Source organism: Pseudomonas sp. F007 (assembly GCF_057814275.1).
Window position 1 is genome coordinate 317,941 of sequence record NZ_JBVATA010000008.1, and the last position, 113,103, is coordinate 431,043.

100 protein-coding genes and 2 pseudogenes (1 of these 102 only partly in view) are annotated in these 113,103 nt (G+C 62.2%); 48 read left to right on the plus strand and 54 right to left on the minus strand.

The features are described from left to right. Window positions 1-92 precede the first annotated feature (92 nt). Window positions 93-983 carry a putrescine utilization regulator PtrR gene (gene ptrR / locus ACZYR5_RS21610; RefSeq protein WP_027618267.1) on the plus strand — a complete coding sequence of 297 codons (891 nt, stop codon included), beginning with the start codon at window positions 93-95 and terminating at the stop codon, window positions 981-983. Here the strand turns inward: ptrR and ACZYR5_RS21615 are convergent. Then, window positions 977-2,311 carry an aminotransferase-like domain-containing protein gene (locus ACZYR5_RS21615; protein WP_489091467.1) on the minus strand — a complete coding sequence of 445 codons (1,335 nt, stop codon included), beginning with the start codon at window positions 2,309-2,311 and terminating at the stop codon, window positions 977-979. The genes ptrR and ACZYR5_RS21615 overlap by 7 nt on opposite strands. Before the next feature lie 88 nt (window positions 2,312-2,399). Between ACZYR5_RS21615 and ACZYR5_RS21620 the strand changes: the two genes are divergently transcribed. Then, the gene (locus tag ACZYR5_RS21620) at window positions 2,400-3,014 is read left to right on the plus strand and encodes a DJ-1/PfpI family protein (protein ID WP_489091468.1); all 615 of its coding nucleotides are present in this window, start codon (window positions 2,400-2,402) and stop codon (window positions 3,012-3,014) included. On the opposite strand, the gene ACZYR5_RS21625 is transcribed toward ACZYR5_RS21620, so the two are convergent. The 5 genes from ACZYR5_RS21625 to ACZYR5_RS21645 all read right to left on the minus strand — a co-directional run bounded on the left by ACZYR5_RS21625 (window position 2,980) and on the right by ACZYR5_RS21645 (window position 6,832). Next, window positions 2,980-3,444 (minus strand): GNAT family N-acetyltransferase, encoded by a 465-nt coding sequence (locus tag ACZYR5_RS21625; RefSeq protein ID WP_489091469.1) that lies wholly within the window; start codon window positions 3,442-3,444, stop codon window positions 2,980-2,982. The two genes, ACZYR5_RS21620 and ACZYR5_RS21625, sit on opposite strands and share 35 nt — an antisense overlap. Further along, window positions 3,441-3,977, minus strand: coding sequence for a cysteine hydrolase family protein (locus ACZYR5_RS21630; RefSeq protein ID WP_489091470.1), 537 nt, complete (start codon window positions 3,975-3,977; stop codon window positions 3,441-3,443). The genes ACZYR5_RS21625 and ACZYR5_RS21630 overlap by 4 nt, the downstream gene beginning before the upstream one ends. A 261-nt stretch (window positions 3,978-4,238) precedes the next feature. Then, window positions 4,239-4,913 carry a DUF3313 domain-containing protein gene (locus ACZYR5_RS21635; RefSeq protein ID WP_489091471.1) on the minus strand — a complete coding sequence of 225 codons (675 nt, stop codon included), beginning with the start codon at window positions 4,911-4,913 and terminating at the stop codon, window positions 4,239-4,241. Between the two features lie 62 nt (window positions 4,914-4,975). After that, window positions 4,976-6,253, minus strand: coding sequence for an OmpP1/FadL family transporter (locus ACZYR5_RS21640; RefSeq protein ID WP_489091472.1), 1,278 nt, complete (start codon window positions 6,251-6,253; stop codon window positions 4,976-4,978). 150 nt (window positions 6,254-6,403) lie between these two features. Next, a complete protein-coding gene (locus ACZYR5_RS21645; protein ID WP_489091473.1) occupies window positions 6,404-6,832 on the minus strand; it encodes a hypothetical protein in 429 nt (142 codons plus the stop codon). A gap of 326 nt (window positions 6,833-7,158) precedes the next feature. On the opposite strand from ACZYR5_RS21645, the gene ACZYR5_RS21650 reads away from it, so the two are divergent. After that, window positions 7,159-9,387 carry an LTA synthase family protein gene (locus ACZYR5_RS21650; protein ID WP_489091474.1) on the plus strand — a complete coding sequence of 743 codons (2,229 nt, stop codon included), beginning with the start codon at window positions 7,159-7,161 and terminating at the stop codon, window positions 9,385-9,387. 4 nt (window positions 9,388-9,391) lie between these two features. Here ACZYR5_RS21650 and ACZYR5_RS21655 read toward each other — a convergent pair whose 3' ends face one another. The 5 genes from ACZYR5_RS21655 to ACZYR5_RS21675 all read right to left on the minus strand — a co-directional run bounded on the left by ACZYR5_RS21655 (window position 9,392) and on the right by ACZYR5_RS21675 (window position 14,144). Further along, a complete protein-coding gene (locus ACZYR5_RS21655) occupies window positions 9,392-10,909 on the minus strand; it encodes an amidase (protein ID WP_489091475.1) in 1,518 nt (505 codons plus the stop codon). Window positions 10,910-10,966: 57 nt separating this feature from the next. After that, window positions 10,967-11,599 carry a nitrile hydratase subunit beta gene (gene nthB, locus ACZYR5_RS21660; protein ID WP_489091476.1) on the minus strand — a complete coding sequence of 211 codons (633 nt, stop codon included), beginning with the start codon at window positions 11,597-11,599 and terminating at the stop codon, window positions 10,967-10,969. Next, complete coding sequence (gene nthA, locus ACZYR5_RS21665) at window positions 11,599-12,207, minus strand: nitrile hydratase subunit alpha (RefSeq protein ID WP_489091477.1); 609 nt, start codon at window positions 12,205-12,207, stop codon at window positions 11,599-11,601. Before nthA ends, nthB begins: the two co-directional genes overlap by 1 nt. 22 nt (window positions 12,208-12,229) lie before the next feature. After that, on the minus strand, window positions 12,230-13,270 hold the full coding sequence (locus ACZYR5_RS21670) for a phenylacetaldoxime dehydratase family protein (protein WP_489091478.1): 1,041 nt from the start codon (window positions 13,268-13,270) through the stop codon (window positions 12,230-12,232). Between the two features lie 61 nt (window positions 13,271-13,331). Continuing rightward, window positions 13,332-14,144, minus strand: coding sequence for a transporter (locus ACZYR5_RS21675; RefSeq protein WP_489091580.1), 813 nt, complete (start codon window positions 14,142-14,144; stop codon window positions 13,332-13,334). Between the two features lie 408 nt (window positions 14,145-14,552). Here ACZYR5_RS21675 and ACZYR5_RS21680 point away from each other — a divergent pair, with 408 nt between their 5' ends. Continuing rightward, window positions 14,553-15,593 (plus strand): helix-turn-helix domain-containing protein, encoded by a 1,041-nt coding sequence (locus ACZYR5_RS21680; protein ID WP_489091479.1) that lies wholly within the window; start codon window positions 14,553-14,555, stop codon window positions 15,591-15,593. Here ACZYR5_RS21680 and ACZYR5_RS21685 read toward each other — a convergent pair. From ACZYR5_RS21685 to ACZYR5_RS21700, 4 genes are all read right to left on the minus strand, one after another. Continuing rightward, window positions 15,561-16,007, minus strand: coding sequence for an NUDIX hydrolase (locus tag ACZYR5_RS21685; protein WP_489091480.1), 447 nt, complete (start codon window positions 16,005-16,007; stop codon window positions 15,561-15,563). The two genes, ACZYR5_RS21680 and ACZYR5_RS21685, sit on opposite strands and share 33 nt — an antisense overlap. Window positions 16,008-16,247: 240 nt before the next feature. Beyond that, window positions 16,248-18,665 (minus strand): TonB-dependent siderophore receptor, encoded by a 2,418-nt coding sequence (locus ACZYR5_RS21690; RefSeq protein WP_489091481.1) that lies wholly within the window; start codon window positions 18,663-18,665, stop codon window positions 16,248-16,250. A 100-nt stretch (window positions 18,666-18,765) separates the two neighbouring features. Beyond that, the gene (locus ACZYR5_RS21695; protein WP_489091581.1) at window positions 18,766-19,734 is read right to left on the minus strand and encodes a FecR domain-containing protein; all 969 of its coding nucleotides are present in this window, start codon (window positions 19,732-19,734) and stop codon (window positions 18,766-18,768) included. Further along, the gene (locus ACZYR5_RS21700) at window positions 19,731-20,252 is read right to left on the minus strand and encodes a sigma-70 family RNA polymerase sigma factor (protein ID WP_489091482.1); all 522 of its coding nucleotides are present in this window, start codon (window positions 20,250-20,252) and stop codon (window positions 19,731-19,733) included. The genes ACZYR5_RS21695 and ACZYR5_RS21700 overlap by 4 nt, the downstream gene beginning before the upstream one ends. A 230-nt stretch (window positions 20,253-20,482) precedes the next feature. On the opposite strand from ACZYR5_RS21700, the gene ACZYR5_RS21705 reads away from it, so the two are divergent. After that, window positions 20,483-22,051, plus strand: coding sequence for a GGDEF domain-containing protein (locus ACZYR5_RS21705; protein ID WP_489091483.1), 1,569 nt, complete (start codon window positions 20,483-20,485; stop codon window positions 22,049-22,051). 6 nt (window positions 22,052-22,057) lie between these two features. Here the strand turns inward: ACZYR5_RS21705 and ACZYR5_RS21710 are convergent, their stop codons facing one another. From ACZYR5_RS21710 to ACZYR5_RS21720, 3 genes are all read right to left on the minus strand, one after another. Continuing rightward, complete coding sequence (locus tag ACZYR5_RS21710) at window positions 22,058-22,957, minus strand: bile acid:sodium symporter family protein (RefSeq protein WP_489091484.1); 900 nt, start codon at window positions 22,955-22,957, stop codon at window positions 22,058-22,060. Between the two features lie 143 nt (window positions 22,958-23,100). Next, a complete protein-coding gene (locus ACZYR5_RS21715; protein ID WP_489091485.1) occupies window positions 23,101-23,304 on the minus strand; it encodes a hypothetical protein in 204 nt (67 codons plus the stop codon). Window positions 23,305-23,431: 127 nt separating this feature from the next. Next, complete coding sequence (locus ACZYR5_RS21720; protein WP_489091486.1) at window positions 23,432-24,472, minus strand: LacI family DNA-binding transcriptional regulator; 1,041 nt, start codon at window positions 24,470-24,472, stop codon at window positions 23,432-23,434. 206 nt (window positions 24,473-24,678) lie between these two features. Here ACZYR5_RS21720 and ACZYR5_RS21725 point away from each other — a divergent pair, with 206 nt between their 5' ends. The 4 genes from ACZYR5_RS21725 to ACZYR5_RS21740 are packed head-to-tail and all read left to right on the plus strand — an operon-like array spanning window position 24,679 to window position 30,281. After that, entirely contained in the window at window positions 24,679-26,904 is a 2,226-nt protein-coding gene (locus ACZYR5_RS21725; protein WP_489091487.1) for a TonB-dependent receptor, read from the plus strand. A gap of 2 nt (window positions 26,905-26,906) precedes the next feature. After that, window positions 26,907-28,238 carry an LLM class flavin-dependent oxidoreductase gene (locus ACZYR5_RS21730; protein WP_489091488.1) on the plus strand — a complete coding sequence of 444 codons (1,332 nt, stop codon included), beginning with the start codon at window positions 26,907-26,909 and terminating at the stop codon, window positions 28,236-28,238. A 19-nt stretch (window positions 28,239-28,257) separates the two neighbouring features. Beyond that, the gene (mgrA, locus tag ACZYR5_RS21735) at window positions 28,258-29,295 is read left to right on the plus strand and encodes an L-glyceraldehyde 3-phosphate reductase (RefSeq protein ID WP_489091489.1); all 1,038 of its coding nucleotides are present in this window, start codon (window positions 28,258-28,260) and stop codon (window positions 29,293-29,295) included. 47 nt (window positions 29,296-29,342) lie between these two features. After that, complete coding sequence (locus ACZYR5_RS21740; RefSeq protein ID WP_489091490.1) at window positions 29,343-30,281, plus strand: aliphatic sulfonate ABC transporter substrate-binding protein; 939 nt, start codon at window positions 29,343-29,345, stop codon at window positions 30,279-30,281. Between the two features lie 726 nt (window positions 30,282-31,007). Here the strand turns inward: ACZYR5_RS21740 and ACZYR5_RS21745 are convergent. Continuing rightward, entirely contained in the window at window positions 31,008-32,750 is a 1,743-nt protein-coding gene (locus ACZYR5_RS21745) for a response regulator (RefSeq protein ID WP_489091491.1), read from the minus strand. Between the two features lie 126 nt (window positions 32,751-32,876). Between ACZYR5_RS21745 and ACZYR5_RS21750 the strand changes: the two genes are divergently transcribed. The 6 genes from ACZYR5_RS21750 (at window position 32,877) to ACZYR5_RS21775 (ending at window position 41,291) form a co-directional block, all read left to right on the plus strand. Continuing rightward, window positions 32,877-36,596 carry an autotransporter outer membrane beta-barrel domain-containing protein gene (locus ACZYR5_RS21750; protein WP_489107624.1) on the plus strand — a complete coding sequence of 1,240 codons (3,720 nt, stop codon included), beginning with the start codon at window positions 32,877-32,879 and terminating at the stop codon, window positions 36,594-36,596. A 52-nt stretch (window positions 36,597-36,648) separates the two neighbouring features. Further along, a complete protein-coding gene (locus ACZYR5_RS21755) occupies window positions 36,649-37,056 on the plus strand; it encodes a carbohydrate-binding protein (protein ID WP_489091493.1) in 408 nt (135 codons plus the stop codon). A 30-nt stretch (window positions 37,057-37,086) separates the two neighbouring features. Then, window positions 37,087-38,679 carry an EAL domain-containing protein gene (locus ACZYR5_RS21760; protein WP_489091494.1) on the plus strand — a complete coding sequence of 531 codons (1,593 nt, stop codon included), beginning with the start codon at window positions 37,087-37,089 and terminating at the stop codon, window positions 38,677-38,679. A gap of 123 nt (window positions 38,680-38,802) precedes the next feature. Further along, the gene (locus tag ACZYR5_RS21765; protein WP_489091495.1) at window positions 38,803-39,597 is read left to right on the plus strand and encodes an HpcH/HpaI aldolase family protein; all 795 of its coding nucleotides are present in this window, start codon (window positions 38,803-38,805) and stop codon (window positions 39,595-39,597) included. Between the two features lie 63 nt (window positions 39,598-39,660). Continuing rightward, complete coding sequence (locus ACZYR5_RS21770) at window positions 39,661-40,581, plus strand: branched-chain amino acid transaminase (protein WP_489091496.1); 921 nt, start codon at window positions 39,661-39,663, stop codon at window positions 40,579-40,581. Window positions 40,582-40,811: 230 nt separating this feature from the next. Further along, a complete protein-coding gene (locus ACZYR5_RS21775; RefSeq protein ID WP_489091497.1) occupies window positions 40,812-41,291 on the plus strand; it encodes an Lrp/AsnC family transcriptional regulator in 480 nt (159 codons plus the stop codon). Window positions 41,292-41,538: 247 nt separating this feature from the next. On the opposite strand, the gene ACZYR5_RS21780 is transcribed toward ACZYR5_RS21775, so the two are convergent. Then, on the minus strand, window positions 41,539-42,885 hold the full coding sequence (locus ACZYR5_RS21780) for an MFS transporter (RefSeq protein ID WP_489091498.1): 1,347 nt from the start codon (window positions 42,883-42,885) through the stop codon (window positions 41,539-41,541). Between the two features lie 256 nt (window positions 42,886-43,141). Here ACZYR5_RS21780 and ACZYR5_RS21785 point away from each other — a divergent pair, with 256 nt between their 5' ends. After that, the gene (locus ACZYR5_RS21785) at window positions 43,142-44,200 is read left to right on the plus strand and encodes an aromatic ring-hydroxylating dioxygenase subunit alpha (protein WP_489091499.1); all 1,059 of its coding nucleotides are present in this window, start codon (window positions 43,142-43,144) and stop codon (window positions 44,198-44,200) included. Between the two features lie 75 nt (window positions 44,201-44,275). Then, window positions 44,276-45,226, plus strand: coding sequence for a PDR/VanB family oxidoreductase (locus ACZYR5_RS21790; protein ID WP_489091500.1), 951 nt, complete (start codon window positions 44,276-44,278; stop codon window positions 45,224-45,226). A gap of 9 nt (window positions 45,227-45,235) precedes the next feature. Here the strand turns inward: ACZYR5_RS21790 and ACZYR5_RS21795 are convergent, their stop codons facing one another. The 3 genes from ACZYR5_RS21795 to ACZYR5_RS21805 form a co-directional block, all read right to left on the minus strand. Then, window positions 45,236-45,949, minus strand: a complete 714-nt coding sequence (locus ACZYR5_RS21795; RefSeq protein WP_489091501.1) for a GntR family transcriptional regulator — start codon at window positions 45,947-45,949, stop codon at window positions 45,236-45,238. A gap of 85 nt (window positions 45,950-46,034) precedes the next feature. Further along, the gene (locus ACZYR5_RS21800) at window positions 46,035-47,285 is read right to left on the minus strand and encodes an OprD family porin (RefSeq protein WP_489091502.1); all 1,251 of its coding nucleotides are present in this window, start codon (window positions 47,283-47,285) and stop codon (window positions 46,035-46,037) included. 69 nt (window positions 47,286-47,354) lie between these two features. Further along, window positions 47,355-48,689: an MFS transporter gene (locus tag ACZYR5_RS21805; RefSeq protein WP_489091503.1), complete on the minus strand. Its 1,335-nt coding sequence runs from the start codon at window positions 48,687-48,689 to the stop codon at window positions 47,355-47,357. Window positions 48,690-49,128: 439 nt separating this feature from the next. On the opposite strand from ACZYR5_RS21805, the gene ACZYR5_RS21810 reads away from it, so the two are divergent. Continuing rightward, the gene (locus ACZYR5_RS21810) at window positions 49,129-49,296 is read left to right on the plus strand and encodes a hypothetical protein (protein WP_489091504.1); all 168 of its coding nucleotides are present in this window, start codon (window positions 49,129-49,131) and stop codon (window positions 49,294-49,296) included. Between the two features lie 643 nt (window positions 49,297-49,939). Beyond that, window positions 49,940-50,866, plus strand: coding sequence for a hypothetical protein (locus ACZYR5_RS21815; protein ID WP_489091505.1), 927 nt, complete (start codon window positions 49,940-49,942; stop codon window positions 50,864-50,866). Between the two features lie 230 nt (window positions 50,867-51,096). Here the strand turns inward: ACZYR5_RS21815 and ACZYR5_RS21820 are convergent, their stop codons facing one another. Together ACZYR5_RS21820 and ACZYR5_RS21825 are read right to left on the minus strand one after the other, a co-directional pair. Further along, a complete protein-coding gene (locus ACZYR5_RS21820) occupies window positions 51,097-51,567 on the minus strand; it encodes a type II toxin-antitoxin system YhaV family toxin (protein ID WP_489091582.1) in 471 nt (156 codons plus the stop codon). After that, complete coding sequence (locus ACZYR5_RS21825) at window positions 51,567-51,884, minus strand: type II toxin-antitoxin system PrlF family antitoxin (RefSeq protein WP_489091583.1); 318 nt, start codon at window positions 51,882-51,884, stop codon at window positions 51,567-51,569. Before ACZYR5_RS21825 ends, ACZYR5_RS21820 begins: the two co-directional genes overlap by 1 nt. A 329-nt stretch (window positions 51,885-52,213) precedes the next feature. On the opposite strand from ACZYR5_RS21825, the gene ACZYR5_RS21830 reads away from it, so the two are divergent. Further along, window positions 52,214-52,381 (plus strand): hypothetical protein, encoded by a 168-nt coding sequence (locus ACZYR5_RS21830; RefSeq protein ID WP_489091506.1) that lies wholly within the window; start codon window positions 52,214-52,216, stop codon window positions 52,379-52,381. A 64-nt stretch (window positions 52,382-52,445) separates the two neighbouring features. On the opposite strand, the gene ACZYR5_RS21835 is transcribed toward ACZYR5_RS21830, so the two are convergent. Continuing rightward, entirely contained in the window at window positions 52,446-53,651 is a 1,206-nt protein-coding gene (locus ACZYR5_RS21835; RefSeq protein WP_489091507.1) for an MFS transporter, read from the minus strand. 12 nt (window positions 53,652-53,663) lie between these two features. Here ACZYR5_RS21835 and ACZYR5_RS21840 point away from each other — a divergent pair, with 12 nt between their 5' ends. Next, complete coding sequence (locus ACZYR5_RS21840; RefSeq protein ID WP_489091584.1) at window positions 53,664-53,876, plus strand: hypothetical protein; 213 nt, start codon at window positions 53,664-53,666, stop codon at window positions 53,874-53,876. 19 nt (window positions 53,877-53,895) lie between these two features. Here the strand turns inward: ACZYR5_RS21840 and ACZYR5_RS21845 are convergent, their stop codons facing one another. The 4 genes and pseudogenes from ACZYR5_RS21845 to ACZYR5_RS21860 form a co-directional block, all read right to left on the minus strand. Next, entirely contained in the window at window positions 53,896-54,225 is a 330-nt protein-coding gene (locus ACZYR5_RS21845) for a DHCW motif cupin fold protein (RefSeq protein WP_489091508.1), read from the minus strand. 239 nt (window positions 54,226-54,464) lie between these two features. After that, window positions 54,465-54,620: pseudogene (locus ACZYR5_RS21850) on the minus strand (GTP-binding protein); the annotation flags it as partial. A 71-nt stretch (window positions 54,621-54,691) separates the two neighbouring features. After that, window positions 54,692-54,769: pseudogene (locus ACZYR5_RS21855) on the minus strand (nitrile hydratase subunit beta); the annotation flags it as partial. A gap of 95 nt (window positions 54,770-54,864) precedes the next feature. Continuing rightward, on the minus strand, window positions 54,865-55,779 hold the full coding sequence (locus tag ACZYR5_RS21860; RefSeq protein ID WP_105754586.1) for a LysR family transcriptional regulator: 915 nt from the start codon (window positions 55,777-55,779) through the stop codon (window positions 54,865-54,867). Window positions 55,780-56,045: 266 nt separating this feature from the next. Here ACZYR5_RS21860 and ACZYR5_RS21865 point away from each other — a divergent pair, with 266 nt between their 5' ends. The 3 genes from ACZYR5_RS21865 (at window position 56,046) to ACZYR5_RS21875 (ending at window position 60,621) form a co-directional block, all read left to right on the plus strand. Continuing rightward, on the plus strand, window positions 56,046-57,068 hold the full coding sequence (locus ACZYR5_RS21865) for a zinc-dependent alcohol dehydrogenase family protein (protein ID WP_489091509.1): 1,023 nt from the start codon (window positions 56,046-56,048) through the stop codon (window positions 57,066-57,068). A gap of 603 nt (window positions 57,069-57,671) precedes the next feature. Beyond that, window positions 57,672-59,132: a hypothetical protein gene (locus tag ACZYR5_RS21870; RefSeq protein ID WP_489091510.1), complete on the plus strand. Its 1,461-nt coding sequence runs from the start codon at window positions 57,672-57,674 to the stop codon at window positions 59,130-59,132. A gap of 88 nt (window positions 59,133-59,220) precedes the next feature. Continuing rightward, window positions 59,221-60,621: an aminotransferase-like domain-containing protein gene (locus ACZYR5_RS21875; protein ID WP_489091511.1), complete on the plus strand. Its 1,401-nt coding sequence runs from the start codon at window positions 59,221-59,223 to the stop codon at window positions 60,619-60,621. Between the two features lie 50 nt (window positions 60,622-60,671). On the opposite strand, the gene ACZYR5_RS21880 is transcribed toward ACZYR5_RS21875, so the two are convergent. Further along, on the minus strand, window positions 60,672-60,869 hold the full coding sequence (locus ACZYR5_RS21880) for a hypothetical protein (protein ID WP_489091512.1): 198 nt from the start codon (window positions 60,867-60,869) through the stop codon (window positions 60,672-60,674). Here ACZYR5_RS21880 and pgm point away from each other — a divergent pair. Then, the gene (pgm, locus tag ACZYR5_RS21885; RefSeq protein WP_489091513.1) at window positions 60,868-62,511 is read left to right on the plus strand and encodes a phosphoglucomutase (alpha-D-glucose-1,6-bisphosphate-dependent); all 1,644 of its coding nucleotides are present in this window, start codon (window positions 60,868-60,870) and stop codon (window positions 62,509-62,511) included. The genes ACZYR5_RS21880 and pgm overlap by 2 nt on opposite strands. 156 nt (window positions 62,512-62,667) lie before the next feature. Here pgm and ACZYR5_RS21890 read toward each other — a convergent pair whose 3' ends face one another. The 6 genes from ACZYR5_RS21890 to ACZYR5_RS21915 form a co-directional block, all read right to left on the minus strand. Further along, entirely contained in the window at window positions 62,668-63,333 is a 666-nt protein-coding gene (locus ACZYR5_RS21890) for a response regulator (protein WP_489091514.1), read from the minus strand. Between the two features lie 56 nt (window positions 63,334-63,389). Continuing rightward, window positions 63,390-63,947, minus strand: coding sequence for a PQQ-dependent catabolism-associated CXXCW motif protein (locus ACZYR5_RS21895; RefSeq protein ID WP_489091515.1), 558 nt, complete (start codon window positions 63,945-63,947; stop codon window positions 63,390-63,392). 228 nt (window positions 63,948-64,175) lie between these two features. Next, on the minus strand, window positions 64,176-64,967 hold the full coding sequence (locus tag ACZYR5_RS21900; protein ID WP_489091516.1) for an ABC transporter permease: 792 nt from the start codon (window positions 64,965-64,967) through the stop codon (window positions 64,176-64,178). After that, entirely contained in the window at window positions 64,964-65,704 is a 741-nt protein-coding gene (locus tag ACZYR5_RS21905) for an ABC transporter ATP-binding protein (RefSeq protein ID WP_489091517.1), read from the minus strand. The genes ACZYR5_RS21900 and ACZYR5_RS21905 overlap by 4 nt, the downstream gene beginning before the upstream one ends. Continuing rightward, a complete protein-coding gene (locus ACZYR5_RS21910; RefSeq protein ID WP_489091518.1) occupies window positions 65,701-66,660 on the minus strand; it encodes a YVTN family beta-propeller repeat protein in 960 nt (319 codons plus the stop codon). The genes ACZYR5_RS21905 and ACZYR5_RS21910 overlap by 4 nt, the downstream gene beginning before the upstream one ends. Window positions 66,661-66,695: 35 nt before the next feature. Beyond that, the gene (locus ACZYR5_RS21915; RefSeq protein ID WP_489091519.1) at window positions 66,696-67,880 is read right to left on the minus strand and encodes an ABC transporter substrate-binding protein; all 1,185 of its coding nucleotides are present in this window, start codon (window positions 67,878-67,880) and stop codon (window positions 66,696-66,698) included. Between the two features lie 157 nt (window positions 67,881-68,037). On the opposite strand from ACZYR5_RS21915, the gene ACZYR5_RS21920 reads away from it, so the two are divergent. The 3 genes from ACZYR5_RS21920 to ACZYR5_RS21930 are packed head-to-tail and all read left to right on the plus strand — an operon-like array spanning window position 68,038 to window position 70,060. Next, the gene (locus ACZYR5_RS21920; protein ID WP_489091520.1) at window positions 68,038-68,160 is read left to right on the plus strand and encodes a hypothetical protein; all 123 of its coding nucleotides are present in this window, start codon (window positions 68,038-68,040) and stop codon (window positions 68,158-68,160) included. A gap of 2 nt (window positions 68,161-68,162) precedes the next feature. Beyond that, a complete protein-coding gene (locus ACZYR5_RS21925) occupies window positions 68,163-69,425 on the plus strand; it encodes a HAMP domain-containing sensor histidine kinase (RefSeq protein ID WP_489091521.1) in 1,263 nt (420 codons plus the stop codon). Continuing rightward, window positions 69,422-70,060, plus strand: coding sequence for a response regulator (locus ACZYR5_RS21930; RefSeq protein ID WP_489091522.1), 639 nt, complete (start codon window positions 69,422-69,424; stop codon window positions 70,058-70,060). The genes ACZYR5_RS21925 and ACZYR5_RS21930 overlap by 4 nt, the downstream gene beginning before the upstream one ends. Before the next feature lie 139 nt (window positions 70,061-70,199). Here ACZYR5_RS21930 and ACZYR5_RS21935 read toward each other — a convergent pair whose 3' ends face one another. Both ACZYR5_RS21935 and exaA read right to left on the minus strand, forming a co-directional pair. Beyond that, on the minus strand, window positions 70,200-70,847 hold the full coding sequence (locus ACZYR5_RS21935) for a pentapeptide repeat-containing protein (RefSeq protein ID WP_489091523.1): 648 nt from the start codon (window positions 70,845-70,847) through the stop codon (window positions 70,200-70,202). Window positions 70,848-70,981: 134 nt separating this feature from the next. Continuing rightward, window positions 70,982-72,871: a quinoprotein ethanol dehydrogenase gene (gene exaA, locus ACZYR5_RS21940; RefSeq protein ID WP_489091524.1), complete on the minus strand. Its 1,890-nt coding sequence runs from the start codon at window positions 72,869-72,871 to the stop codon at window positions 70,982-70,984. Window positions 72,872-73,124: 253 nt separating this feature from the next. Between exaA and pedF the strand changes: the two genes are divergently transcribed. From pedF to ACZYR5_RS22005, 13 genes are all read left to right on the plus strand, one after another. Next, on the plus strand, window positions 73,125-73,586 hold the full coding sequence (gene pedF, locus ACZYR5_RS21945; protein ID WP_027616478.1) for a cytochrome c-550 PedF: 462 nt from the start codon (window positions 73,125-73,127) through the stop codon (window positions 73,584-73,586). A gap of 3 nt (window positions 73,587-73,589) precedes the next feature. Then, the gene (locus tag ACZYR5_RS21950) at window positions 73,590-74,465 is read left to right on the plus strand and encodes a substrate-binding periplasmic protein (protein WP_489091525.1); all 876 of its coding nucleotides are present in this window, start codon (window positions 73,590-73,592) and stop codon (window positions 74,463-74,465) included. Window positions 74,466-74,477: 12 nt separating this feature from the next. Beyond that, entirely contained in the window at window positions 74,478-75,239 is a 762-nt protein-coding gene (locus ACZYR5_RS21955) for a quinoprotein dehydrogenase-associated SoxYZ-like carrier (protein ID WP_489091526.1), read from the plus strand. A gap of 16 nt (window positions 75,240-75,255) precedes the next feature. Beyond that, the gene (locus ACZYR5_RS21960; RefSeq protein WP_489091527.1) at window positions 75,256-76,203 is read left to right on the plus strand and encodes a quinoprotein relay system zinc metallohydrolase 1; all 948 of its coding nucleotides are present in this window, start codon (window positions 75,256-75,258) and stop codon (window positions 76,201-76,203) included. 395 nt (window positions 76,204-76,598) lie between these two features. Further along, on the plus strand, window positions 76,599-78,374 hold the full coding sequence (locus ACZYR5_RS21965) for a PQQ-dependent methanol/ethanol family dehydrogenase (RefSeq protein ID WP_489091528.1): 1,776 nt from the start codon (window positions 76,599-76,601) through the stop codon (window positions 78,372-78,374). A gap of 223 nt (window positions 78,375-78,597) precedes the next feature. Further along, window positions 78,598-80,118: an acetaldehyde dehydrogenase ExaC gene (gene exaC, locus ACZYR5_RS21970; protein ID WP_489091529.1), complete on the plus strand. Its 1,521-nt coding sequence runs from the start codon at window positions 78,598-78,600 to the stop codon at window positions 80,116-80,118. A gap of 254 nt (window positions 80,119-80,372) precedes the next feature. After that, window positions 80,373-80,444, plus strand: a complete 72-nt coding sequence (gene pqqA / locus ACZYR5_RS21975) for a pyrroloquinoline quinone precursor peptide PqqA (protein ID WP_003253598.1) — start codon at window positions 80,373-80,375, stop codon at window positions 80,442-80,444. Window positions 80,445-80,499: 55 nt separating this feature from the next. Continuing rightward, window positions 80,500-81,414 (plus strand): pyrroloquinoline quinone biosynthesis protein PqqB, encoded by a 915-nt coding sequence (gene pqqB / locus ACZYR5_RS21980; RefSeq protein ID WP_489091530.1) that lies wholly within the window; start codon window positions 80,500-80,502, stop codon window positions 81,412-81,414. Window positions 81,415-81,550: 136 nt separating this feature from the next. Then, a complete protein-coding gene (gene pqqC, locus ACZYR5_RS21985) occupies window positions 81,551-82,303 on the plus strand; it encodes a pyrroloquinoline-quinone synthase PqqC (RefSeq protein WP_489091531.1) in 753 nt (250 codons plus the stop codon). Then, window positions 82,300-82,572 (plus strand): pyrroloquinoline quinone biosynthesis peptide chaperone PqqD, encoded by a 273-nt coding sequence (pqqD, locus tag ACZYR5_RS21990; protein ID WP_489091532.1) that lies wholly within the window; start codon window positions 82,300-82,302, stop codon window positions 82,570-82,572. The genes pqqC and pqqD overlap by 4 nt, the downstream gene beginning before the upstream one ends. Next, window positions 82,550-83,692, plus strand: a complete 1,143-nt coding sequence (gene pqqE / locus ACZYR5_RS21995) for a pyrroloquinoline quinone biosynthesis protein PqqE (RefSeq protein WP_489091533.1) — start codon at window positions 82,550-82,552, stop codon at window positions 83,690-83,692. Before pqqD ends, pqqE begins: the two co-directional genes overlap by 23 nt. 230 nt (window positions 83,693-83,922) lie before the next feature. After that, window positions 83,923-85,086 (plus strand): alcohol dehydrogenase-like regulatory protein ErcA, encoded by a 1,164-nt coding sequence (gene ercA, locus ACZYR5_RS22000; protein ID WP_489091534.1) that lies wholly within the window; start codon window positions 83,923-83,925, stop codon window positions 85,084-85,086. Next, window positions 85,070-86,797, plus strand: a complete 1,728-nt coding sequence (locus ACZYR5_RS22005) for a PAS domain-containing hybrid sensor histidine kinase/response regulator (protein ID WP_489091535.1) — start codon at window positions 85,070-85,072, stop codon at window positions 86,795-86,797. Before ercA ends, ACZYR5_RS22005 begins: the two co-directional genes overlap by 17 nt. On the opposite strand, the gene copD is transcribed toward ACZYR5_RS22005, so the two are convergent. Together copD and copC are read right to left on the minus strand one after the other, a co-directional pair. Then, window positions 86,794-87,654: a copper homeostasis membrane protein CopD gene (copD, locus tag ACZYR5_RS22010; protein WP_489091536.1), complete on the minus strand. Its 861-nt coding sequence runs from the start codon at window positions 87,652-87,654 to the stop codon at window positions 86,794-86,796. The two genes, ACZYR5_RS22005 and copD, sit on opposite strands and share 4 nt — an antisense overlap. 3 nt (window positions 87,655-87,657) lie before the next feature. Beyond that, a complete protein-coding gene (gene copC / locus ACZYR5_RS22015; protein WP_489091537.1) occupies window positions 87,658-88,023 on the minus strand; it encodes a copper homeostasis periplasmic binding protein CopC in 366 nt (121 codons plus the stop codon). 120 nt (window positions 88,024-88,143) lie between these two features. Between copC and ACZYR5_RS22020 the strand changes: the two genes are divergently transcribed. Beyond that, window positions 88,144-88,764 carry a TetR/AcrR family transcriptional regulator gene (locus ACZYR5_RS22020; protein WP_489091538.1) on the plus strand — a complete coding sequence of 207 codons (621 nt, stop codon included), beginning with the start codon at window positions 88,144-88,146 and terminating at the stop codon, window positions 88,762-88,764. A 65-nt stretch (window positions 88,765-88,829) separates the two neighbouring features. Here ACZYR5_RS22020 and ACZYR5_RS22025 read toward each other — a convergent pair whose 3' ends face one another. From ACZYR5_RS22025 to hydA, 4 genes are all read right to left on the minus strand, one after another. Beyond that, a complete protein-coding gene (locus ACZYR5_RS22025; protein ID WP_489091539.1) occupies window positions 88,830-89,840 on the minus strand; it encodes an RHS repeat-associated core domain-containing protein in 1,011 nt (336 codons plus the stop codon). 231 nt (window positions 89,841-90,071) lie between these two features. After that, window positions 90,072-91,346, minus strand: coding sequence for an NAD-dependent dihydropyrimidine dehydrogenase subunit PreA (gene preA, locus ACZYR5_RS22030; RefSeq protein WP_489091540.1), 1,275 nt, complete (start codon window positions 91,344-91,346; stop codon window positions 90,072-90,074). Next, on the minus strand, window positions 91,346-92,713 hold the full coding sequence (locus ACZYR5_RS22035; RefSeq protein WP_489091541.1) for an NAD(P)-dependent oxidoreductase: 1,368 nt from the start codon (window positions 92,711-92,713) through the stop codon (window positions 91,346-91,348). Before ACZYR5_RS22035 ends, preA begins: the two co-directional genes overlap by 1 nt. Before the next feature lie 122 nt (window positions 92,714-92,835). Next, entirely contained in the window at window positions 92,836-94,275 is a 1,440-nt protein-coding gene (gene hydA / locus ACZYR5_RS22040) for a dihydropyrimidinase (RefSeq protein WP_489091542.1), read from the minus strand. A 618-nt stretch (window positions 94,276-94,893) separates the two neighbouring features. Here hydA and ACZYR5_RS22045 point away from each other — a divergent pair. The 3 genes from ACZYR5_RS22045 to ACZYR5_RS22055 all read left to right on the plus strand — a co-directional run bounded on the left by ACZYR5_RS22045 (window position 94,894) and on the right by ACZYR5_RS22055 (window position 98,973). Further along, window positions 94,894-96,378: an NCS1 family nucleobase:cation symporter-1 gene (locus tag ACZYR5_RS22045; protein ID WP_489091543.1), complete on the plus strand. Its 1,485-nt coding sequence runs from the start codon at window positions 94,894-94,896 to the stop codon at window positions 96,376-96,378. Window positions 96,379-96,483: 105 nt separating this feature from the next. Beyond that, entirely contained in the window at window positions 96,484-97,758 is a 1,275-nt protein-coding gene (locus ACZYR5_RS22050) for a Zn-dependent hydrolase (protein ID WP_489091544.1), read from the plus strand. 102 nt (window positions 97,759-97,860) lie between these two features. Continuing rightward, window positions 97,861-98,973 (plus strand): RHS repeat-associated core domain-containing protein, encoded by a 1,113-nt coding sequence (locus ACZYR5_RS22055; protein WP_489091545.1) that lies wholly within the window; start codon window positions 97,861-97,863, stop codon window positions 98,971-98,973. A 56-nt stretch (window positions 98,974-99,029) separates the two neighbouring features. Here the strand turns inward: ACZYR5_RS22055 and fabI are convergent, their stop codons facing one another. The 8 genes from fabI to gloB all read right to left on the minus strand — a co-directional run bounded on the left by fabI (window position 99,030) and on the right by gloB (window position 109,785). Next, entirely contained in the window at window positions 99,030-99,824 is a 795-nt protein-coding gene (gene fabI, locus ACZYR5_RS22060) for an enoyl-ACP reductase FabI (protein WP_007956947.1), read from the minus strand. 19 nt (window positions 99,825-99,843) lie between these two features. After that, complete coding sequence (locus tag ACZYR5_RS22065) at window positions 99,844-101,454, minus strand: ABC transporter ATP-binding protein (RefSeq protein WP_489091546.1); 1,611 nt, start codon at window positions 101,452-101,454, stop codon at window positions 99,844-99,846. Window position 101,455: 1 nt separating this feature from the next. Next, the gene (locus ACZYR5_RS22070; RefSeq protein WP_027616500.1) at window positions 101,456-102,475 is read right to left on the minus strand and encodes an ABC transporter permease; all 1,020 of its coding nucleotides are present in this window, start codon (window positions 102,473-102,475) and stop codon (window positions 101,456-101,458) included. Window position 102,476: 1 nt separating this feature from the next. After that, window positions 102,477-103,550 (minus strand): microcin C ABC transporter permease YejB, encoded by a 1,074-nt coding sequence (locus ACZYR5_RS22075; protein ID WP_489091547.1) that lies wholly within the window; start codon window positions 103,548-103,550, stop codon window positions 102,477-102,479. Window position 103,551: 1 nt separating this feature from the next. Continuing rightward, window positions 103,552-105,393 carry an extracellular solute-binding protein gene (locus ACZYR5_RS22080; RefSeq protein ID WP_489091548.1) on the minus strand — a complete coding sequence of 614 codons (1,842 nt, stop codon included), beginning with the start codon at window positions 105,391-105,393 and terminating at the stop codon, window positions 103,552-103,554. Then, window positions 105,390-107,222, minus strand: coding sequence for an extracellular solute-binding protein (locus ACZYR5_RS22085; RefSeq protein ID WP_489091549.1), 1,833 nt, complete (start codon window positions 107,220-107,222; stop codon window positions 105,390-105,392). The genes ACZYR5_RS22080 and ACZYR5_RS22085 overlap by 4 nt, the downstream gene beginning before the upstream one ends. A 271-nt stretch (window positions 107,223-107,493) precedes the next feature. Continuing rightward, entirely contained in the window at window positions 107,494-108,918 is a 1,425-nt protein-coding gene (locus ACZYR5_RS22090; protein ID WP_489091550.1) for a transglycosylase SLT domain-containing protein, read from the minus strand. A gap of 99 nt (window positions 108,919-109,017) precedes the next feature. Beyond that, window positions 109,018-109,785 (minus strand): hydroxyacylglutathione hydrolase, encoded by a 768-nt coding sequence (gene gloB / locus ACZYR5_RS22095; RefSeq protein ID WP_489091551.1) that lies wholly within the window; start codon window positions 109,783-109,785, stop codon window positions 109,018-109,020. 65 nt (window positions 109,786-109,850) lie between these two features. Here gloB and ACZYR5_RS22100 point away from each other — a divergent pair, with 65 nt between their 5' ends. Together ACZYR5_RS22100 and rnhA are read left to right on the plus strand one after the other, a co-directional pair. Next, the gene (locus ACZYR5_RS22100; protein WP_489091552.1) at window positions 109,851-110,609 is read left to right on the plus strand and encodes a class I SAM-dependent methyltransferase; all 759 of its coding nucleotides are present in this window, start codon (window positions 109,851-109,853) and stop codon (window positions 110,607-110,609) included. Between the two features lie 91 nt (window positions 110,610-110,700). Continuing rightward, the gene (rnhA, locus tag ACZYR5_RS22105; RefSeq protein WP_489091553.1) at window positions 110,701-111,153 is read left to right on the plus strand and encodes a ribonuclease HI; all 453 of its coding nucleotides are present in this window, start codon (window positions 110,701-110,703) and stop codon (window positions 111,151-111,153) included. Here rnhA and ACZYR5_RS22110 read toward each other — a convergent pair. Continuing rightward, entirely contained in the window at window positions 111,138-112,040 is a 903-nt protein-coding gene (locus tag ACZYR5_RS22110; RefSeq protein WP_489091554.1) for a LysR family transcriptional regulator, read from the minus strand. The genes rnhA and ACZYR5_RS22110 overlap by 16 nt on opposite strands. Before the next feature lie 117 nt (window positions 112,041-112,157). Here ACZYR5_RS22110 and ACZYR5_RS22115 point away from each other — a divergent pair, with 117 nt between their 5' ends. Next, window positions 112,158-113,103, plus strand: partial view of a muconate cycloisomerase family protein gene (locus ACZYR5_RS22115; protein WP_027616509.1) — the 5' portion only. Its footprint extends 203 nt past the window's final position; only the first 946 of its 1,149 coding nucleotides appear in the window; its start codon is at window positions 112,158-112,160; its stop codon lies beyond the right edge, outside the window.

The window sequence follows — 113,103 nt, forward strand, 5'->3', positions numbered from 1 at the left end:
CCTGCGGGGTGGGGATGGGCGCAGATTACGCTGGCGTATCCGTACTGAAAACTGAATAATCCTGAGCTTGTCGTTCACGTTTGGAGAATGAAGTGGATCTGGTTCAGTTGGAAATCTTCAAGGCCGTGGCCGAGCACGGCAGCATCAGCGCCGCCGCCCAGCAGATCCACCGGGTGCCGTCGAACCTGACCACGCGCATCAAGCAGCTGGAGCAGGACCTGGGCGTCGACCTGTTTATCCGCGAGAAAAGCCGCCTGCGCCTGTCGCCGGCGGGCTGGAGTTTTCTCGACTACGCGCGACGCATTCTCGACCTGGTCCAGGAAGCCCGGGCCACGGTGGCCGGCGAAGAACCCCAGGGCGCGTTTTCCCTCGGCTCGCTGGAAAGCACCGCGGCGGTGCGCATCCCCGGACTGCTGGCGGCCTACAACCAGCAGTACGCCAAGGTCGAACTGGACCTGTCCACCGGCCCCTCCGGCACCATGATCGATGGCGTGCTCTCGGGACGGCTGGTGGCGGCTTTTGTCGACGGTCCGGTGCTGCACCCGGCGCTGGAAGGGGTGCCGGCGTTCGAGGAAGAAATGGTCTTGATCGCGCCGCTCAACCACGCGCCGATCCAGCGCGCGCGGGACGTCAACGGCGAGAGCATCTACGCCTTTCGCGCCAACTGCTCATACCGTCATCACTTCGAAAGCTGGTTCAGCAAGGACGCTGCGGTGCCGGGGCGGATCCATGAAATGGAGTCCTACCACGGCATGCTCGCCTGCGTCAGTGCCGGTGCCGGGCTGGCGTTGATGCCGCGCAGCATGCTCGAAAGCATGCCCGGTTGCAGCACCGTGAGCATCTGGCCGCTGAGCGAGGCGTTTCGCTATTTGCGCACCTGGCTGGTGTGGCGCCGGGGCACGGTGTCGCAGAGCCTGACGATGTTTGTGCGCTTGCTCGAGGAGCGCGGGGTGGTTCAGTCCAAGGCTGCCGAACCTCAATAACTGTGCGCCTCGACCACCCGCCGCACCGTTTGCAGCGCGAGTTCGAGACTGTCCAGCGGCAGCGAGCCGAGGGCCAGGCGGATCGCGTGAGGCACGGCGGTTGAGGTGGCGAACGGCTCGGCGGTCGACACCGAGACGTTCTCCTCCATCAACGCCATCGCCAGCTGATCGGCGCGCACGTCCTCGCCCAGCTGCAACCAGATGAAGTACGACTGCGGGTGGCTGATGCAAGCCAGGCCGTGGAGGATCCGCCGGGCCATGGCCTGGCGCTGAGCGGCATCCTCGCGTTTTTGTTGTTCCAGGCGCGTGACGGTGCCGTCGTCCAGCCATTGGCAGGCAATCGAGGTCATGACGCCGGGGGTGTTCCACACGGTGGCGCGGATGCTGCGTTCGAGGACGGGAATCCAGGCCAGGGGCGCAGCGACAAATCCAACCCGCAGGCCGGTGGCGACACTCTTCGACAACCCTGACACGTAGACGCAACGCTCAGGCGCCAGCGCGGCCACGGGGGCTGGCGGCTGGTCGGCCAGAAAGGCATAGGCTGCGTCTTCGATGATCAGCAGGTCATGTTCGCGAGCAATCCGCACCAACTGTTGGCGCCACGCCAGGCTGGCGACCCAGCCCAGCGGGTTGTGCAGGGTCGGCATGCAATACAGCGCTCGCACCTTGCGTTGTCGGCACAGGCGCGCCAGGGCCTGCAGGTCGGGCTCGCCATCGGCTGCGGGAATCGATGCCAGCTCCAGGCGCTGGGCCTCGGCCAGCACCTTGAAGCCGGGGTAGGTGAGGGCATCGGTGGCGACCAGATCGCCGGGGCGCAGCAGGCCCATCAGGGTCACTGCCAGCCCGTGCTGGGCGCCGCTGACCAGCAGTACCTGCGACTCGTCGACCGTCAGCCCTCGGCACCGCAGATGCCGGGCGACGGCGGCGCGCTCGTGGGGCCGGCCGCCATGGGGCTGGTAGCGCAGCAAGGCTTCCAGATCGCCGGCGGTGGCCAGTTGGCGCAAGGCACCGCGCAGCAACTCGGCCTGGCCGGGCAGCGCCGGGTAATTGAAGTTCAAATCGAGCAGGCCCGAGGCCACGGCGTGCTGGTCGACACCGAGGCCGGCGGGCAGGGCGGTCTCGCGGACGAAAGTGCCGCGCCCGGTTTCGCCGCTGACCAGGCCCATGCTTTCCAGCTCGGCGTAGACCCGGGTGGCGGTGGCCAGCGCCAGGCCGTGCTGGCCGGCCAGCTCGCGGTGGGTCGGCAGGCGGGTGCCGGGGGCCAAACGACCGCTGCGAATATCGGCGGCGAAGGCGTCCACCAGCGACTTGTAGCGAGAGCGGGCCATGGGCTTGTATCCAGTACAATTTTTTGATTGTCCTGATTATTCGCCTTAGCCTGACTCGACACAACGTCCCGTTAAGGAAGAGCCGGCCATGCACATCACTATCGTCACCTTCGAAGGTTTCAACGAACTCGATTCCCTGATTGCCCTCGGTGTGCTGAACCGGATCAAGACTCCCGGTTGGCGTGTGTCGATCGCCAGTCCGACGCCGCGAGTGCGTTCGATGAATGGCTTGCTGATCGAATCCCAATCCACCTTGCAGGAAGCCAGTGCAGCCGACGCGGTGATCATCGGCAGCGGCGCGCTGACCCGCGAAGCCGTGGCCGACCCGGCGTTGATGGCGCAGTTGCAACTCGATCCCGAGCGCCAGCTATTGGCGGCCCAGTGTTCCGGCGCGCTGGTGATGGCCAGGCTCGGCCTGCTGCACAATGTGCCGGCCTGCACCGACCTGACCACCAAACCCTGGGTCCAGTCCGCAGGCGTCGAAGTGCTGAACCAGGCGTTCTTCGCCCGCGGCAACGTCGCCACCGCCGGCGGCTGCCTGGCCTCGACCTACCTGGCGGCGTGGATCATTGCCCGCCTGCAGGGCGAAGAAGCGGCGCGTAACGCCGTGCACTACGTCGCGCCCGTGGGCGAGAAGGAGCACTACGTCGAGCGCGCCATGGCCCATATCACGCCGTACTTGCAGGCAAGTGCTTGCGCATGATGATCGTGCGTTCGGCACCATGGAACTGCTCGCCCTGCACCTCGTAACCAAGCCGGCGGTAAAAGCCCTCGGCGGTCAGCGAGGAGGGCACCCGCAGGGTGTCGATACCGGCCCGGACGGCGGCTTGATGAATCGCCATCATCAATTGCCGGCCAATGCCGCTGCCCTGACACCGAGGATCGACGAACACACTGCGCACCACATCGCGGTCAAGGCTGGCGGTGGCGATCACCTGCTGGTCGTCGGTCGCTACAAAAACCTGACGCTGCTCAAGCAAGCCGAGAATCGCTGCCGGCGAGAAGTTGGCGGCCACCTGCTCGATGATCTCTTGCGAGTAATCAGCCGCATTGGACTCGCGCAACGCCGCCAGCACTACCTGACTGATGGCGCTGGCATCGCTGGCGCCGGCCAGGCGAATCTGCAGGTTCATGGCTGTTCTCCCTGAGGGAATTGCCAGTCGGCACTGCGCACCAGCCGACAGAACGGCCCGGCCAGGGTCGCATTGTGATGGGCGATGATCGCCTCGGCACTGAGTGTCGCGGTGTCACTGCAACCATGGGCGTCTTCGACCAGTAGCGCGTCGAAGCCCAGGTCACGGGCGACGCGGCAGGTGCTGTCGACGCAGTACTGGGTCTTCATCCCGGCGATCAGTAGCGTCGATACGCCGAGTTCACGCAGACGCTGGGCGAGTTCGGTGCCGGAAAAGGCACTGGGGCGGTTTTTTTCAAAGATGATTTCATCGCCCCGCAACGCCAATTCCGGGATCAAACAGGTCAACGGGCTGCCGGGCTCGATCGGCGAGCCGGGTGGGCCGACGTGCCTTGCGAGAAACACCGGCGCGCCGGCCTGGTGGGCCTTGTCCAGCAAGCGATTGATGTTGCCCAGCAGGGCTTCGCTGCGCCAGGGCGCGTCGGGGCCGCGGAACAGGCCGACTTGCATGTCGAGGATCAAGAGTGCGTGCATGGTGCATTTCCTTGCAGTGAAGCCAGCGACAGCGAGGCAATAAAAAGGCCCCGTCCATGGCTGGCGGGGCCTTTGAAGTCACTGTGCCGGTTGGCTCACAGCACCTCTCACGACCCGCCGGGGGCGGTCGTGGTAAAGGTGGTCGAGGTCACGCGGGCTTGATTCATGGGTTTGACAGTAGCGTCCGGCTGGCGCGAAGGCAAGCGCGGTTATGCTCAAATGCCAGCACCCCTCGGCAGGGCGCTGGCATTCATGCAGGGCTTATCGAATAAACGTCTGCAAGTCGCTGTTGAGCTTGGCGATCGCCGCCTTGAAGTCGTTGGCGGTGATTTTCTGGCTGGAGTTTTCCAGGGTTTTGCCGAACAGTTTGCGCACGACCCGAACCACGGTCTGGTTGGTCCGCGCATCCACCAGTTCAGCCTCGATGAACAGCGTGGTGTCCTGGTCGCGGTGACCGGTTGCAGCACTGGTGGCGCCCACTACGGCAGCGATGGGGACCACTTCGTACCACTTCATGCCTTCGTTGGCGGCGCTGACGCCGGTAATTGCCGCACGCAGGTTGAGCACCTTGGCGCCGGCGGGAGCCGACTGGGCGTTGGGCACGATGCGGTACTTGGTACCCAGCGTGGCCTTGGCACCGTTGGACATGTAGTTCTGCAGGTCAGTCAGGGTCTGGCGGTTGACGCGCTCATCGGGCTTGGGCGCCGGGTAGAACTCCAGCTTGTTGAAGGCCACGGTGTCATAGGCATTCGGGTTCCACGACGGGCTGACCCAGCGCAGGGCGGTGTCACCGCTAGGGGTAGTCACTTCCTCCATGTTGTTGTAGTTGGACAGGAATCCGGAGTACTGGTCCTTCTCGGTGATTTTTGAGGTGCAACCGCCTAACAAAAGGGTGGTCAGTGCGGCGCCGAAAATCAGTTTTCGTGACAAGCTCATAGCGTTTGACTCCATGTTTTTAATTGCCTTTGTTCAGGGTTCAAGGGTAAGGGGTGGGGGCGTCAGAAGCGCCAGGTCATGTTGCCGGTCACGGCTTGAATCCAGGCGCTGTCGAATTGTCCCGAAATTCGATCGCCCGACAGGGATTTGCTCTGGTCTACCGGCATGTCACCGAGCCAGACCATGGCCCAGCTGAGGTTGATGTCGGTGTCTTTGTTCAAGGCGTAGGTGGCACCGGTTTCAAGGCGCCAGGCCTCGGCCATCGGCACCACGACTGAGCGATTGCTGTCGGAAACGGCGCTGCTGTCATAAGCCACGCCGACATTCCACAGCCACTGCTCGGTGGCCTGGTATTGCGCGCCGAGGGCCAGTTGCCAGGTGTCCTTGTAGTGGGCATCCACAGTGGTCGAGCGTGCACCGGCAGTGGCGGTGTCAACCTCGACGCCGACTTCGCCGAATTCCGACCAGTCCTGCCAATTCACCGAGGCCAGCAGCGCCCATTGCCGGTCGAGTTGCTGGAACAGGCTCAGGGTGAGGGTCTGCGGGACTTGCATCGACAGTTGGGTGTCGAGGCCGTCGAGGCGACTCAGCACCGCACCATTGCCCTTCACGTCGAGATTGTCCTTGAAGTCGAGGTCGACCTTGCTGGTGTAGGCCAGGCCAATCCGCGTACCGGGTTGCGGGGCGTAGATCACCCCGACGTTGGCGCCGTAGCCCCAGTCGCTGTCCTTGTATTTGTACTGGCCGTCGCCGCGATCGAGCAGGCCGAGCGGCGAGCGGTCGATCGCCGCCTGGGTCTGGAGCATGCCGTACATGGCCTTGACGCCGACGCCCACCGACCACTGATCGTCGAAGCGATAGGCCACGCTGGGCACCAGGGACAGCCCGGCGATGCTGGAATTCTGCGCGAAGTAACGCCCCGACCAGTCGTTGTCGTAGTTGACCGCCAGGCCGAAGTCGCCATAGGAGCCGAAGCCGACACTCCAGTTGTCGTCGAGTTGATGGCTGATGAAAAAGCTCGCGCTAGGGATCGGATCGAGAGCGTTGCCGCTGTTGCTGCCGGCGACGTTGCTGTTGCCGTCGCGGTTGAAGCCGAGGTCTCCATACAGCACCTGCAGGCCACCGGTGATCTGCGTCCCCGGCAGGTAGCTCAGGCCGGCCGGGTTGCTGGCGATGGTGGAAGGGCCCTGTGCACGTGCGGCGGCGCCTGCATTGGCCAGGCCGGTGTTGTCGGTGCCGATCTCATAGAGCATGAGGCCGCCGGCATGGGCTTGCTGGGCAGCCGCCAGCGACAGCAGGGTCAGGCTCACAAACGAGACATGCGGACGGCCAAAAAGCATGAAGACTCCTTCCTTTCAGGTTTCATGACGCTGCTGATTCGAAATAGCGCTACTGGAGGATTAGCGTAGGTAGCTATATCGAATTATCCAGTAATGTATTGAATTTTCGTGACCGAACCTTGTCACCCGTCAACGGCTTTGCCGGTGGAATCAGCGGTAACGTATGACAATCGCCTTGAGCTTGCGCCCCTCGATCTGTTGCGCATCCCGCGCCCACAGCGGGCCGTTGACGTAGATGCCAACCGGCTGGATGCGGTCATACACCACCACCGCCGCGTCGCCGCCGATCTTCGCCGCTTCTTCGCGCAGCTTCTGTTCGACATCGGTAATCGGTGGCGCCGGGTCGACGCTGGCGTCGATCAGCACCTCGCCCAGGCGAATGTGCGGGCGCAGCGGCTCACTGCGCAAGACCTGGACATTCGCCGCCAGGGTTGGTGCCGGATGGGGCACGCCGACGTAGGCGGTGGTTTGCGCATCGATGCCGGTACAGGCGCTCAACGCCAGCAGCGTGGCACCCAGTGCCGTGGCACAGAGCGAGGCTTTGACGCGGGTGATCAGCGGCAGCGCTGGGGTCGACATGCTGGAGTCCCTCGCAGGGTTGATAGCGATCGTGTGCATTGCTGACGTTAGCAGAGCTTGGGATTTTTTCAGCCCGGGTGGCCCACGGCGTGCGAAGGATTATTCAGCGGCGACATTAAACAGCCTGAAACAACTTGCTGCGGACTTGGGGAAGGGTTTTACGGACTTCTCTTACAGCGCTCTAACCCAGGGTTTGCGGACAATCAGCCGATAAATCGCTGCGCATGTCCCTGGGATCAACCACTTCAATCGCGACAGCCCCTGAGTTTAAGGGGGCCTTTGTGTGTATCCCTTGGTAACATCGAGCACATCTATATGAAGATTTAATGTCTGGAAGCCTTTTTGTGAAGATTATTCGTCACTGGTTGCAGCGACCACGTGCGCGCCTCGTTGCCCTGATCGGCCTGGTGTTGGTGGTTCCGCTGTGCCTGCGCGCGGCCCTGGGGTGGTCGGACCCCATGGGCTATCTCTCGGACCTGGGCATTGGCAGCCTGCTGGTGCTGGTGCTGCATCGCCGTCCCCTGTGGCTGAGCTTGCCGCTGTTGCTGGTCTGGGGCCTGTTCAATATCGCCACCGCCGAGTTGGTCAGCGCTGTTGGCCGCCTGCCGAACGCCGCCGACCTCAATTACCTGGTCGATCCGCAATTCCTCGAAAAGTCCACCAGCGGCAGTTTTGCCCAGCCGTGGCTGGCGGCATCGCTGGTGCTGGCGCTGCTGGTGTGGCTGGCGACCCAGTGGCTGGGCCGCGCCACGCCGCAGCCGCGCCTGCCGCGCAGTGCCTGGGCCGCGCCTGTGCTGCTGTTGACCGCCCACTGGGGCGCGCAGTACCTGCACCCGAGCGAAGCCGATCAATGGCGCCAGTTCAACCTGCCGCACCAACTGCTGGCCGCCGCCATCGGCGATCTGCAGATGCGTGGCGAGGAATGGCTGGAAGGCGACCAGGTAGAGGTGCCGCCACAAATGGCCGGCCTGACCCAGCTCGACCTTGACGGCGAAAAACTCCTGGCCGCACCGGGCCGTGCGCGCAACGTGCTGATCATCACCCTGGAGGGGATACCCGGGGCGTATGTCGGGGTGAACCGCGAGGCCCTGCACAGCAGTTATCAGGAAAACCTCATGCCCAACCTCAGCCGTTGGGCCGAGCGCGGCATGAACACCCCGGATTACGTACTGCACAGCCACCAGACCATTCGCGGCCTGTACGCGATGCTCTGCGGCGACTACGACAAGCTCGACAACGGCACGCCCAAGGGTGTCGAGATGCTGACCCAGGCCGAACGCAACCAGGCCTGCCTGCCGGCGCAGTTGCACAAGAACGGTTTTGCCACCCATTACCTGCAGGGCGCCGGCCTGCGCTTCATGGCCAAAGACAAGATCATGCCGCACATCGGCTTCGCCGCGACCCATGGCCTGGAGTGGTTCAGCAACAACAACTACCTGGAATTCCCCTGGGGCAAGGACGACAAGGCGTTCTTCGAGGGCGCGCTGGACTATGTCAGCGGCCTGAAGCAACAGCAGCAGCCGTGGATGTTGACCCTGTTGACCGTTGGCACCCACCAGCCGTACTCGGCGCCGGAAGACTATCTGCAACGTTACGACACCGCCAAGCAGGCCGCGGTCAGCTACCTCGACGATGCGCTCGGCGCGTTCCTCGATGGCCTGGAGCGCGAAGGCGTGCTCAAGGACACACTGGTCGTGATCACCTCCGATGAATCCCATGGCATCGATGGCGTTCGCTTGGCCTCGTCCTGGGGCTTCAACCTGACCCTGGCGCCAGAGCAGGCAGAACTGCCGAAGATCAAGCACGGGGTCTACGGCCACGTCGACCTGAGCGCCTCGATCCTCGACTATTTCGCCTTGCCGGTGCCGTCCGCCCTCAGTGGCCGCTCGCTGTTCCGCGACTACACGACGGGCCGCGAAATCATGTCGTACACCAACGGCAAGCTGCGCTACCACGATGGCCAGGGCACCCTGACCGAATGCGACTTCCAGCAGCGCTGCCGCTACTACAACAGCGAGGGTTTCATTGCCGATCGCGCCAGTTTCATCGGCCAGTACGGCGGCCTGCGGGCACGCCAGATCACGGCCCGTGCCACGGCCCTGGACCGAACCCTGCTGCGCACCCCGCTGAACCAGCACTACCAGTTCGGCAGCTCGGCGATCATCCCGTTGCAGGCACAGGTCAAGGATGACTGGGCCGACAACCTGATCGGCGCGCAGTACCTGGAAATGCCCAAGGGCTCCCACACCCGGGTGCGCCTGACGGTGCGTGCGGTCGACCCGCAGGAAACCGCCTACATCCTGCTCAAGGCCAAGGAAATGGAGCAGGACGTGCCTCTGGGCCTGCCGGAAGAAATGGTCGTGACCGGCGACCAGCCGCTGCAGATGGACTTCAGCTTCGACAACCCCGAATCGCGCAAGGCGTTCTCCTTCCACCTGCTCGGTTACGGCGTGGGGGCCATTGAAGTCAGTGACTTCACGGTGATCACCGAGGACCCGAGCCAGCCGGAAGTGCTGGACGACTTGCCCGATGAGGGCATTGTGCATTCGAGTTGAGCGACTAACGCTGCCGCCAGTCCGTGGCCTGTTCGAAGGCTCGGGCTGCGCGGTAGATGTCCGCCTCGGCAAAGTGTCGACCCACCAGTTGCAGACCCACAGGCAGGCCATTGCTCAAGGCACAGGGCAGGGACATGGCCGGGTGTCCACTGACATCAAAGCCGCAGGTATTGGCGAGCATCTCGAAACTGCGCCCAAGGTGGTCGGCCAATGGCGCATCCGCCGGCGGCAGCGGGGTCGCTTTTAGCGGCAGGGTCGGCAATAGCAGCAGGTCGTGGGTGGCCAGGACCTGGTCATAGGCCTGGCGCAATTGCCGCCCCAGGTTCTGCGCCTTGCCGTAGTAAGTCCCGTGGTAGCGACCGCTGATGTACTCGCCGAGGATCATCGTGGTCTTCACGGTTTCGGGCAACTCGTCGACCCGTTCGCGCCACCGGGCGTGGTGTTCCATCATGTCGGTCAGGTACAGGCCGCGCCAGTTGAAGCCATGGCTATTGCCTTGCATCATCTGCCAGGTGGCGCCCTCGGCGGCGATCGCCAGCCAGATGGCCGGTCCGAGCAAGTGCAGGGGGATCGACACCTCATCGATGATCGCGCCCTGGGCCTGCAGGACCTCACAGGCCGCCAGCACTGCCTGATCGACATCGGCCTCGGTGTTGGGGTGGGCAAAACCTTCCTTGAGCAGGGCAATGCGCATGCCTTCAACACCCCGCGTTAACCCCTCGGTATAGGGGGCAGTGCGGGTTCCCGCGAGCTGGCGCGGGTCCAACCCATCGACTCCGGCCATGGCCTCGAGCATCAGCACATTGTCGCGCACGTTGCGGGTGATCGGCCCGAGGTGATCGAGGGTGCTTTCGATCGGCATGGCACCGGTATAGGGCACCAGGCCGTGGGTCGGTTTCATGCCGTAGACGCCGCAGAACGAAGCCGGGATCCGCACCGATCCGCCCTGGTCGCTGCCCACCGCCAGGTCGACCTCGCCGGCGGCCACCAGCGCCGCGCAGCCTGACGACGAACCACCGGCCGAGTAGCCCTGGCGCAGCGGATTGTGTACCGGGCCGCTGGCAGCGGTATGGGAGCCACCGGAGAAGCACAGGGCTTCGCAGACGGCCTTGCCGACCACACTGGCGCCGGCGTCCAGCAGGCGGCTGACCACCGTGGCATCGACCGCTGGCCGATAACCGTCGAGGGTAAAGGAACCGTTGAGCATCGGCAGGCCGGCGACCGCGATGTTGTCCTTGATCACCAGGCTTTTGCCCGCCAGCGCACCCTCTGGATTGCCCGGGATATGGGTCTGGCACTGCCAGGCGCCAAGGCGATTCTGCGCGGCACTGGGGATCTGCGCCGGCGAATGCGGCCGGTTCAGCGGCGGGAGGAAATCCGCTTGCTGGTCCAGCAGGTCATAGGCGTCGAAATTGGCTTGCAGGACTGCGTGATAATCCGCCAGTTGCGTGGGCGTCAGGCTGATGCCAAGGCGCTTGGCGATGACGTCGAGTTCTTTGTGGTTGGGTCGAATGACAGACATGGTGTCTCCTCGTGATTAAAAAGCGCTCGCCATAGCGAGCGCGGGCACTCACCCGGCTCAGTCCTCGAGCAGGTAGCCGCCAAACAGGTCCACCACCACGGTGCCGGCGTCGGCGGCGTCGCCCCACAGTTCCTGGGTGGTAAAGAGCACGTGATAGGTCGCCTCATCGGCGCTGGGCATGCCGTGGCCGACAGCGTCGGGAAACGGCCAGCGATGACCTGTGCGATGGACCACCACGCCGTACTTGCCGCGCACGTATCCCGGCGCACGAATGTGCCCCTGGATGTGTTCATCGGTCACCCGCACCCGCTGGCCGACCTCGAAGGGTTCTGCCGGAGGGCGGGCAGCCCGGCCGGGACCGATCTTCAATGCCAGCGGGTAGGGCGCTGCCGCCAGTTCTTCGAGGCGCTGCTGGCTGAGCGCGCCTTTCTCGACGAACAGCGACGCGACCCCGGTGACGATCCGATCGTAGTAGCTGGAGTTGAGGTATTGCCGCGGCTCCAGCCGTTCGATGGCGTGGCGCAGTTCGTCGACATTGAACAGGCCAAGCTCTGCCGCACCGAGGAATAGCAGGCTGTAGCCCAGGTGTTCCCAGTCTTCATGGAACACCGGCTGGTAGCTCAGGGAGTTGGCCCGGTGCTGTACCGGGCCGAAACCCTGGACACCGCCCAGGTCATGGATGCCGTCCATTATTGCGCTCCTGCGTGTGGGGTTGCGGGGGGGGGCGGGCGGGCGATGCCGATCAGTACATCCTTGGTCACCAGTGCGGCGAGCTGTTCCTCGCTCCAGCCATCAGTGCCGGCGGGGCGAAACGGCAGGACCATGTAGCGGGTTTCGGCGCTGGTATCCCAGACGCGGATTTCGACGTCGAGCGGCAGGTCCAGGCCCATCTCGCGCAGGACCGTGCGCGACTCCCGGACCACCCGGGCGCGATATTCGAAGCTTTTGTACCAGTCCGGCGGCAGCCCGAGGACCGGCCAGGCCGTGCAGGAGCACAGGGTGCAGACGATGACGTTCTGCAGGTTCGGGGTGTTTTCCAGAGCGACGATGTACTCGCCCTGGACGCCGGTGTAGCCAAACTGCGCGCAGGCGGCGGTGCCGTCCCTGAGCAGCAGTTCGCGGTACTGCGGGTCGACCCAGGCGCGGGCGACCACTCGTGCGCCATTGGCCGGGTCGAATTCGGTTTGCATGACCTGGGTGAAGTGCTCGACGTAGCCCGGGGGAATCAGTTGCTGTTCCTCGAGCGCCTGTTTCAGGGCAACCGCGCGGACCGCGGCAGTGGTGGAATGGGGGTTCATGATCATCTCCTCAAGACGGTTGTCAGCCACGACGCAGCAGGCCGGTCGCAGGGTGGCAATTGATGTATTCGTAGCGTTGGTCCTCGGCGCGCAGCACGCTGACCTCGTGATAGCCCTTCCACTTCAACTCGCCGCCCAGGGTCTGGACGATCTTCATGAAGGTGCCGAAGATCTCGATGTGCGTCGGATGGGATTCCGACCAGCGCTCCAGATGCGCCAGGGAGCGCCAGTGGCTGACCGAGAAGGTTTTCTCCAGGCGTTGGCCGGCGGCATCCAGGTGCTGCATGTAGCGATTGCTGTAACAGCCCACGGGCAGGCCGTCGTCGCGCAAGAACTGCATACCGGCGCGCAACGCCGGCTCCATCTGGTTCAGGTACAGGTCACGCTCGGTGCCTTCGGTTTCGCTCCAGTCCTGGCCCGAACGGATCACCACCAGATTCTCGTGGCCCTGGATCAGCTCGCGGCGGTTGCTCGACTGGCTGTGCAGTTGACCACTGGGAACCATGGCATCGGTCTGGGACAGCGGAATGCGATCGCGCATCGAGCCCCAGTAACCGTGCTCCTGAATCTCGTCGCTGCGTGAACCCATGACCCGCCCGATACCCTCCAGGTCGTTGGGCATGGCGTAGAAGGTTTCGAAGCGCTCGACCCCCGGGCTGAGGATTTCCCGGAAGTAGCCCAGGCCATCGCTGCCCAGGGCTTCGTCGTCCCACCAGCGCGCGACCGGCTTGCTGGCTTGCCAGCGCAGGAACGCCTGCGGGTTGTCCCAGTAGGCGATGGCGATCATGTTGTCGTAGCCGGCGGCATCGACGTAGTGGGTCAGGTCATGATGCCCCGGCCCGTCCTCCAGGCTCAGTTGCTGGACGATGCTGCGCAGGGCCTTGCAGGCGGCACTCAACTGCTGCTCGCCCCTGGACTGCACGCCGAAATAGCCCATCACCACTTGCTCGACCGCGGCGTCGGCGCGACCGACCCAGCCGGGGTAGGGCGGGGTGTAGTCAGCTTCAATGCGACGGTCGCGCAGGCGGGGGCACATCAGGTGTTTATCAATCGCGGATTCCATGGCTGTTCTCTTGTTGTTGGACGGATGGACAGTGGCTGTCGGTGGGCCGTGGCAGGTCGGGTCAGAACACCCGGGCGTACCGCAGGTTCATGCGAAAGTCTTCCTTGGGGCCGTTGTCCACCGTCAGGTCGCGGCCGAGTTGCAGCTGCAGTTGGTCCTGGGGCGTGACGAACTTGGTGGCGGTCAGGCGCAGGTTGGTCGAGCGCATGGCGTCATCGCGCTCGGCCCCGTCAACCTCGGTTTCGCCGCCCCAGAGGTGGCCCAGGCCGACGGCGAACGCGGTGGCGGGATCGGGCATGTAGCGCGTCATGATCTGGGCGCTGTAGGAGGTCTTTTGCTTGAGCACGGCGGAGCTGGGGCCGTAGGCGTCGTTGTCGCCATACCAGATCGCATCGGCCACCAGGTCCACGGCCCATTTGTCGTAGAAATGCTTGATGTAGGCGCCCTGGAAGTCGACCTTCCAGCGATTCTCGCCGAGGTTCAGCGCATCGTTCTTGTCGTAGCTGCCACTGGGCACGTAGAGATAGGCGTTGGCGCTGAGGGTGTCGCGGGCACTGTTGAGCAGCAGCTTGATCGGCGCGGTGAGGATCAGGTCGCCGACGCCGCTGGTGTCGCCGAGGGCCGAGGCGCTGCCATTGCCATCCACCTGGCCGAACGGCAGGAGGAACTGCGGGTCAATGGTCACCGAGTCGCTGAGTTGATAGACGTGGAGCAGTCGCAGGATGCCGATGTCGCTGGTCAGATTGAAGTCGCGGGCGGCCTGGTGGCCGTCGCTGCGCAGGGAATCGGTGGTTGCATGCTGGTAATAGACGGCGCCGATCGTTGCGTCTATTGGGTACTGCTCGTAATCACCGGGTGCCACTTCCACCGCCATGGTGGAAAAGGACGTGCCGATCAGGGTCAGCCCGAACCAGAGGGTCTGCTTGTGTTGCACTAGCCACGTTTTGATCGTGCTCATGGTCTGTCGCCTATGTTGGATTGTCCCTTCGCTGGGGAACATTCAAGGGGCCTGTCCCTGGAGGTCGCTGCGCGCCGATGCCGTTCGGCGCTGGCTCAAGGATGCGACGCCGGCGCCTTGGCTTCTTGGCTGTGGCGGAAGCAAAACTTTTCTCAGGCGGCCCTTTGATCGCCGGTACTGGCAAGGAGGGCGGGGAGTGCGTTAATAAGTGGGTTATGGCGATCCGAGCGGATGGGGCGTTCGGGACCTTTGCGGTGCAGGGCCCAGGGAAGTGCCTGGCAGGTGGTTGGACTGGGGCATGAAAACAACAAGAGGGCTTTGCGCATGGGCAATCAGTGGCGGCAGGACGATGTCGGCGCGAAGGCGTCAACGGTCAACTGGGCAAGTGAAAACATCGATGTCGCGACCGAAACCGGTTCGGTGTCCGAGCGCGTGGATTACTGGCGGGAGATGATTCTGCGGATGTTCGCCGACGTCGAGATCGGCGCCACGCTCAATCCCGGGTTCTTTGGCAAGGTCAGGTCGCAGAAGTGCGAGTTGCTGCGCATCAGCGATGTCAGTGCAGCGGCGCAGGCGGTCAATCGGCGCCACCTGCAACCGCGCTCGCGAGACGAAGACAAGTATTTTGCGGTGTTGATGCTGGCCGGCACCGAATGCCTGGAGCAGGACGGCAACCGGGGCATCATCAAGCCCGGCGAGTTCGCCATCTACGACGCGACCCGCCCGCACCAATTACAGTTTGCCGAGGACTGGCGGCAGATCATCGTCAGTGTCCCGCGTGCCGGTCTCAACCAGTTGGTGGTGGGCATGGAAAGCCGGGTGGCGACCCGGGTCTCGATGGATAACCCGGTGGGCCGGGTGCTGCGCATGTTCCTCGAGAGCGTGACGGCCCAGATCAACCAGTTCTCCGCGGCCGAGATGGTCAAGCTGTCCGAGTCGGCTACCAACCTGATTGCCTTGACCCTGGGCAACCTGCAAACCCTGGATGCCGAGCATTCGCGCAGCCAGGCGCTGACGCTGATGCGGGTCAAGGTGTTCGTCAACGACAACCTGCGTGATCCCAGTCTCAACGCCCAGCAGGTCGCCCTGGCCACCGGCCTGTCGGCGCGCTACATCAACAAGTTGTTCGAGCACGAGGGCTCCTCGTTGATGCGCTACCTGCTGCGCCGGCGCCTGGAGCGCTGCAGCAGCGAACTGTTGAACCCGGCCAGCGCCAGGCTGCGTATTTCCGATATCGCCTTTCGCTGGGGTTTCAACGACCTGTCGCACTTCAGCCGAGTGTTTCGTGACTGCTACGGGCAGTCGCCGAGAGACTGGCGAGGGGCGAATGTGTCAGGCCAACAACCCGGCACTCTGCAGGAGTGACTGCAACCCTTGCGGCACCAGCGGCGACTCATCGGTGAAACTTGAACCGTCCTGCCAGGTAGCCCGGAACGGCGCGCCGTTGCTTTCGTGGCCGTCGAGGTGCGCCTGTTCATAGCGGGTTGGGTCGCTGAATTGGCCATCGTAGACCATGACAATCTCGTGGCCCGGTTTGTCGTTGTAGACGAACAGGCTCTCGAGGGTGCCGAGCAGGTGCAGGTTGTCGATGGGCAGGTCCAGTTCCTCGTGGATCTCGCGGACGATGGCCTGGGCACTGGTCTCGCCAAACTCAATCCCGCCGCCCGACGGCCGGTACATGCAGCATCCGGTGACCGGGTCGTCAAAGCGATTGACCAGGATCTTGCCCTGGTGATGGAACACACACAGCGCGAGCGCGCGGATGCGGGGAGGGGTCATGGGGGCAGTCCTTTTGCGAGAGGGCGCGCATGATACATGAGCTGATCTGCTTGATGCGGTGTTGCTGATGGCCCCTTCGCTGGCAAGCCAGCTCCTACTGTGGGATTGTGGCGATCACACATCCTGTCATGCATGCAAAACCCTGTAGGAGCTGGCTTGTCGGGCCGCCGCATCGCAGCGAAGAAGCTGATGCGGTGTTGCTGATGGCCCCTTCGCTGGCAAGCCAGCTCCTACAGTGGGTCAGTATTGCGCGCGCAAGGTCAGGGTCAGGTTGCGCGGGTCGCCGTAGAAGTTGGTGCCCCAGGACGCATCCACGCGGTCGTAGTACTTGCGGTCGAACAGGTTGTTGGCGGTCAGGGTCGAGGACAGGTTTTCGTTGAAGCGGTAGCCGACCTGGGCCGTGGCGACGGCGAAGCCTCCTTGTTCGAAGCGTACTTCGCGTTGGTAGTAGGTATCGCTGACAACCCGCACGCCGCCGCCGACGTTGAAGTCCTTGAGCGGGCCGTCGGTGAAGTCGTACCGGGTCCACAGGTTGAAGTTGTGCCGTGGGGTGATGGTGCTGAAGGTCTGGCCTTGGGTGCCGTCATCGGCCTTGAGCATCTTGGTGGCGGTGTAGGCGTAGCCGGTGACGATGCTCCAGTTGTCGCTGAGGTTGCCGCTCAACTCGGTTTCCCAGCCTTCGCTGCGGGCCTTGCCCTGGGCCATGTAGGAGGCGGTGCTGTTGTTGTACTCGGCACGGTTCTCATCGTAGATGCGGAACACCGCCACGCTGGCATTCAGGCGCCCGTCGAAAAACTCGCGCTTGAGGCCGATTTCATACTGCTTGCCCTTGCGCGGACCGATTGGCTCATTGTCCGAACCGATCTCGCTCTGCGGCTTGAACACCCCGGTGTAGCTGGCATAGGCCGACAGCTCTGGCGTCAGCTTGGCGATCAGCGCGCCGTACGGCACTACCTTGCGGTTGATGCTGGTGTGGGCCTCGCCGAAGTCGTTGAAGAACGGGTTGGCCTTTTTCGCGTCGCTCTCGTACCAGGTCACCCGGCTGCCGCCGATCACGTCCAGCCAGTCGGTGACGTTGAACTTGGCGCGGGTGTAGAGCCCGTATTGATCGGACTTGGACCAGTTGCCGTTGTTCTGTTCGTAGTTCTGCTTGGGGATATCGATGCTACCCGGATCGAAGACGTTGATCGGGAAGTAGTCGCCGCCGCCGTAAGTGAAGTCCTTGTCCAGGTGCTGGTACTCGGCACCGAGGGTGAATTCGTGGTTGCGGTCCATGGCTTCGAAGGGGGTGGTGACGAAGCTGTCGACGCCGATGGTCTTGATGTGGGTGTAGTAGTTGTAGGCCACCGCCCAGCTATCGCCGTTCTCTTCGACTGCACCGTCAGCCCAGGTGAAATTGCGCTGCGGGGTCTCGGCGTCGCGGTAGGTCAGGGTGGTCTTGAACTGGCCGCCGTTGTCCAGGGCGTGGTCGACTTCGGCGAAGGTTTCCCAGACTTTTTCGTTGAGCTCGTTCCATTTGGCATCGACGAAGGTCGAGCGCGGCACGTCGAGCAGGTTACCGTTGGCGTAGGCCGGCAAGCCGAAGGCCGGGGTCGAATGGTTCTGCTGATAGGCGCCGCCGACCGACAGGGTGGTGGCCGGGTCGAGGTCGAACTCCAGGCGCCCGTAAGCCATCGGCCGTTCGTTCTGCGCATGGTCGACGAAGGATTGGTTGTTCTCGTACGCGGTGATGAAGCGCCCGCGCACGTTGCCCTGGTCGTTCAACGGGCCGGTGACGTCCACCGAGGAACGGTAGTGATCGTAGGAACCGGCGGCCAGTTCGCCGCCGAGGGCAAACGTGTTCAACGCGCGTTTGCGCACCACGTTGATCGTGCCGCCGGGTTCGCCGGCGCCCTGGTACAGGCCTGAAGGGCCGCGCAGGACTTCGATGCGGTCGTACATCGCCAGGTCGAAACTGGTGGCCATGTCGCCCTGGCCGGTGGGTTGCGAGACGCCGTCGACCTGCACCTGATCGACCAGGAAGCCGCGCATGTACACGTCATTCAGGCTGGATCCGGAGTTGTAGGTCTTGATCGTCACCCCGGTGACCTGGCGCATGGCGTCCTGCAGGCTGTTCATGTTCTGGTCGTCCATGCGCTGGCGGGTGACCACCGACACCGACTGCGGGATGTCCTTGAGCTTGATGTTGCCCTTGCCGATGCTCACTTCATCAGTGGTGTAGGAGTGGGTGCCCTCGGTGGTCACGCCCAGACCCTGGCCGGTGATGGCGGTCGGCGCCAGTTGCAGGGCGTCGGCGTTGGCCGAGCGCATCAGGGTGTAGCTGGCGTCGGCGCGTTGCTGCAGGTCCAAGCCGGTGCCGCTGAGCAGGCGGGTCAGGGCTTCCAGGGGCGAGTAGCTGCCGCTCAGTCCCGGGCTTTGTTGGCCGTCGGTCAGGCTCGGATCGAAGGACAGGGCGATATGGCTTTCGGCGGCGAAGCGCGAGAGTGTCTGCCCGAGGTTGCCGGACGGGATCTGGTAGCTGCGTTGTTGGCTGTTGCTCAGCGCCTGCGGCTGTGCTGCCCAGGCCTGGGCGCAGGCGCCGCTGCACAACAGGCCAAAGAGTGCGTAGGCGGTGCGACGGAACGGTGGAGTGGTGGCGGGAAGACGAACAACGGGCATCGAGAAGTGATCCTGTGGGCAAGGGAGAAGGGGTGTTATTCCCTTGCCAGCCGAGCGCGAAAAAAGTGTCAGGCCAATGCGAAAATATTTTTTGCGCGGGTCAAACGGGCGCGATCGTCACCCAGTAACCGCCCAGCCGTGAGGACACTTGCACCGGATATGTCTGGCCCAGCATGTTCAGCGCGCGCTGGCTGTCGTCCAGCGGAAATGCCCCGGACACCCGTATCCCGGCAACGGCCGGATCGCAGCGGACGATGCCCGGGCGATAGCGCGCCAGCTCGGCGGCGAACTCGCCCATGGGCATGCGGTCGGCCACCAGCATGCCTTCGGTCCAGGCGATGCGGCTGCTGTCGGTGCTGCTCAGGGCGCCGATTGCGCTGGCGGAAAACGCGCATTGCTGGCCGGCCATGAGCACACTTGGCGTCGCTTGCGCCCCCCCGGACAATTCGATCTGCACGCGCCCTTCAAGGACCGCCAGGCGGGTCAGGCCAGTCTCCTCGCGCACGCTGAAGACCGTGCCCAAGGCCTGCAATCGTCCCTGGGCGGTACTGACCCGCAAGGGCCGGGCGGGCACCTGGATATCGGCAGCACTGCGCAGCAGGATTTCGCCCCTGAGCAGTCGCACCAGACGCTGCCGGCCATCGAAGGCGACATCAATCGAGGTGTCGGTGTTGAGGGTCAACTGGCTGCCATCAAGCAGGGTCAGTTGCCGGCGCTGGCCAATCGGCGAATGGAAATCGGCGCTCCAGCCCTGGCGTTCGTTCAGTTGCCAGCCCAGCCAACTGGCCGGCGCCAGCGCCATGAGCGCTGCGAGACGGGCGAGCATGGCGCGGCGTTGCAGGCTGGCAGGGCGGTCGAGGCTCGCAAGCGCCAGGTCCGCGGGCAAGCCGCCGAGGCTGCCGAGCAGACGTTCCGCGCGGCGCCAGGCGCGCTCGCACTCGAGGCTGCTGGTACGCCATTGCTGCCATTGGCGCAGCTCCTCGCTACTGAGGTTGCCTTCAGCGAGGCGCATCAGCCACTCGGCGGCTTCATCGAGGATCAGCGAGTCGATCTGCGCCGGGCCACTCATTCCGGCATCAACTGCAGACACTGCAGGAAGGCCTGCTTCATGTACCGCTTGACCGTAGCCAGGGACAGCTCCAGTTGCAGCGCGATATCGTCGTATTTCATCCCGCTGATCTGCGACAGCAGGAACGCGCGCTTGACCAGCGGCGGCAAGGTGTTGAGCAGGGCATCGACTTCATGCAGGGTTTCGAGGATCAGGCAGCGCTGTTCCGGCGACGGCACCAGGGCCTCGGGCACCTGGGCCAGCGCCGCCAGGTAAGCGCGCTCCAAGGCCTGGCGCTGATACCAGTTGATCATGATGCCCTTGGCCACGCAGGTCAGGTACGCCCGAGGTTCGGCCAGGTCGGGAAGCGCCTTGGCCGCCAGCACCCGGGTGAAGGTGTCGTGCATCAGGTCCGCGGCGTCGACCCGGTTGCCCAGCTTGCGTTGCAGCCAGGCGTACAGCCAGCCTTGGTGGCCGACGTAGAGGGCTTCGACACTGCGAAGGTGCTGCTGGTGCATGGCCGCTGGGAGGTCGCTCATCGCGTCGGTTTTTTGCTAGTGAGAATTATTAGCAATTGTATCCGCGGGATATCAATCCCGGCAAGCGCGACAATTGCGGCCCGCGCGTGGCGCGCGGTTGGCTACACTCACCAGCGTTGAATCCGCTCACTCATGAACAGGCGTCTGCTTATGCTTCGAACCCCGTTGCTCAACCTCGTGACTCAGTTGCAGGCTCTTGCCCCTGGCTCGGAAGGGGCGGTGTAAGCGGTATGCCAGACAGTCTTTCAGGGAAGATAAATCTGCGTCGGCTGATCCTGCTGTTTGCTGTAGCGACGGCACTGATTACCCTCATCAACAGTTTCTACGCCGCCTACCGGGTGCAGCGAACCGTACTGGTGGAGAACGCGCTGGAGGCCAATCGGGCCTACGCGGCCAAGGTGGCCTCGAGTATTGGTGAGTACCTGCAGGCCTCGCAGCAGCAACTGGCGTACAGCGCGGTGATTCTCGGCCGGGACTTCGACAAGCCGGCGGTGCTGGATGCCGAGGTGCGCCGCCTGCGCGAACAGGACGCCGGTTTCACCAACATCGCCGTGGTCAACACCAGCGCCATGGTGCTGCGCGCCGCGCCGGACAGCCTGCAACTTGAACACACCACCCTCAACATCGATGGCGTACGTCGCGCCCTGCGTGAGCGCCGGCCGCTGGTCAGCCGTGCTTATCATTCGTCTGCGGGGGAATTGGTGGTGTTCATTTCCCAGCCGGTGCTCGACCCCTATGGGCGCTACCTGGGCTTTGTCGGCGGCGCCATCGATCTGCGCAAGGCCGGGGTGCTGCACACCCTGATCAGCAACCACTTCTATCGCGAGTCGACCCAGGCCTATGTGGTGGACAGCTCGCGTCGGCTGATCTATCACCCGGACATGCACCGGGTCGGACAAGTGATCGGCAGCAACCCGGTGGTCGACGCGGTGATCCAGGGCCAGAGTGGGGCCATGGACGCCCTCAATTCCCAGGGCGTGGAGATGCTCGCCGGCTACGCCAGCGTGCCGATGGCCAACTGGGGGGTGGTGTCGCAACGGCCCAAGGCCCAGACCCTGGAAACCCTCGACCAGTTGATGAGCCAGATGCTGCTCGGCGCAGCGCCCTTGAGCCTGATCGGCCTCCTCGCGATCTGGTGGGTCACCAACCTGATTACCCGGCCGCTCAAGCAACTGGCCGAAAGTGCCGGGCAGATGGATGCCCCGCACACCGCCGAGCGGATCAACGCGGTGCGCGCCTGGTACGTCGAGGCGCAAGCGATCAAGCAGGCGCTGCTCAAGGGCTTCGGCCAGGTCCAGGAAAAACTCGGTGGCCTCAGCCGCCAGGCGCAGACCGATCCCCTGACCGGCCTGTTGAACCGCCGGGCGATGGATCAGGCATTGGAGTCGCTGGAAGCCAAGGCGCAGGCATTTGCGGTGATCGCGCTGGATATCGATCACTTCAAACAGGTCAATGACACCTACGGCCACGACGTCGGCGATCTGGCCTTGAGCGTGGTGGCGCAGTTGATGAAGGGCTGTTCGCGGGAGGTCGACCTGGCGTGTCGGGTCGGCGGTGAAGAGTTCTTGCTGTTGCTGCCGGGGGCGTCGTTGGGCGTGGCCGGTGATGTCGCTGAGCGTTTGCGCCAGTCAGTGGCACAGACGCCGATCGACACGGTGGGGCACCTGACCATCTCCCTCGGCGTGGCGGTCTGGACGGGCAGCGGCGGCGAGATCACCGAGGTGCTCAAGCGCGCCGACGAGTTGATGTACCAGGCCAAGCAGCAGGGGCGCAATCGCAGCGTGGTGCAGCAGGTGTAGGCGCCTTTATCCGGCCAGCTCCCGTTCTTCCAGGCGCAGTTGTTGCCCATGCACACGGTTGACCCACCAGCCGAAGCCGGCGGCGGTGAAGAACATGATCAGGCTGTAGATGGCCGCCGGAATGGCCATGGTCGAGTTGTTCAGCAGGCTCGGGCTGAGGGCCAGGGCGATGGCCAGGGTGCCGTTGTGGATGCCGATTTCCATGCCGATCGCCACCGCCTGGCGTCGGGGCAGGCGCAACAGGCGTGGCACGCCATAGCCGATGGCCAGGCTCAACAGGTTGAACACCAGCGCGGCCAGGCCGACGACGGGGGCGTAGTCGACCACGGTCTGCCAGTCCTTGATGAAGGCCACGGTGACAGTGGCCACCAGGAACAGCGCCGAGACAATCTTCATCGGTTTTTCCATGCGCCCGGCGAAGGCGGGCGCCAGGTGGCGCACCAGCATGCCCAGGGCCACCGGCACCAGGACAATGGCGAACACCTGCAGCACCTTGGCAAATTGCAGGGGGATCGCCTGGTCAGCGGCCATGAAATACAGCAGCGACAGGTTCACCAGCAACGGCATGCTGAGGATCGCGATCATCGAGTTGACCGCCGTCAGCGTCACGTTCAATGCCACGTCGCCGTGGGCCAGGTGGCTGTACAGGTTGGCCGTGGTGCCGCCGGGGGAGGCGGCCAGCAGCATCAAGCCGACCGCCAGGACCGGTTCCAGCTGGAAGCCCTTGGCAATCAGGAAGCAGAAGAACGGCAGCACCAGCAACTGGCAGACCAGACCGATCAGCACCGGCTTGGGGTATTTCACCACCCGCGCAAAGTCGGCCAGGGTCAACGACAGGCCAAGGCCGAGCATGATGATGCCCAGGGCGATGGGTAGAAAGGCGGTGAGCAGGGGCGTGGCGGTCATTGTCAGTCGACTCGAGGGCAGAGAGGCTCACCAAGGTGTAGCACGCAGGCTGCACGGCGCTGCCGGCAGTTGTTACAAAATATCGCCGGATTGCCCGGGTTGTTTGCTGGGTTGGCCACCGCTTCAGGCGCAAACGCCCCTGCTTAAAAGCGCTCAGCCATGTCCGTCACCATCAACATCTGCTCGAACCGCTCGAGAAACACCGACTCGGCCCGGGTCAGTTTCTGTTCGCGGTTCCACAGCAGGTAGACGTTGATATCTTCGAATTCGACCTGCGGGAACTCAAGGTGAAACTGGGCGAGGAATTCGTCGTAGCAGCGCGACTGGATGCGGCTGATGGTCAGCATGGGGTTCTGAAGTAAGGCCCGAAACCATTCAGCCCCTGTGGGAGCGGGCTTTCCCGCAATGCAGAGTGTCAGGCGCTGCAGCGCTTGCACGTGCTGCCGCCTCAGAACCCAGTGGGAGTTGGCTTGCTCACGCACTTTCCCGCTCAATCACCTCGCACTGCAGCAGGTTCAGGCGCTGCACCTCGTCTTCGACCGGCAACACCCCCAGGCTCTGCAGGACCCGAGTCGCCGCCAGCACACCGATCTCCAGGGCCGGCGGGCGGATGCTGCTCAGGCTCGGCAGGAGCATTTCGGCGAAGGGGTAGTCGCCGAAGCCGAGCACCGCGCAGTCTTCGGGGATCTTCAGGCCGGCGCGTTGTCCTGCCAGCAAGCCGCCGGCGGCGAGGTTGTCGTTGGCGAAGATAATGGCGTCGGGTGGCGCCGCACTGTTCATCAACGCCTCCATCGCCTGTTTGCCCGCCTCGAACGGCGGTTTTCCGGTATCCGGTGCGAACACCCAGGGCTGCAGACCCAGTTCGGCAAGACAGGCGGCATAGCCGTCGCGCCGCTCCAGCGCGCTGAAGTCGCCGGTGGCGCTGTTTTGCACAAAGGCGATGCGCCGATAACCCTTGCCATGCAAATAACGGGCGGCGCTGACACCGACTTCATAGTGGGAAAAACCGATCTGCAGCGGCCCGCGCTCGGGTTGGTAGTCCCAGGTCTCGATCACCGGAATGTCGGCCTCGCTGATCATCTTCTCGGTGCCGGCGCTGTGGAAGTGGCTGGTCAGCACCAACGCCGCCGGCGACCAGCCGAGAAAGGCGCGCACCGCGTTCTCTTCCTGCTCGGTGCTGAAATAGCTCGACGCCAGCAGCAACTGGTAGCCGTGCTGGCTGAGGGTGTCGCTGAAACCCTGGATAGTGTTGGCAAAAATCGGCCCGGAGATGTTCGGAATCACCATGCCGACAATCTTGCCCCGCGCCGAGGCCAGCCCGCCGGCCACCAGATTAGGCACATAACCCAATTGCGCCACGACCGCAGCGATCCGCTCCCGGCGCTCAGGCGATACCTGCTCCGGCTGATTGAAGTAGCGCGACACGGTGATCGCCGAGACACCAGCCTGGCGGGCCACGGTATCGAGCGTGACGCGTCCGGCGCCACGGCGCTTGCGGGGTTTGTCTTGATCCAAGGCGTGCATCCTCTATAAAACCAAAAGGCATATAAAGCTAATTTATAAGTATTTGACGATCTATTAGCGGGTTGTCGATACTTGCGATGGTAGCGCTAACAAGGCGCGTTGTCTGCTACTCGCTCGAGCGAATGCCCAAGACACATACAAGGCGCTGTCGTCGTGAAACGGCAGCGGATCAGGGCACATTTTCGAGTGGTCAGACCATGCACAGATTTCCTCGCCAACCCAAGCACCTGGCGCAATCGATTCGCGCCGCCAGTTGGCTATTCGCCGGCCTCGCAGCCTTGCCCATGCCGGCTGCATTCGCTGCCGAAAGTGGCGAGCAGGAGGCCACGCTGCAAGCCGTGACGGTCACGGCCACCCGCCGCGAAGAGTCGTTGCAGAAGGTCCCGGTAGCGGTCTCGGTGATCGATGGCGAGCAACTGGAGCGCGATAGCCGCAATAGCGTGGCGACCATCGTCCAGCAAGTGCCGTCGCTGAATTTCCGCACCGGCGCCTCGAACAAAGACACCTCGTTGTTTGTCCGCGGCGTGGGCACCATTTCCACTTCGCCAGGGGTCGAGCCGACCGTGGCGACGGTGATCGATGGCGTGGTGTACGCCCGTCCCGGGCAGGCCACCCTTGATCTGATGGACCTGCAGCGGGTCGAAGTCCTGCGGGGTCCGCAGGGCACGCTGTTTGGCAAGAACGCCTCGGCCGGGGTGTTGAACATCACCAGCAAGGCGCCGACCGCCGAAACCCACGGCTACATCGACCAGTCGTATTTCAGCGGCAACGAAAGCCGCACCCGCTTCGGCCTCGGTGGCAGCCTGATTCCAGAGACCCTGAAAGGCTCGATCACCACGCTGTTCGGCAGCTACGACGGCAACGTCGATAACCAGTACAACGGCCAGGAAGTCAACGGCTACAACCGCAAGGGCGCGCGGGGCAAACTGGAATTCACGCCCAACGATGAGCTGACGTTCACCTTCATCGCCGACTACATGCAGTCCCACGACGATGCGCCCAACGGGGTGGTCAGCCAGGCGCTGACCCCGGCCTTCGCCAGTGCGCTGAACCCGGTGCGGGCCAGCAGTGATAACCGCAAGATCAACACCAACACCCGGACCCACGTCGAGGACGTCAACAAGGGCCTGTCCGGTCAACTCGACTGGCAACTCGGCGACTACACCCTGACCTCGATCACGGCGTGGCGCGGCTGGGACAACACCCAGTACCAGGATGGCGACCGCCTGGGCACCATCACTGCCGCATTCCCCGGCACCGCCGACAAAGGCGACCTGGCATTCGATCAGTACTCCCAGGAGTTGCGCCTGGCCTCGCCGAAAGGTGAGTTCCTCGAGTACGTGGGCGGCCTGTTCTATATGCACGGCAAGGACGACGAGACCTACCAGCGCACGCTGACCACGCCCACCAGCAGTAACCGCGGGATTGCCGACTACAGCACAACTAACGACAGTTACGCGGTGTTTGGCGAGAGCACCCTGAATTTCACCTCGGACTTTCGCGGGATCGCCGGCCTGCGCTTTACCCACGATGAGCTGGAATACGATCACCGTCGGGTCTCGACTTCGGCCACCACCGTCAGCGGCATCCAGCCGGCCACCAGCAGTTCCGGTTCGGTGGACGAGGACGGGTGGTCCGGGCGCCTGGGGTTGCAGTACGACCTGAGCGATTCGGTCACCAGCTACCTGACCTATTCGCGTGGCTACAAGGGGCCGGCCTATAACGTGTTTTTCAACATGCAGCCGCGCGACACCGAAGCGCTCAAGCCGGAAACCTCCAATACCTGGGAGGCGGGGATCAAGGCCACGACCTGGAACAATCGCCTGACCACCAACCTGGCGGTGTTCCACAGTGAGTACGACAACTACCAGGCGAACTTCTTCGATACTGTTGCCGGGCAAGTGGTCACGCGCCTGATCAATGCCGGCAGTGTCAGCACCGAAGGCGTGGAACTCGATTACGCCCTGCAGGCCACCCGCCAACTGAAACTCTCCGGGGCGCTGGCCTACACCCATGCGCGCATTGATCAGTTCGACTGCCCGGCCGGCGCGGCGGCCTCTTGTAATGTCGATGGCCAGCCACTGCCTTACACCCCGGACTGGAAAAGCTACGTGCGGGCCGACTACAGCATCCCGCTGGACAACGGCCTGGATATCGAACTGGGCACCGACTACAGCTGGCAGAGCGAAGTGCAGTACGACATCAGCCAGAACCCCGACACCAAACAGGGCGCCTACGGCCTGTGGAATGCCAGTGTGGCCCTGGCCGATTACAGCGAGGGCTGGCGCGTCGCACTGCTGGCGAAGAACCTCACCGATAAGTCGTACTCGCCGTTGCTGGCCAGCGGTGGCAGCTACATTTACCGCGCCGTACCCCGTGACGACGAGCGCTACTTCGGCGTGCAATTGCGCAAGGATTTCTGAGCATGAGTCCACAACTGAAACTGGGCGCCTTCCTCATGGCCACCGGGCACCACGTCGCAGCCTGGCGCCATCGTGACGTACCGGCCAATGCCGGGCTGGATTTCGCCCATTACAAACGCCTGGCGCAAATCGCCGAGGCAGCGAAGTTCGATGCCCTGTTCGTCGCCGACAGTGTGGCGGCGCCGACCCAGGACATCGCCAGTCGCATGGCGCGCTCCGATCACTTTGAACCGCTGACGCTGCTGTCGGCATTGAGCGCGGTGACCGAACACATCGGCCTGATTGCCACGGCCACCACTAGCTATAACGAGCCGTACCACGTGGCGCGCAAGTTTGCTTCGCTGGATCACCTGTCCGGCGGGCGGGCGGGGTGGAACCTGGTGACCTCGGACAACGCCGCCGAAGCGCTGAATTTCGGCCGCGATCAGCACATCGGCCACGCTGAGCGCTACAGCCGTGCCCGGGAGTTCCACCAGGTGGTCACAGGGCTGTGGGACAGCTGGGAAGACGATGCGTTTGTTCGCGACAAGGCCAGTGGCAGTTATTACCACCCGGACAAGATGCACGTGCTCAATCACGTCGGTGAGCACTTCAGCGTCCAGGGGCCGCTGAACGTGGCGCGCTCGCCACAAGGGCGACCGGTGATTGTCCAGGCCGGCTCCTCGGAAATCGGTCGCGAACTGGCGGCGCAAACCGCCGAGGTGGTGTTTACCGCGCAGACTTCGCTGGCCAATGCTCAGGCGTTTTATGCCGATCTCAAGGGACGCTTGGGCAAATACGGGCGCAGCGCCGATTCGCTGAAGATCATGCCCGGGGTGTTTGTCGTGGTCGGCGCCAGCGAAGCGCAGGCCCAGGAGAAGTTCCAGAGCTTCCAGCAACTGGTCGAGCCTGAAGTCGGTGTCGCGCTATTGGGACGTATGCTCGGGAACTTCGACCTGTCGGGCTATCCGCTGGACGGACCGCTGCCCGACTTGCCACTGACGGACAGTGGTCAGCAAAGCCGGCAGAAGCTGCTCACCGAGCTGGCCGGTCGCGACCACCTCAGCCTTGCCGAACTGGGGCGCAGGATTGCCGGCGGACGCGGCCATTACAGCCTGGTGGGCAGTGCCGAGCAGATTGCCGATCGATTGCAGGAATGGTTCGAACAGGGCGCGGCGGACGGCTTCAACGTGCTGGTGCCGCACCTGCCTGGCGGCCTCGAGGATTTCGCCAGCCAGGTGGTGCCTGAACTGCAGCGCCGCGGATTGTTCAGAACTGAATACGAAGGCCGAACCCTGCGCGAGAACCTCGGCCTGATTCGCCCCGCCAACCGCTTCGCCCAACCTTTGAACTGACGCAAACAGAGGATTCAACATGACCTACACCGCCGCCGCAAACCGCTACCAATCTATCCCTTACCGCCGTGTCAGCCGCAGCGGCCTGGTGCTGCCGGCCCTGTCCCTGGGCCTGTGGCACAACTTTGGCGACAGCACGCCCATCGACACCCAGCGCGCGTTGTTGCGCACCGCGTTCGACCTGGGCATCAACCATTTCGACCTGGCCAACAACTATGGCCCGCCCTATGGCAGCGCCGAGATCAATTTCGGCCGGTTGCTGCGGGAAGATTTCAAGCAATACCGCGATGAGCTGATCATCTCCAGCAAGGCCGGTTGGGACATGTGGCCCGGCCCTTACGGCCAGGGCGGTGGCTCGCGTAAATACGTGCTGGCCAGCCTCGACCAGAGCCTGCAACGCTTGGGTCTGGATTACGTCGACATTTTCTACTCGCACCGCTTTGATCCGGACACCCCGCTGGAAGAAACCGCCAGTGCCCTGGCGACGGCAGTGCAGCAGGGCAAGGCGCTGTACATCGGCATTTCATCCTATTCGGGGGTGAAGACCCGGGAGATCGCTGCGCTGCTCAAGGAATGGAAGGTGCCGCTGCTGATCCATCAACCGGCGTACAACCTGCTCAACCGTTGGGTGGAAAAAGACTTGCTGGACACCACCGAGGAACTCGGCAGCGGGGTGATTGCCTTCACTCCGTTGGCCCAGGGGCTGCTCACCGACAAATACCTCAATGGCGTGCCGGCGGATGCACGGGTCAATCGTCCGGGGGGCGGGTCGTTGCTGGAGTCGCACCTGAGCGAAGCCAATCTGGCCCATGTGCGGGCACTCAATCAAATCGCTCAGCGTCGCGGCCAGAGCCTGGCCCAACTGGCGCTGGCCTGGACCCTGCGCGATCCACGGGTGACCTCGGCATTGATCGGCGCGAGTCGGCCGGAGCAGATCATCGAGAACGTCGGGGCCTTGGCCAATCTGACGTTCAGCGACGAGGAACTGGCCGAGATTGATCGATTTGCCCTGGAGGGCGGGATCAATCTTTGGGAAAAGCCGTCGACGGCTGAATGATTTTTTTATCCAGGACCGGCGAGCGGTCGTTGAACAGTGAGACAGCAATGAGATTGCGCAAAGCGTTGTATACCGGCCTGGCCCTGTTCAGCCTGAGCAGTGCGGTGCTGGCGGCAGATCCCGCCAGTGTGCGAATCGGCTATCAGAAAGGCTCCATTGCCTTGATCCTGGCCAAGGAACACGGGCTGTTGGAGAAGCGTTTCCCGCAGACGACCGTGCAGTGGATCGAATTTCCCGCCGGGCCGCAGATGCTTGAAGCGATCAACGTCAATGCCCTGGATGTCGGCTCGACCGGCGACATTCCGCCGTTGTTCGCGCAAGCGGCGGGTGCCGACCTGGTCTACATCGGCGCCGAGCCGCCGAAACCCGAAGCGGAAACCATCCTGGTGCGCGACGACAGTCCGCTCAAGGACATCGCCGACCTGAAAGGCAAGAAAGTCGCCTTCCAGCGCGGCTCCAGTTCCCACAACCTGATCCTGCGGGCACTGAACAAGGCCGGCTTGAATTATCAGGATATCCAGCCGATCAACCTGCCACCGGCGAATGCACGGGCAGCCTTCGAGCAGGGCAGCGTCGATGCCTGGGCCATCTGGGAGCCTTATGCCTCGCTGGCCCTGAGTCAGGGCAACGTGCGGGTGCTGGCCAACGGTGCGGGACTGCAACTGTCCGGCCCGGTGTACACCGCACGTCGTGACTACGCGCAAACCAATCCGGCCTTTGTCGAGGCGCTGTTGGAACAACTGACCGCCGCCGAAGCCCTGACCCGCAGCGAGCGGCAAGCCAGCCTCGAGGTGGTGAAGAAATACATGGGCCTGCCCGATGAGGTGATCGTCCGCTATTTCGACAACCGCCCCGCGTCACCGATCCTGCCCATCGACGACAGCATCGTCCAGGCGCAGCAAGTCACCGCGGATCTGTTCTACCAGAACAAGCTGTTGCCCAAGCCTATCGATGTCAGCGCGGCGGTGTGGCACAAGGCGGATTGATTGGGTGGTGCATCCCTGTAGGAGCTGGCTTGCCAGCGAATAGGGTATGCCAGCCACCGATGATGTCGGCTGTCCCTGCGCCTTCGCCAGCAAGTTGGCTCCTACAGTTTTGTGTCGATCACAGATTCTGTGGTGCTTGCACAATTTCCTGTAGGAGCTGGCTTGCCAGCGAATAGGGTATGCCAGCCACCGATGATGTCGGCTGTCCCTGCGCCTTCGCCAGCAAGCTGGCTCCTACAGTTTTGTGTCGATCACAGATTCTGTGGTGCTTGCACAATTCCCTGTAGGAGCTGGCTTGCCAGCGAAGAGGGTATGCCAGCCACCGATGATGTCGGCTGTCCCTGCGCCTTCGCCAGCAAGCTGGCTCCTACAGTTTTGTATCGATCACAGATTCTGTGGTGCTTGCACAATTCCCTGTAGGAGCTGGCTTGCCAGCGAATAGGGTATGCCAGCCACCAATGATGTTGGCTGTCCCTGCGCCTTCGCCAGCAAGCTGGCTCCTACAGTTTTGTGTCGATCACGGATTCTGTGGTGCTTGCACAATTCCCTGTAGGAGCTGGCTTGCCAGCGAATAGGGTATGCCAGCCACCAATGATGTCGGCTGTCCCTGCGCCTTCGCCAGCAAGCTGGCTCCTACAGTTTTGTATCGATCACGGATTCTGTGGTGCTTGCACAATTCCCTGTAGGAGCTGGCTTGCCAGCGATGATGTTTTCGCAAGCTCGCTCCTACAAGGGCGCCATCGGCAACAACAAATGCAGGGTCACTGTCAGGCCTTGTTCCGGCAGATGGCTGACGTGCAACTCGGCGCCGAGTTGGTTGGCCAGGTGGCGGGCGAGGTTGAGGTCCAGGCGATTGCGCGGTTGTGCGGGTGTGCTGGCCTCACGGGTGAGTTCCGTCAGGGAATAGGCGCGCTGCGGGTCGGCGGTGGGCTCGGGGCTGCCGCGAAAGGTCATGCGCACGCCCAGGCTGCTCTGCTTTGGCGTACAGGCCAGGCTCAGTCGAACCTCGCCAGCCAGGGTCAGGTCGATGGCGTAGCGACCCAGGTGGCACAGCAGTTCATGCAGGCGTGTGCGGTCGGCCATGACGCTCGCGTGGGACAGGTTGTCGCTGTCGAGGAACAGGCTGATCTGCTTGGACTCCGCACGCTCGCGCAGGTCGCGCAAGACCTGCACGGCCAGTTCTACAAGGTCGACCGCAAGTCTCGCCTGGGCGGCAGGGTCGGGCGCCTGCAATGCGCGCTGTAAATGCTCCAGATGACTCTGCAAATCGCCTAGCTGTTCGCTTACCGAGGCATTGAGCGGGCTGTCACTCGCCGCGAGCGTCGTCCCCAGCCCCGCCAGTCCCGAGCCCAGTTGCTGGCTGACACTGTCGAGCAACTCCAGCAGTTGCCGCTGCGCCAGCTCCGCGCGCTCGGCACGAGCGCGCAGGGCGTCGAGTTGTTCGTAGCGCCGGGTGATATCGGTGCTGCAGCAGATCATCCCGAGCATCTGGCCTTGCGCGTCGCGGTACGGGGTCCCCCAGTGGTGCAGGACCCGCCGCTTGCCGTGGATGCTCAGTTCGATGTCTTTGTCGAAGGCGCGCTCTTCGGCGATGGCGCGCTGCAGGAACAGCAGCATGTTGCGCGCGTCACCGGGCTTGTACCAATCAACATCGGTGGTCTGGGTGCCAAGGATCTGCTCCAGTTGCGTGTGGTACATCGCCAGATGCGCCGGGTTGGCGTACAGCAGCCGCGCCTCGGTGTCGCGCACGTAGAAGGCCGCCGGCAGGCTCTGCACCATGGAGCGCCACATCTCGGCGTCTTGCGTGTGCTCGGCAGCCGGTGCCTGTAGCTGACTGGCAGGCGCGGCAAGGCGGTTGCGCCGAGCAAAATCGAACAGGTCGAGCATGCTGTGCAGGTTGAGCTTGGCCCGCAGGCGCGCGCGATAGGTGCTGACGGATTTCTCGCTGATGGTCAGTTCGCCGGCGATCTGCTGGTTGCTGTAGCCGCTGGCAAGCAGGCTGAGCACGCTCAATTCGCGGTTGGAGAGGGCGGCGATGCGTTCGGCGTCCTTCTCCTGCAGGCTGTTGCGGTGAACGCTGCCGAGCAGCTCGCTAGGGAAGTAGGTCTGACCGCGCAGTAGCACGGCGATGGCTTCCTTGAGCACCTCGGGCTCCTGGTGCTTGCTGACGAAACCGGAAGCACCGACTTGCAGGAAACGGCTGACAAAGTGCCGGGAGTCCTGGGTGCTGTACCCGAGAATCGGCTGCTGCACACCCCGTGCACGCAGGTGGCTGATGACGTCCAGGCCGGTGACGCGCGACAGGTCGAGGTCGATGATCAGCAGGTCGGGCGTCAGGCTGGCGGCCAGGCTCAAAGCCTCCAGGCCATCGCGCGCCTCACCGACGATGCTGTGCAGTTGTTCCTTCAGCAGCAGACGAACCGCGAGCCGGGTCATTGGGTGTTCGTCTGCAATGAGGATCCGTGCCATGTCACAACTCCAGGGAATTGCCCGTCACTCTAGGGCATTGCTTGTCGAGGCGTGTAGTCATTTTCCTACAAATCATGACTGCTTTTCCCATTCTCAAGGGTAATGAGGGGCGCAAAGAATGGCGCCATGCACAACTACATTCCCTTCGAGGACAAGATCGTGAGCGTGTCAGGCAACACCCCCTCAGGTTTTACTTTCCGTCATCCGCCGTATTTGCAATTGCCGTTGGCACTGGTGATCGCCGTCATTTTCAGCGATCCGCTGCTGGCCGCAGACTTCAATAATCCGTTGCAACTGAACGCGAGCAATGTCGCGTCCATCAGTCTTGATCACAAGCAAGTGGATGTGCTCGGCCCCGCCGCGGCGTTAACCGTGCAAGGCGCTGACTACTCGCTGCGCGCCACCTGGCTGCGCAATGGCGCCGGGCCTGGCATCGCGGTGGGCGGCAGCGGCCATCTGCAGGCCGCGGGCCTGGATGCCACCACTCATGGCGGCGGTGCGCCGGCCTTGCGCGTCGACACCCAGGGTCGGGTACAGATGAGCGCCGCCAGTTCGTTGCTGACCACCGATGGCCGGAGTCCGGCCGCACTGGTGCAGGATGGCGAGCTGCACATCAGCGACAGCCGCCTGCAAACCCTGGGCGTCCTCAGCCCGGGCATCGAGGTGGGCAGCGATGCCTTGCTGCAGGTCGAGCGCACTCAGATCGAAACCCTTGAGATGACCAGTGCGGGCATCCGCGAAATCGGTAACAGCCTGGCCGGCCTGGTTAGTGATTCGCAGATTCACACCCATCAGGCGGAAAGCGCCGGCGTGCTGGTCAGCGGCTCCAACGGCACGCTGACCCTATCTCATAGCAGCGTGTTGACCGACGCCGGCTCCAGCACCGGCATCTGGGCGGAGAACGACAGTCATGTGGTTCTCGACCAGGGCAGCACCGTTCATAGCCGAGGCGACGTGGCTGACGCGGTCAGTGCCTCGCGCAATTCGAGCATCGAGATGAGTGATGGGCAATTGTTCAGCGAAGGTGCCCGTTCGGCGGCAGCCAGAGCAGGGAGCGGCAGCCGTATCGATCTGCAAGGCACTCAGGTGCTGGCCGTCGGGTCGCAGGCGGCGGCGCTGATCATCGACGACGACGCGTGGATCAGTGCCAGTGACAGTGCGATCAGCAATCTCGACGGCAGCACTGCGCAGTTCACGCGTCCGCGCACGCCTGGCGCCATTGGGCAACTGCAATTGACCCGCAGCAGTCTGAGCGGCCCGAGTGGGTTGATCGAGTCCCAGGCGGGCAGCCTGGGGCAAGTCACTCTGACGGACAGCCAACTGCTCGGTGCACACGCCAGTGCCCTGCTGGCTGCGCCAGGCAGCACATTGCAAGTGACTGCCACAGGCAGCAAGGTCGATGCCTTGAACCTGGCGGATGTGCAGGGCGACGGCCAGCTCCAACTCGCCACCACGGACAGTCTGCTGGCGGGTGACAGCCGCCTGCAAGCGCCGGGCAATGGCCGTCTGGACATGCAATTGAACAACAGCTTCTGGCAGTTCAACGGTGATTCGTCCCTGAGCAATTTGACCCTCGACCACGCCACGGTGTTTTTCGCCGGTAACACCTTCCAGGTACTCACGGTCAATGACGACCTGAGCGGCAACGGTCGCTTCCAGATGAAGACCGACCTGGCCAGCACCCGGGGTGACTTGCTTGACGTGATGGGGCAGGTCAGCGGTCATTACGAATTGCTGGTGGCCGACAGCGGCAAGGACGCCAATGGCGCGCCGTTGAAAGTGGTCGGTAGTCGAGGTGGCGCTGGTCAGTTCACGCTGTACGGCGGTCATGTGGATGCAGGTGCATTCCGCTACGACTTGCAACGCCAGGGTAGCGATTGGTACCTGGCGGAAGTGGGCCAATTGGCGCCGATGCAGGCTCTGAATCCATCCATGCCTGCGCAGTCAGTGCCCGTGCCGACCGGTGTGCCGATGACGACACTGAATCCCTCGATGCCTGCGCAGTCAGTGCCCGTGCCGACCGGCGTGCCAATGACCGCACTGAATCCCTCGATGCCTGCGCAGTCAGTGCCCGTGCCGACGGGCGTGCCAATGACCGCATTGAATCCCTCGATACCTGCGCAGTCAGTGCCCGTGCCGACCGGTGTGCCGATGACGACACTGAATCCCTCGATGCCTGCGCAGTCAGTGCCCGTGCCGACCGGCGTGCCGATGACGACACTGAATCCCTCGATGCCTGCGCAGTCAGTGCCCGTGCCGACCGGCGTGCCGATGACGACACTGAATCCCTCGATACCTGCGCAGTCAGTGCCCGTGCCGAGCGGTGTGCCGATGACGACACTGAATCCCTCGATGCCTGCGCAGTCAGTGCCCGTGCCGACCGGCGTGCCAATGACCGCACTGAATCCCTCGATGCCTGCGCAGTCAGTGCCCGTGCCGACCGGCGTGCCGATGACCGCACTGAATCCCTCGATGCCTGCGCAGTCAGTGCCCGTGCCGACCGGCGTGCCAATGACCGCATTGAATCCCTCGATGCCTACGCAGTCAGTGCCCGTGCCGACCGGCGTGCCAATGACCGCACTGAATCCCTCGATGCCTGCGCAGTCAGTGCCCGTGCCGACCGGCGTGCCAATGACCGCACTGAATCCCTCGATGCCTGCGCAGTCAGTGCCCGTGCCGACCGGTGTGCCAATGACCCCATTGAATCCCTCGATGCCTGCGCAGTCAGTGCCCGTGCCGACCGGTGTGCCGATGACTCCATTGAATCCCTCAATGCCGGCCCAGGCAGTGCCGGTCCCCGCCAGCGTGCCGCAGTCGACGCTGACCTCATCCACTCCTGCCCAGGCCAGCCCTCAAGCCCCTGCGACTCTCCAACCGCCCGGCAACACCCTCGTGCCGGTGGCAACCGCCCGCCAACCCAGCCAGCCGCAACGCCTGTCCAAAGGCGCTAACGCCGCGCTGGGCATGCAAAGCGCCGCCGCCAACCTGTGGAACAACGAAATGAGCACCTTGACCCGTCGCCTCGGTGAGTTGCGCCAAGGGAACGACCAGGGTGGCATATGGACTCGAGCCCTGGGTGCCGAGTTGAAGGTGGACAGCGGCTACAGCCGGGCCTTCGACCAGCGCTTGAGCGGCGCGCAGATCGGTGCCGATGGTGCCCTCGAGCAAGCTGGCGGCACGCTGTACCTGGGCGGCATGCTGGGGGCCGGTCACTCTGACCAGGACTTCGGCGTGCGGTCCAGCGGCAAACTCGACAGTCAATCCATCGGCGTCTACGCCACCTACCTGCGTGAGGATGGCTGGTACCTCGACGGCGTCGTCAAATACGATCATCTGCAAGGCGATGTGCGCATCACCAACAATGTCGGTGGGCGGGTTCATGGCGATTACTCCGCCGACGCCTACGGTGCCAGCGTCGAGCTGGGCCGGCAGATCGCCCTGGGCCAAGGCTGGTTCGTCGAGCCTCAGGCGCAACTGGCCGCTGCCCATGTGCAGGGTTCGAAATACACCAGCAGCGATGGCCTGAAGGTCGACGCCGATGCGGTCGACTCGCTGCAGGCGCGGGTCGGCGGACGGGTTGGGCGCAATCTGGTGCTCGATTCCGGGGCGCAATTGCAGGGCTACATGAATGCTTCCTGGATCGACGAGCTAGCCGGTGACAGCCAGGTCGAGGTCAATGGTCATGGGCTGGACAATGCCTTGCCGGGTGCCCGCGGCGAAGTCGGCGGCGGCGCTGCGCTGCTGTTGGGAACGCGGCACAAAATCAGTGTCGAGGCGGACTACGCCAACGGCCACGACATCGAGCAACCGCTGGCGATCACCCTGGGCTATCGCTACCTTTGGTAGTTTCCTGCGATCAGCACTGCAGCCCCTTTTTTTACTCAATGGAATCGACATCATGAAACCCGCACTCCTGCTTTCCCTGATCTTCGCGGCGTCCGTGTCCACCCTGGCGCTGGCCGAGGACAAGATCACAACCGTCCCGGTGCACTTCGCCAAGGGCGCGTCCAGCGCCGTACTCAAGGGCACTTTCAGTGGCTACGACAGCGTGCTCTACACCCTCGGCGCCAAGGCCGGGCAGCACATGAGCGTGCGCATCAGCGGCAGCCACAACGCCAACTTCAATGTCTTCGCCCCGGGCAGTCAGCCGGGCACCGCGACGGCCCTGGGCAGTGGTTATGTCGGGGGCGACTGGAGTGCCGAGCTACCGGCCTCGGGTGAGTACAGCGTGCAGGTCTACCAGCCGCGCGCCACCGCCCGGCGCGGCACGGCGGTGCCCTACAGTATCGAGTTCCAGGTCAAGTAGACCGGCAACCCAGCGGTCCAGGAAGGTCCCATGAACGGTTCAAGCGTCAAACGGCGTGCACTGGTGCTCAGTGTTCTGGCAGTGATTGTGCCGCTGGCGATCAGTTCGCTGATCGGCTGGTGGCTGACTGTTGCCGCCGCCCAGGAGCGGTTGGTGACACTGGCGCAGATCGCCTCGCAGCGCGCCAGCCAGACCCTCGACCTGGCTTCCCGGGCGCTGAAGGACGTCGCCCTGACCGACTTGCAGCCCTGTTCGCCGGAAAGCATCGAGCAGATGCGCATCGTCGCGATGAACAGCTTTTCGGTGGAGTCGGTGGGCTACGAAGAAGATGTATTCGCCTGTACTTCCTGGGGCGCGACACCGCCCAGGTCGCAGGTTCTGCCGCACGATTTCATTACCGAAGACGGGGTCAGGGTGTCCATCGATGCGCCACCCGAGAGCGAGGGCTTGAAGCCGATGTTGGCCCTGCAATACGCCGCGTTCAACGTGCTGGTGGATCCCGAGCAGTTTCGCGAGGTGACCCTGGACGATGGGATCAGGCTCGCCATCGCCAGTAAACAGGGGCGCCTGCTGGGGCCGACCGACTCGACGACCGCGCACTTCCTGGCGTTGGTGCATCAAGGCCCGAGCCACGGGCTCAAGGATGGGTTCCTCTACACCCTCGTGCCGCAGCCCAACCTCAGCGTGCTGGCGGCCATTCCCCGGGAGTTTCTGCTGCGCAGCTTCTGGAAAAACCAGCTGTATCTGTTGCCTCTCGGTCTACTCGGCGCCGGTGGCCTGCTGACTCTGGTGTTGCGGGCCAGGCGTCGCGGTCTGTCACCCTTGGCGGCATTGGAGAAGGCGGTGCGCCGGCGTGAGTTCATTGTTTATTATCAGCCGATCATCGAAGTCGCCAGTCGCCGCTGCATCGGTGCCGAAGCGCTGATCCGTTGGCGCAAGCCCAGTGGCGAGCTGGTGCCCCCCGATCTGTTCATCCCGCTGGCCGAGCGCAGCGGGCTGATCCTGCCGATCACCGATCAGGTGATCGAGGCGATCATGCACGACCTGGGCCCGCTGCTGGTGCGTGATCGTGCGCTGCACATCGCGCTGAACCTGGCGGCGGCGGATGTCTGCTCCGGACGTTTCCTGCCGATCCTGCTGCGGCATATCGAGCGCAGCGGTGTGTGGCCCGGGCAGGTCTGGCTCGAAGTCACGGAGCGCAGCTTCATCGATCCGGCGGCGGCCAGCAGAACCATCGAACAGGCTCGCGCGGCCGGCTTCGTGGTAGCGCTGGACGATTTCGGCACCGGTTATTCAAGCCTGCAGTACCTGCAGCAATTGCCGCTCGATGTGCTGAAGATCGATAGGTCGTTCATCGATCGCATCAGCCAGGCGCAGCACCCGGTGCCGTTGGTGACCCACGTCATCGAAATGGCCCGGGCCCTGCACCTGACCCTGGTGGCCGAGGGTGTCGAGAACGTGCAGCAACTCGACTACCTGCGGGCCAATCACGTCGAATACGCACAGGGCTGGTTATTCGCCAAGGCCATGGACTGCGAACACTTCAAGCAGTTGTACCTGACGGCGGGGCAAGCGCTGGCGCCTCAGTGTCTGGAGCAGGATGAACGTTTCGCGGACGCCTGAATGTTGAAATGAATGTGCTGTCGCCTGGGCTTTTTTACCCTGAAAATGCGCGAAAAATACCCTTGGCATCCGCCTACCATGAGCCATCGATTATTGATGCATCACGGTGTCGGGAGACCTGCCATGCGCTTTGTAAATCCCATCAAACAGAGCTTGAAGAACGCCAGGCCGACCGTGGGGTGCTGGTTGACCCTCGCCAGCCCCGGCGTCGCCGAACTGCTGGCGCACTGCGGTTTCGATTGGCTGGTCATCGATGCCGAACACGGTCCCAGCGACACGCGGGATCTTGCGGCGCAACTCAGGGCAATTGATGCTGCGGCCTTCAACGGGGCAAGGGCCGAGGCGGTGGTGCGTGTGACCGCCAACGACCCTGCACGGGTCAAGCGCGCCATGGATTGTGGCGCGCAGACCATTGTGTTCCCCAACATCGACACGGCGGGCGAGGCCTGCGCCGCAGTGGCCTCGATGCGCTTCCCGCAACCCGGGCAATGCGGAGTCAGGGGCGTGGCGGGGATGGTCAGGGCAGGGGCTTACGGTCTGCACGCCACGTACGTGCAATCGGCGAACAACCAGGCCTGCGCCATCGTCATGATCGAGTCGGTGCAAGGTTTGGAGAACGTCGACGCCATCGCCGCAGTCGAGGGCGTGGATTGCCTGTTCATCGGCACCGCCGACCTGTCGGCAAGCATGGGTTATCTGGGCCAGACCGGACACTCGGCCGTCAAGGCGGCCGTCGAGCATGTCTTGCGGGTGGCACGCAAGCATTCGAAGGCCGTCGGGATCTTTGCCACGTCGGCGCAAGAAGCCCGCCACTATCTTGAAAAGGGCGTGAGCTTTATCGCCCTGCATTCGGATGCGGGATGGCTGGGCAAAGGGGCGACCGACGCCCTCGCGGCACTCGACTTGAGCCGGCAGTGATGGGCTGATCATCGAGTCAGCTGATTGAGTGAGGTTGTTCAACTGTCCAAGGGAAGCATGCGAATGTCGATGGCGGATCGAGACGGGAAAATCTGGAAAGACGGCGAGTTGCTCCAGTGGCGCGAAGCCAATACTCACATCCTGACCCATACCCTGCACTATGGAATGGGGGTGTTCGAAGGCATACGTGCCTATCAAACCCCTGGTGGAACAGCCGTTTTTCGCCTCAGGGAACATATTGCTCGCCTGTTCAATTCAGCGAAAATCTTTCAACTGGACATCCCCTTCGATGAAAAAGCGCTGCTTGACGCCTGTCTGCAGGTGATTCGCGCCAACCAGTACGACGCCTGTTACCTGCGCCCCCTGGTGTGGATCGGTTGCGATCTGCTGAGCATTGCGGCACACACCAATCGAATACACCTCGCCGTCGCCGCATGGCCCATGGGCTCCTACCTGGGGGAGAAGGGCATGGAACACGGCATTCGGGTAAAGACTTCTTCGTTCACTCGCCATCACGTCAATGTCTCCATGGTCCGGGCCAAGGCCTGCGGTTACTACATCAACTCGATCCTGGCCAACCGTGAAGTGACGTCACTCGGGTTTGACGAGGCGCTGCTGCTGGATACCGAAGGCTATGTCAGTGAAGGGGCTGGCGAGAATATCTTCATGGTTCGCAATGAGGTCATCTACACCCCCGACCTGGCGTCCTGCCTGGACGGCATCACCCGTGACTCGGTGATGGTGATTGCCCGGGACCTGGGGTTCGAGATCCGCGAGAAACGGATCACTCGCGACGAGTTGTATTGCAGCGATGAAGCGTTCTTTACCGGCACCGCCGCCGAGGTCACACCTATTCGCGAACTGGACGGCAGGACCATTGGCGCCGGCTCGCGAGGCCCGGTTACCCGACAGATTCAAGAAGGTTATTTCGCCGCGGTGCGGGGCAGCGATGAACACTATGCTGATTGGCTGACCTATGTGTGACGGCCGCCGCTAGATGAAAAAAGCCAGGCATCACTATCGCGTTGTACGCGCTGCGTTTGCCCTGGTGCTGTCCAACCCGGCGTTATGTGTGCTGCTGTTGATCTGCGTGGTGAAACTCTGTGAGTGATCAGGCTCATGGGTGATCTGGAAATCGGGTGGTTCGCAAAAGCCCTGTGCTAAGGTCCTCGCCTTATCAATGCAGTGCAATTCATCTTCGGGGATTTTTTGACATGGTCGTTGCGAAAGTGAAGATAGATGCCACTGACCGGCGCATCCTCGCGGCGTTGCAGCGAGATGCCAGGCTGTCGAGTGCGGAACTGGCGGAGTTGGTTTCACTGAGCGCATCGCCCTGCTGGCGACGGGTCAAGCGACTTGAAGACGCAGGCCTGGTACGTGGCTACCACGCCAGCATCAACACCGAGATGCTGGGCTATGCAATCACCGCTTTCGTACAAGTCGCGCTGGATCAGAAGGACACTCGGCATATGGAGGCGTTCGAGCGCTCCATCACCTCGTTTGAGCAGGTCATGGCCTGTCACTGTGTGTCAGGCACTTATGATTATCAATTGACCGTGTTGGCGGCTGACCTGGCTGAGTTCAGCGAGTTTGCCCGAAAGCATATAAATGGCTTTCCCGGGGTCAAGGATGTGTGCACCTCGTTTGTGGTCAAGGAGGTTAAAGCCCCGGTCGGGGTGATGGTCGGTCAGTAGGGCAATGTTGCCTGGTTCATGCTTCGAACCGGCCATTTCGCGATCAGCGAGGACCTTGAAACCGGCTTGAATCGTCGAGTTCCCTGATCAGCGCATTTGAAATGCCAACCAGGAGAGGTTGGCAGGCGAAAACTATAATTTCAGGGCTGCGAAAGCGTTAACGGAGTCTCGAATTCGTTAACAGAAAGCCATTTACCATCGAAAACGTTAATAGCTGGGGGCCGGATGCGCCCCCCAGCGTGCCAAGTCAGGTGTTGACGACCCTGGCCTTGGCGCCTGCTCCTTTGTGCTCGCCCGCCACCTCATGCAGGGAAATCCGCGACGTCTCCGGCAAGGCCAATCCACCTGCCAGCGCCAGCAGCGCAATCGCAATCAGGTAAAACGCCGGTGACAGGTTGCTGCCGCTGGTGCTGATCAGCCAGGTCGCCACCAGTGGCGCAGTGCCGCCGAAAATGGTGTAGGCCATGTTGTAGGTGATGGCCGAGGCGGTGTAACGGGTACGGGTCGGGAAGGTTTCCGAGAGCAGGGCGGCGGTGACTACACCGCACAACACCGCGCCGACCGCCAGCAGCATCACCCCAACCACCGACGCGGCGAACGAGCCGGAACTGGCCAGCATGAATGCCGGATACACCGCCACGATCAACAACACGCAAGCCGTCATGACTGTCATGCGCCGCCCGACCCGGTCCGAATACAGTCCGGCCAATGGGCAGATCGCCGCGGCGAACAGCAGGGCAATCAGCGATACCAGCAAGGCGGTTGCGCGACTCAGGCCGCCGGCGACTTGCAGGTAGGTCGCGAAATAGGTGGTGAACATATAGAACGACAGCGCCGTGAGCGAGACGAACGCGCCCAGGCAGCACATTGCCCCAGCATGGTTACGCAAGGTTTCCTTGAGCGGCGAGTGGGCCACGGCATGCTCTTCGGTCACTGCCTGGAAGGCCGGCGTCTCATCCAGTTTCCAGCGCAGGTAAAGCCCCACCAACCCCAGCGGCGCGGCAATCAGGAACGGCAGGCGCCAGCCCCAACTGCCCATCGCTTCGGCCGATAACGACGCCTCGAGGGCGTAGGCCACCACGGCCGCTGCAGCGAAAGCGGAAAAGGTCGACACCGGAATGAAGCTGCCGTACCAGGCGCGTTTATCGTTCGGCGCATGCTCCATCAGATAGGCACAGGCCCCGGCGTATTCGCCGCCGGCGGAAAAGCCCTGGGCGCAACGGATCAGCGACAGCAGGATCGGCGCCGTGACACCAATCGCGGCATAGGTCGGCAGCAAACCGATCAAGGTGGTCGCGGCGGCCATCAGCAAAATGGTCATCGCCAGCGTGCGCTTGCGGCCGATCCGGTCACCCAGCATGCCGAAGAAAATCCCGCCCAGTGGCCGAAACGCAAAAGCCACGGCAAACACCGCGAAGGTCTTGAGCAACGCCGCGCTGGGATCGCCGCTGGGGAAGAATTGCTGGGCAATGGTGGTGGCGAGAAACCCGTAGACGGCGAAGTCGAACCACTCGACAAAATTGCCGATGCCGGCGGCCACGATCACGCGTCGCAGTGTGGCGGGGCTTACGTGTTGCGCAGGGGTGCTCGTCATGCTTGACCTCGACAATTCATCAGTGAGCTAACGATTATCGAGGCAGGCGCTGAAGCGGTTCAGTTCAAAACTGCCCTCCACGTAGTCAATACCGACGGGAAGGGCGGGTGGCCAATCCAGGCGACAGGAGGGTTGAGTGACCGATAAACGCACTCAATGGATCCATTAAATGGTTCTGCTTTGCAAAAACCTTGACTGTTAATGATTTGAGTCGTTTAAATGGATCCATAAAAACAAGCCTGCTCCGGAGAGTCCCATGTATCCCAAGAACACCTGGTATGTCGCCTGCACCCCCGACGAGATCGCTGACAAGCCTCTGGGCCGGCAGATCTGCGGTGAGAAAATCGTTTTCTATCGCGGTCAGGAAGGCCGGGTGGCTGCCGTCGAAGATTTCTGCCCGCACCGTGGCGCGCCGCTGTCGCTGGGTTACGTCGAAAACGGCAACCTGGTCTGTGGCTACCACGGCCTGGTGATGGGCTGCGACGGCAAGACCGTGGAAATGCCCGGTCAGCGCGTGCGCGGTTTTCCGTGCAACAAGACCTACGCGGTGGTCGAGCGCTACGGTTTCATCTGGGTCTGGCCGGGCGATCAGGCGCAGGCTGATCCGGCGCTGATCCACCACCTGGAATGGGCGGTCAGTGAAGAGTGGGCCTACGGCGGTGGGCTGTTCCACATCAATTGCGACTATCGCCTGATGATCGACAACCTGATGGACCTGACCCACGAAACCTACGTGCATGCTTCGAGCATCGGCCAGAAAGAGATCGATGAAGTGGCGCCAGTGACCACGGTCGAAGGCGACGAGGTCGTCACTGCACGGCACATGGAGAACATCATGGCGCCGCCGTTCTGGCGCATGGCCCTGCGCGGCAATAACCTGGCCGACGACGTGCCGGTGGACCGCTGGCAGATCTGCCGTTTCAGTCCGCCCAGCCACGTGCTGATCGAAGTCGGTGTGGCTCATGCCGGCAAGGGCGGCTACCACGCCGAGCCGCAACACAAGGCTTCGAGCATCGTCGTCGACTTCATCACCCCGGAAACCGAGACCTCGATCTGGTACTTCTGGGGCATGGCACGCAATTTCAATCCCCACGATGAGGCGCTGACCGCGACCATCCGTGAAGGCCAGGGCAAGATCTTCAGCGAAGACCTGGACATGCTCGAACAGCAGCAGCAGAACCTGCTGGCCAATCCTCAGCGCAACCTGCTCAAGCTCAATATCGATGCCGGGGGCGTGCAATCGCGGCGCGTGCTGGAACGCATCATCGCCCGCGAGCGAGCGCCGGCTGTCGAGTTGATCGCCACGGCCAACTAGCCAGCGGCGTCACGCCCGGTGAACCCCATTGATCTTGTCTACGGCCACTGCGGTGGCCGGTCTTGAAGGTGCGTCATGATTGAAGTCGTCGTCAAATCCCGCCACAACGAAGCATTGGATATCTGCAGCTACGAGCTGGTTTGCGCGCAAGGCGGGGAGCTGCCCGGCTTCAGCGCCGGCTCGCACATCGACGTGCACCTGCCCGGCGGCCTGATCCGCCAGTACTCGCTGTGCAACCACCCGCAAGAGCGCCACCGCTACCAGATCGGCGTGCTCAAGGACGCCGCTTCACGTGGCGGCTCGCAGAGCCTGCACGAGCAGATCAACAACGGTGACCGGCTGTTGATCAGCGAGCCGCGCAACCTGTTCCCGCTGGTGCCGGAAGGCGCGCGCAGCCTGTTGTTTGCCGGTGGCATCGGCATCACCCCGATCCTGTGCATGGCCGAACAGCTGGCGGCCAGCGGTGCGGATTTCGAGCTGCATTACTGTGCGCGCTCCAGCGAGCGGGCGGCCTTTGTCGAGCGACTCAAGGGCGCTGCTTTCGCCGGCCGGGTGCACCTGCATTTTGATGAGGACGCGGACTCGCGTCTGGACGCGGCCAAGGTCCTGGGCAATCCCCGGGCGGACCTGCACCTGTATGTCTGCGGTCCATCAGGGTTCATGCAACACGTGCTCGACAGCGCCAAGGCCCAGGGCTGGGGCGAGGCTCAGTTGCACCGTGAGTACTTTGCCGCCGCACCGGTGGACACGGCGGGCGATGGCGCGTTCCAGGTCAAGCTGGGCAGCAGCGGGCAGGTGTTCGATATTCCAGCGGACAAGACCGTGGTGCAGGTGCTGGAGAGTCACGGGGTGGAGATTGCCCTGTCCTGTGAGCAGGGCATCTGTGGCACCTGCCTGACCCGTGTGCTGGAAGGGGTGCCCGATCACCGTGACCTGTTCCTCACCGAGGAAGAGCAGGCGGCCAATGATCAGTTCACGCCCTGCTGCTCGCGGTCCAAGTCGGCGCTGTTGGTGCTCGACCTTTAAGCCCGCCGGTCACTCGCCACGAGCGATGACTTTCAGTCGCTCGTTGTTGCCGATTGCCCCAAACACCTCGGCGTAACGCAGGGTGGCATTGGCGTGTTCGCGCATGATCGCTTCGGCGCGTGCGCCCTGGCGGCTGATCAGCGCGTCGAACACCGAGTGGTGCTGCATGTGCGCGAAGTTGAAGCGCCGGTATTCGCGCGCCATGTCCTGGCGATCGATGGCCAGCGCCGATACCGAGGCGAAGGGGCGATGGTCGTTGCGCGCCAGGGCCTCGGCAATCGCCGGGTTGGCGCTGCTGTCGACGATCACCTGATGAAAGCGCATGTTGAGGTCATGGAACGCCTCGATGTCCTCTTCGGTGACGAAGCCTTTGTCGAACAGCGCATCGCCCCGCACCAGACATTCCCGTAACGCCGCCTGCGCTTCTTCGCTCAAACCGCGCTCGGCGCTCTGTCGCGCCGCCAGACCTTCCAGTACGCCTCGCACTTCCACTGCACCGGCGATATCGTCGGCACTCACCGAGCGCACCTGATAACCCCGTCCTCCATGGCGCACCAGCAAACCTTCCTGCTCGAGGGTGACGAAGGCCATGCGCACCGGCATGCGCGAGACGCCGAAACGTTCTGCGGTGGGGATTTCCATCAGCCGCTCGCCGGCGGCCAGCTCGCCCGAGGCGATCATTTTGCGCAGTGCGACCAGCACCATTTGACCCGGTTTGCTCATGCAGGCGACTTCCAGAAAGGGATTGGCCATAGTAGCGCAGGTGGGGAGGGAGATGCAGGGGCGGCGTGCGCCCCTGGCGGGAGGATCAGAACGACAGGGGGTAGCTGACGATGACCCGGGTCTGATCGAAGTCGCTGTTGAAGCTGCGACGGTTGGTGGCGTTGTTGACGCGCAGGCTGAGGTTTTTCAGCGCGCCGCTTTGCAGGGTATAGCTGACTTCGGTGTCCCGTTCCCATTCCTTACCATTAGTGCCGGCCTTGGTCGTGGCGTTTTCACCATGACCGTAGCGGGTCATCAGTTGCAGGCCGGGGATGCCCATGGCAGCAAAGTTGTAGTCGTAGCGCGCCTGCCATGAACGTTCGTCAGCGTTGCTGAAGTTGCCGTTGAACATGTCGTTGCCCAGGGTCCGGCCGCTGCTGCCATACACCGACATCCAGCCGGTGTCGCCGCTGACCTTCTGCAGCCCGAGGTACAGGGTATGGCCACCGAGGTTGGCGGAGAACAGCCCATAGGCGGTATGACTCTGCACGTCGCCGATCAGGGCGCTGCCGTCATCCTTGTCGATGAAGTAGCCGAGGTTGGCGCCGAGGGTCCAGACGCCGAAGGTCTGTTTGTGCTGCAGGTTCAGATAGCTTTGCTGATAGATGTCTTCGAGCTGCGAGTGCCAGGCGCCGATCAGGGTCTGCTGTTCGTTGAAGCGGTACTCGGCGCCGGCATAGTTGAAGCCGTCCGACATGACCGTGGGGGCGGCCCAGGCCGAGAGGTCCTGCATGTTTGACGAGTTGCGCAGACTGACAGCGGTGTAGCGCCCGCCCTGCAGGTTCAGCCCCGACAGTTCGCGGGACGCCAGCATGCCGCCCTGAAAGGTCTGCGGCAGCAGGCGGCCGTCGTCGTAGCGCAGCAGCGGCACATCCGGCATCAGCTCGCCAAGCATCAATTCGGTCTGCGACACGCGCATTTTCGCGGCCAGTCCAGCACGTCCGTAGTTGTCGGCGGCGCGACCATCGTCGTGTACCGGCAGCAGTTCCGAACCGCTGCGTTGCGGGCCGCTGTCGAGCTTGACGCCGAGCATGGCGATGCCGTCCAGGCCGAAGCCGACCACGCCTGGGGTGTAGCCGGAACTGAACTTGAGGATCGCGCCCTGGGCCCATTCTTCGATCTTGCTTTTACTGGCGCCAGAATCGTTGAAGTCGCGATTGAAGTAGTAATTGCGCAGGGTCAGGCTGGTCTTGGCGTCTTCGAGGAAGCCCCCGTTTTCGGCGTTGACCGAGGAACTCAAGGCGAGAGCGATTGCACCGCCGAGCAAGGCCCGGGGAGGGAGGGGGAGGACAGTCATTATTGTTGTATTCCTGGAGGATGAAGTGGGTAGCGAGAGCACGGCCCTCGCTACCGGTTTTGCAGGGGATCAGGCTCGGCTGAGTTCGCCGGCCGGCTGTGCCGGAGTGCCGGGACGCAATTGCAGCAGGACGATGGCGGCAATCACGAACACCACGGCAAACACGCCGTACAGGTGCAGGGGCTGCCAGCCGCTGTCGAGCAGCACGCCAGCAACGGTCGGCGAGAGGATCGCGCCGATACGCCCGATGCCTATGCCCCAGCCGACCCCGGTGGTGCGCACCGAAGCGTCGTAGACAATAGGCGACAGCGCGTACAGGCCCGCCACACAACCGTTGACGAACAGCCCGATCAACAGGCCCAGGCCGAGGGCCATCGACACCGAAGACGCCGAGCCGACAAACAGCACCAGCAAGACCGCCGAGATCAGCATGAACAGCGCCAACACCCGGGTCAGCCGCCAGCGCGAGGCCAGGGCGCCAATCAGTGCCGCGCCAAAGATCCCGCCGACGCTCAACAGCACGCCGCCGCTGATGCCTTGTTGCGCCGACAAGCCGGCAGCTACCAATAGCTTCGGCGTCCAGCTCATGACGAAGTAGAAGCCGAACATCACCAGGAAGAACAGCAGCCAGATCAGCAGGGTGGTGCGCCGCGATTCAGGTGCGAGCAACTGGGCCAGACGGCCCTTGCCGGCGTTTGGCGTCGAAGGGATCAAAGGCAGTTCGCTCAGTGCCGGCTGACCGAGGCGGGCGGCCAGGCGATTGATCCGCGCAAGGGCATTGACCGGGCGACGGGTGACCAGGAAGTCCAGCGATTCGGGCAGGAACAGCAGCACCAGGGGAATCACCGCGAGGGTCACGGCACCGCCGAAGATGAACACCGAACGCCAACCGAAATGGGTCAGCAGCCACACCGACAACAGACCGCCCAGGGTCGCACCCAGGGCATAGCCGGTGGATTGCAGACTCACCGCCAGCCCGCGCCAGCGCTTGTTGGCAAACTCACTGGCAATCACGTTGCTGCTGGCCAGAATCCCGCCGATCCCCAGGCCGGTCAGCCCCCGCAGCAGCGCCAGTTGCAGCGGCGTCTGGCTCAGCGACGACAACAGCATGCCGACGCCCGAAAGCAGCAGGCAGAACAGGATCAACGGCACGCGGCCGAAGCGATCCGCCCAAGGCGCAATAAACAGCGATCCCGCCGCCATGCCAAACAGCCCGGCACTCAACAGCAGCCCGACCTGCGCGCCGTTCAACGCCCATTCGGCAGACACCGAGGAAGCGGTGAAGGCCATCACCAGGACGTCGAAGCCATCGATCATGTTCAGCACGATGCAGATGCCGATGGCCAGCCACTGGAAGCGGGCCATGGGGCTGTCATCCACGACTTTCTTCAGGTCGATACTCATGACCGGCCCTCGGCGTGGGGCAGGAGAAAGGCAGAACGCATCAGGCACACACAGGTGGCTGCAAGCCGAAGCTTGAGCCCGATTGAGCAGTCATTCATCTCGACACCCTTGTTATTTTTATCAGCGGGCAGGCGCGATGCCTGACACCGAGGGGTGCAAGTCAATCAAGTTATGGATCCATTGAGAAGAGGCTGTTTTTTCTGTTTTGCTGAGTCTTTTCTGTTTTGTCGAAAAAAGCCTTTAAAAACAAGTATTTATAAAAACTAAAAGGTGTTCGATTATCGGCCGGCCATGGTTTAAGGATCCATTTATGGGTTTTTCGGCGTCGCGTTATCGGGCTCTTGTGTGTCCTGCCCCGACCGATCTGGGCTTCGCGCGTTGACTGAAGGAAGGGACCTGCCTATACAGTCCGCTTTTCCTTCTGTTGATCCGAAAAGCCATGAGCGAAGAACGAGATATCCCCGAGCCCGAGCACGACCACCTGCTCGATCACGAATTCCATGATGACGAACCTTGGGCCGAAGCCGACGCTCAAGGCATTCTTGATGCGGACGACGAAGAGGATGATGAGGTTGATTATCTGGATCAGATTGATCAGGAGGAGTGAGGGGCAACATGAGATACCAGCCCAGGGGCAGGGGGTGGAGTGCCCCTCAAACGGACTGAATGGTAGGTAAATCCAGTCGATTGTGGCTAAAGGCGTAGAGCAATCGTTAACACAAAAATAGGGAATTACCAGCCTTGATAGGGCTGGGCGCTGTCGGGCTCGAGCGTCTGGTCCGGATGGCGATGACTATTGGTCGAATCAGGGGGCACGGAGGCCTGTTCCTGCCAAAGCTGGGCAGCACCGAAGGCATCCTATCTAGCAATCACTAGCCTGCAAGACGCTACCTACATGTTCTCCAGATATTCAAAAGCAGTTTCACGTGGTGTTAGCGTAGTGGTTTCAACGCCAGGACGTCAGTTCGCGCCCCCCCCAAAAAACGTATTTCGCTAGTACTGCACCGTCAGTGCAATTGCGAATGGCTCCAACTGACGTAAGCCCTTCCAGCGATCGCGACCCGCTCTGCGTGGATACTGCTGACCACCAAACTCTTTGGGAATGAGTAACTTTAGGAAATGTCCTATTTACTTCCGGGATTCACATCTACAAGGTACTGCCAGCTAATTAGATCTATCGGCGGGGCTAATCGATCAGTATGTTTCTACTGGGGAAATACACGAGGGTTTGGCGTATTAGCGTGGCTCTAATGGCAATGCTCCTTGTAATTGGAACGCTGTCCGGCTGCATAGCGGGAGCGATCCTCTATGGCACTGGTAAAGCTGCTATCGAACTCCCCGGCGACATTGCCACACTAACAAATCACTCCAGTGCGAAGAAGGCCATGGAGCGTAATGATGTGGGTGGAGCGATTCGCATACTGTCGAGAAGCCACAACCAAAGAAAGGAAATATCTGGTGGACCCAGTTGGGGTGAATTGAATTGGAAAGCAGCTATCCTAGTCGTGCAGGCCCATGACCAAGGACACGATATTGATGACAAGGCCTTACTGAGGGCTTATCAGGTACTTTCGCAGGATGATGACCTGATCAGCGCCGTGCATTTCCAAGAGCTGTCCGGTCCGTTGGTAGCGAAGACATATGGCAATAAGAGCACTGAGGTGCTTAAGCTGGCCATGGATCAAAAAGCCATCCTACTCGCTTACCTGCGTGCGGGGGGATGGGTGGATCTCAATCGCTCACTGGACGTCAGCACGATGGTTATCATCGATGCACGTCAAAAGCGCCCCGGCGTCCGTATGCTTGGCTACGAGCCGGACCTCCTGATTAGCTTCCCTTTACGCCTGTCGCGAACTAACCGCGAGTTATTCTTTGAGCGCAACAACATGACACTGCTGCCGCGAGGGCAGTGGCACGACGAAGTGGCGCTCAAGAGCATGATGCTCACCGATGATTATCTGTTCTGGCTGGAAGATCACTATTGGGCGTCAAACGGCACCCATGTAACCCGGTGGCGAACTCCGGCAGCAATTTATTCGAACTTGACCCAATCCATCACGATGATCAGAGGTTGGCAACACGCGGTTAGTCGCATGCAGGCTCAAGGTTTTGATGTGAGGTACGGGAAAGGTCCGTACTACACCGAGGGAGAATGGAAGCCACGATTTAGCGACTGAGTAAAGCCGAGCAGCGCTCTAGCCGCGCACGGATGTTGCGGGCAGAGTGGTTGACGGCATTTGTGAAGTGGCGAGCCGCTTTGCAACAATTGCCGCGAACCTGTGCCTACAGCTTATTAATCCAGACACCTTCGGCATGATCCAGGGTCGCATCGAATGGAACGTGGCGTGGTTACGGCCGGGTGGGGCGATCCTCTAAGTAGAGTCTCTCGGCTTGCTCGCAAATTCGATCAGGAGTCAGGCGTTCTGGATGCGCGCCAGTCGCTGCGCGCGGCTTTGATCAATGCATCCCAGTCATCAGGAGGTTTGCCCCGGCCCAGCATCTTCTCGAACACGGCATAAGGATCGGACTTGCTGCCTGCCGACCTCAAGGTGTGTTCGTCATTGACCCATGCAAAGACAATAATCCTGGACTTCGAATCGTAGCGAAAGAACAACCGAAACCGCCTGCCAATCTTTGCCCGTCGCCAATGGCGATAAGCTGCTCCAAGCGTATTGCCCTGGCGGAATTCATCTCCTGCTGGATCGCCGGGGACGCCATCCATGATCAAGTGACTCAAGGCTCGGAACAGCTTGACGTTGGAATTGCTTTCAAAACCTTGTGGGTCGCTCTGTTCAGCCCGGGCGACAGCCTCTTGCAGTTTACGTAGCTGTAAGATCACACCTTCATGGAACAACAGTGTCCAGCCATGTCGCTGAATCAAAGTGCGACCTCACCGTCAATCTCTTCGTCCAGACTCACACCGTGGCCTGCGTTGGCGAGCATGGTCTGCGCCAGATCTTCAGGCAATGCGGTGATGTTTCGTCCGCTTCGAATGTCGGCCTCAAGCAGGACCAGGAATGCGCCGATAGCAGGGTCTTCGTGGACGGTCTCCACACGACTGACCACAACTTCGCCCGCGCGCACGTCAAACGCGATCTTGCCACCGGTGTCCAGGCCCAGTAGCTGCCGAACGGTTTTGGGAAGCGTTATCTGGCCCTTCGAGGTCAGCGTGGCGATTTCATGAATGGCAGGCATGAGGATTCTCCTGAAAAAGGAAATCCGACAGTAAGGAATGTTCCTTACTTTGTCAATGTGCGTAATCTGCTGAGTAGGGATCGGCGCGGCCCCACGCGGCATTTCCAGTTTCATGCCTCGCAGGCGGCTGACCAATATCCAGAGTGTGCTGTTGACTTGAATGATGTGTTGTTTGCCCGACGCAACGGTGGCGCCGTTGATCATTACGGTCTCGACGGGGGTGAATTTCGCTCTCCGGCGCATGGACGCGCCCTAGAGGCGCGGATTGTTGACTGAAGGAAGGGATCTGCCTATACAGTCCGCTTTTCCTTCTGTTGATCCGAAAAGCCATGAGCGAAGAACGAGACATCCCCGAGCCCGAGCACGACCACCTGCTCGATCACGAATTCCATGATGACGAACCTTGGGCCGAAGCCGACGCTCAAGGCATTCTTGATGCGGACGACGAAGAGGATGATGAGGTTGATTATCTGGATCAGATTGATGAGGAGGAGTGAGCAAGCGCTCTCATGAGTGCTGCGGGTCATTGGGCAGTCTGGCGGTTTTCCAGGGTAAATCGAATTATGGGTGGACCTGGCTTGTGCGGTCCTGAGCTGAAGACCTGGCGCGATGCTCGCTCAACATCAACGTCGCTATAGCCATCAGTACAGGTACAAACGCCAGCGCACAGACAAAGGTCCAACCGTATCGATTCAATACACCGCCCGACGCAAAGGAGCCAAGCACCACGGCGCCAAAGACAATGAAATCATTGAGCGCCTGGACCTTGTTTCTTTCGCTTGTTTCATGACACCGAAGGACGAGCGCCGAGGCGCCGACAAAACCGAAATTCCAACCAATCCCCAGAAGAACCAGGCATAGATAAAAGTGGTAGGACTGCACGCCGGCAAGCCCGACAGCAATAGACGCACCGGTTAACACCAACCCCATCAACACAACGCGGTTTGGCCCGAAGCGGCGGATCAGATTTCCCGTGAAAAAACTGGGGGCGTACATTGCAATGACGTGCCACTGCAATGCCAGATTCGATGATGTCAGCGAAAGATGCTCATGCTTCATTGCGAGCGGGGCCGAAGTCATCAGGAAATTCATCAAGGTGTAAATGATGACGCCACAGAGCATGGCATTGATGAGTTGAGGCTGACGAACAATCACCGCAAGCGGACGACCTGGCGTGCGAACAGCCGCCTCATGGCGTGGTAAATCGACCCCTAGCAGCACCGCCGCCGAAACCACTGCCATTAATGCGGCTGCAACATAAGTCACGACAAACAGGTGGGACTCCCAGAGGTCCATCGTATAGGTGACCGTCTGTGGGCCAAGTACACCCGCCGCCAGCCCGGCCGCCATGACGATTGAAAGCGCCCAGGGCTGCCTGTTTTGCGGGACGCATTCTGCGGCGGCGAAACGAAACGTCAGCACCACCGCGGCATAAGCGCCACCCAACAGCATCGCGGTACAAAAAATGAAGAACGAAGACAAATAAATGCCAATGGCTGCCAGCACCCCCATCAGGATGCCGCACAAGGATCCCAGCATAAACACGAGGCTGCGCCCATGACGCTGGGCGATGGCGCCGGCAGGTAGCGTGCAACTTGCCATGCCCACGACAAAAATGGAGATAGGCAATGTCGCCAATGCTTTATCCGGTGCAAGCATGTCGCCCACGAGGGCGCCGGTTGCATAGACGATGACTGAGTTACCACCCGCCAATGCCTGGGCGGTTGCCAGTCGAAAAATATTACGGTTCCCTGATGTGGCCGACACGACTTCTCTTCCTTGAATGAATCTTCCGTTGATGCAGTGACAGCGTGCCGATTATCCATCAAAACCCATGGCCGCATTGCTCGTTTCGGTATCCAGACGCCGGTAGCGGCGCACGTCATCGACAAGCACCTCCCGACAGCGGGCAAGCCAGCCCACATCATGACGGCGAAGTTCTCCGACCGCTGCCGCTTCAAACCCGATAACGCAGACTTGGGGCTAATCTGACTGGTATGTCTGTGCAGTACTAATCCACCACGAACAGTTTTGCTCCCGTCGTGGTGAAGGACCGATGTCCTTCAGCATCGTTACCCACCTGATAGCTCATTCCGGCAGTCAGGGTGAATTGACGACCATCTTCCAGTTCGGTGTGCAGTTGACCTTCCAGGCACAGCAGGATGTGACCTCTCCAGCACCAATGATCAGCCAGATAACCAGCGCTGTATTCGACCATCCGCACGCGCGTCGAGCCGAACTGACAGGTTCGCCAATAAGCAGTCCCGGTCTCGCCAGCATGCTTCACCGGCTCTATCGTTGACCAATCGGTTGTACCAAACGCAATAGCGCCGAGATCCATGGTTACCTCATCGAAATGCAGTGAGTGCGGACCGTATCAACCTCGGGATGTTGCCGATAGATACAGATCGCGCGTTTTTACGGAATACAGGGTTCACTGCATACGCGTGAAAAAAGAAGGCCTGCGATTTACGGCGGCGGGGTGTTGGCCCGTTCCGGCTGTTCCAGCCTGTCGGTGAGTGGCGTCAGTACCCAACGGCTGCTTCGGCTGAAAGAGACCGGGGAACACCTCTACCTCGGTCAACGGGCAGCAGCCAGTAACTGCTGCGTTGGCCCGCTCGACAAGGCACCGGCGTCAAAGGCTGTCGCGCCCGGCAGGGCGAGCCAGGCCGACGGGCCGGCGGCGATTTCCTCGGCGCTCAGCAGGCAATGGTCGAGTTCGCGCTGTAACGCGCCGGAATCGACGCGCAGGCCTTCGCGATTGCGCAGGATATGGTTGAGCAGGGTGGTCTTGCCGGCGCCGACCATCACGCGTTCACCTTGCCGGCGGCGTGATCCAGATAGCTTTCGAACAGATCGACCACGACGAAACCATCGTCTGCCGCTGCAAGTTCTGCTCGATATTGACCACAAACATGCTCGTCAGCATGGGCAGTCGTGTAGGCGCAGTCGCGCGACTGCCGTGCCGCTGAATCTCGATCTAGAGACTATCGGGGTCGCCAAAGAACATCTGGATCCTGGAGCGCAGCCATCGCTCCCCCGGGTCATTATCCTGCGACCCTCGCCACGCCATATGCAGCTCAAAACTGCGAGTCGGCAGCGGCGGATCCTCCGCGCGCACGCCGCCGGCGGCGGTGAGGGCTTCGGCGGTGTAGTCGGGGACGGTGGCGACGATGTCGGTGCCGGCGAGCAGGGTGCTCAGGCCGTTGAACTGTGGGACGGCCAGTACCACGTGGCGCTTGCGTCCGAGTTTTTCCAACTCTTCATCGATGAAGCCACTGAGGTCGCCGGCGAATGACACCAGGGCGTGGGGGCGGGCGCAGTAGTCGTCCAGGCTCAACGGGCCAGGCACAGTGTCGGCGCGTAGCAGTTTCGGCTGGCTGCGACGCAGGACCTTGCGCTTGGCGTTGGCCGGCAGGTCGGTAGTGTAGCTGACGCCGATGGAGATTTCGCCGGAGGCCAGCAGGCCGGGCATCAGGATGTAGTTGACCCGCCGTACCACCAGCACAATGCCCGGCGATTCGGCGCGCAGGCGCTTGAGCAGCATCGGCAGCAGGGCAAATTCGACGTCGTCGGACAGGCCGATGCGAAACACCGAGGTGCTGGTGGCCGGGTCGAATTCGGCGGCGCGGCTGACGGCGGTGGAAATCGAGTCCAGGGCCGGGGACAGCAGGGCGAAGATTTCCACGGCGCGGGCGGACGGTTCCATGCTGCGCCCGGTGCGCACGAACAGTGGGTCGTCGAACAGGCTGCGCAGGCGTGACAGGGCCGCGCTGATGGCCGGTTGACCGAGAAACAGCTTCTCCGCGGCGCGGGTCACGCTGCGTTCATGCATCAGGGTTTCAAACACGATCAACAGGTTCAGGTCGACACGACGCAGGTCATTACGATTCATCTGGAGTCCTGGCAGAATCAGCAAACTTGACGAGAGCGGCCATTTGAGAACAATGACCGGCATGAATCTTACGGGGAAAGGCTGTTACTCTGCACGAGTAAATCATTTTTCCCACAAGGATGACTCGGTTTTCCAGGGTGACAGGCGGATTGCCGGAGCTGCGGAATCAATGACAGGCATGTCGACTATTAATAGCCACTGATGGTCTTGGCGCGAAAGCCCGGATAGAGTTCAGGGCATTAGAGGTTACTTTGACGAGGTTTGCGATGTCCCGCACGATCCGTTTTCACAAGTTTGGTCCTGCCGAGGTGCTCAAGTGCGAAGAGCATGCGGCCGCTCAGCCGGCACCCGGTGAAGTACAGGTGCGTGTCGAGGCGATTGGCGTCAGTTGGTACGACACCCTGTGGCGGCAGAACCTGGCATCGTCCCATGCCCGACTGCCCTCCGGCATTGGCCAGGAAATGGCCGGCGTAGTCACCGCGCTCGGCGAGGGCGTCGACGACCTGGCGATTGGCGATCGGGTAGCCAGCTTCCCGGCGCAAAGCCCCAACGATTACCCGGTGTACGGTGAGCAGATCGTGCTGCCGCGCACCTCCGTGACCCGCTATCCCGACGTGCTGAGCCCGATCGAAGCCGCTGTGCATTACACGCCGCTGCTGATCGCCTATTTCGCCCTGGTCGATCTGGCTCGGGTCAAGCCCGGGCAGTTTGCCCTGGTCACTGACGCCAGCCACTGCGCCGGCCCATCTTTCGTGCAACTGGGCAAGGCCCTGGGCGTGCGGGTGATTGCCGCGACCAAGAGCGCTGAAGAGCGCGAGTACCTGCGGTCGCTGGGTGCCGAGAAAGTGATCGTCACCGAGGAAGAAGATCTGCTGATGCGGATCAACAAGCTCACCGACAATCGCGGCGTGGATGTGGTCTTCGACGGCCTGGGCGGCCCGCAGATGTCGTTGCTGGGCGATGTCCTGGCGCCTCGCGGCAGCCTGGTGTTGTATGGCCTGCAAGGCGGCAACCAGACACCGTTTCCGGCCTGTGCCGCGTTCCAGAAGAACATCCAGTTCTTTGTGCACTGCATCGGTAACTTCACCGGCAAGCCGGAGTTGGGAATTGCTCAGGACCCGGTGGCCATGCAGCGTGCCCTGCGCGAGATCAACCAACTGACCGCCGACCGCGTGCTGTTGCCGCTCAAGACTCGGGTGTTCCCGTTTGCCGAGTTCGTCGAGGCCCATCGTTATATGGACGAATGCCCTTGCCGTGAGCGCGTCGCGCTTGAGATCGAACCGGCCTGAGCCACTGCCTGACACCCAAAGCCCGCGCAAGCGGGCTTTTTTGTGGGTGGAGCGGGCACCAGTAACTTTTCCGTCAGGCCGCTGATAGCCGGCTCAACGACTGAGCTGGTTTTTCCCTGGCATCTGTATCTTCTAATCAGCCTCCAGCCCCTGATAATTGAATGACTACTTTCATCTCAAGGAATGAGTCATGGCTGAGCCCTTTGTTTTAGTTGGCACCCACCCCAGTGCCTGGTGTATGGAGCAGTGCTTGTCTACGCCTCGTGTCGAGAGTTCACAAGTAATGGCGACGCTTGCAAGTTGCTGTTCGCCTAGTCGGTTATTGATTCCTTATTTGCTGTACTCGATGTTTGTAGGACGCTGTCGGATGCGTCCTAGGCCACCAGTCTTCAGGTCGGAAGGCCCGTATTCAGGCGGTCGGCGGCGCTTGCAAGATCGCCGGGGGAGCCGGCGGACAATCATGTCCAATAGTGTCTGAAGGCAATGTGCCATCACTTAATGGTCAATACTAATGGCCAGCACCAAACAGACTTCGTCGATCAATCTGCAGCGGCGGATGAATGTTCTTTTGATACCGTTTTATTGAATGTCAGGTAAATAACGATGAGCGCTATACATGATTCAGCGATGAACAATGTCTATCACCAGGTTTTGACGCGTTTGCTGAGTTTCTTTTCTCGAGCAGAGCGCACGGCTCTGCAACTTCTGATTCAGCGCCTGTTGGTGGCGGCCGGCGGTCCGGAGCGTATCGGCCATTACAAGGTATTGGTGTCGCACAGCGGCAGCCGAGACAGTTGTTACGCACTGGCCTTCATGCGCGCCGCCCAATTGAGCATTGCCGGCAGGAGCCCGGCGACCTTCCAGATGCGTATCGCCACGCTACGGCTCGGTGCCACCACGCCGGCCATGATCGAGAGTATCCATCGCAGCTACGGCGCGCTGTTTGTCTACGATGACCCTCGAGTCGAGGTGTTGATGGTCGATCATCGCGAAGTCCTGCCTTTCGCCCATTCGATGCCGATTTCCGACGCCGGGCGCGAACTCAACCGACACAACTCGCTGCTGCTCGGGCACTTGCGCACGCCGGGTTGCCTCTATGAGGTCGGTGATGAGGGTTATTTGGCCATGGGTGACTTCTATGCGCAGATGGCTCGCTGGGACGGCGGCGTCGACGCACTGGTGGGCGGGGAGACGGCGCGCCAGCAGCGGCAGTTCCTCGCCGGGTTGCTGCGCGGTGCGAGAAAGGCCGGGTTGGCGCCGATTCCTGGGCCCGAGCAGAGTTTTGAAGGGCTGTTCGCCACCCTCGAGGCGTTGCAGGACGATCTGTACCGCGAACTCTATGCCGATCAGGACCGCGTCGAATGGCGGCCCGAGGCGCAGTTCGATGCTCGGCGCGGGACCATTCACATCGATATCCAGGACCTGGTGACCGGCAACCTGGAGGAGCGTTGGCCGCTGCTCACCGAATTCCTCGGCCTGCAGCCCGACGAGCTGGACGTGCAGATGCGCGAGAACGACTTCGCCAGCCCGCTGCTGGCGGCGCATTTCCATGGTTTGCAGACCACCTACCTGTATGGCCACAGCTATGAGCGCGGATTCACCCACTACGTGCAGCATGCCTTGCTGCTGATGCGTCGGCGCGGAGTGCCGGAGCGCTTCTGCAACCAGGCCATGGCGCTCTACGGCGACCCTCGCGATGTGCCGGCGCTGCGGATCCAGGCCAATATCGAGGCGCAGCAGACCTTGGGCCTGAGTGAGGCGCAACAGGTCTGCCTGCTGTTCGCCCCGTTTGTCGAGGGCGGGGCCGGTCTGGAGCGCTTCCTGCGCCGTTGCCATCCGGGGATGCTGGTGGCCCAGCTCGATGTGCACAAGGCGTTGCAAGGCTTGCCCGCGCCGGAGCCGGTGCTGCAATGGATTGTCGATGTCAGCGGCCTGTCGATTGCCCTGGTGCGCAGCCTCTACGCCAGGCGCGCCGTGGCCTCCAGCGAACCGACCCTGGCCAGCGAGTCGGTACCTGCGGCGGAAAACGCCCAGGCGCCGACTGAATACTCGGCGAGACGTTGAAGGAGCCCGGTTTGACTGATCGCACACACGTCGGCCGCGCTGGCGCCCGGCAGCGGTTCCCGGCCTGGCCGTTGCGTGGACAGCAGCCATGAAAGCGCCCAGGGAAAACGACTTTGCCTACCAGGCTGTGTACCGCTATCTGACCAATCTGATCAATGAAGTGGGGGCCGAAACGCCGGTCAAGCTGCCCTCGCTGCGCCAACTGGCAGAGCGCCTGAGCGTGTCGATCTCGACCATCCAGTACGCCTATTCGCTGCTGGAGAAAGAGGGGCGGGTGTACTCGGTGGCCAAATCCGGCTACTACGCGCTGCCAGTGGCGCTGAATGCGCCGTACTGCGGCGGCACCGATCTGCTGGAAAGCCTGTATGTCAGCGCCCGCCGGCCGGGGATGCTGGTGATGAGCACCGACGAGCCGGCGCAATTGCAATCGCTGGACAGCCCGTTGTTGCTGCTCGAGCGCGAGCTGGTGCGCCAGTACCCGCGCCAGCAGCAACCGCATTCGCAGCCCTGTGGCGAACTGGAGCTGCGCACCGCCCTGGCGGCGCGCTATACCACCTCGGCCAGTCGCTGCTGGCACGCCGACGATGTCTACATCGGTGCCGACTTGCGCGGGGTGCTGGAAATCCTGATTGCGGTGCTCGGTCTCAAGGGTGCGACGGTGCTGGTGGAGTCGCCCTGTGACTGGGTGATCTTGCGGCTGCTGCAGGCGGCCGGGGTCAAGGTGATCGAGTTGCCGCTGGCCATCGATGGCAGCCTCGATCCGGAATTGCTGGCGCGCTTGCTCGCCAGTGAAACGGTGCGCCTGGTGCTGCTCTCGTCCGGGGTGAGCATGCCCAGCGGTAGCGTGATGCCGCAGGACAATCGGCAGCGCATCGCCTATCTGTTGCGCCTGCACGGTTGTTGGGTGCTGGAAAACGATATCCATGGTGAGTTGAGTCATGAGCCCGGGGAGCCGCGCCTGCGCGACCTGCTCGATCCGGAGCGGTTGCTGGTGTTTTCCACGTTCGACAAGCTCATGGGGCCGGAAGCGCCCTATGGATTCCTGCTGGCGCGGCCGTTGAGTGCCGAGTTGCAGCGGACCTTCCTGTTGCGTTCGTTTCGTCTGTCACCGATTCGCCAGAAAGCCATTGCCCGCCTGTACAGCAGTGGGCGCATCGATCAGCACTTGCAGGTCCTGCGGCGCCTGCTCGGTGAGCACAAGGCACGCATGCTCCAGGTGCTGGATGAACGCCTGGGTGATGCCCTGGAATGCGTCGAGCCAGCGGCGGGGGCAACGCTCTGGGCGCGTTCGCTGCGGCCGGTGGACATGCGCCGGGTATTCCAGCGCATGCTCAAGCAAAGCGTGGTGATTGCCCCGGGTGAACTGTTCAGCCTGCATGGCCTGCACTCCCAACATGTGCGCCTGAGCCATGCGTTCAGCGGCCAGCATGACCTCGACACGGCGATGGGATTGTTGGGGGATGCCTTGCGGTTGGAGTTGATTGACTGATCGGCGGGAAAAATCCTGCGCTGGGGCGGATAGATACCGTCGCTCTATGGTCAAACTGCCAGTAAACTGCATTGACGGTATTCTGGCGATTTCCTGTGGGAGCGAGCCTGCTCGCGAAGAACGTCAACGATGACGCGATCTTTCTGGATGATCGCGGCGCCTGCAGATTTTTCGCGAGCAAGCTCGCTCCTACAACAACGATCGAACAGCACCACACCCCGAACCACTCCTTCCCAGAGGTTTTGCATGACACTCAGTCCTTTTGCGGGCAAGCCGGCACCAGCCCAGTTGTTGGTCGATATCCCGCGACTGGTAACGGCCTACTACACCGGCCAGCCCGATGCTTCGGTGGCTACCCAGCGCGTGGCGTTCGGCACCTCGGGGCACCGTGGCAGCTCGTTCGAGCTGAGTTTCAATGAATGGCACGTCCTGGCGATCAGCCAGGCGATCTGCCTGTACCGTCAGGCCCAGGGCATCGATGGCCCACTGTTTGTCGGCATCGACACTCACGCACTGTCGACCCCGGCTGGCGCCAGCGCCCTGGAAGTGCTGGCGGCCAACGGCGTGACCGTGATGATCGCGGCGAACGACGAATACACCCCGACCCCGGCGGTTTCCCACGCCATCCTCTGCTACAACCGCGGCCGCACTTCGGGTCTGGCGGACGGTATCGTCATCACGCCATCGCACAACCCGCCGCAAAGCGGTGGCTACAAATACAACCCCACCAACGGTGGACCGGCCGATACCCATATCACCAAGTGGATCGAAGCCAAGGCCAACGAACTGCTGGCGAACAAGCTCGCCGGGGTCAAGCGCATCAGTCTCGAGCAGGCGCTCAAGGCTGACACCACCCATCGGCATGATTACCTCAACACCTACGTCGCCGACCTGGTCAACGTCATCGATTTTGACGCGATCCGCGACGCCAAACTGCGCCTGGGCGTCGATCCGCTGGGCGGTGCCGGGGTGCGCTACTGGTCGGCGATTGCCGAGCACTATCGCCTGGACCTGGACGTGGTGAACACCGAGGTCGACCCGACTTTCCGCTTCATGTCGGTGGATTGGGACGGGCAGATCCGCATGGACCCGTCCTCCAGTCATGCGATGCAAGGCCTGATCGGCCTCAAGGAACGTTTTGACGTGGCCTTTGCCTGCGACCCGGACCATGATCGCCACGGCATCGTCACACCGTCCGGTGGCCTGCTGGCGCCGAACAACTACCTGGCCGTGTCCATCGACTACCTGTTCCAGAACCGCCCGCAATGGCGTGCCGACGCCGCCGTGGGCAAGACTGTGGTCAGCAGTGGCCTGATCGACCGCGTGGCCAGGCGCCTGGGTCGTCGCCTGTACGAAGTGCCAGTGGGCTTCAAATGGTTTGCCGACGGTTTGTTCGACGGTTCCCTGGGCTTTGGCGGTGAGGAAAGCGCCGGCGCTTCGTTCCTGCGCAAGGACGGCGGCGTCTGGAGCACCGACAAGGACGGCCTGATCCCGGCCTTGCTGGCGGCGGAAATGACCGCCCGTACCGGTCGCGATCCAAGCCAGGCCTATGCGGCCCTGACCGCCGAGCTGGGCGAACCCTTCGCCGTGCGCGTCGATGCCAAGGCCACTCCTGCGCAGAAAGCCCTGCTGGGCAAGCTGGCGCCAGAACAGGTCAAGTCCACCGAACTGGCCGGCGAAGCGATCCAGCAGATCCTCAGCAAGGCGCCGGGCAATGACCAGGCAATTGGTGGCCTGAAGGTGATGACCGAAAACGGCTGGTTCGCCGCCCGTCCTTCGGGCACCGAGGACATCTACAAGATCTACGCCGAAAGCTTCATTGGCGACGCGCACCTCAAGCAATTGGTGCAAGAGGCACAGGCGTTGGTGGATGGGGCGATCAGCGGGTAAGGGTGGTTGTGACCGAGGGTGGTGTGTCAGACACACCACCCTCATTGTAGGAGCTGGCTTGTGTAGGAGCTGGCTTGCCAGCGAAGAGGCCAGCCGCTACACCGCATTCGCCAGCAAGCTGGCTCCTACAGTTCCTATCACCGCCCGGCATGTCTTTCACCGGCGCAAATACGACCCGAAATCAATATCCCCGGCACTGAGGATCGCCTGCACCCGGTTGTGCACGTTGAGTTTGCGCAGGATCGCCGAGACGTGGGCCTTGACCGTGGTCTCGGCGATTTCCAGGGTGTAGGCGATCTGTTTGTTCGATTCGCCCTTGGTCATGCGTTCCAGCACCAGCAACTGCTTGCGGGTCAGTGCCTGCAGCAGTTCCGGCGGGAAGCTCGGGGTGTCGTTCATCCGCCGAGGGCTGTTGCTGCGCTGGGTGCGGATGATGTCGGGGGGCAGGTAGACGTTGCCGTTGAGAATCTGCTCGATGGCCTCGGTCATCTGCGCCCGGGGCGACGACTTGGTGATGAAACCCACCGCGCCATAAGTGATGGCCTGCAGCACGATCTGTTTGTCCTGCTCCGCCGAAACGATCACCACCGGAATGGTCGGCGCCTCGTTGCGCAGGTTGATCAGGCCATTGAGGCCATGCATGCCGGGCATGTTCAGGTCGAGCAGGATCAGGTCCAGGTCGTCATGGCTTTCGGTCAGTGCCAGGGCACTGTCGAGGTCGGCCGTTTCCATCACCTCGCTGCCGGGGAAACCATCGCTGATAACGTTATGGATTGCTTCGCGAAACAGCGGGTGATCGTCGGCAATCAGAATTTTATACATAGCCTCTCACCTCATTATTTTGATTATGGTGTGGCAATAACACGCAAGGTGCAACGTCAGGGAAAAGCCTCGGGCTGCGCAGTCGTCAGGGGCAGGTTGGCGGCCTGCCAGGCGTCGACGCCGTCGCGGTACCAGTACAGGTTCTGGTAGCCCAGGGACGCGGCACGCTTCACCGCGTTCCAGCTCAGCCAGCAATCGGAGCGGCAGTAGAACACCAGCGGCCGGCTGTGATCGCCGGCGGTCAAACGCGCAAGATGGCGCTCGAAGTAGGCTTGCCAGGCGGGCGTCAGTTCACCGTCGCCGGTGTTGGCCAGCCAGTGGCTGCCGGGCAAATTCTCGTGAGGCTGGTCTTCGATGAAGCGCTCGTGCAGCCATTGGCGGCGATAGACATCGATCAGTAGCGGCTTCGGCGTTTGTTTCAGCAGCGTTTGCAGGGCAGGGGTGTCGACCAGGGTCGCGCCATCCAGTTGTTGCGGCGTCGGGCTGCGGTAGACATCGATGCGGTAGCCATCGCTGGAGAACAGCGCGGTCTGGGCCTGGGCGACGCCCAACAAGAGGCACAGCGACAGTAGCGCCAGGCAGGGGCGCAGGGGACGGCGGCAGGCACGCGGCATAGCGGTTCAATCCTTATAGTTATGAACCTATTACATGCCAGTCGCAGTGCCTTGGGAATGCGACGTTAGACAGGAAAAGCAGTACTAAAGTACTGGTTTCACCCTCTGTAGGAGCTGGCTTGCCAGCGAAGGACTTGAGGGCGCCGCGTTAAATCAGGATAACCGCGTCATCGTTGGCGTTCTTCGCGAGCAACCGCAAGCGGGAGACCGCTCCTACGGGGGGGGTGCTCAATTAGCCTTGCGCACCGCGGCATGCTGCGGATTGAACGTCAGCACCGCCAACAGCGCAAACACCAGCGTCAGTCCGGCGCACACCGCCAACGCCAGCGGATTGAAGCGTTCATACAAGGCAAACCGCACCAATTCCACCGCATGAGTGAACGGGTTGAGCGCACACAACCAGTACAACCATTCGCTGGATTCACGCATTTTCCACAACGGGTAAAGCGCCGAAGACAGGAAAAACAGCGGGAAGATCACGAAGTTCATGACCCCGGCGAAGTTTTCCAGTTGGCGGATCGCATTGGACAACAACAACCCCAGCGCGCTGAGCATCAGCGCCACCAGCAGCAACGCCGGCAACGCCAATAGCAAGCCAGCGGCGGGTGGGCGCACGCCGTACAGCCAGGCAATCGCCAGGAAGGCATACACCTGCAGCAGCGAGATCAACGCCGTTGCCAGCAGCTTGCTGCACAGCAGGAAGGTCCGTGGCAGCGGGCTGGTGAGCAGCACGCGCATGCTGCCCATCTCGCGGTCGTAGACCATCGCCAGCGAGCCCTGCATGCCATTGAACAGCAGGATCATGCAGGCCAGCCCGGGGATGATGTAGACCTCGTAGGGGATGTAGGTGTCGTAGGGTTCGATGATCGCAATGCCCAGCGCCGCGCGAAACCCGGCGGCGAACACCAGCAGCCACAACAGCGGGCGCACCAGGGCGCTGAGAAAACGCGTGCGCTGCAACACGAAACGCAGCCATTCGCGCAGCACGATGCCGCGCAGGCATTCCCAGTAGGCGCTCATGATGTGACTCCTGATGGGGCGGTGGTGGTCAGGCGGGTGAAGGCCGCGCCAAGGTCGCCGCCGTGGGCCTGACTGAGCACGGCCGCCTGACCGCTGGCGACCAGCCGGCCTTGATGGAGAATCAGCAAGTCGTCGCTGGGCTGCACTTCGTCCAGCAGGTGGGTGGTCCACAGCACGCTCAACTGCTGCTCGCGACACAGGGTGCGGATGTGCTGATTGAGCGCCAGCCGGCTGGCCGGGTCGAGGCCGACACTGGCTTCGTCGAGCAGCAGCAAGCGCGGTTCATGCAACAGCGCGCGGGCGATTTCCACGCGGCGCCGATGCCCGCCATTCAGTTCGCGGACCCGTTCGCGGCGTCGCTCCAGCAAGCCCTGGCGCGCCAGTTCGGCCTCGACCCGCAGCCCGCTCTGGCGCCGTGAAAGACCATGCAGGGCGGCGTGATAACGCAGGTTCTGTTCGACGCTAAGGTCGAGGTCGAGGGTGCTCTGTTGGAACACCACGCCCAATTGCCGCAAGGCCGCACCGGCGGCATTGCGCAGCGAACAACCGCCGACGCGGATGTCACCCTGCTGCAGATCATAGAGTCGGGTCAACAGCGCAATCAGGGTCGATTTGCCTGCGCCGTTCGGCCCGAGTAACGCAGCAAAGCGTCCCGGCGCCAGGCCGAAAGTGACCTGGCGCAGCGCCTGGCGGGCGCCGTAGGCAAAGCTCAGATCGCTGACGTCGAGGGCGTTCATGGGGTGACCACCACGCCCCAGGGATAACGCCCGACCTTCACCGACTTGATGACTTTGAGGCTGTCGATATCGATCACCGAGACATCGCCGCTGACCCCATTGGTCGCCAGCAGCTGCTTCTGATCCGGAGTGAATGCCATCTGCCAGACGCGCCGACCCACCAGCAGGTAGTCGAGAATTTCGAAGGTCTTGGCGTCGATCACCGCCACATGGTTGGCCGGGCCGAGGGCGACGAAACCATACTTGCCATCGACGCTGAGCTTGACCCCCACCGGCTGGACCTTGTCCGGGTGCACGCCCTTGATCGCGAAGTTGAGGGTCTTGAGCACGCTGCGGCTGGCCACATCGAGAATGGTCACGGTGCCGCCGATTTCTGCCGAGGCCCAGAGCTGCTTGCCGTCCGGAGAGAATTCGACGAAGCGTGGACGCTGGTCGACCAGGGTGCTGTCGGCCAGGGTCTGGGTGCTGGTGTCGATCCAGTGCAGCATGTTCGTGGTTTCGCTGGTGTTCACCGCCCACTTGCCATCGGGGCTGACCGCCATGCCTTCGGGCTCGACGCCAACTTCGATCTGCCCGAGCACCTTGGAAGTCTCGGTGTCGATCACGGTCACCAGCGCATCGTCCTCGTTGGACACATACAGCCAACGGTTGTTGGGGTGCAGGGCGAACTGCTCGGGGTCCTTGCCGGACGGCAGTTCCTTGATGATCTTGCGGGTCGCCACATCCATCACCTGGACCCGGTCCGAATCGCTGGCGCAGATGTACAGCAGCTTGTTGTCGTGGGACAGCAGCAGGCCGCGCGGGCGCTGGCCGACGGGCAGGGTCTCGGTGACTTGCAGGGTTTGCATGTCGATCAGGCTCAGGCTGTTGTCCTTCTCGTTGGAGACCCAGGCGGTGCTGGCCGCGGCATGCCCGGCGGCGAGCAACAGGGCGCAGGAAAGCAGGGTGCGGCGCATGGTGGATTCCTTTTTGTTGTTGTAGTGGGTGTCGATCAGGGAAAGCGGCAACTGACCTCGGCCTTGTCGTAGCCCAGGCTGTCCATTTCGTTGAAGGGGTGGAGGAAACCGTCCTGGGGCGAGGTGCTGACCAGCGCCCGTGGCTGGACGATCGGGATCGGTTGCCGCAATTGGCCATTCCACGGCCGATAGCTGAGCTTGCGGCCCTTGAAACCGTCCAGCGGCAACTGGTCGCTGAGCTCCAGCTGACGGATCGCCATCGGTTCGCTCTGGCGCAATTTGCTGACCGCACTGGCGATGCTGCGCACGGCGATCCAGGCGGCGAAATCACGGTCGTTCATCCAGCGTCCGGCGAGGGCTTCGAAGCGCTTTTGCAGTTGTGCGGCGCCGTAGGTTTCCACGGTCTTGTGCCAGCCTACCGGGGTCAGGCCCTGGGTGCCGGCGACCGGGCGCGGGTACCAGGTCTGGTAGGGCACGTACTCGCCGAAGTCGCCGCGCTCGTCGGCCACCAGTACCACGTCGTACTCGGCGGTCTGGGTGAACAGCGGCATATCGGCCTGGGCGCTGCGGCGCTGATCGTTGTCGAAGGTCCAGGCTTTTTCCGCCACCAGTTGCACGCCAAAGCGCTTGGCGGCGCGGCGCAGGGCGGCGGCATAGGCCTGGTCGTCTTCGGTGGGGCCGACGATCAGTAGCGCCCGCTGCCATTTGCGCACCACCAGGAATTGCCCGAGGGCATCGGCGAGCATGGCGCGGCTAGGCAGGCTGTGCAGCACGTTGGGCAGGCACTCGGTGCTGCGCAGGCGGTCATCGGCGCTGCCAGCGTTGAACAGCAGGCTGTCGGGCAGGGCGGCACTCAGTTGGCGCAGGCTGGCGGCCGGTGCGTTGATGACGAACAGGCGCAGGCCTTGGGCGTGCTGGGCCTGGGCGGCGGCGAGCAGTGCCTCTGGGCTGTCGACGCTGGCGCTTTCCAGGCTGTAGCTCTGGTTGAGAAAACGCCCGGTGCTGTTGCTGTCGGTGATTGCCAGTTGTGCGCCGCGCAGGCCGGCATCGCTGGGTTCGGGGATCACGTTGGACAACAGCGGGCCGGGATCGGGGCGGTAGCCGAGGTAGCCGATGCGCACCTGCAACGGCGCCTCGGCGGCCTGGCTGTGAGTCGCCAGCCCGGCGGCACAGGCAATCGCCAGCAGGTAGGTCAGGGCGTAGGGGACAAGCTGGCGCATGGGGCACTTCCTCTGGGGTAGCGCCAGCATAGGAAGGCCGCGACGGCCTGCAAATATGCAGAAAGTACCACTGGGGCAGTACCAAGGTAGTAACTCGCCGGGGGCGGCGCGGTTTTAGCATGGGGTTATGGCGGCTACCATCCGGAGGGGATCGACCATGCGAATTCTCAAGGCGTTGCTCCTGCCGTTGCTGCTGATCCTCAGCATGATCGGCATCGACCGGCTACACGGTGCACAACCGGCACCCTTGCGCCTGATACCGGCGAACGGCGGGCGCTAGGCATGTCGGCACTGTGGCGGATCAACCTGTGGGTCGGCGGCTTCTTTGCCCTGGTGACCCTGGCCTGCATGGGCGTGCTGCTGCACCAGGCGCTGGCGGACGTCGAGCGTGAGCTGCAATCGGCGCAGGCGGTGGTCGAGTACTTGAGCGACAGCGCCGAGCGTGACCCGGTCAGCCTGCAACCGCGCCTCACCGAAAGCCTGCGTCACGTGCGGGTGCAGTGGCTGCAAACCGGCGAGGTGCCGTCTTCGGCGAATCAGAGCGGGCTGGACGCCTGGCTCGGTCGACTGTTGTTCGCCGAGGCCCGACACAGTGCGCGGCTGCTGGATCTGGCGGACGGTCGGCGGGTACAGATCGCCCTCGATCCGCGGGATGAAATCGACGAAGTCTGGGACTCGCTGCAGCAGTTGCTGAGCCTGTGCGGCCTGGCGTTGCTGGTCAGTCTGTTGACCATTCGCTGGGCGGTCAGCCGTGGCCTGGGCCAGTTGCAGCAGTTGCAGCGGGCCATGCAGCAGGTCTGCGACGGGCAGCTCAAGGTGCGCCTGCCCACCGAGGGCGTGGCGGAAGCGCGGCAGCTGGCGACTCAGTTCAATCGCATGACCGAGGCCCTCGAGCAGGCCCGCGCCGACAACACCCACCTGACGCGCACCCTGTTGGCGGTGCAGGAGCAGGAACGCACCCATCTGGCGCAGACCCTGCACGACGACCTCGGCCAGTACCTGGCGGGCATTCGTGCCCAGGCCTGTCTGCTGCGCCTGGCGGCGGATCAGCCGGACACCGTCGAGCGCACGGTGCGTGAGCTGGAGCACAACTGCGAGCATTTGCAGCAGGGTTTCCGGGCGCTGGTGCGCGAGCTGTATCCGGTGGCTTTGCAGCACCTGCCGCTGGCTGCAGCCTTTGCCTTGCTGGTGGAGCAATGGCAGGGGCGCCAGGGCATCGAATGCGAGTTGCGGGTCGGTACGCAGCTGCCGCGGTTGAGCGTGCCGGACCAGGCCCACCTCTATCGCCTGCTGCAAGAGGCGCTGACCAACGTCGCCCGGCATGCCCAGGCCAGTCAGGTGCGGGTCCGTCTGCAGCAGCATGGCGGGTGCCTGCGTTTGCTGGTGCGCGACAACGGACGCGGCGCGCAAACGCCGCAACGGCCGGGTGTCGGTCTGTATTCCATGTTCGAGCGCGCCCGCAGCCTTGGCGGCGAGTTGCGCATCATCAGTCAGCCCGGCGCCGGATGGGCGCTGGCCTTGAGCATGCCTGTGGAGGCGTCATGAATATTCTGCTGGTCGATGACCACGCGGTGGTCCGCCAGGGCTACGCGAGCCTGTTGCGCGCGCTGTTGCCGGCGATCGAAATGCGCGAAGCGGCCACCGGTGAAGAGGCGCTGACCAGGGTGCAGGAGGCGGTGCCCAACCTGGTGATCATGGATTTCGGCCTGCCCGGCATCAGCGGCCTGGAAACCACCCGGCGCCTGCGCCAGCGCCTGCCGCAACTGCGGGTGCTGTTTTTCAGCATGCACGATGAGCTGCCCTTGGTGCGCCAGGCGCTGGATGCCGGGGCCTCGGGCTACCTGACCAAAAGCTCGGCGCCGGAAGTGTTGATTGAAGCGGTGCGCCGGATCCTCGCCGGTCACGCCTATATCGAACAACCCCTGGCCACCCAGCTGGCCTGCCACCCGCAACAGGACACCCGCGACCCGCGCCTGCAAAGCATGACCCAGCGCGAGCTGGAGATCTTCGTCATGCTCGCCAAAGGCACCCCGGCCCGGACCATCGCCGAGCAACTGAGCATCAGCAGCAAGACCGTGTCCAACCACCTGACGTTGCTCAAGAGCAAGCTGCAGGTGTCGTCCCATGCGGAGTTGGTGCACCTGGGGATTGATATGGGGGTGGTGCGGGTGGCGGGGTGATTTGGGGTGGCCTTGCACCAATATTGTGTCTGACACGGTGTAGGAGCTGGCTTGCCAGCGAAGGCGGCGGAACATCCGACGCAGGCGGTGACAGATATAGCGCCTTCGCTGGCAAGCCAGCTCCTACACAGGGGGTAATTCATCTATCCCAGGTCGTCGGGCAACCCTTGCACCCCTCCATATTCGCATCCTGGAAATTCCCGTAATGCTGGCGCGAACCGCTGAGGTTGGCCTGTTCCAGGTTGCTTTCACCGAACTTGGCTTCCTGCAGGTTGGCGTCGCCGAGGTCGGCGCCCTTGAGGTCGGCCTTGCTCAGCCAGGTCATTTCCAGGTCGGCGGCGCGCAGGTTGCTGTTGTGCAGTTTGGCCCCGGACAGGCGGGCGAATTGCAGGTAGGCGCCGCTGAGGTTGGCGTCCTTGAATTGCGCGCCCTGGGCAAACAGGCCCCAGCCCTGGATCGCCATCAGGTTGGCCCCGCTGAAGTCCGCCAGGCGTGCGTTGCTCTGTTGCAGGCTGGCACGAGCCAGGTTGGCGCCTTGCAGTTGGGCTTTTTCCAGGTTGGCCAGGTCGAGGCGGGCGTGGCGCAGATCGGCGTCGCGCAGGTCGGCGCCATTGAGGTTCATGTTGCGCAAGTCCTGATTGCTCAGGTTGGCCCCACGCAAATTGGCGCCGGGGCACTGGCTGTGGTCGGCGATGGTGCAGCCGTTGATGATCAGCGGGGCGTCGTCAGCGTCGTCGGCGTGGGCGGCGGTGAGACTCAGAAGGAGCAGCAGGGGTAGATAGTTCATCGCGAGTTTCTCGGAGGTGCCGATTTTCCCTGTAGGAGCCGGCTTGCCAGCGAAGGCGTCTTCAATGTTGATGCAAGACGTTGAGCCGCCTTCGCTGGCAAGCCAGCTCCTACAGGGTGTGTCAGCGAACAGGGTTAGCGTTTCGCCGTCTGGTTATCCCAGCTCGGAATCTTGAACACCCAGAACGAACCACCCTGTGCCACCGGTTTGGTCAGTTCGGCCATGTCGCCGCCCCACAACGGCACCGCGCCGCCGTAGCCGACGGTCACGCCGATGTACTGCTCGCCGTCCTGTTCCCAGGTGATCGGCGGGGAGACGATGCCGCTGCCGGTCTGGAACTTCCACAGCTCCTTGCCGGTTTTCGCGTCGAAGGCCTTGAAGTAACCGTCGCCGGTGCCGGTGAACACCAGGTTGCCCTTGGTCGCCAGCACGCCAGCCCACAACGGCAGCGCCTCCTTGTGCTCCCAGACCAGCTTGCCGGTGGTCGGGTTCATTGCCCGCAGGGTGCCGACGTGATCCTCGTACATGCGCTTGATGCGGAAGCCCATGCCCAGGTACGCCGAGCCCTTCTTGTAGTTGACCTCCTCGGTCCAGTACTCCTCCTTCCACTGGTTGCCCGGGATGTAGAACAGCCCGGTGTCCTGGCTGTAGGCCATGGGGTTCCAGTTCTTGCCACCGAGGAACGGCGGCGAGACCTCCACCGGCTTGCCCTTGGTTTCACCCGGCAGCGGCTTGGCCGGGCGCTGGCCTTCGTTCTCCACCGGACGCCCGGTCTTCAGGTCGATATGGCTGGCCCAGGTGATGTTGTCGACGAAGGGGAAGGCGTTCTGCAATTTGCCGTTGTTGCGGTCGACCACGTAGAAGAAGCCATTGCGGTCGGCGTGACCGGTGGCCTTGACCAGCTTGCCGTCCTTGTCCTTGTAGTCGAACAGCACCAGCTCGTTGTTGCCGGAGAAGTCCCAGGCATCGTTCGGGGTGTGCTGGTAGAACCATTTGACTTCGCCTGTGCTCGGATCGACGCCGACCTGGCCGGAGGTGTAGAGGCTGTCGTAGTCGTGGGGATTGCCGTCCTTGGAGGTGCGCGCCCAGGTGTTCCATGGGCCGGGGTTGCCGGCGCCGACGATGATGGTGTTGGTTTCCGCGTCGAAGCTTGCGCTCTGCCACGGAGCGCCACCGCCGTGGCTCCAGGCCTCGACCTTGCCGGTTTCGGTGGTCGGATCATCCGGCCAGGACGGCGCCTTGACGTCGCCGGTGGGGGTGCTGTCCTTGCCGTTCAGGCGGCCCATGTGGCCCTCGACGAAAGGCCGCATCCAGACCTCTTCGCCGGTCTCCGGATCCCGTGCATAGAGCTGGCCGACCACCCCGAATTCGTCGCCGGAGCTGCCGTGGATCAGCAGCACCTTGCCGCTGGTCTTGTCTTTGATCAGCACCGGGGCGCCGGTCATGGTGTAGCCGGCGGCATGGTCGCCGAACTTCTTGTTCCACACCACCTTGCCGGTGTTTTTATCGAGGGCGATCAGTCGCGCATCGAGGGTGCCGAAGTAGATCTTGTCGCCGAAGATCGCCGCGCCGCGGTTGACCACGTCGCAGCACGGACGAATGTTGTCCGGCAGGCGATGGTTGTAGGTCCACAGGCGTTTGCCGGTCTTGGCGTCGAGGGCAAACACCCGCGAGTAGGAGCCGGTGACGTAGACCACGCCGTCGCTGACGATGGCCTGGGACTCCTGGCCACGCTGCTTCTCGTCGCCGAAGGAATACGACCAGGCCGGGGTCAGCTTGAACACGTTCTGGTCGTTGACCTGGGCCAGCGGGCTCCAGCGCTGGGCGTTGGTGCCCATGCCGTATTGCAGCACGTCCTTGGTGGTCAGGTGATCGTTGGCGATGTCTTCCCAGGTCACTTTGCCCGTGCTGACGGGGGCTGTCGCGGCGTGGCTGGTGACGCCGACGGACAGGCTGCCGACCAGCAGGAATGCCTGCACGGCGACGGTCAGCGGGGAGAGGGCGGGTAGCGATCTTATTCTCATGGTTGCAGTTCCCAGTGGAGGTTTTGGCCTGCACAGGTTGCGGTGCCGGGCGCACGGCGGATACGGAAAAAGTCCCGCTGTTGTCGGGAAGACTTCCCGAGCCGCACCTGATTTGGGCGTGCACCTCAAGCCCTACTACCAAGGGAGTAGTACCCGACCACCAAAGCAGCATGGGGCATCCCGGCCGGGCTTTCTAAGATGGCTGCCATAGCCTCTGCCAAGAGGTTTTGCGTGCAATCCTGAGGGCATAACAATGACAACAAAACGCAACGCCGTGCTCGTAGTCGGGCTGCTGGCCGGCTTTATCTGTGCAGGTTCGACCTGGGCCCACGGCAACGTGGTACCGCAAGCGGTCGAGACCAAGGGGCTGACGCCAATCAAGGATGCCGGTGTAACGCTCAATGGCGATGGCTGGGCGGAGGTCAATCCGTACCGCAATTCGCCGGAACACGACAAGGCCGTCGAGATTGGTTCGTCGGCCTACAACCAGAACTGCGCGGCCTGCCATGGCCTGGAAGCCAAGTCCGGGGGCATCGCCCCTGACCTGCGCATGCTGGATGCCGGCGATGCCGGTGATGAATGGTTCGTCGAGCGGGTACGCCACGGCGCCGTGCGCGATGGCCGGGTGTACATGCCGAAGATGGCCGACTACCTGAGCCAGGAAGCGCTGTGGGCGGTACGGACCTATCTGGACAGCGTGCACGTCGAGGAATAAGCCATGCGCCTGCTGAGCCTGTTGATCGGTGCCCTGTGGCTGTGCTGCCAGGCGGCGCAGGCGCAGGTCCGTAGCTACGACCAGATGATCGCCGACGGCGAGCTGCAGGTTGCGGTGTACAAGGATTTTGCCCCCTACAGTTTCGAGGATGGCGGTCAGCCGCGCGGTGTCGACGTTGAACTCGCCGAGGCCCTGGCCAAGGCCCTGGGAGTGCGCCTGAAGCTGATCTGGGCGCCCGCCGGAGAAAAACTCGACGACGACCTGCGCGACTACATCTGGCGCGCCAGCCCGCTGCACAACCAGCAACTGGCCGACCTGATGATGCGTGTTCCCTACGACCACGATTACGCGCGCAAGCGCAACGAATTGGGTGAGCTGGAGAACGGCCATGTGGTGATGTTCGGTCCGTACCAGAACGAACAATGGCAGGTCGCTTACGACCGCCGGCGGCTGGACAAGGTCGCCAGTGTCGCGGTGTTCGAGCAGCATCCGATCGGCGTCGAAGTCGACAGCGTGCCTTCGTTCTACCTGACTTCGGTGTTCAACGGCATGTTGGCCAAAAGCACCCGCCACTACCCCGGCGTGCCCCAGGCATTTGCCGCGATGCGCGCCGGTGAGGTTGATGCGGTGATGGCGATGCGCGGTGAGATCGACTGGCAGGTGCATCAGGCCGCCGACCCGCAACTGGCCCTCGCCGAGAACGCCTACCCGAACATGGGCAAGCAGCTCTGGGAAATCGGCATGGCGGTGCACGAAAGCAATCGGCAGCTGGCCTATGCCGTCGAAGAGGCCCTGGAAGGCTTGATTCGCGACGGCACGCTCAAGGCCATGTATGGGCGCTACGGCCTGCGCTACGACGTGCCGGAGATGTATCAATAGGAGCAATAAATCATGAACTGGCGAGTGAGTTGGGTGTTGGCCTGCTGGCTGCCGTTGCTGGCAGAAGCCGCGCAGATCGACCCGGGAAAGGATCCGGTGCCCTCGGTGATGTGGGATTTCTACCACAAGCAGATGCTCGGCGACGCGCCGTTCGTGTTCGATGAGCGGGTCAAGCTGCTTGCGCCACCCTTTGCCGAAGACGCGCGTCAGGTGCCGCTGGAAATCGATGCGCGGGCGTTCAAGGGCGACGTGGTGCGCATCCTCGCCTGGGCCGAGCTCAATCCCTTGCCGAAAATCGTCGACTTCCAGCCGCTGGAGCGGGTGCTGCCGTGGCTGTCGATCCGCATCCGCATCGAGCAGGCAACGCCCTTGCGTGCGGCGGTGCAGACCCGCGATGGTCTGTGGCATGTCGGCTCGACCCTGATCGATGCTGCGGGCGGCGGCTGCACCGCGCCGAGCGTGGTGCGTACCGAACCGGGGTGGGAGGAGCATGTCGGCGAAGTGCTAGGCGGCCGTTATCCGCGCGGTGACTTCAGTCGCCTGCGCCTGCAGGTGGCCCATCCGATGGACAACGGCATGGTCTCCGGCATCCCTGAATTCTTCCTCAATCATGCCGAATTGCGTGGCGCCGACGACCAGTTGCTGGCGCGTCTGGAGCTGTTCCCGGCGGTCAGTGAGAACCCCAACCTGGGCTTCGATCTCGAAGGGGCAGGGCAGACGCAACTGCTGTTGCGTGACAACAGCGGCAACCAATTCACTGCAGCCATACCCTGAGCCCAAGGAGCCCGCCATGCGCTGGATGCTGCTGTTCTGCCTGTCGTTGAGCCTGCCGGTGTGGGCCGATCTCGACTATGCCCTGACACCGCGACAGATCGCTGCCGATACCTGGTTGCTGGAAGGCAGCACGGCCAATTTCGCCAAGGACAACGGCGGCAATATCGTCAACACCGGGTTCATTGTCACCTCGGCCGGCGTGGTGGTGATCGACACCGGGCCGTCGAAGCGCTACGGCGAAGCCATGCGCAAGGCCATCGCCACGGTCACCGACAAACCGGTGATCGAGGTGTTGCTGACTCATCACCATCCCGACCATGTGCTGGGCAACCAGGCCTTCAGCGATGTGCCGATTGGCGCGATGCCCGGCACCACCGCGTTGCTGCAGCAGCAGGGCGAGGCCATGGCGCAAAACATGTACCGCATGGTCGGTGACTGGATGCGCGGCACCGAAGTCGTACTGCCGACCCAGGTCATCGAGCCGGGTCTGAAAAGTTTTGGGAATCACGATTTGCAATTGCTGAGCCTGGGTGGGCATACCGGCGCAGATCTGGCTATTCTCGACCAGCAAACCGGCGTGCTGTTTGCCGGCGATCTGGTGTTTTATCAACGCGCCCTGACCACGCCCAACAGCCCGGGGCTGGCGGTGTGGCTGGCGGATATCGCCACCTTGCAGGGCCTGGGCTGGAAGCTGATCGTACCCGGCCACGGCCCGCTCGCCAGCGATGCCAGGCCCTTCGAGCAGATGCGCGACTACCTGGGCTGGCTCGATCAGTTGCTGCGCGACGGCGCTGCCAACGGCAGCGACATGAGCGAAATGATCCGCAGCCCCATCCCCGAGCGCTTCGCCGCCATCAGCCTGAGCCGCTACGAACTGATCCGCAGCGTCAGCCACCTGTACCCGCGCTATGAGCGCAAACAGATGACACGCGTCGACTCCACCGCCGAACACACCCCCCTGTAGGAGCTGGCTTGCCAGCGAAGACGGGATATGTCTCACCGCCGGTGTTGGATGTTCCGCCGCCTTCGCTGGCAAGCCAGCTCCTACGGGTTTGCATTCCAACGCCAGGTTTTGCGTGCGATTACGGATTTGCATTCCAACGCCAGGTTTTGCGTGCGATTGCGGGTTTGCATTCCCATGCCAGGTTTTGCGTGCGATTGCGGGTTTGCATTCCCATGCCAGGTTTTGCGTTCCATTGCGGATTTGTATTCCAGCATTACGATCACGCACCGACCCCATACCAAGGAACTAGCAATCTCCACACTGCGGGCAATTGTTGGCCCGGCGCCCTGGCTCAAGAATCTGCACCAGACCGGGAAAATTTCCCGGGTATAACAAAAACCGCAGAGGTAGCCGTCATGACACAACCCGCACGTCGCCAGCCCTTCGTCCTGAGCCTGCTGCTCAGTGCCATGCTGTTGTCCGGCCAGGCACTGGCCGCCGTCAGCGACCAGGACATTCTCCAGGACCCGAAAAACCCGGAGCAGATCGTCACCAACGGTCTGGGCGTCCAGGGTCAGCGCTACAGCCCGCTCGACACCCTCAACGTCAACAACATCAAGGACCTGCGTCCGGCCTGGGCGTTTTCCTTTGGCGGTGAGAAACAACGCGGTCAGCAAGCCCAGCCGATGATCAAGGATGGCGTGATGTACCTGACCGGTTCCTACTCGCGGGTGTTCGCGGTGGACGCACGCACCGGCAAGAAACTCTGGCAGTACGATGCACGGCTGCCCGATGACATCCGTCCGTGCTGTGACGTGATCAACCGTGGCGTGGCGTTGTACGGCGACCTGGTGTTCTTCGGCACCCTCGACGCCAAGCTGGTGGCCTTGAACAAGGACACCGGCAAGGTGGTGTGGAGCAAGAAGGTCGCCGACCACAAGGAAGGCTACTCGATCAGCGCCGCGCCGCTGGTGATCAACGGCAAGCTGATCACCGGGGTCGCTGGTGGCGAGTTCGGCGTGGTCGGCAAGATCCAGGCCTACGACCCGAAAAACGGCGAGCTGCTGTGGATGCGTCCCACCGTCGAAGGGCACATGGGCTATGTGTACAAGGACGGCAAGGCGATCGAGAACGGCATTTCCGGTGGCGAGGCGGGCAAGACCTGGCCCGGCGATCTGTGGAAGACCGGCGGCGCGGCGCCGTGGCTGGGCGGCTACTATGATCCGGAAACCAACCTGCTGCTGTTCGGCACTGGCAACCCGGCACCGTGGAACTCGCACCTGCGTCCTGGCGACAACCTCTATTCCTCGTCGCGCCTGGCCCTCAACCCGGATGACGGCACCATCAAATGGCACTTCCAGAGCACGCCCCACGACGGCTGGGACTATGACGGGGTGAACGAGCTGGTGTCGTTCAACTACAAGGAAGGCGGCAAGGAAATCAAGGCCGCCGCCACCGCCGACCGCAACGGTTTCTTCTACGTGCTGGACCGCACCAACGGCAAGTTCATCCGTGGCTTCCCGTTTGTCGACAAGATCACCTGGGCCACCGGCCTCGACAAGGACGGTCGGCCGATCTACAACGACGCCAGCCGCCCGGGCGCGCCGGGCAGCGAAGCCAAGGGCAGCTCGGTGTTCGTCGCACCGGCCTTCCTCGGCGCGAAAAACTGGATGCCGATGGCCTACAACCAGGACACCGGACTGTTCTACGTGCCGTCCAACGAGTGGGGCATGGACATCTGGAACGAAGGCATCGCCTACAAGAAAGGCGCGGCGTTCCTCGGTGCCGGCTTCACCATCAAGCCGCTCAACGAAGACTACATCGGCGTGCTGCGGGCCATCGATCCGAAGACCGGCAAGGAAGTCTGGCGCCACAAGAACTTCGCGCCACTGTGGGGCGGAGTCCTGACCACCAAGGGCAACCTGGTCTTCACCGGCACCCCGGAAGGCTACCTGCAGGCGTTCAACGCCAAGACCGGCGAAAAGGTCTGGGAATTCCAGACCGGCTCCGGCGTCCTCGGCTCGCCGATCACCTGGGACATGGACGGCGAGCAATACGTCTCGGTGGTCTCCGGCTGGGGCGGCGCGGTGCCGCTGTGGGGCGGCGAAGTGGCCAAGCGGGTGAAGGACTTCAACCAGGGCGGCATGCTCTGGACCTTCAAGTTGCCGAAAGAGTTGGTGGCCAAGCACTGAGGCAACACACCTTGTAGGAACTGGCTCCCGCTTGCGGCTTGCCAGCGAAGAGGCCCTTCAGGCATGTATCGCCATTGAAGACGCCTTCGCCGGCAAGCCGGCTCCTACTACCAAATAACGAGAGCCCCTCCTGCCAACGGCGCATACGTCTGGCACGCGGGGCTCTCTACTATCGGTGCATCGCCTGTTTCCCCGACAGGCTTCGACCCAACAGAGGCTCACCATGATCTACGCACAACCCGGTACACCAGGCGCCGTCGTTTCGTTCAAACCACGTTATGGCAACTTCATCGGCGGTGAGTTTGTCGCCCCGATCAATGGCGAGTACTTCACCAACACCTCGCCGGTCACCGGTGAAGTGATCGCCGAGTTCCCGCGCTCCAGCGCCGCCGACATCGAAAAAGCCCTCGACGCCGCCCACGCGGCCGCCGATGCCTGGGGCAAGACCTCGGCCCAGGACCGTTCCCTGGTGCTGCTGAAAATCGCCGACCGTATCGAGCAGAACCTGGAAGTCCTCGCCGTCACCGAAACCTGGGACAACGGCAAGGCGGTGCGCGAAACCCTGAATGCCGACGTGCCGCTGGCCGCTGACCACTTCCGCTATTTCGCCGGCTGCATCCGCGCCCAGGAAGGCGGCGCCGCAGAAATCAACGAGCTGACCACCGCCTACCACTTCCACGAGCCGCTGGGTGTGGTCGGGCAGATCATTCCGTGGAACTTCCCGCTGCTGATGGCCGCCTGGAAACTCGCCCCGGCCCTGGCCGCCGGCAACTGCATCGTGCTCAAGCCGGCCGAGCAGACGCCGCTGTCGATCATGGTCTTCGCCGAGCTGATCGCCGACCTGCTGCCGCCTGGCGTGCTGAACATCGTCCAGGGCTTTGGTCGCGAAGCCGGTGAGGCCCTGGCCACCAGCAAGCGCATCGCCAAGATCGCCTTCACCGGCTCGACGCCAGTGGGCGCGCACATCATGCATTGCGCCGCCGAGAACATCATTCCGAGCACCGTCGAGCTGGGCGGCAAGTCGCCGAACATCTTCTTCGAAGACATCATGAACGCCGAGCCGCAGTTCATCGAGAAGGCCGCCGAAGGCCTGGTGCTGGCGTTCTTCAACCAGGGCGAGGTGTGCACCTGCCCATCCCGCGCCCTGGTACAGGAGTCGATCTACGAGCCATTCATGGCCGAGGTCATGAAGAAGATCGTCAAGATCAAGCGCGGCAACCCGCTGGACACCGAGACCATGGTCGGCGCCCAGGCCTCCGAGCAGCAGTACGACAAGATCCTCTCGTACCTGCAGATTGCCCAGGAGGAGGGCGCGCAACTGCTCACCGGCGGTGCGGCCGAGCGTCTTGAAGGCGATCTGTCCAGCGGCTATTACATCCAGCCGACGCTGCTCAAGGGCCACAACAAGATGCGTGTGTTCCAGGAAGAAATCTTCGGCCCGGTGGTGGGTGTCACCACGTTCAAGGACGAAGCCGAAGCCCTGGCCATCGCCAACGACAGCGAATTCGGCCTCGGCGCCGGGCTGTGGACCCGCGACATCAACCGCGCCTACCGCATGGGCCGGGCGATCAAGGCCGGGCGCGTCTGGACCAACTGCTACCACCTGTACCCGGCCCACGCCGCGTTTGGTGGCTACAAGAAGTCCGGGGTCGGCCGTGAGAACCACAAGATGATGCTCGACCACTACCAACAGACCAAGAACCTGCTGGTGAGCTACGACATCAATCCGCTCGGATTCTTCTAGTCTTCAAGAACACCGTTTCCCCCTGTAGGAGCGGGCTTGCCCGCGAAGACGCCGGCACATTCAATATCAATGTTGAATGTGTAATCCTCTTCGCGGGCAAGCCAGCTCCTACAGTTTTGTGCTCTGTGCAAGACCTGCAACACCCCCTACCAAATCACCCCGCAACCTCCTTCCAAAGTAGCATTCGGTCACCTCGGCGCCCCGTGCATTAATGCCTGTACCGGAATCGCCCGGCACAAGAAGAGGAATGACCCATGTGGACTAAACCCGCGTTTACCGATCTGCGCATTGGCTTCGAAGTGACGATGTATTTCGCCAACCGTTGATTGTTCACCCGGCCAGCCGTTGCGTTGGCCGGGCCTGCCTTGTGGAGCGATGTTCATGCAGATCCGCGTTCTCGGTTCCGCCGCCGGTGGTGGTTTTCCGCAATGGAACTGTAACTGCCGCCAGTGCGCCGGCGTGCGCAACGGCAGCCTGCGGGCGCAGCGACGCACCCAGTCGTCCATTGCCTTGAGCGACAACGGTGTCGATTGGCTGCTGTGCAATGCATCGCCGGATATTCGTGCGCAACTGGAAAGCTTCCCGGCGCTGCAGCCGGCGCGTCAGTTGCGCGACACGGCGCTGGCCGGGGTGATCCTGATGGACAGCCAGATCGATCATTGCACCGGCCTGCTGAGCCTGCGCGAAGGTTGCCCGCACGCGGTGTGGTGTACCGAGCGGGTGCATCAGGACCTGAGCAGCGGCTTCCCGCTGTTCAACATGCTCGCGCACTGGAATGGCGGCCTGCAGTGGCAGCCCGTTGGCCTGGATCGCGAGCCCTTCAGCATTGGCGCCTGCCCGGACCTGAGCTTTCGCGCCATCCCGTTGGTGAGCAACGCGCCGCCCTATTCACCGAACCGGGGCAACCCGCAGCCGGGCGACACCATTGGCCTGTTCATCGAGGACCAACGCAGCGGCAAGGCGCTGTTCTACGCCCCGGGCCTTGGGCAGATCGACGACGAACTGCTGGGCTGGATGGACCGTGCCGATTGCCTGCTGCTCGACGGCACGCTGTGGCGCGATGACGAAATGCGCCTGAGCGGCGTCGGCCAGAGCCTGGGCCGCGACATGGGCCACCTGGCGCAAAGCGGGCCGGGCGGGATGCTTGAAGTGCTGGAGGGGTTTCCTCGTCAGCGCAAGGTGCTTATCCATATCAACAACACCAATCCGATCCTCGACGAAGACTCCGCTGAGCGGGCGCTGTTGCAGCGGCGGGGGATCGAGGTGGCGTATGACGGGATGAGTATTGTGTTGTAGCTGCTGGCCCATTCGCTGGCAAGCCAGCTCCTACGGGGATGGGTGTGCACAAGTTCTGATTTCACCCAAACCCTTGTAGGAGCTGGCTTGCCAGCGAAGAGGGCCTTCCAAACAATAAAAATCCAGGAGAAACCTGATGCCCTCAGCCCCCATGCCCCCCGCCGAATTCGAGGCCGCCCTGCGTGCCAAGGGCGCCTATTACCATATCCACCATCCCTTCCACCAAGCCATGTACGCTGGCCGCGCTACCCGCCGGCAGATCCAGGGCTGGGTCGCCAATCGCTTCTATTACCAGGTCAACATCCCGCTCAAGGACGCCGCAATCCTCGCCAACTGCCCCGACCGCGAGGTGCGCCGCGAGTGGTTGCAGCGCATCCAGGACCACGACGGTGCACCGGGCAGCGAGGGTGGCATCGAAGCCTGGCTGCGGCTCGGTGAAGCGGTGGGCCTGGATCGGCAGCAGATCCTCTCCCAGGAGTTGGTGTTGCCCGGCGTACGCTTCGCCGTCGATGCCTACGTCAACTTCGCCCGCCGTGCCTGTTGGCAGGAAGCCGCCAGCAGCTCGCTGACCGAACTGTTCGCCCCGCAGATCCACCAGTCGCGCCTCGACAGCTGGCCAACGCACTACCCGTGGATCGACGCCGCCGGCTACGACTACTTCCGCACCCGCCTGGGCCAGGCGCGGCGCGATGTCGAGCACGGCTTGCGCATCACCCTGGCGCACTACACCACCGTCGCCGGCCAGCAACGCATGCTGGAGATTCTGCAGTTCAAGCTCGACGTGCTGTGGAGCATGCTCGACGCCATGAGCATGGCCTACGAGCTGGAGCGCCCGCCGTACCACACGGTGACCGCGAGTAACGTCTGGCACCGGGGGATTACCCTGTGAGTCTGATCCAACGTCAACAGGTGCCGGCCTTGCGCCGAGGATTTCGCCTGCAATGGGAACCGCGCCAGGACTGCCATGTGCTGCTGTACCCCGAGGGTATGATCAAGCTCAATGGCAGCGCCGGGCAGATCCTCGCGCTGCTCGACGGCCAGCGTAGCGTCAGCGCGATCATCGAGCAGTTGATCGAAAGCTTCCCCGGCGTACCCGGGATCGATGAAGACGTGCTGGCATTCCTGGAGGTCGCCCATGCGCAGTTCTGGATCGAATGAAACACTGCCCGGTCCGCCGCTGTGGTTGCTGGCGGAGCTGACCTATCGTTGCCCGTTGCAATGCCCGTATTGCTCCAATCCGCTGGACTTTGCCCGCCATGGCGAGGAACTGAGCACCGAGGAGTGGATCCGGGTATTTCGCGAGGCGCGGGACATGGGCGCCGCGCAGTTGGGTTTTTCCGGTGGCGAACCGCTGGTGCGCCAGGACCTCGCCGAGTTGATCAAGGCCGCGCGCGACATGGGTTACTACACCAACCTGATCACCTCGGGCATCGGCTTGACCGAGCAGAAAGTCCGAGACTTCAAGGTGGCCGGGCTGGACCACATCCAGATCAGTTTCCAGGCCGCCGACGAAGCGGTGAACAACATGCTCGCCGGTTCGCGCAAGGCCTTCGCGCAGAAACTGGCGATGGCCCGGGCGGTGAAAGCCCAGGGTTATCCGATGGTGCTGAACTTCGTCACCCACCGGCACAACATCGACCACATCGAGCGCATCATCGAGCTGTGCCTGGAGCTTGAGGCGGACTTTGTCGAGTTGGCCACCTGTCAGTTCTACGGCTGGGCCGAACTCAACCGGGTCGGCCTGCTGCCGACCCTCGAGCAGTTGCAGCGCGCCGAAGCCGTGACCAATCTCTATCGCCAGCGCCTGGAGGCTGAAGGGCACCCCTGCAAGCTGATTTTCGTCACCCCGGACTATTACGAAGAGCGCCCGAAGACCTGCATGAACGGCTGGGCCAACCTTTTCCTCGACATCACCCCCGACGGCACCGCGCTGCCATGTCACAGCGCGCGGCAGTTGCCGGTGGCCTTTCCCAACGTGCGCGAGCACAGCATCGCGCACATCTGGAACGATTCGTTCGGCTTCAACCGCTTTCGTGGCGATGCCTGGATGAAGGAGCCGTGCCGCTCCTGCGATGAAAAACACAACGACCTCGGTGGCTGCCGGTGCCAGGCGTTCATGCTCACCGGCGACGCCGAAAATGCCGACCCGGTGTGCAGCAAGTCAGCGCATCACGGGGTCATCCTCAAGGCCCGGGAAGAAGCCGAGGCGCCAGGGCAGGGGATCGAACAACTGACGCTGCGCAATGAAAAGACCTCGCGGTTGATTTTTCGCGGATAAACCCGATTTTGATCCTGTGAATGCGCCCCTGTAGGAGCTGGCTTGCCAGCGAATAACCCGAGAGCGCCGCATACCTACAGGATGCTCGCGTCATCGTTGACGTTTTTCGCTGGCAAGCCAGCTCCTACAGGGGGCAACGCCTGCTCCCCACCATTTGGTCGCATTGCATTCGCCCACGGATGCTTTAGTGTGGCGGTTACATTCCAATACAATAAAAAACAGGCTTTCCAATGAGCCAGAGTCTCAGTCAACTGCGTAAATTCGTTTCACCGGAAATCATTTTCGGTGCCGGCTGCCGGCACAACGTCGGTAACTTCGCCAAGAGTTTCGGCGCGCGCAAGGTACTGGTGGTCAGTGATCCCGGGGTGATCGCCGCCGGTTGGGTGGCGGATGTGGAGGCCAGCCTGCAGGCGCTGGATATCGATTACTGCCTGTACAGCGACGTATCGCCCAACCCACGGGTCGAAGAAGTCATGCGTGGTGCCGAGCTGTACCGCGAGAACCAGTGCGATGTGATTGTCGCGGTCGGTGGCGGCAGCCCGATGGACTGCGGCAAGGGCATCGGCATAGTGGTGGCCCACGGGCGCAGCATCCTCGAGTTCGAGGGCGTGGACACCATTCGCGTGCCGAGTCCGCCGCTGATCCTGATTCCGACCACCGCCGGCACCTCGGCGGACGTCTCGCAGTTCGTGATCATTTCCAACCAGCAGGAGCGCATGAAGTTCTCCATCGTCAGTAAGGCGGTGGTGCCTGACGTGTCGCTGATCGACCCGGAAACCACCCTGAGCATGGACCCGTTCCTCTCGGCCTGTACCGGCATCGACGCGCTGGTGCATGCGATCGAGGCGTTCGTCTCCACCGGCCACGGCCCGCTGACCGATCCCCATGCGCTGGAAGCGATGCGCCTGATCAACGGCAACCTGGTGCAGATGATCGCCAACCCCCACGACATTGCCCTGCGCGAGAAAATCATGCTCGGCAGCATGCAGGCCGGGCTGGCGTTTTCCAACGCGATCCTCGGCGCCGTGCACGCCATGTCCCACAGCCTCGGCGGCTTTCTCGACCTGCCCCACGGCTTGTGCAACGCGGTGCTGGTGGAACACGTGGTGGCGTTCAACTACAGCTCGGCGCCGGAGCGTTTCAAGGTGATCGCCGAGACCTTCGGCATCGATTGCCGTGGCCTCAATCACCGGCAGATCTGCGGGCGTCTGGTGGAACACCTGATCGCCCTCAAGCACGCCATCGGCTTCCATGAAACCCTGGGCCTGCACGGGGTCAGCACGGCGGATATTCCGTTCCTGTCGCAGCACGCGATGGACGATCCGTGCATCCTCACCAACCCCCGCGAATCCAGTCAGCGTGATGTCGAGGTCGTTTATGGCGAAGCCCTCTGACCAGCAGCAACAGGCGCTGGCGGGGTTACTGGGACTGGGCAACCACTCGACGCGCAAGAGCCATTACCCAGAATTGGCGGCGCGTTTGCAGGAGCTGGAAGCCGAACGCAATCGCTACAAGTGGCTGTTCGAAAACGCCGTGCATGGGGTGTTCCAGGCCAGCTTGCTGGAGGGCATGCGCGCGGCCAATCCGGCGCTGGCACGAATGCTCGGCTACGACGATCCGCAGGACGTGCTGTTCTCCCTGACCGACCTGGCCGGCACCCTGTTCGTCGGTGGCGCCCGTGAGCTGGAGCAGATCGGCCAGATCCTGCAGCGCGAACGCAGCCTGCTGGCCTATGAAACCCAGCTGCGGCGCAAGGACGGCAGTCATGTCGATGTGCTGATGAACCTGCTGCTCAAGCCCGACCAGCAAGGTCTGGTGGAAGGTTTCGTCGCCGACATCACCGAGCGCAAGTTGGCCCAGGAACACCTGCAGCAACTCAACGATCAACTGGAGCAGCGGGTCGCCGCGCGCACCGACGAGTTGCTTGAGGCCAACCGCAACCTGCAACAACAGATCACCCAGCGCGAGCAGATCGAGCACGACCTGCGCGATGCCCGCGATGCCGCCCAGGCCGCCAACCGCAGCAAGGACAAGTACCTGGCGGCAGCCAGCCATGACCTGCTGCAACCGCTGAACGCCGCGCGCCTGCTGATCTCCACATTGCGTGAACGACGCCTGCCCGAGGTCGAGCAGGTGCTGGTGGAGCGCACGCACCAGGCGTTGGAAGGGGCGGAGGACCTGCTCACCGACCTGTTGGATATTTCCCGTCTGGATCAGGCGGCGGTGAAACCCGATGTGGCGCTGTATCGCCTCGACGAACTGCTCGGGCCGCTGGTCTCGGAGTTCCAGTCGGTGGCCCAGGCGGCCGGGCTCAATCTGCGCGTACGCATGGGCGACTACGCGATTCGCACCGACTTGCGGCTGATGACGCGGATCCTGCGCAACCTGCTGAGCAATGCCTGTCGCTACACCGATGACGGCAGCATCCTGCTGGCGGCCAGGCGCCGTGGCGACAAGCTGCGGCTGGAAGTCTGGGACACCGGGCGCGGGATCGCCGCCGACCGGCTCGAAGCGATTTTCCTCGAGTTCAACCAACTGGATGTCGGCCGCGCTGCCGATCGCAAGGGTGTCGGCCTGGGCCTGGCGATTGTCGAGCGCATCGCGAAGATTCTCGGCTACCCGGTGCAGGTGCATTCTCGTCCGGGGCGCGGCTCGCGGTTCAGTATCGAGGTACCGATTTCTATCGAAGTGCCGCTGCCCATCAGCCTCGCAGTGCCGCAAGCGAGCACCGGCAATCCGCTGCCGGGACGGCGCCTGCTGGTATTGGACAACGAGGTGAGCATCCTGCAGAGCATGGGTGCATTGCTTGGGCAGTGGGGCTGCGAAGTGGTCACCGCCACCGACGAAAGCTCGGCCCTGAACAACCTGCAAGGCCGGGCGCCAGAACTGATCCTCGCCGACTATCACCTCGATCATGGGGTGGTGGGCTGTGACGTGGTGCGGCATTTGCGCGAGCATTTCCAGCAGGTGATCCCTGCGGTGATCATCACCGCCGATCGCAGCGATCAATGCCGACGCTCATTGCAGCAGCTGGAAGCGCCGCTGCTCAATAAACCGGTGAAGCCGGGCAAGCTGCGTGCCGTGTTGAGTCAGTTGCTGGCCTAACCGGCGATCATCGGCGGTAGCGTGCCGAGCAACGCCACCGCCGCCACCGCGCCGAGCCCCAGCAGCCACTCGAGCTGCACGCTGGCACGCAATACGCCCAGGCGTTGCTGGCACTGATCGATGCGCAGCCGGTTGAACAGCGCCAGGCCGAGCATCGCCAGTACCAGCAGTACCTTGATCATCAGGATGAAGGCAAAGCCGGACAGCAGCGGCGTTGGCCAGAAGGCGCCGGTGAGCACCCGCACGTTGATCAGCCCCGTGATGATCAAGCCCGCCACCAGCCCGTAGCCGACCCCACTGAAACGCCGCAGGATGGCGCCCAGGTCCTGCCCCTCAGGCTGGCGCAGGATCAGCACCAGCATTAGCAAACCGCCGAGCCAGGCGGCAACGCAACTGAGGTGGGCGATCTGATTGAGGATCAACAACTGCCCGCTGAGGCCGTCGAGCATGGCGCCGTGGCCGATCGGAGCGAGGGTCGCCAGCAACAGCGCGCCGAGGCTCAGGCGCGGCCAGTGTTGCGAATGCCAAGGCGTCCACAACAGCGCCAGCAGTAGGGCGTTGAGCAGCAAATGCCAGCGCCAGACCTGGCCGAAAAAGGTCTTTTCGAGGACCAACTCCAGCGTCGGTGCATCCACCTCCAGCAGCGTTGAACCGGCCATGTTGGCGCTGATCAGCCACAACCAGCCGACGCCACTGAGCAGCGCCAGTGCGCTAAAACAGCGAGCCAGGCGCAGCAAGCGCCGATCCAACAGCGGGGCATTGACCTTGATCAGTAGCGGTCGAAACAGCCAGGCACCGAACAGGGTCAATACCAGGCTGAAATGCGCAAAGCGCAACAGCACCATGCCGTCGATCATGGTTTATTCGCCGATCTTGAAGCCGTAGCTGCCGTTGCTCTTGTGGGTGTCGACTGAAAGCGCATTCCATTGCACCTGATAGCTGCCAGGCGCCAGAGGTGCCACCGGAGTCACCACCAGGGTCTTCTTGTCGCTGCCTTCGGTGACGATGTTCTTGACCGGCACCGCGACGCCATCCTTGCTGAGAGTGACCTTGGTGAAGGCCGCTTCGATGCCCTCGGAAAACACCAGGCGCAATTCGGTTGGCGCGCTGACGGTGCTGTCCGCCGCCGGGGTCTGTTCTTTCAGGTGGGCGTGGGCCCATACCGATGAAGCCGCCAGCAGAGAGCCGAGCAGGGCGGCAGTGGTCAGGGCTTTCTTCAGAAGCATGTGGGGCACCTTTGAGTGATGGAAAAAACTGAGTTTAACGTCGGCTGGCGCAGTGCACGACGTTTCGTTTCACGGGATGCCAATGCTAGTCTTGGAACATGCCGTTCTCAGGGAGCCCCCATGGGCAATCACAAGATCGAGATCCGTCGCAGCAACGTCGAAAAAATCCTCCTGGCGGCCGAAAAAGTTTTTGCCGAGAAGGGTTTCGGCAGCACGGCCATGGCCGACATCGCCCGCGAAGTGCAACTGCCGCGCTCCAACCTGCATTACTACTTCAGCACCAAGACCGAACTCTACAGCGCGGTGCTGTTCGACCTGCTGGAAGTGTGGAAACAGGACGCGCTGTGCTTCGAGATGTTCGATGATCCACGGGTGGTGTTGAGCAGCTACATCCGCGCAAAAATGCAGCACTCACGCAGCCGGCCCTACGGCTCGAAAGTCTGGGCCAACGAAATCATCCACGGCGCCCCGACCCTCGGTGAAGCGCTGGACGCCAGTCTCTACGACTGGGCGAAAATGAAAGAAGCGAAAATTCGCCAGTGGGTCGACGACAAACGCATTCTGCCGGTGGAACCCTCGAGCCTGCTGTACATGATCTGGGCCTCGACCCAGCATTACGCTGACTTTGACCATCAGGTGAATATTCTCAACGACCACCAACCGCTTTCGGATATGCAGTTCGAGAAAGCGGTGCAGACGGTGACCAGTGTGATATTGCGGGGGATTGGGTTGGAGCCTTAGTCCGGGCTTCAAAGTCATGTCTAGTGTGTGATAGAAATTTGGCCGCACTTTTCTAACTGGTTTTTTCAAGGACGGGTCGTTTCTTCAATGCTGCGGATCGCATCGCGCTTTATTTGAAGCTCTGTGTAACCTATCTTGGATACTATTGCTTCAAGTGTTTTTGCTGGTTCTCCTGCGGTTGTCTGTTGTATTAAATAGTCTCTTGCTGTTAAGAGCTTTTCCTCAAGTTCTTGGTTTTTCTGGAACAGGGTGCCCGGATGTTCAGCAAGGTAGCTGTCGTATCTGCGTGCATCCTCTTTTAGTTTTCTTTTGATGTCCCTGGGTTTACTGGTATTCGAATTATTTTGAATATTAATATTGGATGCGGTGGGTTTTTTCTGGGGAGGCAGTGTTGAAGTTGAAGTTGAAGTTGAAGCCTGCTGGAGATTGGTTCGTTTGGCTGTTTGCAAACGGGAAGGCCCTGCAACTGGACTGTTGGGGCGGGCAATGATAGATGAACTGCGTTGTATTTTTCTTAGCGGTGATTTCACAATCACCGTTTGGCGTAGGAGGTTATCAATTCTGAAACCTACGTTTCCAGTAGGGTCGTTGAAATTTATCGGATCTCCCCCACAATATGCATACGGATTAATGCCCCCTTCACCAAAAGGACTCAATTCATCCGGACTATTAAATCGCATCAATACCGGATTAAACGCCCGCGTTCCTTGCCCCAACAAATAATGCCCGGTCACCCGTTCCGGGCACTCGCCATTGAACCCCAATAAACGACTCAATCCACTTTCCGCCGGCGCATGTCCGTAACTGGTGTAGCTGATCTGTTGCAAGAGCGTTTCGCTCACGGCCAGCAGCGGTGAGTGAGCGTGGTCGGTGGCCAGCAACCGGGTTTCGGCGGCAGCGGTTTGCTGGGCCAGCGGTTGGGCGCCATGGCGCAGGATCGAGCGCTGCGCCTGGTCGTCCAGTTCGGTGACCAGATGCGCCTGCTGGTAAAAGCGCTGGGACGCTCCCGCTCGTACCAGACGGTCCAGCGGGTCGTAGAAATAGCGGCACAGAACCTCGACGGACGAGCGTGACATGACCGGGGTTCTCTTCGGTAGTTGGCGGGTGTTTAAGCTTCGAAGATAGGTCGGGGGTTGTCCACTAACAGAACTGATAGGGGATAACGGTAATGTGGACAGGCTGGTCATGCGCGGCGCGCTGAAGTTATTCGCGAGCAGGCTCGCTCCTACAGGGGATTTGGGTCGGGCACAGAGACCACTGTAGGAGCGAGCCTGCTCGCGATGGCGACCTCTCAGGCACCACCGCACTCAAGCACTGACGTGATACGGATTCCGCGGATCATGGTTCCAGTCGAGGAACGGCTTGCCATTGTCCTTGGGCACCATCTCGATGCAGTCCTGTACCGGGCAGGTGATCTGGCACAGGTTGCAGCCCACGCATTCGTCGTCGATCACCTGGTACTTGTGGGTGCCGTCGGCTTGTTTGAGGCTGGCCACGGCCTGGTGCGAGGTGTCTTCGCAGGCGATGTGGCAGCGGCCGCAGCCGATGCATGCCTGCTGGTCGATTTTCGCGATCACCTGGTAGTTGATGTCCAGGTACTTCCAGTCGGTGGTGTTGCCCACGGCGCGCCCGGAGAAGTCGGCGATGCTGCGGTAGCCCTGGCTGTCCATCCAGCGTGACAGACCGTCCTTCATGTCCTCGACAATGCGAAAACCATGGAGCATCGCCGCCGTGCACACCTGCACCGCACCGCTGCCCAGGGCGATGAATTCGGCGGCGTCGCGCCAGCTGCCGATGCCGCCGATGCCGCAGATGGGCAGGCCCTGGGTCTGTGGATCGCGGGCGATCTCCGCGACCATATTCAGTGCGATCGGCTTGACCGCCGAGCCGCAGTAACCGCCGTGGGTGCTCTGGGTGCCGACAGTGGGCAGGGCAACCATATGCTCGAGGTCGACACTGGTGATCGAGTTGATGGTGTTGATCAGCGACACCGCATCGGCGCCGCCACGGTGAGCCGCGCGGGCGGCGACGCGAATGTCGGTGATGTTGGGCGTGAGCTTGACGATCACCGGCAGCGAGCTATAGGTCTTGCACCAGCGGGTGACTTGCTCGACGTATTCCGGCACCTGGCCGACCGCCGCACCCATGCCGCGCTCCGGCATGCCATGGGGGCAACCGAAATTCAGCTCGATGCCGTCGGCGCCCGTGGCCTCCACCAGCGGCAGGATGTTTTTCCACGATTCTTCGACACAGGGCACCATCAGCGACACGATCAGCGCGCGGTCCGGCCAGTCCTTCTTGACCTGGGTAATTTCCCGCAGGTTGATTTCCAGCGAGCGATCGGTGATCAGCTCGATGTTGTTGATGCCCATGACCTCGCGGTTGGCGCCAAAATGCGCCGAGTAACGTGACGAGACGTTGACCGCTGCCGGGTCTTCCCCAAGGGTTTTCCAGACCACGCCACCCCAGCCGGCCTCGTACGCGCGGACCACGTTGTAGGCTTTATCGGTAGGTGGCGCCGAGGCCAGCCAGAACGGATTGGGGGCTTTGATGCCGGCGAAGACAATCGAGAGATCGGCCATTACGCAGCCTCCACATTGAGCATGAGTTGGGCATGGATCGCTTGTGCGGCCAGCTTGCCGTGTTGCACCGCCTGCACGGTGAGGTCCTGATCAAGGCTGGTACAGTCGCCGCCGGCGTAGACCCCGGGAATGCTGGTGCGCATCTGCTCGTCAACCTGAATCCGCCCGTTGCTGCGCTGCAGTTGAGCGGCCAGGGGATCGCTCAGCGCCTGGTCATCGAAAGCCTGGCCGATGGCTTTGAAGATCGCGTCGGCGGCCAGTTCGAAGGTCTCGCCGGTGATGACCAGGCGACCGCTGTCCATGCGCGTGCGGGCGAAGCGCATGCCGCACACCTGGCCGTTGCTATCGAGCAGCACTTCCTCGGGCTGGGCCCAGGTCAGCAGCCGCACATGATTGGCCTTGGCGATGTCCTGTTCATGGCCGGTGGCGCCCATGTCCTCGACGCCACGGCGGTACACCAGGTTGACGTCGCGGGCGCCGAGCCGGGCCATTTGCACCGCCATGTCGATGGCGGTGTTGCCGGCGCCGAGGACGATGCAGTGCTCGGCCAGCGGCAGTTGGCTGAGGTCGTCGGCCTGGCGAAGTTCACGGATGAACTCGGTGGCGGCCAACAACCCCGGAGCATCTTCATGGGGCAGGCCCAATTGTTTGCTGGCCGCCAGGCCAAGGCCGAGGAACACCGCGTCGAACTGTTGATGCAATTCGCTCAGGCTCAGGTTGTTTCCCAGTTGCTGGCCGTGGCGGATTTCGATGCCACCGATCTGCAGCAGGAAGTCCACTTCGTGCTGGGCAAAGTCATCCACCAGCTTGTACTTGGCGATCCCGTATTCGTTGAGACCGCCGGCTTTTTCCCAGGCTTCGAAAATCACCACGTCGTGGCCGTGCATGGCGCAGCGGTGGGCGCAGGACAAGCCGGCGGGCCCGGCACCGACCACGGCAATGCGTTTGCCGGTGGCTGTCGCGCGCTGGAAGGGGTGTTCGCTGAACTGTGCGTTGTCGATGGCATAGCGTTGCAGCAGGCCGATCAGCACCGGCGCGCATTCTGCGGCGTTGTTGCGCACGCAGGCTTGCTGGCAGAGGATTTCGGTGGGACAGACCCGAGCACAGCTGCCGCCGAGGATGTTCGCCGAAAGGATTTTCTGCGCGGCGCCCTGGACGTTGTCCTGATGGATGTTGCGGATGAACGAGGGGATGTCGATCTCGCTCGGGCAGGCATTGACGCAGGGGGCGTCGTAGCAGTACAGGCAGCGTGAAGCTTCGACCTCGGCCTGGCGTGGGGTCAGGGGCGGCGCCAGGTCGGTGAAGTGGCCGGCGAGGGTGGCCGCATCCTCGAGGGGATGGGGCAAGTGGTTGAGGGTCGGGATCACGGTGGTGGCCTCACGGTTATTTGAGGTGCTGCCTCTTTTGGGCAGGTATTTTTGTTGTCTGGGCGGACGCTTTCGCTGGCAAGCCAGCTCCTACAAGGTCTGCATCGCCGCGAATGACAGCCTTAGCGTTTCACGGCAACCGGCCTGTTCAACTCCGCCCGTTTGCTGAGTAAATCAAACACCGCCGGATACGCCGGCCGTTCGATGTAGCGCCCGGCACCGCGCTCGGCCCGCAGGTCGCCGTCGGCCCAGACCAGCTTGCCCTGGCTGATGGTGTGGCTGGGCACGCCGCGCACGGTCTTGCCTTCGAAGATGTTGAAGTCGACCTGCTGGTGATGGGTCTTGGCCGAGATGGTGCGAGTGCCCTCTGGGTCCCACAGCACCAGGTCGGCATCGGCGCCGACGCGAATCGCGCCCTTGCGCGGATAAAGATTGAAGATCTTCGCGGTGTTGGTTGAAGTCAGTGCAACGAACTGCTGCATCGACAGTCGCCCGCTGTTGACCCCTTCATCCCAGAGCACTGCCATGCGGTCTTCGATACCGGCGGTGCCGTTGGGGATCTTGCTGAAGTCGTCGCGGCCGGCGGCTTTCTGCTCGGCGCAGAAACAGCAGTGGTCGGTGGCGGTGGTGTGCAGGTTGCCGGCCTGCAGGCCATGCCAGAGCGCCTCCTGATGGCCGCGCGGGCGGAACGGCGGGCTCATCACGTAACCGGCAGCGGTGTTCCAATCGGGGTGCTGGTAGACGCTGTCGTCCAGCAGCAGATGCCCGGCGAGGACTTCGCCATAGACCGGCTGGCCCTTGCTTCGGGCATAGGTGATTTCGTCCAGCGCCTCCTTGGTCGACACGTGCACCAGGTACAGCGGTGTGCCCAGGGTCTCGGCGATGCGGATCGCCCGGCTGGCGGCTTCGCCTTCGACCTGTGAGGGGCGCGACAGTGGATGGGCCTCGGGACCGGTCATGCCCTGGGCCATCAGCTTGCGTTGCAGGTGGAACACCAGCTCGCCGTTTTCCGCATGCACCGTGGGCACGGCACCGAGTTCCAGGCAGCGCTCGAAGCTGGCGACCAGGGTGTCGTCGGCCGCCATGATTGCGTTCTTGTACGCCATGAAATGCTTGAAGCTGTTGACCCCGTGCAGGCTCACCAGCTCGCCCATCTCCTCGCGGACCTGCTCGCTCCACCAGGTCACCGCGACATGAAAGCCGTAGTCGGAGGCGGACTTCTCTGCCCAGCCGCGCCATTGGTGAAAGGCTTCCAGCAAGGACTGCTGCGGATTGGGAATCACGAAATCGATGATCGAGGTGGTGCCACCGGCCAAGCCGGCCGCAGTGCCGCTAAAGAAGTCTTCACTGGCCACGGTGCCCATGAAGGGCAGTTGCATGTGGGTGTGGGGATCGATGCCGCCGGGCATCAGGTATTGGCCGCTGCCGTCGAGCACTTCACAGTCTGCGGGAACATCAAGGTTGTCACCGATGGCGGCAATCACTCCACCGTTGCACAGGACATCGGCGCGATAACTTTCATCATGGGTAATAACGGTGGCGCCACGGATCAACAGAGACATTCCGAGTTCCTCGCAGGCAAGACCGGCTTATGCCGGTTCTAAGTGTTTTTATGGCGATCAGGGCGGGCCAGTTATATTCCTGTCAGCGCTGTCAGGATTAAACGCTAGTCGCTGTTTCAAGATTGGGCAAGAATATTTTTTATAAGCTTATATCTGTATTAACTCTATGAAATTAAACGATTAAATCTCTAAATCAGCAAAATGGTGCAAGCCCTCACCATTTTGACGCACTTGACAGGAACGAAATATGGTCAAGATTTCCCATGTGCAATCAGCTATTTGCGGTGGGTCCGTGGCAAACGGAAAAAACCCGATAGTTATGAATGCACCAGTTTGGATCCTGGCAGTTCCGATAACTTCGTCGACAGTGAACATGAGTGCTCGGTCAAGTATTCGCGGTGGAGCCAAACCGATATATAAAGATCATTGATTTCAGTTGTTTACATGGATTTTACCGAGCCGTTGCAAGGGTCGACGGAGCCTGCGGCACAGTTATTGATTGCCGCCGCTGGCACCTTGGCCGGTCGGTAAATGTTGTCAGTTCTCCGGCCATCGTCAGGCCCGCGGATCGCCGCTGGCCAGCCCGATGAGCACAATAACCAGAACAGTGGAGCGGCCATGCAACAGAACAGATCGCACGTCACCGAGCGCGACGGACTCTACGAACTCGAGGCCGCCAGCGACGTCCTCGACAGCCCCCGATACAACCACGACATTGCCCCGACCAAGGTTCACGAACGCACCTGGAACAAATGGCACATCACTGCGCTGTGGGTCGGCATGTCGATCTGCGTACCGACTTACACCCTCGGTGGCGTGCTCACGGCCTACTTCGGCCTGAGTGTCGGCGAAGCGCTGATGGCGATTCTGCTGGCCAACGTCATCGTGCTGATCCCGCTCACGCTCAATGCCTTTGCCGGCACCAAGTACGGCATTCCGTTTCCGGTGCTGCTGCGCTCGTCCTTCGGGGTGATCGGCTCCAACGTACCCTGTCTGATTCGCGCCTTGGTGGCGTGCGGCTGGTTTGGCATCCAGACCATGTTCGGCGGGTTGGCGATCCATCTGTTTCTCGGTTCGCTGTCGGCCGACTGGAAGGCCCTGGGCGGCACCGGGGAGGTGATCGGCTTCATGCTGTTCTGGGCGCTGAACCTGTGGGTGGTGCTGCGTGGCGCCGAGTCGATCAAATGGCTGGAAACCCTGTCGGCGCCACTGCTGGTGCTGGTGGGCCTGGGCCTGCTGGTGTGGGCGATGCCCAATGTGTCGCTGACCGAACTCATGGCCCAGCCGCCAAAACGGCCGGAGGGCGCCAGCCTGTGGGGTTACTTCTTTGCCGGCCTGACCGCCATGGTCGGGTTCTGGGCCACGCTGTCGCTGAACATTCCGGACTTCAGCCGCTATGCGAAAAGCCAGAAGGACCAGATTGTCGGGCAGATCATGGGCCTGCCGTTGACCATGTTCCTGTTTGCCTCCCTCGGCGTGGTGATGACCGCCGCCTCGGAAAAACTGGTGGGGGTGACGGTGTCGGATCCGGTGTCGCTGATCGGCCATATCCAGAGCCCGGTCTGGGTGGCGTTGGCCATGGCGCTGATCATTATCGCCACTTTGTCGACCAACACCGCGGCCAACATCGTCTCGCCCACCAATGACTTCCAGAACCTCGCACCGAAGCTGATCAACCGCACCAAGGCAGTGATGCTCACCGGCCTGGTGGGCTTGGCGCTGATGGGCCATGAACTGCTGAAAAAGCTCGGCTGGATCGTCTCCGAGATCAGCCTCGAGTCGGTTTACTCCAACTGGTTACTGGGCTACTCGAGCCTGCTCGGCCCCATTGCCGGGATCATGGTGGTGGACTATTTCCTGATCCGCAAACAGCAGCTTGATCTCGCCGGCCTGTACCGCGACGACGTCTATCCGGCGTGGAACTGGTACGGCTTCATTGCCTTCGCGGTGCCGGTGGCGTTGACCCTGCTGTCGCTGGGCAGTGATGTGTTCAATTGGTTCTACAGCTACGGCTGGTTCACCGGTTCTGCGTTGGGCGGCCTGATTTATTACGGGCTGTGCTCGATGCGCTCCAGTCAATCAGTAGCGAAATCGGCGGTGTGATGGATGCCCTCAACCTGTAGGAGCGAGCTTGCTCGCGAAGAGGGCCGCACATTCCCCCGAGATCCACCTGAACAAACCCATAAGAACAACCCCGAGGAGATCACCATGAACGCGGCCGTCGACGTTCTGCAGTCCAGCCACCAGCACATCAACCGCGACCGCTTGTGGCAGTCACTCATGGACCTGGCCAGGCTCGGCGCCACGGTCAAGGGTGGGGTCTGTCGCCTGGCGCTGACCGACCTCGACCGCCAGGCCCGAGACATTTTCGTCGGCTGGTGCGAGGAGGCCGGCTGCACGGTCAGCGTGGATGCCGTCGGCAATATCTTTGCCCGCCGCCCCGGACGCAACCCTGACCTGCCACCGGTCATGACCGGCAGCCACATCGACACCCAGCCCACCGGCGGCAAGTTCGACGGCTGTTTCGGCGTGCTGGCCGGGGTCGAAGTACTGCGCACCCTGAATGACCTCGGCGTGCAGACCGAGGCACCGCTGGAGGTGGTGGTCTGGACCAACGAAGAAGGCTCGCGCTTCGCCCCGTGCATGATGGGCTCCGGGGTGTTCGCCGAGAAATTTACCCTGGAAGAAACCCTGGCCAAAGTCGACGCTGAAGGTGTGACGGTGGGGGAGGCACTCAACGCCATTGGCTATGCCGGCCCACGCCAAGTCAGCGGGCACAAGGTTGGTGCTTACTTTGAAGCACATATTGAGCAAGGACCCATTCTTGAGGATGAACAAAAAACTATTGGTGTGGTGATGGGCGCGCTCGGACAGAAGTGGTTCGACCTCAAGTTGCGTGGTGTCGAAGCCCATGCCGGACCCACCCCGATGCACCTGCGCAAGGATGCCCTGGTGGGGGCGGCGGTGATCGTCGGTGCAGTCAATCGCGCGGCGTTGGGGCACCAACCCCATGCCTGTGGCACGGTCGGTTGCCTGCAGGCTTATCCCGGCTCACGCAACGTGATCCCGGGCGAAGTGCGCATGACCCTGGACTTTCGTCATCTGCAACCGGAGCGCCTGGACTCGATGATCGCCGAGGTGCGCCAGGTGATCGAAACCACCTGCGAGGAACACGGCTTGAATTACGAACTGACGCCCACCGCCGATTTCCCACCGTTGTACTTCCACCAGGACTGTGTCGAGGCGGTTCGCGGGGCGGCGCAAGGCTTGGGTTTGTCGCACATGGACATCGTCAGCGGCGCGGGGCATGACGCGATCTTCCTCGCGGAACTGGGCCCGGCGGGGATGATTTTTGTGCCTTGTGAAGGAGGGATCAGCCACAACGAAATCGAGAATGCCGCACCGGATGACCTGGCGGCGGGCTGTGCAGTGTTGTTGCGGGCGATGTTGGCGGCGTCGGCGACGGTGGCCAAGGCTGGGTGAAAACTGTTCCCTCTATCGGGGACTATCAGCTCTGATAGTTCCCTGTTCTGCGGAGTGCATCGATACTCAAACACTCGGATCAGTACAGCACGGAGCGTTTCGATGCCTTCTCTACAGCCGGTGTGGCTCACTCATTACCGTTACGATGCCCTCGATCGTTTGATCAATGACGAACATCCGGATACGCCGGCACGTCAGCGCTTCTACTGCCAGAAGCGCCTGGTTACCGAAATCCAGGGAGCATTGGGTCAGTCGATTGTCCAGCATGGCGACCTGTTGTTAGCGCAACAACGACGCCAGGGCCAGTCTGCGGACACTGCGCTTTTGGCCACGGATCAACAACGTTCGGTCTTGCAAACCCTCGACAGAGACCAACCGCCGCAACCCATCGCCTATTCACCCTATGGTCACCATCGAGGCGAAAGCGGTTTGAGCGGCCTGCTGGGTTTCAATGGCGAACGACCGGACCCGGTGACCGGGCATTATTTGTTGGGTCAGGGTTATCGGGCCTATAACCCGGTGCTGATGAGATTCAATTGCCCGGACAGTTGGAGTCCGTTTGGTCGGGGGGGATTGAATGCGTATGGATATTGTGTGGGGAATCCGGTGAATCGGGTGGATCCGACTGGGCATGTGATTGCTAATACTGGGCAGGTGAATTCTTATAGAGTTCCAAAACTTGCTCGAGTGATTGGAATTACGCCTGTTACAGCGCCAGTTCATAAGAGCTCAGGAGACGTATTTGGTGAAATCGCTACAACCTATCAGCATATAGGGTGGGCGTCGGGCAAGACGAGTGAGTTAAAAAATTTCGGTCAATCATTTGCTGCCAAGATGTTGAAGGCTAGATTGAAGGTTGAGGTTGACGAGGGTGTCGCCAAATTCAATCATGCTTTAAATAGCGAAGGAGGTGAAGGGTTGGAATTACACAAGGTCTACATTAACGTGGAACATGTGTCATCGCTAAAGGGTTTTCAGGGGACTAAGCCTTTACGCTATAAATCCGATCTCAAATCTTCCGGTCGTCCGTCGCTTGAAATACCATCGGAGCTTTCTGATGAGTTATTGTTTTCACAGCAATTCATCGAGCGCGAATATTATAGAAATCCGCCGCTTAAAGGGCATGTGAAGAGGACGATCGATATGTATGCTCGGGTCAATGAATTGGTGCGAAAAGAGACACCGGTTAGTCAGAGTAGAAAAGATTCGATATAGTTAAGTGTAAGCATAAAACCCGCCAAAAGGCGGGTTTTATATCAGCTAACCGAAAATCACTCTTCGATGTTACCCATAGCAGTAGTATTGAAACCACCGTCTACATACATGATTTCACCGCTGATGCCCGACGCGAGGTCGGAGCACAGGAAGGCGCCGGCGTTGCCGACTTCTTCGATGGTGACGTTGCGACGCAGCGGGGTTTGCGCTTCGTTGGCGGCCAGCATTTTGCGGAAGTTCTTGATGCCCGAAGCCGCCAGGGTGCGGATCGGGCCAGCCGATACGCAGTTCACACGGGTGCCGTCCGGGCCCAGGGAGCCGGCCAGGTAACGCACGCCCGCTTCCAGGGAAGCCTTGGCCATGCCCATGACGTTGTAGTTCGGCATGGTGCGCTCGGCGCCCAGGTACGACAGGGTCAGCAGGCTGCCGTTGCGGCCTTTCATCATTTCGCGACCGGCCTTGGCCAGGGCCACGAAGCTGTAGGCGCTGATGTCGTGGGCAATGCGGAAACCGTCACGGGTGGTGGCTTCGGTGAAGTCGCCGTCCAGTTGGTCGCCCGGGGCGAAGCCGACGGAGTGCACGATGCAGTCCAGGCCGTCCCATTTCTTGCTCAGTTCTTCGAAGACCTTGGCAATTTCTTCGTCGCTGGCCACGTCGCACGGGAAGCACAGCTCAGGGCTCGAACCCCAGCCTTGTGCGAACTCTTCGACACGACCCTTGAGTTTGTCGTTCTGATAAGTGAAGGCAAGCTCAGCGCCCTCGCGATGCATGGCGGCAGCGATGCCGGATGCGATGGACAGCTTGCTGGCGACACCGACGATCAGTACGCGCTTACCGGCGAGAAAACCCATGTGTTGCTCCTCTTTCAGGTTATTCGGCTGATGCTGGGGCCAGGAAGGCGGCCTCCAGCAACTGCTGGGTATAGGGATGTTGCGGTGCGGCAAAGATAGCTTGCGCGGCACCTTGTTCGACCACTTGGCCATGCTTGACCACCATCAACTGGTGGCTCAGCGCTTTCACCACAGCCAGGTCATGGCTGATGAACAGATACGTCAGGTTGTACTTGCTTTGCAGTCTGCGCAGCAGTTCAACCACTTGGCGTTGCACGGTGCGGTCGAGGGCCGAGGTCGGCTCGTCCAGCAAAATCAACGCCGGTTTTAGCACTAATGCCCGGGCAATGGCGATTCTTTGCCGTTGCCCGCCGGAAAATTCGTGAGGGTAGCGGTGCCGGGTGTCCGGATCCAGGCCTACTTCCTCGAGCGCGGCAATAATAGCCTGCTCTTGCTCGGCTTCCGTGCCGATCTTGTGAATGCGCAGGCCTTCGCCGACGATCTGGCTCACGCACATGCGTGGGCTCAGGCTGCCGAAGGGGTCCTGGAACACCACCTGCATCTCCCGCCGCAGCGGCCTGACCTGTTGTTGCGTCAGGCTGTCCAGCGGTTTGCCTTCAAAACGGATCGCGCCCTTGCTGGCAATCAAACGCAAAATCGCCAGGCCCAGCGTCGACTTGCCCGAACCACTCTCGCCGACAATGCCCAGGGTCTGGCCCTGGGGCAGGCTGAAGTTGATCCCGTCCACCGCTTTCACGTAATCGACGGTAGTGCGCATAAAGCCTTTCTTGATCGGGAACCAGACTTTCAGGTCCTCGACTTGCAGCAGCGGCGGGCCGATTTCATTGCTGGCCGGCTGTCCGCTGGGCTCCGCTGCCAGCAGTTCGCGGGTGTACGGATGCTGTGGTGCGCGAAACAATTCCTCACACGATGCCTGTTCGACGATGCAACCGCGCTGCATGACACATACCCGATGCGCAATTCTTTGCACCAGGTTCAAATCGTGGCTGATCAGCAGCAGGGCCATGCCCAGGCGCGCCTGCAAATCCTTGAGCAAGTCGAGGATTTTCAGCTGCACGGTGACGTCCAGCGCGGTGGTCGGCTCGTCGGCGATCAGCAGTTCCGGCTCGTTGGCCAGGGCCATGGCAATCATCACCCGCTGCCGTTGGCCGCCGGACAATTCGTGGGGCAGGGCCTTGAGGCGCTTGTGTGGCTCAGGGATGCCCACCAGTTCCAGCAGCTCCAGGGTGCGTTTGGTCGCAACCTTGCCGGTCAGGCCCTTGTGGATCCCCAGCACCTCGTTGATCTGCTTCTCGATCGAGTGCAGCGGGTTCAGCGAGGTCATCGGCTCCTGGAAGATCATCGCAATGCGGTTGCCACGAATGTGGCGGATGGTTTTCTCTTTCAGGCTCAGCAGGTCATGCCCGGAGTAGTTGATGCTGCCACTGGGGTGGCTGGCCATAGGGTAGGGCAGCAGGCGCAGGATCGAGTGCGCGGTGACCGACTTGCCCGAACCGCTTTCGCCGACCAGGGCCAGGGTTTCCCCGCGCTTGATGTCGAAACTGACACCCTCGACCACGCGATGCCGGCGGTCGCCGATGCCGAACTCGACGCTGAGGTCGCGTACTTCGATCAGATTGTCCTGACTCATTTCACTTCCTCGGGTCGAAGGCATCGCGGGCGGACTCGCCGATAAACACCAGCAGGCTCAACATCACCGCCAGCACCGCAAAGGCGCTGATGCCCAGCCACGGCGCCTGCAGGTTGGACTTGCCCTGGGACACCAGTTCGCCCAGGGACGCGCTGCCCGCCGGCAAACCGAAACCGAGGAAGTCCAGCGCGGTCAGGGTGCCGATGGCGCCGGTGAGGATGAACGGCATGAAGGTCATGGTCGAGACCATGGCGTTGGGCAGGATATGGCGGAACATGATCGCGCCGTTCTGCATGCCCAGCGCCCGCGCAGCACGTACGTACTCCAGGTTACGGCCGCGCAAAAACTCCGCACGGACCACATCCACCAGGCTCATCCAGGAGAACAGCAGCATGATCCCCAGCAGCCACCAGAAGTTGGGCTGCACGAAACTGGCAAGAATGATCAGCAGGTACAGCACCGGCAAACCCGACCAGATTTCCAGGAAGCGCTGCCCGGCCAGGTCGACCCAGCCGCCGTAGAAACCCTGCAGCGCGCCGGCGATCACCCCGATGATCGAGCTGAGGACAGTCAGCGTCAGGGCAAACAGCACCGACACCCGGAAGCCGTAGATCACCCGGGCCAGCACGTCACGGCCCTGGTCGTCGGTGCCCAGCAGGTTGTCCGCCGAGGGCGGGGCGGGGGCCGGGACTTTCAGGTCGTAGTTGATGCTCTGGTAGCTGAACGGGATCGGCGCCCACAGGGTCCAGGCGTCCTTGGCCTTGAGTAGCTCGCGGATGTACGGGCTCTTGTAGTTGGCCTCCAGCGGGAATTCGCCGCCGAAGGTGGTCTCTGGATAACGCTTGAGCGCCGGGAAGTACCATTCGCCGTCGTAGTGGACGGCCAGCGGCTTGTCGTTGGCGATCAGCTCGGCGCCGAGGCTCAGGCCAAACAGCACGAGAAAAATCCACAGCGACCACCAGCCGCGCTTGTTGGCTTTGAACAGCTCGAAACGGCGTCGATTGAGAGGGGAAAGGTTCATCTCAATGCTCCCGGGTTTCGAAGTCGATGCGTGGGTCGACCAGGGTGTAGGTCAGGTCTCCGATCAGTTTTACCACCAGCCCCAGCAACGTGAAGATGAACAGCGTGCCGAAGACCACCGGGTAATCGCGGTTGATCGCCGCCTCGAAGCTCATCAGGCCAAGGCCGTCGAGGGAGAAGATCACTTCCACCAGCAGCGAGCCGGTGAAAAAAATCCCGATGAAGGCCGAGGGGAAACCGGCGATCACCAATAGCATGGCGTTGCGGAACACATGGCCGTAGAGCACCCGGTGGCGGGTCAGGCCCTTGGCCTTGGCGGTGACCACGTACTGCTTGTTGATCTCGTCAAGGAAGCTGTTCTTGGTCAGCAGGGTCATGGTCGCAAAGTTGCCGATCACCAGGGCGGTCACCGGCAGCGCCAGGTGGCAGAAGTAGTCGAGGATCTTGCCGCCCAGGCTCAGTTCATCGAAGTTGTTCGAGGTCAGGCCGCGCAAGGGGAACCAGTCAAGGTAGCTGCCGCCGGCGAACACCACGATCAGCAGGATGGCGAACAGGAACGCCGGGATCGCGTAGCCGACGATGATCGCCGAACTGGTCCAGACGTCAAAATGGCTGCCGTGTCGCGTGGCCTTGGCGATCCCCAGGGGGATCGACACCAGGTACATGATCAGGGTGCTCCACAAGCCGAGGGAGATCGACACCGGCATCTTCTCCTTGATCAGGTCGATGACCTTGGCATCGCGGAAGAAGCTGTCGCCGAAATCCAGGCGCGCGTAGTTCTTGATCATGATCCACAGACGTTCCGGCGCCGACTTGTCGAAGCCGTACATTTGCTCGATTTCCTTGATCAGCGCCGGGTCCAGGCCCTGGGCGCCGCGATAGCTGGAGCCGGCCACCGAGACTTCGGCACCGCCCCCGGCAATCCGGCTGGTGGCGCCTTCAAAGCCTTCGAGCTTGGCGATCATCTGTTCCACCGGGCCACCGGGCGCGGCCTGGATGATCACGAAGTTGATCAGCAGGATGCCGAACAGGGTGGGAATGATCAGCAGCAGTCGCCGTAATATGTAGGCCAGCATCTTATTGCTCCCCGGCCGCAGGTTCGGCTTGCTCTTGTTTCAGCACCTCGATCGCCGGTTTGGCGTCGGGCTTGATCCACCAGGTGTTGATGCCGATGTCGAAGGTCGGCGAAACCTTGGGGTGGCCAATGTGATTCCAGTAGGCCACGCGCCAGGTCTTGATGTGCCAGTTGGGGATCACGTAGTAGCCCCATTGCAGCACTCGGTCGAGCGCACGGGCGTGGGCCACCAGACTGCTGCGCGAGTCGGCATTGATCAGTCCCTCCACCAACTGGTCGATGGCCGGATCCTTGAGGCCGATGTAATTGCGGCTACCCGGCTTGTCGGCGCTTTCCGATTTCCAGAACTCGCGCTGTTCGTTGCCCGGCGAACTGGACTGCGGGAAACCGCCGACCACCATGTCGAAGTCCCGGGAGCGCACACGATTGATGTACTGCGAGACGTCGACCCGGCGAATCTCCAGGTCAATCCCGAGGTCGCTGAGGTTGCGTTTGAACGGCAGCAGCACCCGCTCGAACTCGGTCTGTGCCAGCAGGAACTCGATCTTCACCGGTTTGCCGCTGGCGTCGACCATCTTGTCGTCGACGATGCGCCAACCGGCTTCCTGCAGCAGTTGATAGGCTTGACGCTGCTGGGCGCGGATCATGCCGCTGGCATCACTCAACGGGTTGGCGAAGGCCTCAGTGAACACTTGTTCGGGAATCTTGCCGCGCAGGGGTTCGAGGATCTTCAACTGCGCTTCATCCGGCAGCCCGGTGGCGGCCATTTCCGAGTTTTCGAAGTAACTCCGGGTGCGGGTGTAGGCACCGTTGAACAGCTGTTTGTTGGTCCACTCGAAGTCCAGCAGCAGACTCAGGGCCTGACGCACTCGCACGTCCTGGAACAGCGGCCTGCGCAGGTTGAAGACAAAGCCCTGCATGCCGGTGGAGTTGCCGTTGACGATCTGTTCCTTGATCAGTCGACCTTCACTGACCGCCGGAATGTTGTAGGCATTGGCCCAGTTTTTCGCGGAAATTTCCAGCCAGTAATCGAACTGGCCAGCCTTGAGGGCTTCCAGGGCGACGGTGTTGTCGCGGAAATAGTCGGTGCTCATCACATCGAAGTTGTAGAAGCCGCGATTGATCGGCAGGTCCTTGCCCCAGTAGTCCTTGACCCGCTCGTAGCGGATCGAACGCCCGGCCTTGACCTCGCTGACCTTGTACGGCCCGCTGCCCAACGGCGCTTCGAGGTTGCCCTTGGTGAAGTCGCGGTTTTCCCACCAGTGCTTGGGCAGCACGGGCAATTGGCCGATGATCAGCGGCAACTCGCGATTGTTGTTGTGCTTGAAGGTGAACAGCACCCGCAGCGGGTCTTCGGCGACCACCTGGTCGACATCGCCGTAATAGCCGCGATACAGCGGAGCGCCACTTTTCATCAGGGTCTGGAAGCTGAACACCACGTCTTCGGCACGCACTGGATGGCCGTCATGGAAGCGCGCCTCAGGGCGCAGGTAGTAGCGCACCCAGCTGTTGTCCGGGGCTTTCTCGATCTTGCTGGCAATCAGCCCGTATTCGGTGAAAGGTTCGTCCAGGCTTTGCCGCGCCAGGGTGTCGTAGATCAGGTCGGTGTCGTTGGCCGGTACGCCCTTGCTGATGAAGGGGTTGAGGCTGTCGAAGCTGCCGAAGCCGGCCTGGCGGAAGGTCCCGCCTTTGGGCGCATCCGGGTTGACATAGTCGAAGTGTTTGAAATTCGCCGGGTACTTGGGCGGTTCGTCGTACAGGGTCAAGGCATGTTGCGGCGCCGCTTGGGCGATACAGGCCACACCCGCGAGGAGCAGGCCGAGGAGGGTACGCACAGGCATCATTGAGCTTTCTCCGAAGTCTTCAGCCACCACGCATTCAGGCCCAGGGTGTAGGGCGGCGTGGTCACGAAGGCGAACCGGTTACGGTACGCCAGGCGGTGATAATTGATGTACCAGTTGGGAATAATGTAGTGCTGCCATAGCAGCACGCGGTCCAGCGCCTTGCCGGCGGCCACTTGTTCGTCGCGGGACTGGGCCGCGAGTAACTGTTCCAGCAGGTGGTCGACCACCGGGTTGGCGACGCCGGCGTAGTTCTTGCTGCCCTTGACCGCGACCTGGCTCGAGTGGAAGTACTGCCACTGCTCAAGCCCGGGGCTGAGGGTCTGGTCGAGGGTCATGAGAATCATGTCAAAGTCGAACTGGTCCAGGCGCTGCTTGTACTGGGCGCGGTCGACCGTGCGCAGGCGCGCGTCGATGCCGATGCTGGCGAGGTTTTCCGCGTAGGGCTGGAGAATCCGTTCCAGGTTCGGGTTGACCAGCAGGATCTCCAGGCGCAACGGCTGGCCGGCGGCGTTCTGCAGGCGCTGGCCGTTGAGCTTCCAGCCGGCTTCGGCGAGCAATCCGAGGGCCTGGCGCAAGGTCTCGCGAGGAATCCCACGGCCTTCGGTGCGCGGCAGGCTGAAGGGCTCGGTGAACAGCTTGGCGGGCAACTGCTCGCGGTAGGGCGAGAGCATCAGCCATTCGTGACCCACCGGCAGGCCGCTGGCAGAGAATTCGCTGTTGGGGTAATAACTCACGGCCCGCTGGTAGGCGCCGCTGAACAAGGTGCGGTTGGTCCACTCAAAGTCGAACATCAGGCCCAGGGCCTGGCGCACCTTGGCATCGGCGAACGTGCTGCGCCGGGTGTTCATGAACAGGCCCTGGGTCTGGGTCGGGATCTGGTGCTGGATCTGCGCCTTGATCACCTCGCCACGGCGCACGGCGGGGAAGTTGTAGCCATTGGCCCAGTTCTTCGCCTGGTGTTCGATGTAGATGTCGAATTCGTTGGCCTTGAACGCTTCGAAGGCGACGTCGCTGTCACGGTAGAACTCGACCTCGACCTTGTCGTAATTGTATTTGCCGCGATTGACCGGCAGATCCTTGCCCCAGTAATCCTTGACCCGTTCGAACTGCAGTTGCCGACCCGGCTGGACCTGGGTGATGCGGTATGGCCCGCTGCCCAGCGGCGGCTCGAAGGTGGTCGCCTTGAAGTCGCGGCCTTTCCAGTAGTGCTGCGGCAGCACCGGCAGCTCGCCCAGGCGCAGAATCAGCAGTGGGTTGCCGGCGCGCTTGAAGACGAAGCGGATGCGCAACGGGTTGAGGATGTCGACCCGCTGCACTTCCTGCAGGCTGGTGCGGTAGCGCGGGTGGCCTTCCTTGAGCAGCAAGCGGTAGGAAAAGGCCACGTCGTAGGCGGTGATGGCTTTGCCGTCGTGGAATCGTGCCTCGGGGCGCAGGTTGAACACCACCCAGCTGCGATCCTCGCTGTATTCCACGGATTGCGCGATCAGCCCGTAGCTGGATGCCGGCTCATCACCGGAGGGCGCGTACTGCCCGGTGCCGACCATCAGCGGCTCATTCAGCTCGTTGATGCCGTACTGCAGGAAATTCGGCGTGGCAACCGGGCTGGTGCCCTTGAAGGTGTAGGGGTTGAGGGTGTCGAAAGTGCCAAACGCCATCAACCGCAAGGTGCCGCCCTTGGGCGCTTGCGGATTCACCCAGTCGAAGTGGGTAAAGCGGGCTGGGTACTTGAGTGTGCCGAACTGCGCGTAACCGTGGCTTTCGCTGATGGTTGCGCTTGCGGGAAAGCTCAAGGCCAGGCTGATCAGCAGGAGGGGAAAGACAGGCTTCAAGTCAGGGTTTCGATCCAGGCGGCTTGGGCTACATGGTTCGTACAGTAACAGCTTGTCTTGACAGGAAAAAGCCGGGGGGAGGGGTTGTTCAAATCCCAAGCTGCAATGGTTTGTACAGGTGTTATGAGTGGCACGGTCATCTGTAGGAGCTGGCTTGCCAGCGAAAAACCTGAGGCCGCCGCATTTATTCAGAATGGGCGCGTCATCGTTGACGTTTTTCGCGAGCAAGCTCGCTCCTACAATTTATCGCCCATTAAACACGCCTTGACTCTCAGCGCGGCGAGGAGACGGTGAGCAGTTGCCCCGGCTTCAATGCCTGGCCGACCCGCGGGTTCCAGCGCTTGAGGTGTTGCATCTCGACATTGAAGCGCTTGGCGACCATGTACAGCGAGTCACCCCGCTGGACCTTGTACTTCGTCTGCTTCTTGCTGTTGGCGGCGAGGGTCGTGGTGGTGCGCCCGCTGCTGCGACGGGTGTCCTGCATGACCAGGGTCTGGCCGGCCTTGAGGTGCTTGCCGCTGAGGTTGTTCCAGCGTTGCAGGTCCTTGACGTCGACCTTGTTGGCCTTGGCGATGGCTGTCAGGTTGTCGCCACGCTTGACCCGATAACTGCGCTTGGCACCGGCAATCACCGGGCTTTCGGCACCGTCGAACACTGGCTTGAGCGGCCGCTTGCTGATCAGCTCTTCGGGCTTCATGGTCGAAAGGCTGGCGGTCAGCAACTGCGCCTTGGAGGTGGGCACCAGCAAATGCTGAGGGCCATCGATGGTGGTGCGCTGCTTGAAGGCCGGGTTGAGCTGGAACAACTCGTCTTCGTCGATATTGGCCACCGCAGCGACCTTGGACAGGTCCATGCGCTGGTTGATTTCGACGACTTCGAAGTAAGGTTGGTTGGCAATCGGGTTGAGGTTGACGCCGTAGGCTTGCGGGGTGATCACCACCTGGGACAGGGCCAGCAACTTGGGCACGTAGGCCTGGGTTTCCGCGGGCAGTGGCAAGTTCCAGTAATCGGTGGGCAGGCCGAGTTTTTCGTTGCGCTCGATGGCCCGGCTGACCGTGCCTTCGCCGGCGTTGTAGGCCGCCAGGGCCAGCAGCCAGTCGCCGTTGAACATGTCGTGCAGCTTGGTCAGGTAGTCCAGCGCCGCGGTGGTGGAGGCGGTGATGTCGCGACGCCCATCATAGAAGCGGGTCTGGCGCAGGTTGAAGTAACGTCCGGTGGACGGAATGAACTGCCACAGGCCCACAGCATTGGCCGGCGAATACGCCAGCGGGTTGTAGGAGCTTTCAATCACTGGCAACAGCGCCAGTTCCAGCGGCATGTTGCGTTCTTCGAGGCGCTCGACAATGTAGTGCATGTACAGGCTGCCGCGCTCGCCAGCGGTCTCGAGGTACGAAGGATTACTGGCGAACCACAGGCGCTGTTGCTCGATCCGTGGGTTGACGCCCAGGCCGTCCTGCAACTGGAAACCTTGGCGCATGCGCTCCCAGACATCCTGCGGGACCTCTGGCGTAGGCTTTTCGCTGAGCCAGATCGGCTTCTGCTTGGCGCGGGAGGCCAGGGTGTGGGCCGCGTCGGTTTGCGGCACTTGACCGGTGCTGCTGCAGCCCGCCAGGGTGGCGGACACAGCCACCGCGATGGCTTGAGCCAGGCGGGTCAATGCGTCTGATTTGATGGATTTACGTATAGATGACGACATTGGCTGGAAGTAAGTTCCGGGCAAAAATGTCGGGCGATTCTAGAAAGGGCACCCGGTATGGTCAACCTTTGAGAATCTTCCGACCTATGCTCGCCCTGCTTAGAACCTATCCTTCCAAGCCCGAAGTGCCGCAAAAACCTCACTGGGCGCCCGGTCTTTGGAGTCACTCCGTTCGTCTAATATTTCTTTAACAGATGTTTCTCCGGTGCGCAGAAACGGATTTGTCAGCTTCTCCAACGCCAGATTGGAGGGCAGAGTGATCTGTCCTGACTCGCGTAATTGCGAGACATTCCTGAAGCGCTCGGCGACGTCCGGGTTGTTCGGCTCGACCGCGACGGCAAAGCGCAGGTTGCTCAGGGTGTACTCGTGGGTGCAGTACACCAGGGTCTCGTCCGGCAAGGCGGCGAGGCGGCTCAGCGAGTGGTGCATCTGCTGCGGCGTGCCTTCGAACAGGCGGCCGCAACCGGCGGCGAACAGGGTGTCGCCACTGAACAACACGCCCGGGGTGTAGTAGGCGATGTGGCCGAGGGTGTGACCCGGCACCGCGTACACGTCGAAGGTATGACCGAGTACGCTGATCTGGTCGTTATCCTTGAGCGCTACGTCGCGCCCCGGGATGGTTTCGCTGGTAGGGCCGAAAACCTTGGCGCCGGTGGCCTGCTTGAGGGTTTCGACGCCGCCGACGTGGTCATGGTGATGGTGGGTCACCAGGATATCGCTGAGGGTCCAGTCGGGATGTTCAGCCAGCCAGGCCAGGACCGGCGTGGCATCGCCCGGATCGACTACGGCGCAGCGGCGAGTTGCTTCATCTTGTAACAACCAGATGTAGTTGTCGGTGAAGGCGGGCAGGGCACGGATAGGTATCATTACGGAATTCGCCAAGCGGAATACATTGGCGCATCTTAGAGCTTCCTGGCGAGTTGGAGAATGCAATGACCGATAAAGCGTTCGCGCAGGCCGATCCGCAGTGGCTGGAATTGATTGGCGCCGCCCGCGAGTGGCTGTCCGGGCCCATCGGCCAATTTCTGCTGGATGAAGAGCGGCGCATGCTCGAAGACGAGCTCGGGCGCTTCTTCGGCGGCTACCTGGTGCATTACGGGCCCTCGGCCGAAACCCCGCCCAACGCCCCGCAGGTGCAACGCAATGTGCGCCTCGGTGCGCCGTTGCCGGGGGTGGAAATTGTCTGTGAAGAACAGGCCTGGCCGATCAGCGAGCACGCTGCCGACGTGGTGGTCATGCAGCACGGCCTGGATTTCTGCCTGTCGCCCCACGGCCTGCTGCGCGAGGCCGCGAGTGCCGTACGCCCCGGCGGGCATTTGCTGATCATCGGCATCAACCCCTGGAGCAGTTGGGGCATGCGCCATGTGTTCGCCTCTGACGGGATGCGCAAGGCGCGCTGCATTTCACCGTCGCGGGTGGCCGACTGGCTCAACCTGCTGGGCTTCGCGCTGGAGAAACGCCGCTTCGGGTGCTATCGTCCGCCGCTTGCGTCTCCTGCCTGGCAAGCTCGCCTGGCCGGTTGGGAGCGCAGGGCGGGTAACTGGCAACTGTCCGGTGGCGGCTTCTATCTGTTGGTCGCACGCAAGATTGTCGTCGGCCTGCGTCCGGTGCGCCAGGTGCGGCGCGAGCCGATGGGCAAGCTGATCCCGCTGCCGATGGCCAAGGTCAACCGACGCGACAGCAAACCGTAACCCCCCTTCCTTATTACTCCAGCCGGGTTCGCCCGGCCTTGGCATTGTCGGCCGCGGCCGACAAGCCACCGACTTATTCTGGATAGATTGCATGAGCGATAGCGTAGAACTCTTCACCGATGGCGCCTGCAAGGGCAACCCCGGCCCCGGCGGCTGGGGCGCCTTGCTGGTGTGCAAGGGCAAGGAAAAGGAATTGTGGGGAGGAGAAGCCAACACCACCAACAACCGCATGGAGTTGATGGGAGCAATTCGTGGCCTGGAAGAGCTCAAGCGGCCCTGCGACGTGCTGCTGGTGACTGACTCGCAGTACGTGATGAAGGGCATCAACGAGTGGATGGTCAACTGGAAAAAGCGCGGCTGGAAAACCGCGGCCAAGGAACCGGTGAAGAATGCCGACCTGTGGATGCAACTGGACGAACAGGTCAATCGCCACAACGTGACCTGGAAGTGGGTGCGTGGCCACATCGGCCATCCGGGCAACGAGCGCGCCGACCAATTGGCCAACCGCGGCGTCGATGATGTGCGTGGCTACAAGCAGGCCTGATCGGCTGAAAAGCTGCGCAATTCGTCGATCAACCGCAAACAGTGTTTGAGCCCCGGTGATACGTCGCCAATCCGCTGGCTGAGAATGATCGGCGAGGTGGCGTTGTTTTCCAGCACCGGGGTGAAGCCGATGTCGTCGCGGTGCAGCAATTGCACCGAGGCCGGTACCAGGGTCACGCCGATGCCCGCACCCACCAGGCCGATCGCCGTCTGCAGCTCGTTGGTCCACTGCGCGACCTTGATACTTACCCCGTATGACTCGAACAGCGCAATCACATGGTCGGCGTAGCTCGGCCGTGGGTTGCCGGGATAGAGCACGAAGGGCTCGTTGGCCAACTCGCTGAGGCTGATGGGCCGGGCCAGCAGCGGATGGCCGGCGGGCAGGGCGGCGACCAGCCGGTCTTCGTTGAGCACGGTCTGGATGATCGCCGGGTCGTCGATGCGAATCCGCCCGAAACCGACATCGATCCGACCCGCCTTGAGCGCCTGCACTTGCTGCAGGGTAGTCATTTCCGACAAGCCTAGCTCCAACTCCAGGGCGTCGTTGCTGCGCAGGCGCCTGATCAGTTCAGGCAGCACGCCGTAGAGCGTTGAAGGCGCGAAGCCGATACCCAGCCAGGTTTTCTCGCCCAGGCCGATCCGCCGGGTGTTGTCGCAGACCTTGTGCAGCTGCTCCAGCAGCGCCGTGGAGTGCTCGAGGAAAAACCGCCCGGCCTCGGTCAGGCGCAGCGGCCGTCCGCGCTCCAGCAGGACCACCCCCAACTCATCTTCCAATTGCTGGATCTGCCGGCTCAAAGGCGGTTGGGCGATGTGCAGGCGCTCGGCGGCACGGGTGAAATTCAGGGTTTGCCCCAGCACCTGGAAGTAACGCAAATGACGCAGTTCCATATGTTCTCCAAGGTTGATACCTGCAAGGTATCGATCCAGACCAATTCTATATTGGAACCCGGAAAAAAGCCGTACGAGAATCGATCCCAGAACTTCAAGAACCTGATGGGTATGGACATGCTTTCTTCTGCCATTGAATCGATCGAGACGATCATCGTCGATCTGCCGACAATCCGCCCGCACAAGCTGGCGATGCACACCATGCAGAACCAGACCCTGGTGATCATCCGCGTGCGCTGCGCCGACGGCATCGAAGGCATCGGTGAGTCGACCACCATCGGTGGCCTGGCCTACGGCAACGAAAGCCCGGACAGCATCAAGACCAACATCGACCAGCACTTCACGCCGTTGCTGCTGGGCCAGGACGCCTGCAACATCAACGCCGCCATGCTGCGCCTGGATCGCAGCATCCGTGGCAACACCTTCGCCAAGTCCGGTATCGAAACCGCCCTGCTCGATGCCCAGGGCAAGCGCCTTGGCCTACCGGTCAGTGAGCTGCTCGGTGGCCGTGTGCGTGACGCGCTGCCGGTGGCCTGGACCCTGGCCAGTGGCGACACCGCCAAGGACATCGCCGAAGCCGAACAGATGCTCGACCTGCGGCGTCACCGGATCTTCAAATTGAAGATCGGTGCCGGCGAAGTCGACCGCGACCTGGCTCACGTGATCGCCATCAAGAAAGCCCTGGGCGATCGCGCCAGCGTGCGGGTCGACGTCAACCAGGCCTGGGACGAGGCCGTGGCCTTGCGCGCCTGCCGAATTCTCGGCGGCAACGGCATCGATCTGATCGAACAGCCGATTTCGCGCAACAACCGTTCCGGCATGGTCCGCCTCAACGAAATGAGCCCGGCGCCGATCATGGCCGACGAGTCCATCGAGTGCGTCGAAGACGCCTTCAACCTGGCCCGCGAAGGCGCGGCGTCGGTGTTTGCCCTGAAAATCGCCAAGAATGGTGGCCCGCGCGCCGTGTTGCGCACCGCCGCCATTGCCGAAGCAGCGGGGATCGGCCTGTACGGCGGCACCATGCTCGAAGGCGGGATCGGCACCCTGGCCTCGGCCCATGCCT

Bases quoted from the DNA above. Each gene is read 5' to 3' on its own strand.
- ACZYR5_RS22045 (WP_489091543.1), top strand. From the start codon at position 94,894: ATGCAACAGAACAGATCGCACGTCACCGAGCGCGACGGACTCTACGAA.
- ACZYR5_RS21825 (WP_489091583.1), bottom strand. From the start codon at position 51,884: ATGCCTGCCATTCATGAAATCGCCACGCTGACCTCGAAGGGCCAGATA.
- ACZYR5_RS22070 (WP_027616500.1), bottom strand. From the start codon at position 102,475: ATGAACCTTTCCCCTCTCAATCGACGCCGTTTCGAGCTGTTCAAAGCC.
- ACZYR5_RS22050 (WP_489091544.1), top strand. From the start codon at position 96,484: ATGAACGCGGCCGTCGACGTTCTGCAGTCCAGCCACCAGCACATCAAC.
- ACZYR5_RS21810 (WP_489091504.1), top strand. From the start codon at position 49,129: ATGAGCGAAGAACGAGATATCCCCGAGCCCGAGCACGACCACCTGCTC.
- ACZYR5_RS21805 (WP_489091503.1), bottom strand. From the start codon at position 48,689: ATGAGTATCGACCTGAAGAAAGTCGTGGATGACAGCCCCATGGCCCGC.
- ACZYR5_RS21915 (WP_489091519.1), bottom strand. From the start codon at position 67,880: ATGCGCCAGCTTGTCCCCTACGCCCTGACCTACCTGCTGGCGATTGCC.
- ACZYR5_RS21795 (WP_489091501.1), bottom strand. From the start codon at position 45,949: ATGAGCAAACCGGGTCAAATGGTGCTGGTCGCACTGCGCAAAATGATC.
- ACZYR5_RS22020 (WP_489091538.1), top strand. From the start codon at position 88,144: ATGGGCAATCACAAGATCGAGATCCGTCGCAGCAACGTCGAAAAAATC.
- ACZYR5_RS22075 (WP_489091547.1), bottom strand. From the start codon at position 103,550: ATGCTGGCCTACATATTACGGCGACTGCTGCTGATCATTCCCACCCTG.
- pqqB (WP_489091530.1), top strand. From the start codon at position 80,500: ATGCAGATCCGCGTTCTCGGTTCCGCCGCCGGTGGTGGTTTTCCGCAA.
- ACZYR5_RS21765 (WP_489091495.1), top strand. From the start codon at position 38,803: ATGCGCTTTGTAAATCCCATCAAACAGAGCTTGAAGAACGCCAGGCCG.
- ACZYR5_RS21650 (WP_489091474.1), top strand. From the start codon at position 7,159: ATGTCTGGAAGCCTTTTTGTGAAGATTATTCGTCACTGGTTGCAGCGA.
- ACZYR5_RS21625 (WP_489091469.1), bottom strand. From the start codon at position 3,444: ATGAACCTGCAGATTCGCCTGGCCGGCGCCAGCGATGCCAGCGCCATC.
- ACZYR5_RS21955 (WP_489091526.1), top strand. From the start codon at position 74,478: ATGAACTGGCGAGTGAGTTGGGTGTTGGCCTGCTGGCTGCCGTTGCTG.
- ACZYR5_RS21635 (WP_489091471.1), bottom strand. From the start codon at position 4,913: ATGAGCTTGTCACGAAAACTGATTTTCGGCGCCGCACTGACCACCCTT.
- ACZYR5_RS22110 (WP_489091554.1), bottom strand. From the start codon at position 112,040: ATGGAACTGCGTCATTTGCGTTACTTCCAGGTGCTGGGGCAAACCCTG.
- ACZYR5_RS21890 (WP_489091514.1), bottom strand. From the start codon at position 63,333: ATGTATAAAATTCTGATTGCCGACGATCACCCGCTGTTTCGCGAAGCA.
- ACZYR5_RS21680 (WP_489091479.1), top strand. From the start codon at position 14,553: ATGGGCAATCAGTGGCGGCAGGACGATGTCGGCGCGAAGGCGTCAACG.
- ACZYR5_RS21775 (WP_489091497.1), top strand. From the start codon at position 40,812: ATGGTCGTTGCGAAAGTGAAGATAGATGCCACTGACCGGCGCATCCTC.
- ACZYR5_RS21770 (WP_489091496.1), top strand. From the start codon at position 39,661: ATGTCGATGGCGGATCGAGACGGGAAAATCTGGAAAGACGGCGAGTTG.
- mgrA (WP_489091489.1), top strand. From the start codon at position 28,258: ATGACCTACACCGCCGCCGCAAACCGCTACCAATCTATCCCTTACCGC.
- pqqC (WP_489091531.1), top strand. From the start codon at position 81,551: ATGCCCTCAGCCCCCATGCCCCCCGCCGAATTCGAGGCCGCCCTGCGT.
- ACZYR5_RS22055 (WP_489091545.1), top strand. From the start codon at position 97,861: ATGCCTTCTCTACAGCCGGTGTGGCTCACTCATTACCGTTACGATGCC.
- ACZYR5_RS21690 (WP_489091481.1), bottom strand. From the start codon at position 18,665: ATGCCCGTTGTTCGTCTTCCCGCCACCACTCCACCGTTCCGTCGCACC.
- ACZYR5_RS22100 (WP_489091552.1), top strand. From the start codon at position 109,851: ATGACCGATAAAGCGTTCGCGCAGGCCGATCCGCAGTGGCTGGAATTG.
- ACZYR5_RS21615 (WP_489091467.1), bottom strand. From the start codon at position 2,311: ATGGCCCGCTCTCGCTACAAGTCGCTGGTGGACGCCTTCGCCGCCGAT.
- ACZYR5_RS21960 (WP_489091527.1), top strand. From the start codon at position 75,256: ATGCGCTGGATGCTGCTGTTCTGCCTGTCGTTGAGCCTGCCGGTGTGG.
- ACZYR5_RS21675 (WP_489091580.1), bottom strand. From the start codon at position 14,144: ATGGCGGTGGAAGTGGCACCCGGTGATTACGAGCAGTACCCAATAGAC.
- preA (WP_489091540.1), bottom strand. From the start codon at position 91,346: ATGGCCGATCTCTCGATTGTCTTCGCCGGCATCAAAGCCCCCAATCCG.
- ACZYR5_RS21950 (WP_489091525.1), top strand. From the start codon at position 73,590: ATGCGCCTGCTGAGCCTGTTGATCGGTGCCCTGTGGCTGTGCTGCCAG.
- pgm (WP_489091513.1), top strand. From the start codon at position 60,868: ATGACACTCAGTCCTTTTGCGGGCAAGCCGGCACCAGCCCAGTTGTTG.
- hydA (WP_489091542.1), bottom strand. From the start codon at position 94,275: ATGTCTCTGTTGATCCGTGGCGCCACCGTTATTACCCATGATGAAAGT.
- pqqE (WP_489091533.1), top strand. From the start codon at position 82,550: ATGCGCAGTTCTGGATCGAATGAAACACTGCCCGGTCCGCCGCTGTGG.
- ACZYR5_RS22065 (WP_489091546.1), bottom strand. From the start codon at position 101,454: ATGAGTCAGGACAATCTGATCGAAGTACGCGACCTCAGCGTCGAGTTC.
- ACZYR5_RS22025 (WP_489091539.1), bottom strand. From the start codon at position 89,840: ATGTCACGCTCGTCCGTCGAGGTTCTGTGCCGCTATTTCTACGACCCG.
- ACZYR5_RS21935 (WP_489091523.1), bottom strand. From the start codon at position 70,847: ATGAACTATCTACCCCTGCTGCTCCTTCTGAGTCTCACCGCCGCCCAC.
- gloB (WP_489091551.1), bottom strand. From the start codon at position 109,785: ATGATACCTATCCGTGCCCTGCCCGCCTTCACCGACAACTACATCTGG.
- ACZYR5_RS21900 (WP_489091516.1), bottom strand. From the start codon at position 64,967: ATGAGCGCCTACTGGGAATGCCTGCGCGGCATCGTGCTGCGCGAATGG.
- ACZYR5_RS21630 (WP_489091470.1), bottom strand. From the start codon at position 3,977: ATGCACGCACTCTTGATCCTCGACATGCAAGTCGGCCTGTTCCGCGGC.
- ACZYR5_RS21745 (WP_489091491.1), bottom strand. From the start codon at position 32,750: ATGGCACGGATCCTCATTGCAGACGAACACCCAATGACCCGGCTCGCG.
- ACZYR5_RS21785 (WP_489091499.1), top strand. From the start codon at position 43,142: ATGTATCCCAAGAACACCTGGTATGTCGCCTGCACCCCCGACGAGATC.
- ACZYR5_RS21695 (WP_489091581.1), bottom strand. From the start codon at position 19,734: ATGAGTGGCCCGGCGCAGATCGACTCGCTGATCCTCGATGAAGCCGCC.
- ACZYR5_RS21920 (WP_489091520.1), top strand. From the start codon at position 68,038: ATGCGAATTCTCAAGGCGTTGCTCCTGCCGTTGCTGCTGATCCTCAGC.
- ACZYR5_RS21620 (WP_489091468.1), top strand. From the start codon at position 2,400: ATGCACATCACTATCGTCACCTTCGAAGGTTTCAACGAACTCGATTCC.
- ACZYR5_RS21910 (WP_489091518.1), bottom strand. From the start codon at position 66,660: ATGCGCCGCACCCTGCTTTCCTGCGCCCTGTTGCTCGCCGCCGGGCAT.
- ACZYR5_RS21780 (WP_489091498.1), bottom strand. From the start codon at position 42,885: ATGACGAGCACCCCTGCGCAACACGTAAGCCCCGCCACACTGCGACGC.
- exaA (WP_489091524.1), bottom strand. From the start codon at position 72,871: ATGAGAATAAGATCGCTACCCGCCCTCTCCCCGCTGACCGTCGCCGTG.
- ACZYR5_RS21830 (WP_489091506.1), top strand. From the start codon at position 52,214: ATGAGCGAAGAACGAGACATCCCCGAGCCCGAGCACGACCACCTGCTC.
- rnhA (WP_489091553.1), top strand. From the start codon at position 110,701: ATGAGCGATAGCGTAGAACTCTTCACCGATGGCGCCTGCAAGGGCAAC.
- ACZYR5_RS21845 (WP_489091508.1), bottom strand. From the start codon at position 54,225: ATGGATCTCGGCGCTATTGCGTTTGGTACAACCGATTGGTCAACGATA.
- nthB (WP_489091476.1), bottom strand. From the start codon at position 11,599: ATGGACGGCATCCATGACCTGGGCGGTGTCCAGGGTTTCGGCCCGGTA.
- ACZYR5_RS22090 (WP_489091550.1), bottom strand. From the start codon at position 108,918: ATGTCGTCATCTATACGTAAATCCATCAAATCAGACGCATTGACCCGC.
- ACZYR5_RS21725 (WP_489091487.1), top strand. From the start codon at position 24,679: ATGCACAGATTTCCTCGCCAACCCAAGCACCTGGCGCAATCGATTCGC.
- copD (WP_489091536.1), bottom strand. From the start codon at position 87,654: ATGATCGACGGCATGGTGCTGTTGCGCTTTGCGCATTTCAGCCTGGTA.
- ACZYR5_RS22080 (WP_489091548.1), bottom strand. From the start codon at position 105,393: ATGATGCCTGTGCGTACCCTCCTCGGCCTGCTCCTCGCGGGTGTGGCC.
- ACZYR5_RS21710 (WP_489091484.1), bottom strand. From the start codon at position 22,957: ATGACCGCCACGCCCCTGCTCACCGCCTTTCTACCCATCGCCCTGGGC.
- ercA (WP_489091534.1), top strand. From the start codon at position 83,923: ATGAGCCAGAGTCTCAGTCAACTGCGTAAATTCGTTTCACCGGAAATC.
- ACZYR5_RS21645 (WP_489091473.1), bottom strand. From the start codon at position 6,832: ATGTCGACCCCAGCGCTGCCGCTGATCACCCGCGTCAAAGCCTCGCTC.
- exaC (WP_489091529.1), top strand. From the start codon at position 78,598: ATGATCTACGCACAACCCGGTACACCAGGCGCCGTCGTTTCGTTCAAA.
- copC (WP_489091537.1), bottom strand. From the start codon at position 88,023: ATGCTTCTGAAGAAAGCCCTGACCACTGCCGCCCTGCTCGGCTCTCTG.
- ACZYR5_RS21865 (WP_489091509.1), top strand. From the start codon at position 56,046: ATGTCCCGCACGATCCGTTTTCACAAGTTTGGTCCTGCCGAGGTGCTC.
- ACZYR5_RS21875 (WP_489091511.1), top strand. From the start codon at position 59,221: ATGAAAGCGCCCAGGGAAAACGACTTTGCCTACCAGGCTGTGTACCGC.
- ACZYR5_RS21655 (WP_489091475.1), bottom strand. From the start codon at position 10,909: ATGTCTGTCATTCGACCCAACCACAAAGAACTCGACGTCATCGCCAAG.
- nthA (WP_489091477.1), bottom strand. From the start codon at position 12,207: ATGAACCCCCATTCCACCACTGCCGCGGTCCGCGCGGTTGCCCTGAAA.
- ACZYR5_RS21670 (WP_489091478.1), bottom strand. From the start codon at position 13,270: ATGGAATCCGCGATTGATAAACACCTGATGTGCCCCCGCCTGCGCGAC.
- pedF (WP_027616478.1), top strand. From the start codon at position 73,125: ATGACAACAAAACGCAACGCCGTGCTCGTAGTCGGGCTGCTGGCCGGC.
- ACZYR5_RS21925 (WP_489091521.1), top strand. From the start codon at position 68,163: ATGTCGGCACTGTGGCGGATCAACCTGTGGGTCGGCGGCTTCTTTGCC.
- ACZYR5_RS21730 (WP_489091488.1), top strand. From the start codon at position 26,907: ATGAGTCCACAACTGAAACTGGGCGCCTTCCTCATGGCCACCGGGCAC.
- fabI (WP_007956947.1), bottom strand. From the start codon at position 99,824: ATGGGTTTTCTCGCCGGTAAGCGCGTACTGATCGTCGGTGTCGCCAGC.
- ACZYR5_RS21740 (WP_489091490.1), top strand. From the start codon at position 29,343: ATGAGATTGCGCAAAGCGTTGTATACCGGCCTGGCCCTGTTCAGCCTG.
- ACZYR5_RS21755 (WP_489091493.1), top strand. From the start codon at position 36,649: ATGAAACCCGCACTCCTGCTTTCCCTGATCTTCGCGGCGTCCGTGTCC.
- ACZYR5_RS21750 (WP_489107624.1), top strand. From the start codon at position 32,877: ATGCACAACTACATTCCCTTCGAGGACAAGATCGTGAGCGTGTCAGGC.
- ACZYR5_RS21860 (WP_105754586.1), bottom strand. From the start codon at position 55,779: ATGAATCGTAATGACCTGCGTCGTGTCGACCTGAACCTGTTGATCGTG.
- ACZYR5_RS21815 (WP_489091505.1), top strand. From the start codon at position 49,940: ATGGCAATGCTCCTTGTAATTGGAACGCTGTCCGGCTGCATAGCGGGA.
- ACZYR5_RS21880 (WP_489091512.1), bottom strand. From the start codon at position 60,869: ATGCAAAACCTCTGGGAAGGAGTGGTTCGGGGTGTGGTGCTGTTCGAT.
- ACZYR5_RS22005 (WP_489091535.1), top strand. From the start codon at position 85,070: ATGGCGAAGCCCTCTGACCAGCAGCAACAGGCGCTGGCGGGGTTACTG.
- ACZYR5_RS21800 (WP_489091502.1), bottom strand. From the start codon at position 47,285: ATGACTGTCCTCCCCCTCCCTCCCCGGGCCTTGCTCGGCGGTGCAATC.
- ACZYR5_RS21895 (WP_489091515.1), bottom strand. From the start codon at position 63,947: ATGCCGCGTGCCTGCCGCCGTCCCCTGCGCCCCTGCCTGGCGCTACTG.
- ACZYR5_RS21715 (WP_489091485.1), bottom strand. From the start codon at position 23,304: ATGCTGACCATCAGCCGCATCCAGTCGCGCTGCTACGACGAATTCCTC.
- ACZYR5_RS21790 (WP_489091500.1), top strand. From the start codon at position 44,276: ATGATTGAAGTCGTCGTCAAATCCCGCCACAACGAAGCATTGGATATC.
- ACZYR5_RS21930 (WP_489091522.1), top strand. From the start codon at position 69,422: ATGAATATTCTGCTGGTCGATGACCACGCGGTGGTCCGCCAGGGCTAC.
- ACZYR5_RS21905 (WP_489091517.1), bottom strand. From the start codon at position 65,704: ATGAACGCCCTCGACGTCAGCGATCTGAGCTTTGCCTACGGCGCCCGC.
- ACZYR5_RS21705 (WP_489091483.1), top strand. From the start codon at position 20,483: ATGCCAGACAGTCTTTCAGGGAAGATAAATCTGCGTCGGCTGATCCTG.
- ACZYR5_RS21640 (WP_489091472.1), bottom strand. From the start codon at position 6,253: ATGCTTTTTGGCCGTCCGCATGTCTCGTTTGTGAGCCTGACCCTGCTG.
- ACZYR5_RS21870 (WP_489091510.1), top strand. From the start codon at position 57,672: ATGAGCGCTATACATGATTCAGCGATGAACAATGTCTATCACCAGGTT.
- ACZYR5_RS21965 (WP_489091528.1), top strand. From the start codon at position 76,599: ATGACACAACCCGCACGTCGCCAGCCCTTCGTCCTGAGCCTGCTGCTC.
- ACZYR5_RS21760 (WP_489091494.1), top strand. From the start codon at position 37,087: ATGAACGGTTCAAGCGTCAAACGGCGTGCACTGGTGCTCAGTGTTCTG.
- ACZYR5_RS21700 (WP_489091482.1), bottom strand. From the start codon at position 20,252: ATGAGCGACCTCCCAGCGGCCATGCACCAGCAGCACCTTCGCAGTGTC.
- ACZYR5_RS21685 (WP_489091480.1), bottom strand. From the start codon at position 16,007: ATGACCCCTCCCCGCATCCGCGCGCTCGCGCTGTGTGTGTTCCATCAC.